This window comes from Streptomyces sp. NPDC001532 (genome assembly GCF_040298625.1).
GTDB lineage: Bacteria > Actinomycetota > Actinomycetes > Streptomycetales > Streptomycetaceae > Streptomyces.
Window position 1 is genome coordinate 224,382 of record NZ_JBEPAL010000002.1, and the last position, 114,677, is coordinate 339,058.

The window sequence follows — 114,677 nt, forward strand, 5'->3', positions numbered from 1 at the left end:
TTCGAATATACGATCGCGAAGATCAGGGCCGGTCCGCGCCGGCGAGACTCACACCGGCCGTCATACCGCCGTCATGCCGCCGTCACGCCGCCGCCCCGGAGAGATATGGCTGGAAAGCGTCCAGGGCCCGCAGCACCTCGCTCTCGCCGGCCGGTGGCAGCTGGGCCACGACCTCCTCGATGCCGAGGCCGGCGAAGTGCGCGAGCTTGCCCGGCGACGGACGGACGGCGTACGGGACGACCTGGAGGGCGGCCGGGTCGCGGCCGGCGTCGGCCCAGGCGGTGCGCAGCAGCGGCAGGTTCTCGGTGAGCCCGCGGCCGCCGATGGGCAGCCAGCCGTCGGCGTACTCGCAGATGTGCGCGAACAGCTTCGGCCCGGCGGCGCCGCCGACCAGGGTGCGCGGGCCGGTCACCGGGCCGCGCGGCTTCTGCACCGGCTTCGGATACGCGAGGCTCGCGCGCACGGAGGCGAACTCGCCGTCGTGACCGGTCGGCCGCTCCGACCACAGAGCGCGCATCAGCGCCATCCGGTCCCGGACGAGTTCGCGGCGGGTGCGCCACTGGACGCCGTGGTCGGCGGCCTCCTCCACGTTCCAGCCGAAGCCGAGGCCGAGGGTGAGCCGGCCGCCGGAGAGGTGGTCGACGGTGGCGATCTGCTTGGCCAGGTCGATGGGGTCGTGCTGGGCGACCAGGGTGATGCCGGTGCCGAGGCCTAGGCGTTCGGTGACGGCCGCGGCCTGGCCGAGCGCGACGAACGGGTCGAGGGTGCGGCCGTACTCGCGCGGCAGTTCGCCGCCCGCGGGGTACGGCGTGGTCCGCTCGACGGGAATGTGGGTGTGCTCGGGCAGGTACAGCCCGGCGAAGCCCCGCTGCTCCAGCTCGCGTGCGAGCCGGGTCGGGGCGATCGTCTCGTCGGTCAGGAAGATGGTGACGGCGATGCGCATGACCCATCTCTACCGGGACGGACCCCCGGTGTCCATACCGACTGGTCGGTCACCGGCCGCCACCGGCTCGGTCACGTGAGTGCCGCCTCCTTGGCCTCCGGCCGCTCCGGTGTCTCGTCCGGCGACCGGGAGCCGCGGCGCACCGCGCCCAGGCTGGCGACGATCACACAGGCCGTGCCCACCCACTGCAGGACGTCACCGGACTGGGACAGCAGCACCAGGCCGATGAGGGCCGCGATGGCCGGCTCGAAGCTCATCAGCGTGCCGAACGCGGCCGTGGACAGCCGCCGCAGCGCGACGAGTTCGAGGACGTACGGCAGCACCGGCAGCAGCAGCGCGGCACCCGCCGAACCCAGCAGCACCCACGGGTCGAGCAGATGGCCCGCCGCCTGCGGCAGACCGAAGGGCGCCGCGCACAGGGCGGCCACGGTGAGCGAGATGGCCAGTCCGTCGACGCCGGAGAAGCGGTCGCCGACCTTCTGCGTGAAGACGACATAGCCGCCCAGGCAGGCGCCGGCCAGGCAGCCGAAGAGCAGACCGAGAAGTTCCGCGTCGCCCTCCCACGGGCGGGTCAGCGCCAGCACGCCGACCGCCGCCAGCCCCGGCCACAGCAGATCGACACCCCGGCCCCGCAGACCCCAGACGGCCACCGCGAGCGGGCCCAGGAACTCCAGGGCGCTGGCGACACCCAGCGGAATGCGGTCGATGGCGAGGAAGTAGAACATCGTCATCGCGGCGCTCATAAGGCCGAGCGCACCGGCGACCAGCAGATCCTGCCGGGAGCGGCCGCGCAGCCGGGGCCGGGCCCACGCCCACAGGAACACCGCCGCCCAGGCCAGCCGCAGAAAGGCGGTGCCCACCGGCCCGGACTCGTCGAACATCCAGGTGGAGACGCCCGCCCCCAATTGGACGCTGGTCATGGCCAGTACGGCGAGCGCGGCGGGTCCGGCGGTTCCCGACCGAATTCTGGTGCGCTGCATTTTGCTGGCTTCTCCCGTCCCGGTCGTTCACATCGCTGCTCGATAGGAACAGCTTCCCGAGCAGCTTCACCGAGCGGCACGAAGGTGTCAGCTCATTTACGCGGCCGAAAGCGGCAATGGCCCGGACCGGACGATCACCGGGGCACGGGTCGGCCATAATGCGGCCGGGATCGGCCACTTCCGCTTCCTGACAGCGCCGAAGCGGCGAGCACCTCCCGGCCGCCGAGCAGGATGGGCGCATGGCAGGAGTGATGAGTACGGACGCGGCGACGAGCGACGCGCTGCGTTTCCACGTCTGCCTGCTGTGGGCCGACGGACGGCCGCCGGTGCTCGACGAGCGCGAACTGGCCGACACCGTCCAGCTGATCCTCATCGACCAGCTGGAGGCCTGGGCCAACCGGCTGCTGGGCAGCCTGGCGCCCGGTCCGGTGGCCGACACCACCGTGGTCCCGCCGCCCACGGACGGGCCCGGCGGGGTCGCCGGGCGGCTGCTGTGGACGGCCGTGCCGGAGCTCGGGCGCCGGCTCTCGTCCCCGGGGTTCCGGCCCGATCTCGCCGCCTCCGTGCTCGCCGAGACCGCCACGACCGCGCGGCGCGACCTGCGCCGGCTGCACGCGGCACCGCTGCTGCGGCCCGCCGTGCGCGGCGGCTGGCTCACCGCCCATCTCGACCTGCTGGCGGCGCTGTCGGTGGCGGCACGGCCGATGATGCCGGGCTGGTCGTCGTTCGTGGCCCGGCACCTCGGCGTCCGGGAGGACGCGCAGTGGCCGCCGCGGCCCGGCACCGGGGGGCGGCTGCTCACTCCGGGCCACCGGCTGCCGGCCGGGCTGCCGGTGTACTTCCGGGTGCCGCACGGGTATTGAGCGCCGCTCCATATTCTTGAATTCTGCATTTTCCAGGGCCGTGTCCTCATCAGGACACGGCCCTTTGTCCGCATGCGGACAGCGCACACGCGGCAGCCCGCGTCCTAACCCTGCCAATGACATTTGCGGACGCCGGAATCCCTTTCTCCGCACCTTGCCGATCGGCAAGATCTTCTCCAGCGAGCGGATCCCGCCCGCCGGTTCACGGAAATTTAATCCCCACTCCCTTGAGAGAAGGAATCGCCATGCGCTTCGTCCGTCGTTCGGTCTTCACCCTGGTGACCACCCTGGCCGTCGTCGCGCTGGGCGCTGGTGCCGCCTCCGCCGCGGAGAACGGCGGCGGGACCGGTGGGTCGGTGCTGATCACCGAGTGGTGACCCGAGAGGTGACCCGCTCCCTCCGGTCGCCCACCCGCACCCGATCGAGGAGACCATGACCACGCAATGGGCCGTCGCGGAGGGCCGTTACAAGCCCTACCGCTTCAGCCGCGAGATACAAGAGCGAGCCCGGGAACTCAACCGGCTCGACAACTGGCACGGAATCCTCGGATTCCTGTCCGACGCCTTCTGGATCACGGCCGCCGTCTGGCTGAGCCTCGGCGTCTCCTACTGGTTCTACCCGCTGACCCTGGTCGTGGTGGGCTCCCGTATGCGGGCCCTGGCGACCCTGCTGCACGAGAGCGCGCACGGCATCCTCGCCGCGAACCGGGCTCTCAATCTGGTGCTGGGCACCGCGCTGTCGGCGTACCCCATCTTCCAGACGCACTACTCGTACAAGAAGTCCCACGTGGCCACCCACCACCCCAAGCTGGGCCGGCCGGACGTGGACCCCGATCTGGTCTTCTTCATCGAGCAGGGCGTCTACGAGGAGGGTCTGACCACCCGTCAGCGCTGGATGCGGCTGGTGGTGCTGCCGGCGCTCGGCTCGCGCACGCTGTCCGTGCTGAAGTACCTGGTCGTCAACCGGCTCGGCGGCGGTGCCAAGGACGCGACCGCGGAGGAGTCGCGTGCCGACCACCGGATCAAGGCGCGGCGCGACAACATCGCCTTCGCCGCGTTCTGGGCGGTGGCGCTCTCCTTGCTGGCCTACAACGGCCTGCTCGTGGAGTTCGCGCTGTTCTGGCTGGTGCCGTACCTGACCACGTTCCAGATCATCAGCTGGTACATCGAGCTGGCGGAGCACACCCCGCTGGTACGGGACAACAGCGTCAACCTCTACATGACGCGCAACCGCAAGAGCCGTGGCCTGGAGCGGTTCCTCACGGCGATGCACCGGGAGAACTTCCACCTGGACCACCACCTCGACACCCGTACGCCGTACTGGAACATCCGCAAGGTGCATCAACTGCGCCTTGAGGACCCGGAGTACGCGGCGTGGGACGCGCGGATGGGCGGGCTCTTCACCAAGGGGCCCGAGGGGCAGGAGTCCGCGATCCGGCAGATCGTCCGGGATCTCGGCGAGCGGCCGGCCGTCGCCGCCGGCGCGCCCGCCTCCGCGACCGCTACGGCGACCGCCTCACCGTCGGCCTCGCCGACGGCCGACGGTGAGGATCTGCTGCGGGCCGCCTGACGGCGGGCCGGGGATTCAGGGGAATTCCACAGGAACGTTGCCGATGTGTCAGGGGCGCCCGATTACCGGGCGCCCCTGATCCACTACCTGAGACGTCCTTGCATGTCTATGCCAACCTGCGAATATAGTGCTCCCCCGGCCACACGTCATGATCATCTTTACTCGGGGGGACATGTGCTGGGGCTTGGCGAGCTTGAAGAATCGGTTTACCGGAGCATTCTCCGTACGGCCGGCGGAAGGATCGACGAACTCGTCGGTGAGCTCGACTCCGACGAGACGGCCATCCGGGACGCGATCTCCCGTCTCACCGACCTGTCGCTGATCCGGCGTTCCTGGGAGAACGCCGATCTGCTGCTGCCCATCAGTCCCGAAGTGGCCGTGGGAGCGCTCCTCGCCGACCAGGAGGAGCGGCTGCTGCGGCAGCGGCAGGAACTGGAGCGCAGCCGTGCCTCACTGGCCCGGCTCGTCTCGGAGTACACCACCGTGGGCTACGTCCCCGGCGACAACGGTGTGCAGCGCCTTGAGGGCATCGACGCGATCCGCACCCGGATCGAGGAACTCGTCTGCCGCAGCTCGCTGGAGATCATCTCCTTCAACGCGGGCTCCTACGAGGCCGAGGCCCTGGAGGCCGGGCGCGCCACCGACCGGGCGGCGCTCGACCGGGGCGTCGTGATGCGCGGGCTCTACCTGGAGAGCATCCGCAATCATCCGCCGACCCGCGACCACGTGCGCTGGCTCACCGACAACGGCGCGGAGATCCGCACCACCCCGGTGCTGCCCCTCACCCTGCTCATCTTCGACCGGGAGACCGCGCTGCTGCCGGTCGATCCCGAGGAGCGGGGCGCCGGGGCGCTGGTGGTGACCGGCACCGGCATGCTGTCCGCGCTGCTGGCCCTCTTCGAGCAGTACTGGGACTCCGGCCACCCCTTCGGCGGACGTCCCCAGGAGCTGGAGGAGGACGAACTCACGTCGGCCGAGACCGAGTTGCTGCGCCTCCTCGCCAAGGGCCTCACCGACGAGGCCGCCGGCCGCCAGCTCGGCGTCTCCCAGCGCACCGTACGCCGCAGGATCGCCGAACTGACCGACCGCCTGGGCGCGGGAAGCCGCTTCCAGGCGGGCGTCATGGCCAGCCGCCGCGGCTGGATCTGACGCCGCCGACCCACCGTGGCCGGCCGGCCGACCGGCCGGCCACGGTGACCCGACGACTCCCGTGACACCACCGGGCGGACACCGCGAGGCCGGCGCGGCGGAGCCGCGTAGCGGGGCAGGCACGGCGTGACGTGGGTGCCGCTCGGTGGGGTGGGCGCGGGTGTGTCAGAGGGCTAGCGCGGGGCCGTTCCCGTGATGTGGAAGTCCGGGATGCGCAGGGTCGGCATCGCGGTGCGGGGGAAGTGGGTGCCGAACTCGCGGGCCAGGGTGCGTTCCGTGCGGCCGGTCTCGGTGGCGCGGGACAGGAGGGAGAGCGGGGACTCCGCGAACCGCACGTCGTCGACCTCCGCGGTGATCTCGCCGTTCTCGACGAGGTGAACGCCGTCGCGGGTGAGGCCGGTCAGGGTGAGGGTGGCCGCGTCGGTCGGGCGCATGTACCACAGGCAGGTCAGCAGCAGGCCGCGGCGGGTGTCGCGGACCATCTCCGGCAGCGTCCGCGCGTCGGGGCCGCCTTCGAGGACCAGGTTGCCGACGGCCGGACGCACCGGCAGTCCCAGGGCCGCCGCCTCGCGACGGCTGGTGAGCAGCGAGGTCAGGACGCCGTCGCGGATCCAGTCGACCGGGCCGAGCGGCAGGCCGTTGTCGGCGGCGCTGCTGCCGGCGCCCGCGGCGCCGCCGAACACGTCGGAGACCTCGCCGCGCGAGAGCACGAACGGGCAGGACTCCAGGCCGGGTTCGGCCGGGTCGGCGCGCAGGGTCAGGGGCTGCGGGGTGAGCCGCTCGCCGAGCCGGGTGCCGCCGCCGGGGCGGCCGAAGACCGTACGGCCCTGGACCGCGTCCGCCGCGCCCAGCGCCCGGTACGCCGTGATCATCAGGTCGGCCACCGCGGCCGGCGGCAGCAGCACCTCGTAGCGGCCGGGCGGCAGGGCGCGGCGGGGCAGGGTGCGGGCCAGCGGGCCGGCGGTCGCCGCCTCCAGCGCGGCCGGGTCCAGGTCCGCGAAGTCCCCGGCCGCGTACGCCGCCCAGGCCGAGCGGACGCCGTCCCGGGCGCACAGCTCCAGCGTGGCGGTGGGCTGGAGGTGGTGGCGGCGCAGGCCGGTGGAGGTGGCGAGGAGGGTGGCGGTGCGGTGGTGGCGGGTGTAGCCGGAGAGGGCGGGGCCGCGCAGGGCGGCGAGGGCGGCCACGGGGAGGTCCGGGGGCGCGTCCTCGGCGGGGTGCGGGCCGGCGTGGGCGGGTGCGGGACCGGGTGCTCCGGTGTCCGCCGGGGTGAGCGGGGCGGGGGCTTCGGGGTCCGGCTCCGCCCGCTCGGCCATCGCCTCCGCCGTGCGCACCGCCTCCGTCACCTCGGCCGGTGTCCCGGCCGGTGCCGTGTACGTGCCGACGGCCGTGCCCCCGGCCCGCTCCACGGCCGCCACCACCGTCACCCGGCGGCCGGTGCTGCTGCCGTTCGCCGTGAGGTCGTCGCCGGACCAGCGCAGCCAGGCGGCTGCGGTGTCGTCGACGACGACCGTGCAGTGGGCGGCGCGGGAGCGGGCGAGGGCGAGGTCGGCGAGGTCGTCGGGGGTCATGGGCGGTGGGTTCCTCACGTACGGGCGGAGAGCACGGGCACCCGGCGGAACAGGGCGGACGGGCAGCTGTGGCCGGCCGGGGCGACCTGGACGGGCTGGCCCTTGCCGCAGTGGAAGGCGCCGCAGAGCAGCTGGGTCCGCGGGCCGCCGAGCGCGGCGAGAGAGCGCCAGAAGCCGGTGGTCGTGGACTGGTAGGCGGCGCCGCGGACCTGTCCGGTGAGCCGGCCGGAGCGGATGCGGTGCACGCGCTGGGCGGTGAACTGGAAGTTCAGCCGCCGGGTGTCGATCGACCAGGAGTCGTCGCCGACGACGTACAGGCCGTCCTCGACCTGGGCGATCAGCCCCGCCGTGTCGGGGCCGTCGGGCGCCGGGGACAGGGACACGTTCGGCATGCGCTGGAGCGGGATCTGGTCGTACGCCCCGGCGAAGGCGCAGCCGCCGGAGCGGGGCAGGCCGGCGCGGGCCGCAGTGGTGCGGTCCGTCTGGTAGCCGGTGAGGACGCCGGCGCGGATCAGATCCCAGCGCTGGGCGGCGACGCCCTCGTCGTCGTGGGCGACCGTCGCCAGGCCGTGCGGGGTGGTGCGGTCGGCGGTGACGTGCATCAGCGGGGAGCCGTAGTGCAGCGTGCCGAGCAGGTCGGGGGTGGCGAAGGAGGTGCCCGCGAAGGACGCCTCGTGGCCGAGGGCGCGGTCGAGTTCGGTGGCGTGGCCGACAGTCTCGTGCAGGGTGAGCCACAGGTTGGTGGGGTCGACGACGAGGTCGTACACGTCCGGCACGACCTCGGGCGAGCGGGCCTTCTCGGCCAGCAGGCCGGGCAGTTCGGCCAGTTCGGTGCCCCAGTCCCAGCCGGTGCCGGTGAGGTACTCCCAGCCGCGGCCGGTGGACGGGGCGGTGGTGCGCAGGGAGACCAGCTCGCCGGTGGCCGGGTCCGGCGCGTGCGCGGTGAACTCCGGCAGGACGCGCACGCGTTGCTGGGTGACGCGGGTGCCCGAGGTGTCGGCGTAGAACTTGCTCTCCCGCACGGCCTGGAGGGCGGCGTCGGCGTGCCGGACGCCGGGGGCGGCGAGCAGCCGGCCGCTGCGCTCGGCGAGGACGGCGGTGGTCTCGTGCGCCGGGACGTCGAAGGGGTCCGTGCCGTACGGGGCGATCCAGGTCAGCTCGCCGTGCGACGGTTCCGGGGCGGGGGTGACGCGCGCGGGGGTCAGGGCGGCGGCCCGCTCGGCCGCGGCCACGGCACGGCGTACGGCGGTCGCGACCGCGTCGACGGTGGTGTCGGAGGCGGCGGCGAAGCCGTGCACCCCCCGGTGCAGGACGCGGACGGCGCAGCCGGCGGTCACCGTGTCCGAGGCGCCCGCCGGGCGGGCGTCCCGCAGCCGCCAGGAGGCGTCGCGGACCCGCTCGTACCGGAAGTCGGCGTGGCTCACGCCGAGTTCGGCGGCGCGGGTCAGGGCCGCGTCGGCGAGGCGGTGGTAGGGGACGCGGGTGAAGTCCGGGGCGAGGCCGCGTGTGCCGGCGGCGCCGCTCACGGTGTGGCCGCCAGCGGCTGCGGGCGGGTCAGCGCCCGGCCCGAGCCCGCCATCAGGGCGGCGATGGCCAGCGCGCACACCGTGAACAGCACCCACAGGCCGTTCGGCGACCGGTCCAGCGTCACCGTCACCAGCAGCGGGGTCAGGGCGTTCGCCAGGCCGACGAACATCTGGTTGAAGGCGAGGTACGCGCCGCGCCGCTGCTCCGGCGCGAGATCGGTGAGCAGCGTCAGCACCGCCTGGGAGGCGAGCAGCTCCCCCAGCGTGTACACGGCCATGGCCGCGACCAGCACCGCGACCGCCGCTCCCGCCGGCAGCGCGGTGGCGCCGATCAGCGCGAGCGGCAGCGGGAGGTGCAGCACCGCGCCGACGGCGGCCAGCGCGGCCGGGCGCAGATGCTCGACGCGGGCGGCCACCGGCACCTGGAACACCGCGAGCAGCACGGTGTTCATCGCGAACAGCGCGCTGACCGTCCACGCCGGGGTCGCCGCCTGGCGGACCAGGTGCACGGGCAGGGCCGTCTCCAGCCCGACCGCGATGATCCACAGCCCGGCCCCGGCGGCCACCACCAGCCCGAACGGCCGGTTCCGCCACGGCTTTTCGGCGCGTACGCCGGACCGGTCGGGGCGTGCGGCCCGGCCGCCCGGCAGCGCGAGGTAGAGAGCGGCGGCGGCCGCGACGCACACCGCGTTGGCGGTGCCGACCCGGATCAGCGTGTCCTGGTCCGCCGTCACCACCAGCCCGGCCGCGACCGCGCCCAGCCCGAAACCGGCGTTGAACATGGCGCGGGACAGCGCCAACCAGCGGCCCTGCGGTCCGCCGTCGGCGAGGACGGTGGCGAGCACCGGTGTCGCGGCCTGCTCGGTGCGCATGGCGAGCGCGACCGGCACGCTCAGCGCGACGAACGCGGCCAGCGAGTCGACCAGCGGGTACGCGGCGAACACGGCCGCCCGCACCGCCGTACTGGCGCACAGCACCCGCTTGGGGCCCCACCGGTCGATGAGCCGGCCGATCACCGGCATCAGCGGCAGCGCGATCAGCGCCGACACCGTCAGTGCGGTGCCGATCGCGGTGAGGGAGGCGTCCAGGACGGAGTCGAAGAACAGCAGCGAGAAGGGGTAGTAGACGCCCATCCCGACCGCGTTGGCGAAGGTCGCGGCGGCGAACCAGGAGGCGCCCCGGCCGGTCGGCAGGGACGCCCGCAGGCCGCTCAGCACGGCAGGTCCACGTCGGCGGTGAGCATGAGGGTGGCGGTGTCCGCCCAGCGGGCCGCCTCGGCGGGGGTGTCCGCGCGGACCACGAGGTGGCCGAGGACGTCGGCGTTGCTGCGGGCGCGGCGGACCTCGGCGCCGGGACGGGCGTACAGGTCGACGGTGACCACGCCGGGCAGGCGGTCCACCAGGTCGCGGCCGGAGAAGCCGCGCAGGGTCCCGTCGTCGGCGGCGGTGAGGTAGCGGGAGGCGGCGGCGCCGGAGCGCGGGGCGGTGAGGTCGGGGCGGCGGCCGGCGTGCGCCTTGATGACCTCGCCCAGCAGGTCGAGGCCGGTGGCCTCGTGGATGACCCGGCCGATCTGGGCGCCGCCCATGCGGGCGTTGATCTCGACCAGTCGGGGGCCGTCCGCCGTCATCTTGATCTCGACGTGCGCGGCGCCGAAGTCGTGCCCGATCGCCTTCAGCGCGTCCAGCGCGCACCGCTCGGCCTCGTCGCGCACGGCGGCGGGCAGCTGCGTCGGGAACGTCTCGCCGGTCTCGACGAAGTACGGGTGCGCGGCGAGGGACTTGTCGGTGACGCCGACGACCTGCGGGCCCGCCTCGGTGGTGAACGTCTCGACGCTGACCTCGAACCCGGTCAGGTACTCCTCGACGAGGACCCCGCCCGGCTTGCGCATGCCGCGCATGTCGGTTTCGGTGGCGGTGAGTTCGGCGTAGTGCGCCACCACCTCGTCCGCGGTCCGGCACAGCCGTACGCCGATGCTGGCGGCCTCGGTGAGCGGCTTGACCACGCAGGGCAGACCGACGGTGGCGGCCGCCGCCGCGGCCTGGTCGCGAGAGGCGGCGCGGACGAACCTCGGCGCGGGAACGCCGGCCTCGGCGCAGATCTCGCGGGTGCGCAGCTTGTTGCGGGCGGCGCGGGCCGCCTCCGGGTCCAGGCCGGGCAGGCCCAGGGCGTGCGCGGCCTCGGCGACGACCGGCACGTAGTAGTCGATGACGGCGAGGACGCCGCACAGTTCGCCGCTGTCGCGCAGCGGGCGCAGCGCCTCGGCGACCGAGGCGCCGTCGCGGGTGTCGGCGGGCAGGATCGCGTGGACCGTGCGCTCGATGAGGGCGCGGGACTCCTCGGACACGGCGTAGCGGCTGAGGTCGTCGGTGACCAGCACCGGGCGCAGGCCCAGCTCGCGGGCGCGCAGCAGCGGCTGGAGGCCGTACTCGCCGCGGCCGGTCTCGACGACGGCGATGACAGATCCGGCAGACATGGTGGAGGTCCTTGAAAGGGTCAGGGGGCGAGGGGCAGCAGGTGCGCGTGGTGCGTCTCGGCGGTGCAGCCGCGGGACGCCTTGGCCTCCTCGCTGCCCAGGCCGTAGTGGACGGCCTCGATGCCGAGCCGGGCGGCGGCCTCGACCGGGAAGTAGTAGACGGTCTCGAAGTACAGGGCCAGGTTGTGCCGCTGCTGGTAGTCGTAGTCGAAGCCGGTCTGGCGGGCGTACCAGTGGCCCCGGAAGTGCAGCAGGGTGGCGAAGCCGCGGATGCCGCCCTCCGCCTCGGCCAGCACCACCCGGGCGTCGCTGCCGTACTCGGCCAGCATCTCCCGCAGCACCTGCTCGGTCTGGGCGGCCGTCCAGGTCACGCCGTACTTGCCCATCAGCTGCTCCTCCAGCTCGCCGAGCCGGGGGATCAGTTCGGCGGACAGCGGGGCGAGGCGCAGTTCGACGCCCGCGGCGGCGATCCGGCGGCGCTCGGCGAGCACGCGGCGGCGGCGCTTGGCCGACGACAGGCGCTCCAGGTAGCCGTCGAAGCCGCGCGCGTCGACGGTCAGGGAGCTGTAGCGGCCCGCCTCGTGCACCAGGTAGCCGCGCTCGCGCAGCACCTGCCGCAGCACGGTGTCGCCGTCCTCCACGAACGGGAACGCCACGGAGCGGGCGCCCTGTTCGGCGGCCAGCTCCTCGGCCCGCGCGACCAGCGCCTCGACCTCGGCGCGGCCGGTGTCCGGGCGGCGCGGCACCCGGCTGCGGCCCATGTGCCGGCCGCCGCACACCAGGGTGGGCAGCAGGCTGTCCGCGGCCGGGCCGGGCAGCGCCGCCAGCACCTCGGCGGCGCCCTCCCGGCCGTCCGCGGCGGCGGCCTCCAGCATGGTGTCCGGCCGGCCCAGCACCCAGGGCGCGGTGTCGTCGGCCAGCGCGGTGGCCAGCCCGGCGACGGTCTCCCCGGCCCGGTCCAGGAGGAGGTAGCGCATGGGGCAGCCGGCGGTGCGCTCGGCGACCTCCAGCCAGCGGTCGCCGAGGAACAGGTCCTCGGGCCGCAGCAGGCCCGCCCACGCCTCGCGGGGCAGGTCCGCCGCGCGGGAGAACACGCGGAGGGTGGTCGGCTGGGTGCTCGTGCTGCTCATGGCTGAGATCCTTCCGGGGCCCGCGGCGGGGGGCCAGGGCGATCGGTGACCGGGTGGGGACACGTCCGCAACAGGCCGCGGGCGCGCTACGACGGGTGGGTGAAGGCGCATCCCGTGCGGACCCGTGGGTTGGCCCCGTAGTTGATGACCGTGCTGTGGCCGGCCGGGGCGGCGCGGACGTCCGTGCCCGCGTAGCCGTCCGGGGTGAAGAACACGCCCCACACGGCGTGCCAGTCACGCCGCTCACCGGTGTCCGGGTCGGCGACCGGCTCCGCGCACGGCACGACCCTGCGCTGGACGACGTAGTGCTGCCGCACGCTCTCGGCGAGCACCGCGCGCCACTCCCGGTCGTCGAGCTTCCAGCCGGCCACGATGCCCCGGCCGCCGAAGTCCCGCAGCGGCTTCAGGATCAGCTCGGCGCGCTCGGCCCGGCAGCGGTCGACGGTGTCCGGCGTCAGCAGGAACGTCTCCGGCAGCACCCGGTCGACGGTGGCCGCCTCCTCGGGGGTGAGGGCGTGCCGGAAGGCCGGGTCGGAGAGCAGCGCGAGGGCGCCCTTGTTGGAGAACAGGGAGCCGTTGATCGGCGACCAGAGGAACAGCCGGCCCTCCTCGTGCGCGCGGAACAGGATGTCGGCGCGGGCGGCGGTCGCGGAGTCCCAGCACACGTCGTCGACGTTGAAGAAGCGCAGGACCACGTCGATGTCCTGGCCGTCCAGGAGGACCCGGCCGCCGCGTTCGGTGATCTGGTCGAGTTCGCCGAGGCGGAAGTCCATGCCGAGGCGGGACATCATCTCGGTGAAGCCGCGCAGCAGATGGCCGTACTTGGCCAGGCCCTCGCGGCCGCAGACGACGGCGTGGCGGCGGGCGTCGGCGCGGGAGCGGGCGAGCAGGGTCGATCTGATCCGCTCGCCGGTGTGGACGTAGCCGAGGCCGTGCTCGTCGGCGAAGGCCCGGAACGCCGGCACCTCCAGCAGGGCGCGCTGCATCTCCGAGCGGTCGGTGCCGCCGAGGTTGCTGGCCATGTTGATCTCCAGCAGCCGGAAGCCGGTGCCGTCGTGGTAGGCGTCGGCGCGGCCGTAGCGGACCAGGGAGCCGACGTGGAAGCGGCGCAGGACGGCGGCGCGGGCCGGGTCGATGCCGACGAAGTCGCAGTAGCGGCCGAGGTCGCCGTCGAAGAGGCGGTCCGGGACGGACTCCAGGATGCCGATGAACGCGCTCAGGTCCTCGGCGAAGCCGTGCAGTTCGGACTCCGGCGCGAACAGCGGCCGGTCCAGCATCCGCGAGCCCCAGCAGTCCCGGAAGACGGGCGGGTAGGGGGCCGTGCGGACGGCGTCGCGCAGGGCGTCCGCGCGCAGGTAGGCGTCGGTGACGAGGTCGGTGCGGGCGGCGGGCGCGGCCGTGGCGGTCACAGCTGCACCGCCTTCGCCGCCGTCGCCCACGGCTCGGCCTCCAGATGGGTCAGGTCGGGGCTGGCGCCGAGCCGGGCCGCGGCGGCGGACACCAGCCGGTGGAACGGCAGCACGGTCACCAGCGGCCTGGCCAGCTCCGGTACGTCGGCGAAGGGCAGGTCGGCGTCCGGCGTGGAGTCGCTGACCAGCACCGGGGCGCCCAGGGCGCGCAGATAGCCGGCCAGGGCGTCGGTGCGGCCGCCGTCGGGGCCGGCCGGGCGGACGAGGTACGCGGTGGTGGTGGCGGCGAACACCGCGGGCGTGCCGTGCAGCGCGAACTCGGTGTGCAGGCCCTCCGTCCAGCGGTAAGTGCCCTCCTTGATCTTGAGGGCGGCCTCGTCGGCGGTGACGGCGTCCAGCCCGGTGCCGGCGATCAGCACCGGGTGCGGGGCCGACTCCACCAGCCGGTCCACCGCGGCCGGCGCGAGCTCCAGGCCGAGGGTGCGGCGCATCGCCTCGGGGGCCGCGCGCAGCGCCTCGTCCAGCTCCTTCGCCGCGTCGCCGAGCAGGGCGCCGACGAGCTTGCCGAGGACGGTGAGGGACGCCGTGTAGGAGACGCTGTGGGTACTGGCCCGCTCCTGACGGCTGGTGCGCAGCACCACGTCGGCGTCGGGTTCGACGGCGCCCTGGCCGGTGACGCAGACGGTGAGCGCGCCCGCCTCCCGGGCCTGCCGCAGCACCTCGTTGGGGTAGCGCTTGGTGCCCCGGTGGCTGACCACCACCACCTGGTCGCGGGCCGTCACGGACTCGCTGAGGGCGAGATCGTGGGCGTCCAGCGCGACCGGGCGCACCCGGCCGCCGCTCAGCCGCCGCACCCAGGTCGCGGCGATCCGGCAGGCGTGCAGCGAGGTGCCGATGCCCGCCAGGACGAGCGGCCGCTCGGGGTCGAGGCGGGGCAGTGCGGCCGGGTCGAGGTCCAGAAGTCCCTCGACGACGGCCGGCTGCTCGGCCACGTGCTGGTCGAACTCGGTGCTGCTCAACTCTGGTGCTCCATCCTGACGTCGCTGGTCCCCGGCATCCCGATCCTCCGTGCGGCCCAAACCCCCTGTCCACGCCCCCGGCTGACCGCATACGGCCCTGACCGCACACTGCCGCGCACCGGGACCGGCCCGCCCGCGGCCGAACAGCCGCCCGGCCCGGGGCCGGGCGGGGTCACGCGGCGGCCGGTGCCCGCTCGGTGGCCACGGCGGCGGCGAGCGACGCCGCGACCGTGTCGGCGTCGCGGGTGAAGTCGCTCCACTCGGCGCCCGCGCGGCCGCTGCCGACCTGGGTGAACCAGCGGGGGCCCTCCAGGGGGATGCCGGTGACGTGCAGGTCGGTGACGGGGCGGCCGTGGGTGTCGAGGGGGTGGAAGGGGGCGGCGGTGACGGCCACTCCGCCGGTGTCGAAGGTGCCGTTGGCGTAGCTGGTGAGCGTGCCGTGGGCGTAGAGGTCCCGGACGAGCGGGGAGGCGTCGCGGCGGACGTCGGGGGCCGGGACGCGGGCGTCGATCAGGCCGGCCAGCCGGAGCGGCGCCTCGTCGACCTGCGGTGACCAGGCGGTGAAGCGGCCGGCGTCCGGGTCGGTGCCGAACCGGGTGCCGGGGCCGGGGACGCGCAGGATCCCCGCCTCCAGCAGCGCCAGCACCTGGCGGAGGCGGAACACCGGCGGGCCGCTGGAGAGCTGCGCGCAGACCGGGGCGAACACGCCGAGGAAGTCCTTCTCGTGGGAGCGCGGGGTGAGGCCGGAGCCGTCCACGGCGGCCCGCAGCACCCCGCGCACCACCCGCAGCAGCTCCACCGCCGCCTTCACCGGGTCGTCGACGTTGCCGCGCACCGACCGTCGCAGGTCCTCCTCCAGGTGGGCGGCGAGCGCCCGCCGGTAGGCGTCCCGGCCGGGGAAGCGGGCGCCGGCGAAGGGCCGGGCCCAGGCGGTCAGGTCGACGGGGGCGGCGTCGGCGAGGCCGTGCCGCACGGCCTCCCGCGCGACCGCGAGGTCGGGTGCCGCGGGCTCGGCCAGGGCCGCCCGCACGGCCGCCTCGGTGAACCGCCCCGCGTCGCCGCGGCGGGCCCGCAGCGCGGTGGCGTGGTGGACGAGACCGAGTTCGGCCCGCAGCCACGGCATCAGGTCCCGGTCGAAGTCGATCCGGCCCCGCGCCCGCAGCGCGGTCACCCGGTCGAAGGTGAACAGGCGCGGCCGGTACACGTAGTCCGGCCGTTTCTGGTGCACTCCGCGGGCCGGCATGGGCACTCCGCTGCGCGACCCGGCGACCAGCACCGGTTCCGCGCCGCTGGGCCGGTAGCGCAGTCCGTCCCCCTCGGGCACGAACCGTCCGCCGCGCCCCTCGGTGAGCAGCGCCATCACGTCGTAGAAGGCCATGCCGAGCCCGATCACACCGACCGGCGCGCCCGCCGGGACGCCGTCCAGCGCCATGTCGGCGGCGGAGTCGGCGGGCACGTACGCCAGTCCGTGCGCGGCGGCGAAGGCGGAGTGCTCGCGGGCGGTGCGGTCGGGGCGGGGGCGGCTGTGGCCGGTGCTGAGCAGCACCCGGTCGGCGCCGATCCGCCCGCCGTCGGCGAGGTGCAGCGTCCAGCCGCCGCCGGGGGCCCGCCGCAGCCGGTCCACGCGGGCGCGGACGGTGTGCAGGGTGACGCCGGCCGGCAGCGCCTGCCGTACCGCGTCGAGGACGAACTCCAGGTAGCGGCCGTACAGGGCCCGCGGCGCGTACGCCTCGGGCCCGCCGACGCCCGGTTCCTCGGCGCTCCACCACTCGGCGAGGGTGGGCCCGGCGCCGGGGCGGGCGGGGCCGCCGTCCGCGGGGCCGGAGAACAGGGTGACGTCGCCCGCCGGGGTGTTCATCAGCAGCAGCGGCGACTGGTCGGGCCGCCAGATCCGGCCGGGGCCGGGGCGGTGGTCGTCGACGGCGTGGATCTCCACGGGGCGGTGTCCGGCGGGCCGTGCGGCGAGCCGGGCCGCGAGGCGTTCGAGGACGGCGAGGCCGCGCGGGCCGGTGCCGACGACGGCGATGCGGTAGGTCATGGCGTGTCTCATCCCAGCGTCTGCATGAACGGCGCGACCATGCGCGTGCCGTCGGTCGGCAGGTCCCGGCCGCGCACCAGCACCGTGCTGCGGTCCACCTCGGCCAGTCCTCGCTCCGCCGCCCAGGCGCGCAGCGCGGGGCCGGCGTCGAGCGCGCACTCCAGGCGGACCGGGAGCCCGGCGCCGGCGGCGAGGTCGGTGATCAGGACCCGCGCGGTGGGCGGGTCGGGGGCGACGACCGGGCCCACGGCGAGCCGGCCGGCGTTGTGCCAGGCGGCGGCGTAGGCGGTGACGTGGCCGTGCTCGGGGTGCCGGACGACCCTGATCCGCTCGGCGAACCGCGGCAGGGCCTTGAGGAGCCGGGCGCGGTCGAAGCCGAGGACGTCCGTGTCCAGGGCGTGCAGTTCGCCCTCGGCGCCCGGCGGCAGCGGCACGGTCACGACCTCGGCCGGCGTCGCGTCCGGGACGAACGCGCCGATGTGGTTGGCGACTTCGCGCACCTTCCGGAAGCCCAGCCGTTCGTACAGCGGCCGTCCGGCCGGGGTGGCGTACAGGAACACGCTGTCCAGCGGCTCCGCCGCGCGCAGCACCTGCTCCATCAGCCGGCGGCCGAGGCCGCGCCGCTCGTGCGCGGACGCCACCAGCATCATGCCGACGGCACCGACCCGGCCGTGCCGGGTGAGGACGACCGACGCGATCAGCGAGCCGTCGGCGGCGGTGACGCCCCAGCCCTCGCCGATGTCCAGCAGCAGCGCCCAGCGGCGCGGTTCGGCGGGCCAGCCGCGGTCGACGGCGAGGGCGACACAGTCCGGTATGTCGTTTGGTGTCAGGCGGCGGATCGGGTCACTCATGGGTCCCCTTTCGAGCTGGGTGACGGACCGCCCTCACCATGCCAGCCCGTTTTTCCGCGGCGCGGCGCCCGAGCTGTCCGCCAGGGGTCACGGCAGCATTTGGCCGCCCTGTTCGCCTTCTCCGCGGGCCGGTCGGCCGGTCATGCTCGTCGGGTGATTACGCGACGGTTCGACCGGGACCTGATGAACTGGTCCTACGAGATGCACATCCAGTCCCTGCTGAGCGGCGAAGACATTCCCGGACTTCCTTTCGGTTCGGTCTTCGGCAGTGTTCCGGCCCACAGCACCTCCAAGCGCCATTCCCACCAGGACGGGGAAATCTTCTTCGTGCTGGGCGGCGAGGCCGTGGTGGTGCTCGGCGAGGAGGAGCGCACGCTGAGAAAAGGCGACGCCGTCCATCTGACGCCGTTCACCTTCCACGAGATCCGGAACGCGTCCGACGAGCCCTTCGATCTGGTCTCCGTCTACTGGGACAACCCGCAGGCCGCCGCGCGGGCGCTGGAGGAGCTTCCGGCGCGCGGTCAGCTGCCGCGGGCGGCCCGTGTGTTCTGCCCGCCGCCCACCCCCAACGGCGGTCTGCACCTCGGTCATCTGGCCGGACCGTACGTCCGCGCGGACGTCTTCGCCCGCGCCCTGCGCTCGCTGGGCCGCCCGGCCCGCTATGTCACCGGCACCGACGACCACCAGTCGTACGTCGCCGCCGCCGCCCGCCTCACCGGCACCACGCCGTCCGCGGTCGCCGGCGAGCAGGGCGACCGGATCGTGCGCACCCTGCGGGCGGCGGGTGTCGAGCTGGACCGGACCACCCGCCCGGACACCGACCCGGGGCACGCCGAGCGGATGCGGGACTGGTTCGGCCGGCTCGCCGCCTCCCCGGCCGTCTCGGTGCGCACCGAGGCCACCGCCTACTGCGCCGACTGCGACCTCAGCCTCTTCCAGGCGTTCGCCCGCGGCACCTGCCCGAGCTGCCGGGAGAGCAGCGACGGTGAGATCTGCGAGGCCTGCGCCCGCCCCAACCAGGCGCGCGAGCTGCTCGACGCGCACTGCCGGATCTGCGGCGCCGCCGCCTCGGAGCGGGCGGAGACCGGCCTGTGGCTGGACCTGGCCGCCTTCACCGGCCGGCTGCGCGAGCGGCTGGCCCGCACCGCCCTCTCGCCCGATCTGCGGGACGTGGTGGAGCGGCTGCTGGACGAGCCGGGCGGCCTGTCGCCGTACCGCCTGACCCGCACCACCGACTGGGGTGTGCCGGTCGGTGACGACCCGGCGCAGCGGCTGGACCCGTGGGCGGACCTGGCGCTGACGTTCCTGGACGCCAGCCGCGCGGAGAGCGAGGAGCACGGCCTCGCGGACACCGCGCTCTTCCTCGGCCTGGACAACGGCTTCTACTACGCGGTGCTGCTGCCGGCGCTGGCGTTCGCCACCGGCACCGAGGCGTACCTGCCGACGTCGTACGTCACCAACCGCTTCCTCCAGCTGGACGGCGCCAAGTTCTCCACCAGCCGCGGCCACGCGGTGTGGGCGGACGACGCGCTCGCCGGCGCCGACCCGGACGCGGTGCGCCTCGCGCTGCTGCGGGCCGCGCCCGAGGGCCGGGAGACCAGCGTGGACCGGGCGACCGCGGAGGCCTGCGCCGACGACCCGCTGTACCGGGCGGCCCGCGGCTGGCTGGGCGGCTTCGCCGGCCTCGCCAAGCGGCACGGGCAGCAGGTGCCGGGCACCGGGGCGTGGACGGACGCGCAGCGCGAGTTCTACCGCTACCTCCAGTCGGTGACCGAGGAGCTGGACGGGCTGCTGCTGCCGGCCGCGTTCTCCGCGCGCGGCTACATCCGGCTGCTGGACGGGCTGGTGGAGCGCGCCGAGGAGTTCCGGGCCACCGAGGAGCCGCTGCGCGGCATCCGCTCGCAGGCCGAGGAGATCCGCACCAGCCTCGCCCTGGAGTACCTGGCGGCGAAGGTGTTCGCCGCGCTCGCCTGGCCGGTGCTGCCGGGCCTCGCCGAGGACGTGCAGAGCTGGCTGGGCCTGCCCGCCGTCCCGGTGCGCGAGGCGGCCTGGACCTTCCTGCCGTCCGGCACCACCCCCGAATTCCCCTCCCCCGCTTTCCGCGCCCGCACCGAGGATGAGATATGAGCAGCCCGATCAGCCACCTCCACGACGTCATCGGCATCGGTTTCGGCCCCGCGAATCTGGCGCTCGCCATCGCGCTGGAGGAGGAGGGCGCGGAGGTCGACGCGCTGTTCCTGGAATCCGCCGCGGCGCACACTCCGTGGCAGAGCGGAATGATGCTGCCGGGTTCCGACATCCAGAATCATCCGGTGCGGGATCTGGTGTCGCTGCGCAATCCGCGCAGCCGGTTCAGTTTCATCAACTTCCTTTTCGAGCACGGCCGCCTTCTCGACCATCTGAACCTGCCGTCGGAATTCCCGCTGCGCAAGGAATACGCCCAGTACATCGACTGGGTCGCCGGGCATTTCGCCGACCGGGTGGAATACGGCACGACGGTCACCGACGTCGCGGTGGTGCCCGGCGAGGACGGCCCGGTCTACCGGGTCACCGACGCGGGCGGACGGGAGCGGTTCGCGCGGACCCTGGTGGTCGGCACCGGCCGCGCCCCGTACGTGCCGGCCCCGTTCGACGCGCTGGACGACCCGCGCGTCTGCCATCTGACGCGCTTCCTGCCGACGCTGGCCGCCCTGCCCGAGGCGCCGCGGAACATCGCGATCGTCGGCGGCAGCCAGAGCGCGGTCGAGCTGACCCTGGACCTGTCGCACCGCTTCCCGGACGCCCGGATCACCGTGTGGTCGCGCTCGCACTCGCTGCGCGAGAAGGACACCAGCCCGTTCAGCGAGGAGGGCTACTTCCCGCGCTTCACCGAGTACTACTACCAGGCCTCCCGGCAGGCCAAGCGCACCCTCGACGCCTACATGCGCCCCACGAACTACTCGGCGGCCGACGGCGACGTGCTGCGCGAGCTCTACGTGAAGATGTACGAGCAGCGCCTGGACGGCGACCCCCGCATCCGCGTCCTCGGCAACCGGCACCTCACCGAGGCGCTGCCCGGCCCCGACGGGGTCCGCCTGGTGGCGCGCGAGACGGTGACCGGACAGACCGAGCAGGACACCGCCGACCTGGTGGTCCTCGCCACCGGCTTCCGCGACCTGGGCCCCGGCGAGCGGCAGGACCGCTTCCCGAGGGCGGTGGCCGGCCTCGCCGACCGGTTCGCCTACGACGCCGACGGCTATCTGCGCGTCTCCGCCGAGTACCTGGCCGAGCCGGCCGCCGCCGGCGCCACGCCGCCGCTCTTCCTCAACGGCCTGTGCGAGTCCTCGCACGGCATCGGCGACGCGGGCTCGTTCAGCCTGCTGTCGCTGCGCGCCGGGATCCTCACCGGCGCCCTGCGCAAGCTGCCCTCCGCGACCGTCACGGACACCCCGCTCCCGCTCGCGGCCTGAACCGACGTCACCCTCTAGGAGACACCCCATGCACCCGGACGTCGCGCCGGAATCGGAAGTACGCAGCTACAGCCGTGACTGGCCCACGCTGTTCACCCACGCCCGCGGCTCCCGCGTCCAGGACGCGCGCGGACGCTCGTACCTGGACTTCTTCGCCGGGGCGGGCACCCTCAACTACGGCCACAATCCGGCGCCGTTGAAGCGGGCCCTGCTGTCGTACCTGGAGGACGACGGCATCACCCACAGCCTGGACCTGTTCACCGCAGCCCGCACCGACTTCCTGCGCGCCCTCCAGCAGCACGTCCTCGCCCCGCGCGGCCTGGACTACCGGGTGCAGTTCCCCGGCCCGACCGGCACCAACACCGTCGAGGCCGCGCTGAAGCTGGCCCGCAAGGTCACCGGCCGGCAGACCGTGGTGGCGTTCACCGGCGCCTTCCACGGCATGTCGCTGGGTTCCCTCGCGGTCACCGGCAACGAGGCCAAGCGCGCCGGCGCCGGAGTGGGCCTGGGCCATGTCCACCGCATCCCGTACGACGGGTTCGCGGGCGGCGCGGTCGACGGTCCCGCGCTCCTGGACGCCATGCTGTCCAGCGGCAACAGCGGCCTGGACCGGCCGGCCGCGGTGATCGTGGAGACCGTCCAGGGCGAGGGCGGCGTCCATGTGGCGTCCGCCGAGTGGCTGCGCGAGCTGTCCCTGGTGTGCCGCCGGCACGACATGCTGCTGATCGTCGACGACGTCCAGATGGGCTGCGGGCGCACCGGCGGGTTCTTCAGCTTCGAGGCCTCCGGTGTGGTGCCGGACATCGTCTGCCTGTCCAAGGCGCTCAGCGGCTACGGCCTGCCCCTCGCCCTCACCCTGTTCCGTCCCGAGCTGGACGTGTGGGCGCCGGGCGAGCACAACGGCACGTTCCGCGGCCACAACCTGGCGTTCGTCACCGCGGCCGCGGCGCTGCGCGAGTTCTGGCAGGACCGCGCCCTGGAGCGGCGCACCCTGCTGCGCGCCGAGCAGGTCGGGGCCCGGCTGCGCGAGCTGCCCGGCGCCCGGGTGCGGGGGCGGGGCCTGGTGTGGGGCGTCGAGTTCGACGATCCGACGCTCGCCGGGCGGGTCAGCCAGGCGGCCTTCGAGCGGGGCCTGCTGGTGGAGACCTCCGGTGCCCGCGGCGAGGTGGTCAAGCTGCTGCCGCCGCTGACCGTGTCGGACGCGGAGCTGGAGGAGGGCCTGACGCTGCTGGAGGAGTCGGTGGCGGCGGTGACGTCCGCGTCCGCCCGGGTGCCGCTGGCCGCATGAGCGGCGCGGTCCGCCCCGGCCGCACCGGCACCGCCCGTGACCTTCCCGCCTGGCTCTGGCCACCGGAGCCGCCCGTCCCTCAGGAGCCCCCCGTCATGACCACCGCGCCCAGCACCCTGGCCGCCCCCTTCTCCGTCCCCGTCGAGGACGTGGACCTCGTCCCCGATTCCGGCGGCTTCCCCGGCGAAGTCCTCGAAGGCGACCCCCGGATGAGCACCGCCGTGCTGTGGGCCGCCGCCGACCGGGCCGTCGTACGCGGCGTCTGGGAGTGCGAGCCGGGCCGCTTCACCTGGAACTTCCCGCGCAACGAGACCCTCGTCGTGCTGCGCGGCCACGCCCGCGTGCGTGTCGAGGGCGGACCCGAGCTGGTCCTCTCCCCCGGTGCCGTCGCCGCCTTCCGGTCCGGCGACCGCACGGAGTGGGAGGTCACCGAGACCGTGCGCAAGGTGTTCGTCGTCGACTCGGCGCACTGACCGCCCCATCGACCCAGCGCCCCAGCGCCCCAGCGCCCCAGCACCCCACCGCCCCACCGATCCATCACTTCCCGTCCGTTCAGGAGCCCCTCATGCCCAGCACCACCCCGACCGCCGTGGTCACCGGCGCCGGCAGCGGTATCGGTGCCGCCACCGCGCGGCGACTGGCCGCCGAAGGCCACCGTGTGGTCCTCACCGGCCGTCGCGCCGACCGTCTGGAGACCGTCGCCAAGGAGATCGAGGCGGCCGGCGGCCAGGCCGCCGTGCACCCGCTCGACATCACCGACCGGGACGCCGTCCAGGCCTTCGCCGCGACCCTGGACCGGGTCGACGTCCTGGTGAACAACGCGGGCGGAGCCCTCGGCGCCGAGTCCGTCGCCGAGGCCGACCCGGCCGACTGGCGGCACATGTTCGAGGTGAACGTGCTCGGCACGCTGCACGTCACCCAGGCGCTGCTGCCCGCGCTGACCGCGGCCGAGGGCACGGTCGTGGTGCTCTCCTCCACCGCCGCCTTCACGGCCTACGAGGGCGGCGGCGGCTATGTCGCCGCCAAGCACGGCGCCCACGCGCTGGCCGGCACCCTGCGGCTGGAGCTGTGCGGGACGCCGGTGCGGGTGGTGGAGATCGCGCCGGGCATGGTCCGCACCGACGAGTTCGCGGTGAACCGCTTCCGCGGGGACCCGGAGAAGGCGGCCGCCGTCTACGCGGGCGTCACCGAGCCGCTGACCGCCGAGGACGTCGCCGACACGATCGGCTGGGCGGTGACCCGGCCCGCGCACGTCAACGTCGACCTCCTCGTGGTCCGCCCGCTCGCCCAGGCCGCCCAGCACAAGGTGCACCGCAGACCCTGAGGCCGCGGCCTCGCGGCCCCCTCCCGACCAGAAGGAACGACCATGGAAATCGGGCTGCTCTCCCTCGCGGCCTTCATCGCGGGATTCATCGACAGCATCGCCGGCGGCGGCGCGCTGATCCTCGTCCCCGCGGTGCTGTTCGCCGGCTATTCGCCGCAACTGGCCCTCGGCACCGAGAAGTACGTGAGCACGGTGGGCACGCTGGCCGCGCTGTGGAACTTCGCCCGCAGCAAGAAGGTGGTGTGGCGGCTGGTCGGCGCGGGCGTGGTGTTCGCGCTGGCCGGTGCCTTCGTCGGCGCCAAGGTGATCCTCGCCTTCGACGCCCAGACCATCGGGAAGATCGTCACCTTCCTGATCCCGTTCGGTCTGCTGCTGACGCTGCTGCCCAAGCGCAACCGCCGCGCCGAGACCATGACCGAGCTGCACGGCGCCACCCTGTGGCTGTGGACGCCCCTGCTCTGCTTCGGCATCGGCTTCTACGACGGCTTCTTCGGGCCCGGTACCGGATCGATGCTGATCCTCGGCTTCCATCTGGTGCTGCGGATGGGCCTGCTGGAGTCCTCGGCCACGTCGAAGGTGTTCAACCTGGCGTCCAACGTGGGCGCGCTGATCGCCTTCGTGATCTCCGGCCACATCCTGTGGCTGGTCGGCATCCCGATGCTGCTGATGAACATCGCCGGCAACTGGATCGGCAGCAAGGTCGCCGTGAAGGGCGGCGCGAAGATCGTCCGCGCGACGCTCGTCGCCTCGCTGTCGGTGCTGTTCGTCTCGCTGACCCTGCGCTACGTCGTCTGACGCCCGCCGGGCAGCCGTCGGACCGCCGTCCGACAACCGCCGGGCAGCCGTCCGGCGGAACGAATCACTAGGGGGAAACACCCGCATGTCTTCTGGCATGAGCATGACCGCCTTGCGGCCGGTCGTCGAACTGGAGCTCACCGACGCCGAGTCGGCCCGGGTCGGCGAACGGATCGCCGCCGCGCTGCCGCCGGACGGTCTGGACCCGGACCGCGAACCAGGCATCCTCGCCCGGATCGGCGCCGAGGCGCTGGCCTCCTCGGCACCCGGCGAGCTGATCGACGAGATCCGCCGCTTCCCGCGCTCCGGCGCCTCCGTCGTCGTCGTCCGCAACCTGCCCCGCCAGCCCTCCTGGCCCGCCTCACCCACCGCCGGCTGGTGCGCCGAACGGGAGCTGTCCGCGCTCAACGCCCTGCACATGGGCATCGTCCAGCTGATGGGCCTCGCGCCGTTCGCCGTCGAGTACGAGAACGCCGGCCATCTGATGCGCAACGTCGTGCCCAATCCCGCGGCGGCCGGCACCACCAGCTCGTGGGGTGCCGACACCGAGTTCTTCTGGCACACCGACAACCCGCACCTGGAGTTCGGCGAGCCCGGCACCGACCCGCGCCGCTACGTGCCGCGCTACCTGACCTTCACCGGCATCCGCAACGAGGAGGCCGTCCCCACCGACGTCATGCCGCTGCCCTACCTGGAACGCGTCCTCGACGCCGGCCTGCGGTCCGCGCTCGCCGAACCGCTCTACGACGTCACCGCCCCGGACTCCAACCGCTCCGGCGAGACCCTGGCCTCGGTGCCGCTGCTGGACGCGGCCGGCCGGGTCCGCTTCGACCGCGGCCACACCACCGCCGCCGGTGCCGCCGGAGTGGCCCCGCTGGCCCGCTTCACCGAACTCCTCGCCGACGCGCCCCACGAGAGCCTGGTGCTCGGCGCCGGGGACTTCCTCGCCTTCGACAACTACCGCACCCTGCACCGCAGGGTCGGCTTCACCCCCGCACCGCCCGGCCACGCCCGCTGGCTGCGCCGCCTCTACGCCGGCTGAGCCGCCGTCAGGCGGCACCGCGCCGAAGCCTCTTCGCACCGTCGTTTCCGTCACGACGGTGCGAAGAGGCCGTGGAGGCCCGGTGTACCGCCTTGTGATCGCCCTCTCGCCCGGCTGACGCATCCGCCATGAACAAGGCAAACTGACAGGGTTGCTCAGGATGTCTAGGGGGACGGCGATGGACGGGGTACCGCGAGTGCCGGCGCAGCGGCGTCCGGGCTCGATGGAACCGGCGGCGCTGCGCTTCGGCGTACTCGGGCCGGTGCGCGCCTGGCGCGGCGACGAACCGCTGAACACCGGCTCGCCCCAGCAACGCGCCCTGCTGGCCGCCCTGCTGCTGCGCGAGGGCCGCACGGCGACGGCCGCCGAGCTGATCGACGCGCTGTGGGGCGACGAACCGCCGTCGCAGGCGCTGGCCGCGGTCCGCACCTACGCCTCCCGGCTGCGCAAGGCGCTCGACGCCACCGTGCTGGTCAGCGAGTCCGGCGGCTACGCCATCCGCGGCCTCGGCGACGGCGCGCTGGACCTCGCCGCCGCCCAGGAACTCGCCGCGCAGGCGGACCGGGCGAAGGCCGCCGGGGACCTGTGCCACGCCCGGGAGGTGCTGAACCGGGCGCTCGCCCGGTGGGACGGCGAGACCCTGGCCGGGGTGCCCGGCCCGTACGCCGAGGCGCAGCGCGTCCGCCTGGAGGAGTGGCGCCTGCGACTCCTCGAGACCCGGCTCGACATGGACCTGGAACAGGGCTGCCACGCCGAGGCCGTCTCCGAACTGACCGCGCTCACCGCCGCGCACCCCCTGCGGGAGCGCCTGCGCGAGCTGCTGATGCTCGCGCTGTACCGCAGCGGCCGCCAGGCCGAGGCGCTGGCCGTGTACGCCGACACCCGCCGCCTGCTCGCCGACGAGCTGGGCGTCGACCCCCGCCCCGGTCTGCGCGAACTCCAGCAGCGCATCCTGCGCGCCGACCCCGGCCTCGCCGAGCCGTCGGCCCCGGCCGCCGAACCGGCCGTGGTCGCCGTCCGCCCGGCCCAGCTGCCCGCCACCGTCCCCGACTTCACCGGCCGCTCCTCCCTGGTGTCCGAGCTGAGCGAGGTACTGACCTCCGCCGAGGGCCGGGTGATGGCGGTGTCGGCGCTGGCGGGCATCGGCGGCGTCGGCAAGACCACCCTGGCGGTGCACGTCGCGCACCAGGCGCGGCAGGCGTTCCCGGACGGCCAGCTGTACGTGGACCTCCAGGGCGCGGGCCCGAGAGCGGCGGAGCCCGAGACGGTCCTCGGCTCGTTCCTGCGCGCCCTGGGCACCCCGGACCCGTCGATCCCGGACTCCCTGGAGGAGCGTTCGGCGCTGTACCGCTCGGTCCTCGACGGGCGCCGGGTGCTGGTGCTGCTGGACAACGCCAAGGACGCCGCGCAGATCCGCCCGCTGCTGCCCGGCACCGACGGCTGCGCCGCTCTGGTCACCTCCCGCGTCCGCATGGTCGGGCTGGCGGGAGCGCACCTGGTCGACCTGGACGTGATGTCGCCCGACGAGGCACTGGCCCTCTTCACCAGGATCGTCGGCGCGGAACGGGTGGCGTCCGAACGCGAGGCGGCCCTCGACGTCGTGGCGGCCTGCGGATTCCTGCCGCTGGCGATCCGTATCGCCGCCTCCCGGCTGGCGGCCCGCCGCACCTGGACGGTCTCGGTGCTGGCGGCGAAGCTCGCCGACGAACGCCGCAGACTGGACGAACTCCAGGCCGGCGACCTCGCCGTCAAGGCCACCTTCGAACTCGGCTACGGCCAGCTCGAACCCGCCCAGGCCCGCGCCTTCCGCCTGCTCGGCCTCGCCGACGGCCCCGACATCTCCCTCACCGCCGCCGCGGCGGTCCTGAACCTTCCCGCGGACGAGACCGAGGACCTCCTCGAATCCCTCGTCGACACCTCCCTCCTGGAGTCCGCGGCCCCCGGCCGCTACCGCTTCCACGACCTGGTCCGCCTCTACGCGCGTGCCTGCGCCGAACGCGACGAGGAACCCCCGAGCGAACGCGAGGCGGCCCTCTCCCGCCTCCTGGACTTCTACCTGGCCACGGCGGCGGGGGTGTACGCGATCGAACGGCCGGGCGACCGGCTGGTGGACCACCTCGCCGAGACCCACACCCTCGGGCTCACGTTCCCCGACCGCCACACGGCGCGGGACTGGCTCTACTCCGAGGCCGCACCCGTCCTGGCCTGTGTACGCCAGTCGACCGGCGGCGACTCGCTCCGGCGCGCCGTCGACCTGCTGTGGGCCGCGGTCGACCTCGCCGAGTCGGGGGCGAACCCGAAGGAGTACGAGGCCGTGGCCGAGGCCCTGCGCGACGCCGCGCGGGACGCGTCCGACGGCCGGTCCGAGGGCCGGGCGCTCCTCATCCTCGCCAACGCCCGGCACTGGTCGGGCCAGTTCGACCAGGCCGCCATGGAGGCCCGCCAGGCGCTCAGGCTCGCGGAGGCCGCCTCGGACCCGATGCCGTGCTGCTGGGCGGCGAACCTCCTCGGCGTCTTCGCCTTCTACCAGAGCCGGTACGACGAGGCCGAGGAACACCTGGAGCGAGCGGTCGCGGAGTTCCGTTCGTGCGGCGATCTGTCGGGCGCGGCGGCCGCCCTGTGCAACCTCTCCCGCCTGCACCTGGAGACCGGGCGCGCCGAGAGCGCCGTCCACCTCGCCCGGCAGGGCACCGAGACGTACGAAGGACTCGGCCATCTGCTGAAGGCGGCCAACGGTCACTACGCGCTCGGGATGGCCCTCAGCAAGAGCGGCCGGCCGGCCGACGCGACCGCACATCTGCGGCAGGCGCTCCCGGTCTTCCGGGCCAGTCGCCAGCGGCTGTGGGAGGGCATGACGCTCTTCCGTCTCGCCGAGGTGGACCTGCTGGCGCAGCGCCCCGCCCAGGCGGCGGCCAACGCCGAGATGGCGCTGGGCCCGCTCAAGGAGATCGGCGGCGAGTGGCGCCGGGGCAACGTCCTCACCGTCCTCGGCAAGGCGCTGACCGGGATCGGGCAGTCGGGCCGGGCCCGGGTCTGCTGGAGCGAGGCACTCGGCATCTACGAGCGGCTGAACTCCCCCGAGGCGGCGGAGGTACGGACGCTGCTGGCACCGGCCGACGTGGCCGGGTCCGCGCGGTGAGGCGTTCATCGTTCGTTTATCACGGCCCGCCACTCTCGTTGTTGCGGGGCCGTCGCGTCGGGGGGCAGGCGGACCGCTCGTGAGGTCGCCCCGCTCGCGATCTAGAGTGAGGCGGTTTCGAGAGGCCCGTCCGGTCACGCTCGGGGGAGTGACCGGACGGGCCCTCCACAGCTCGAAGGCACCACGTATCAAGGGAGACACCGCATGAGCGACGCCAGCAAGGACGAGCCGGTCATCAAGCCGCTCAACACCCACATCACCGACGCCCCGGCCGGCACCGAGGTCAAGCCGCTCAACACGCACATCACCGACGCCGACGCCGGCACGGGTGACAGCGGGGAGACCAAGCCGGACAACACCCACATCACGTCCGAGCCGAGCTAGTCAGCCGGTCGGCACCGGGGGAATCGGCCGCGGCGGCCCGGAGGGGAGACCGCCGCGGCCGAGGTGTGTCCGGGCGCGGACCGCGCCGCGCCCCGCCGGCTCAGACCTGCGGCTCCGCGTACTCGTCGACCGCGCAGTGCGTCGCCTCGCGGGCGCGGGACGTGTTGTTCATCCGGATGTCGGCGGTGAGCGTGTCCGCGCCGCGTACTTCGAGGTACCAGGTCTCCTGCTTGACCGCACCGCCGGAGCGGTTCTCGAAGGTGACGTCGACGGCGAACTGCGCGGTGCTCGCGTTGGGGTTGGTGATCTCGACCCGGGCGTACGGGGCCTTCCCGGTGACGCAGTCGACCAGTTTCACCGTGGCGTCCTCGAGTCCCGCGGCCTCGCCGCCGGTTCCGCTGCCGGAGGTCTCGTCGGGCGTGACGCCGGAGCCGTAGTCGTATCCGGAGCCGGAGTCGTAGTCGGAGTCGTAGTCCGTGTCGTAGTCGTCGTCCGAGTCGTAGTGGCCGCCGGTCGTGCCGCCGGAGCCGCTGGACGAGCTGGACGAGTTGGAGCCGCCGCCGCAGCCGCCGCCACCGGAGTGGCGGGCTCCGGTGAGCGCGACGGTGACGCCGAGGAGAACGGCGACGGCCCGGACATGGCGAAGCTTCATGGTGATCGGCCCCCGTGACGGATCAGTTTGCTGACATGCCCGCGACAGGCTAGCGCAGGGCTCGGGGCCCCTCTGGCGGCGTCCGTCCACCGGGCGTAGCGTGAGCCGCGAGCAGGGCGGACACCCGTGTGCGACCCCCGCTCACCCGAGCGACGGCCGCCGTCCGGAGACCCTTCCGTGCGCCGAGGCGACGGCCGTCCCGCAGCCGCCGGACGGCTCAGGCGGTGCGCGCGGTGCCCGTGCCCTTCTCCGCGTCCAGCGCGTAGACGCAGCGGTCCTTGCTGCACGCGTACACGATGCCGTCCTTCACCACCGGCGAGCCGGTGATCTCGCCGCCGGTCGCCAGCTTCCAGCGCAGCCGGCCGTCGTCGGCCTTCAGCGTGTACAGCAGGTGGTCGGTCGAACCGAAGTGGATCCGGCCCTCCGCGACGGCCGGCGCGCCCACGATGTCGCCGCCCGCCTGGAACCGCCACTTCGGGGTGCCGGTGACCGCGTCCAGCGTGTAGAGGCCGTTGCCGCTGCCCACGTGCACATGGCCCGCGGCGACCAGCACCGGCTCGACGGAGGCCCGGGACTCGGTGGCGATCCGCCAGCGGTCGCGGCCGTCGGTGGCGTCGAGGGCGTAGACCGTGCCGAGATAGTCGGCGAGGTAGACACCGCCGCCGGTGACCGCGGGGCCGGGGGCGAAGGTGGGCGGCGAGAGGAAGACCGCCGGCGCCTCGAAGTGCCAGCGGACACGGCCGCTCGCCACGTCCACGGCCAGCACCCGGGTACCGGCGGAGATGTACACGTAACCGTCGGGCGCGGGCGCGATCCGGACCGGGACGCCGCCGCAGGAGGCCGCGTCGCCGATCGGGTACGACCAGCGCTCGTCGCCGGTGCGCGCGTCGAGGGCGCGCAGCCGGGCGTCCTGCCAGAGGTACACCGTGCCGTCGTGCAGCGCCGGGCCCGCCTCCGGGGACTCGAAGTCGGTCTGGCAACCGGTGATCTCCCACAGCTTGCGGCCGTTGGCGGCCTCCCAGGCCTGGACGCCGCCGCCTCGGGTGCCGGTGACGACCGTGCCCCGCTCGGCCTTGAGGGAGTACACCCAGGCGTCCGTGGACAGCCGCCACAGGTCACCGCCCTCGCGGGCGTCCAGGGCGAACAGGGTCGGGCCGTCGGAGGCGTGGATACGGCCGTCCGCGACCGCCATCGACCAGGCGACGTCGCGGGTCTTGAAGCGGCGGCGGCCGGTGCCGACGTCCAGCGCGTGCACCTCGAAGGAGGTGACGTAGACGAGGTCGTCGGCGACCGCCGGGGTGCCCCAGACGTCGTTGGACATCCGGAACCGCCAGGGCCGCCAGCCGGCCGCGGACGGCTCCGGCGGGACGGTGGGCGCGGTGGGCGCCGCGGGCGCGGTCACCGCGGCGTCGGCGCCGTTGACGCCGGGGCGCGGCTTGGACCAGGACGCGACGAGGCCGGCCTCCGGCGGGGGCGCCTTGACGGCGGCGGCGCGGGCGTCGGCGACGCGGGGGCCGGGGCCGATGGGCACGGCGGCGCCGGCCAGCCGGACGGGCCCGCTGTCGGGGGAGCCGACCGGTACCGGGGGCACACCGACCGGTGCCGGGACGACGGGGTCGTGGGAGGGCGGCGGCGGTACGGCGGAGCCGCCGCGTCCGGCGTTGCGGCCCGCCGCGTGCCCGCCGGCGGCGGGCTTGGCGGCGGTGCGGCCGCCGCGGCGGGTCTCGATGAGGCCGACCGCCTTCTCGGGCAGCCACGCCGAGGCGGTGCCGCTGTCGTCGGAGCCGGAGCCGAAGAGGTGGGGCGCGAGCTGGGCCTGGAGGTCGGCGGGGGTGGGGCGGGCCGCCGGGTCCATCTGCATGCAGGACTCGATCAGCGGGCGCAGTTCGTCGGGCAGGCCGTCGAGGTCCGGGCCCTCGCGCAGCAGCATGAAGACGGTCTCGACCGGGTTGGCGCCGTGGAAGGGCGGGTGGCCGGTGGCGGCGAAGACGAGGGTGGAGCCGAGCGAGAAGACATCGCTGGCGCCGGTGACGCTGCGGGAGTCCTTGGCCTGCTCGGGGGACATGTAGGCGGGGGTGCCGACGGCGACGTTGGTCATCGTCAAACGGGTGTTCGAAACTCCGGAGGCGATACCGAAGTCGATCACCCGCGGGCCGTCCTCGACCACCAGCACGTTCGACGGCTTGAGGTCACGGTGGACCAGCCCCGCGCCGTGGATGGACTGAAGCGCCTCCGCGACACCCGCCGCCAGCCAGCGCACCGCCTGCGCCGGCATCGGACCGCAGTCGTTCACTATCTCTTCGAGGGAGGGCGCGGGCACGTAGGCGGTGGCCAGCCACGGCACCGCGGCGCGCGGATCGGCGTCCACGACGGCCGCCGTGTAGAAGCCGGAGACCGCGCGGGCCGCCTCCACCTCGCGGGTGAAGCGGACCCGGAAGAGCTGGTCCTCGGCCAGCTCCGTGCGGACCGTCTTGATCGCCACACGTCTGCCGGACGCCGAGCGCGCCAGATAGACCAGCCCCATGCCGCCGGCCCCCAGCCGTCCCAGCACCTCGAACGGCCCGATCCGCCGCGGATCGTGCTGCGTCAGCTGATCCACCACTTGCCTGCCACCTCCCCGTACGAGCCGCGTCACCCACATATGTACGCGACCCCGTGCAGCGTCTCACCACCGCACCGCCATGGCGGCACGCACCCCGATTCTTCCTGGCCGGGGCGCAGGTTGCGAACCCGGTGACAAAGGGGGTGTCTCAGTCCATACAGGGCGAAAAGGCGCGTCGGACGGCCGCCGCGGGCGCCGCTCAGCGCTCCAGGACCGCGAACGACGCGCCCTGATCGTCGGTGACGACCCCCACCGTCCCGTACGACGTCTCGAACGGACCGGACTGCACCCGGCCGCCGAGCCGGGTCACCTCCGCCAGCGCGGCCGCGCAGTCCGCCACCCGGAAGTGGACCACGAAGTGCGGCGGCATCTCGGCGGGGAAGACGGCGGTGAGCGGGGCGCGGCCGAAGTCGGGCTCGGCGTCCGGGCCGAACAGGGCGTCGTGGAAGAGGCCGCCGTAGAAGGCGTTGGCGGCGGCGGTGTCCCGGGCGTACAGCTCGGCCCAGACGAAGGTGCCGGGCGCGTGGCGGCGGCCGAAGCCGAGGTGGCTGCCCGGCTGCCACAGTCCGAAGACGGCACCTTCGGGGTCGGTGGCGAGCGCGGCGACACCCAGCTCGCCGACCGGCAGCGGGGCGGTCACCACCTGGCCGCCGGCCGCCAGGATGCGCCGGGACAGGGCCTCGGCGTCCGGTGTCGCGAAGTACACCGTCCAGACGGTGGGCAGCCGGCCGTCCGACTTCTGCGCGAGGGCGGCGACGGGCCGGCCCTCCGAGCGCGCCCAGACGCCGCCGCCGAAGGACTCGGTGAAGGACCACCCGAAGAGCTCACCGTAGAACCGCTTGCCCGCCTCGACGTCGGCCAGCTGGGCGTCCACCCAGCACGGAACGCCCTCCGTGTATCCCTCTTGGTGAGCAGATGCCCTGTTTTCGGCCATGCAGCAAAAGTAACGGCGCCGCGCGCACCCCGCCCACCAGGCACACCATCGTCCGCACCGGCCCGCACCCCATTTGCAGTCGGCCGAATCGCGCTCCCATCACCCCTCGGTAAGCTGACGACATGACAGGACAAGTGCGTACCGTTGACGGCCGCGTGGCCGGTCGACGCGGGCAGGCGACGCGGCAGAAGCTGCTGGACTGCCTCAGCGAGATGCTCAGCTCCTCTCCCTACCGGGACGTCAAGGTCATCGATGTCGCCCGGAAGGCGGGCACTTCGCCCGCGACCTTCTACCAGTACTTTCCGGACGTCGAGGGCGCCGTCCTGGAGATCGCCGAGCAAATGGCCGCCGAGGGCGCCGGTTTGACCGAGGTGGTCGAAGGGCGCAGCTGGGTCGGCAAGGCGGGCTGGCAGACCGCGCAGGAACTCGTGGACGGCTTCCTGGAGTTCTGGCGGAAGAACGACGCGATCCTGCGCGTGATCGATCTCGGCGCGGCCGAGGGCGACAAGCGCTTCGCCAAGCTCCGCGTGAAGATCCTGAACTCGGTGAACAACTCCCTCGCGGACGCCGTCGCCGAACTCCAGTCCAAGGGCAAGGTCGACAAGGACGTCAACCCCGCCGCGATCGCCGGGGCGCTCGTCGCCATGCTCGCCGCGGTGGCCTCGCACCAGAAGGGCTTCTCGACCTCGGGCGTCAAGGCGGCCGAACTCAAGCCGAACCTGGCACTGTTGGTGCACCTGGGCGTCACCGGCAAGAAGCCGACGAAGTAGCCCGCGAGGCGCCCCACGGCCACCCCTCTCGTCTCCACCTGTCTCCGCGCCCGCGTCCTGTCTGGCAGGCGGCGGTTCGCCGGTCACCCGGCCGGACCGCCGCCTGTGGCGCGTTCCGGCCCGACGTGCGAGGCGATACTCGGGCCATGGCAACGGATCTTCACGACCTGCTGAGGTCGCTCCGGGTATGGGACGTCGACCTGCCCTCCTTCGACCCGTCCACGGCTCCCGACGCCCCGCTCCCGCTCTTCGCCGCCTGGCTGGCCCAGGCGGCGGCCGCCGGGCAGACCGAGCCGCACACCATGTCCCTGGCCACCACCGACGAGCAGGGCCTGCCCGACGTCCGCACCGTGATGCTGCACGGCGCCGACGAGGCCCACGGCTGGAGCTTCGCCAGCCACTCCACCAGCCGCAAGGGCCGCCAGCTCGGCGCCCGCCCGTACGCCGCGCTCGGCTTCTACTGGCCCGCGCAGGGCCGCCAGATCCGCCTGCGCGGCCCCGTCACCACCGCCTCGCCCGAGGAGTCCCAGGCCGACCTCCACGCCCGCTCCACCGGCGCCCTGGCCGCCGCCCTCACCGGTCACCAGAGCGAGGAACTGACCTCGCTGGACGAGCTGGCGCAGGCCTCCGCGGCGGCCTGGACCCGCGCCGGACAGACCCCGACCGCACCCGCCCCCACCTGGACGCTCTACCGGCTGCGCCCCGACGAGGTGGAGTTCTTCCAGGGTGACGCCCGCCGCCGGCACGTACGCCTGGCGTACCGCCGCCGGGAAGGCGGCGAGGGCTGGGAGCGCCGACTGCTGTGGCCGTGATACGGGCCACGTGACCGGCGAGGCGGTGGAGACGGGTGCGCCGGCGCGAGCCCGTCGCCGTAGCGGCGCATCGCTTTGACGGCCCATCGCCCTGGCGGACCCGTCGGCCTGGTGGTCGAGGCCTCGTGGTCGAGGCCTCGTGGCGCAGGGGGTCGGTGACCGTCAGGTGGACGGCGCGGGCCGCGGGGTGGAGGCGCGGCGGCGCTTCCACCCGGGGCGAGACCGCGGGGGTGTCACGGGCGGAGGTCAGCGGGCTCGGCCGTCACAGCGGCGGCTCCACCTCGTCCGTGGCGAGGCGCGCGTGCAGGTGGACGTCCCGGTAGGCGTCCTGGCGGCCGGACTCCCACATGGCGCCGCGCAGGGTTCCCTCGTAGCGGAAGCCGCAGCGTTCGGCGACCCGGCAGGACGCGTCGTGACCGAGCGCGTGGCCCAGTTCGAGGCGGTGCAGACCGAGCCCGGTGAAGGCCCAGGGGGCGGCGAGGGCGAGGGCGCGGCCGGCGACCCGGCGGCCGCGCGCCTCGGGGAGCACCCAGTAGCCGACGTGGGCGACGCTCATCACGCGGTCGATCGCGTTCACCCCGATGTGGCCGAGCACCTCGCCGGTCTCCGCGTCCGCCACCCGCAGCGACACCGAACCGGCCGCCGCCTCCGCCGACTCCGCCACCTTGGAGCGCAGGGAGGAGCGAGCGCTGTCGAGGTCGGTGACCTGGACGAGAGGGGTGTTCCAGCGCAGGAAGTCCGGGTCGGTCAGGCCGCGCAGCCACGCGTCGGCGTCCGCCTCGTCCTCCGGGTTCCACGGGCCGAGGCGCAGACCGTGGCCGCGCAGCTCGACGGGGGCCGCGCTCGAGTTTTCGCGTATGAGGGCCATCGGGCCATTGAACCCCGCCACCCGCGCGGAATTCACTCCGGTTTCCGCGCTGTCGGTCAGCTGTGAACCTGTGCGTTCGCCGTGAGTACCGAGAAATTGTTGACGATTTTGTCGGCAGCAAAATACGTTCGCAACCGCAAGCAGGACGTGACCCGGCAACGGGACCTCTCGGGAGAGGCAGCAACGTGAAGCACAGGGCTGTGAAGCGCAGGACCGTCGTCATGGGGATCGGTGCCACCGCGGGCGTCGCGGCGGTGGGCGGCGTCGCCCTCGGCGCGCAGGCGTCGGACGCCACCCCCGCCTCGTCGGACTCGGCGTCCGGCGCCCTGGCCTTCGACCCGGACGGCTACACCGAGCTGACCACGACGATCACCGACGCCGACGGAACCGACCACGACGTCACCTACCGCTTCTGGAAGGCCGTCACCTACGTCGCCAAGCCGGTCGACGCCACCTACCAGTCCCTGAACGTCAGCGTCCCCGTGGAGATCGACGGTACGGCCGTGGACGCGAGCGACGCCCCGATCCTGTTCGCCAACTCCGTCGGCGGTTACATGCCGTCCTCCGTGGCCACCGCGACCGGCGTGGGCGGCGGCGCACCGACCGGCGCACCGGGCGGCGCCGGCGGCACGGCGGGCGCGAGCCCCGCACCCAGCGCCTCCGCCTCCGCATCCGCCGGCACCGGCACCGGCACCGGCGAAGTCGCGTCCGGCGGCAACGCGATGCTGAACGGCCAGGGCAAGATGGTCTCCCTGCCGAAGCTGGCCCTCGCGGCCGGTTACGTCGTCGTGGAGCCCGGCGCCCGCGGCCGCACCCTGAAGAACGCGGCGGGCGAGTACTACGGCACCGCCCCCGCCGCGATCGTCGACCTCAAGGCCGCCGTCCGCTACGTCCGCGCCAACAAGGGCCGCATCCCCGGCGACACCGACCGCATCGTCTCCTCCGGCACCAGCGCCGGCGGCGCGCTGTCCGCCCTGCTCGGCGCGTCCGGCGACAGCCCCCTGTACGACGCCGCGCTGAAGGAGATCGGCGCGGCCGACGGCAGCGACGCGATCTTCGCGACCGGCACCTGGTGCCCGATCACCGACCTGGAGCACGCCGACGGCGCCTACGAGTGGAACTGGGGCACCAACGCCACCAGCGGCGGCGGCCAGGTCGACCAGACGGTCTCCAAGGAACTGCGCGCCCGGTTCGCCGAGTACCAGGCGTCCCTGAAGCTGAAGGGCCTCGGCGGCTTCGGCACGCTCACCGCCCGCAACTACGACACGTACCTGCTCGAGCAGTACCTGGAGCCGTCCGCCACCACGTACCTCGCCGCGCTCACGGACACCGAGCGCGAGACCTACCTGGCGAAGAACACCTTCATCACCTGGAACGGCAAGAAGGCCGGCTTCAGCTGGGCCGGCTACCTCGCGCACGTCGGCGCCCGGAAGAAGTCCGTGCCCGCCTTCGACGGCTTCGACCTGTCCACGGGTGAGAACAACCTGTTCGGCACGGGCACCACCCAGGCCCGGCACTTCACGGCGTACAGCCTGAAGCACGACACCACGGGCGCCGGCGGCAGCCGGGTCGCCGCCGACATCCCGGCGAAGCTGCGGCTGATGAACCCGATGCACTTCCTCGTCGAGGACGCCAACCCGCGCCGCGCCAAGCACTGGTGGATCCGCCTCGGCACCAACGACTCCGACACCTCGCACACCGTCTCCGCCAACCTCGCCGCCGCGGCCGCCGCGCTGGGCGACGACGTGAGCCACCTCTACTACTGGGACCAGGGCCACGGCGCGAACACCGACCCCGGCGACTTCATCGCCTGGATCGCCGAGGTGACGGGCTACGAGAAGCGCGTGCGGTAACCCCGCACGCCCCCTGATCGCGGCCTCCGGTTCTCCGTCATCACCACCGGAGGCCGCTTCCTTTCCGGACAGCGGCCGAAGGCGGCACCACCACCGCGGTTCATCCGTGATCGATCCGCAACCAATTCCGGTCTTGACCGAGACCCATCAACCGGGCAGGTGATTACGCTCCCCCACATGCCCGACCACACCGCACCCGCCCGGCCCGCCCCCGACCAGCACCCGGTCTACGTCGTCGGCGGCGGCCCCGGCGGCCTGGCCGCCGCGTACGCGCTGCGCGCCCAGGGCGTCCGGGCCGTCGTCCTGGAGAGGTCCGGCCAGGTGGGTGCCTCCTGGCGCCGTCACTACGACCGCCTCCACCTGCACACCACCCGCCGGCTGTCCGCCCTGCCCGGGCTGCCGATGCCACGCCGGTTCGGCCGCTGGGTCTCGCGCGACAACGTGGTCCGGTATCTGGAGAAGTACGCCGAGCACCACGAGCTGGAGATCGTCACCGGTGTCGAGGTCTCCCGGATCGACCGCTCCCCCGACGGCACCGGCTGGCTGCTGCACGCCACCGGCGGCCGCGAACTGACCGGCGCCGCGGTGGTCGTGGCCACCGGGCACAACCACACCCCGCGCATCCCCGACTGGCCCGGCCTCGCCGACTACACCGGCGACTTCCGGCACGCCTCGGAGTACCGCGACGCCGCCCCCTACGCGGGCCGCGACGTCCTGGTCGTGGGCGTCGGCAACACCGGCGCCGAGATCGCCGTGGACCTGGTGGAGGGCGGGGCGTCCCGGGTGCGGCTGGCCGTGCGCACCGTGCCGCACATCGTCCGCCGCTCCACGGCCGGCTGGGCCGCGCAGTACAACGGCGTCCTGGTCCGCCGCCTGCCGGTCCGTCTGGTCGACGCGGTGGCCCGGCCGCTGGCCCGGATCAGCGTGCCCGACCTGTCGGCGCACGGCCTGCCCCGTCCGGACACCGGGCTCTACAGCCGGGTGCGCGAGGGCGCGGTGCCGGTGCAGGACGTCGGTCTGATCGACGCGGTGCGCAAGGGCCGGGTGGAGATCGTCGCCGCCGTGGACTCCTTCGAGGACGGCAAGGTGGTGCTCGCCGACGGCGACCGCGTCGGCCCGGACGCGGTGATCGCCGCCACCGGATACGTCCGCGCGCTGGAGGGCCTGGTGGGCCATCTCGACGTGCTCGACGACCGCGGCCGGCCGCTGGTGCACGGCCCGCGCAGCCCGCACCAGGCCCCGGGCCTGTTCTTCACCGGCTTCACCAACCCCATCAGCGGCATGCTCCGGGAGCTGGCGATCGACGCCCGGAAGATCGCCAGGGCGGTCGTCCGGACCCGCGGCGAGCGGGTGTCCCGGCTGCCGGGGTGACAGGGCTCAGTGGGCTCAGTCCCGTTCGAGGATCCGCACGTCCCCGGCGTCCGGATCGCCGAGCACCACGGCCAGCTCCGGCTCCCGCGCGGTGCCGCCGATCATCCAGAACGTCTCGCCGCCGCAGCCGCCGAGACGCACCAGGACACCGTCGCGGTCCCGGGTCTCGGTCGTCCAGGTGCCCGAGCGGGTGCCACGGCAGACGACGGGATCCCAGCCCCCGGCGGCGACGGCCGGCAGCTCGACCGCCTCGGCGCGCCCGCCCGGCAGCAGCCGCAGCACCGCCCCGTCCCCGCCGCGCCACACACCGGGCAGCCGTACGGCGGACAGCGGCGGCGGCTCGTACTCCTTCACCAGCCCGGTCACCGTGGCCAGCAATCCGCCCACCAGCGTCAGCACGCCCAGCCCCACCGCGGCGAACGCGGCGGCGAGCCACAGCCCGATGCATCCCCACGACCGCCCGGTGACCCCGGCCCGCCGCTCGACGTACGCGGCCCACAGCACCGGCCAGACACCGAGGGCCGCGAACCACAGCGCGGTGGCCGTGAACGGCAGTCCCGCGGCCACGGCGGCGACCGCCGCCCACCCCACACCGACCAGCGTGACGGCCGCCAGCCGCCGCGCCCACCGCGGCCGGCCCGGGAACCGGCGCCCCAGCGCCTCGGCGAGCATCCAGCCCGGCATGAGGTGCAGGGTCGCCTGGAGCAGCCCCATGACGGGCAGCACCACCGGCAGCAGAGCGCACATGCACAGCAGCCCGAGCCCGCCTCCGTAGAGGCCGTAGTCGTCCTGGGTGACCGTGCCGATCCACCAGGCCACGAAGGCCGCCGGCAGCTGCGCCGCGCTTCCGGAGGAAGCCGCCTCCCGCTCGGCCGGCGTCCAGGCCGACCAGGCGACACGCAGTCCTCGCCGTATCTCTCCCCGCCCCATGCGCCGGAGCGTACGCCCCGGCGTTCGCACGGCTCACGGCGCCCTTCGACGCGTGCGGGCGTACGCCGGTGCAACCCTCGACGGGTGCCACGGCGACCGGCGGCTCCACCGCGGCCTCCACCACCTCCACCGGCGGCAGCCTGGCGAACACCGGCTCGGCCGGCGCGCCGCTCCTCGCGGGCGCCGCGGCCACCGTGGCGGCCGTCGGCGGCCTGCTGGTGCCGGCCGTGCGACGCCGCCGGGCGGGCACCGAGGCGTCCTGACGCCCGCCGGTGCCGGTCAGGCCGCCGCGAGGGACGCGGTGGCCGGCCGGCGCCGGATCACCAGGGCCATCAGCGCCGCCGCCGCGCACAGCGCGCCGGACGCGTACCAGACCACGTCGTAGGTGCCGAAGACATCGCGGGCGACACCGCCCAGGAAGGCGACCAGCGCCGCGCCGACCTGGTGCGAGGCCAGCACCCAGCCGAAGACGATCGCGCTGTCGTCGCCGTAGTGCTCCCGGCACAGCGCCACGGTGGGCGGCACGGTGGCGACCCAGTCGAGGCCGTAGAAGACGATGAAGAAGATCATCGGCGGGTGCACGGACGGGGCCAGCAGCACCGGCAGGAAGAGCAGCGAGACACCGCGCAGCGCGTAGTAGACCGCCAGCAGCCGGCGTGCGTCGAAGCGGTCGGTGAACCAGCCGGAGGCGATGGTGCCGACCACGTCGAACACGCCGATCACCGCGAGCAGCGAGGCCGCGGCCTGGACGGGCATGTGGTGGTCGTGCGCGGCGGGCACGAAGTGAGTCTGGATCAGGCCGTTGGTGGAGGCGCCGCAGATCGCGAAGGTGCCGGCGAGCAGCCAGAACGGGCCGGTGCGGGCGGCCCGGAACAGGACGGTGACCGCGCGCCGGGCGGCTCCGGCGACCGGCGGCGGCTTGGGCACGAACTCCTTGGCGCCGTACGGCTTCAGGCCCACGTCGGCCGGGTGGTCGCGCAGCAGCAGCCAGACGAAGGGCACGACCGCGAGGGCGGCCAGCGCGACGGTGACGGCGGCCGGCCGCCACCGGTGCTCGTCGACGATCCAGGACAGCAGCGGCAGGAAGATCAGCTGGCCGGAGGCGGAGGCGGCGGTGAGGACGCCGGTGACCAGGCCGCGCCGCTCGGTGAACCAGCGGTTGGTGACGGTCGCGGCGAAGGCCAGCGCCATCGAGCCGGAGCCGAGTCCGACCAGCAGGCCCCAGCACAGCATCAGCTGCCAGGCCGCCGTCATCCACACCGTGAGCCCGGAGCCGAGCGCGATGACGGCGAGCGCGACCGCGACGACCCGCCGGATGCCGAAGCGGTCCATCAGGGCCGCCGCGAACGGCGCGGTGAGGCCGTACAGCGCGAGGTTGACGGAGACCGCCGCGCTGATCGTGCCGCGCGACCACTCGAACTCCTGGTGGAGCGGGTCGATGAGCAGCCCCGGCAGGGAGCGGAAGGCGGCGGCGCCGATGATCGTCACGAAGGTGACGGCGGCGACGAACCAGGCGCGGTGGATCCGGCGGGCGCGGACGGCGGGGTCGGTGGGACGCGGTTCCCCCGGCGCCTGCTCGGCCGGTGTCGCGTCGGTTGTCTGGGTCACGCCATAGAGCTTCCGGTTGTCGTCCGGTCCGGACGAGTGGCCCGAGGGTCAGTGTTCGCTAGGATCGGGCCATGGCTCCTGAACCGAGCGGCGACCCGGAGTTCCGCCCGCACCGCGTGGTCGTCCTCGCCCTGGACGGCCTGCTCCCCTTCGAACTGGGCATCCCGCACCGCATCTTCGGCCGCCCCCGGGACGCGCGGGGCAGGCACCTGTACGAGGTCGTCACCTGCTCGGTGCGCCCGCCGGGCCCGGTGGAGACGGACGCCGACTTCGCCGTGCAGATCGCCCACGGCCCGGAGGCCCTGGCCACCGCCGACACCGTCATCGTCCCGGCGTCCTACGAACTCGGCCCGGTGTTCGAGCAGGGCGTGCTGACCGAGGAACTGGCCGCCGCCCTGGCCCTCATCCGTCCGGGCACCCGGCTCGCCTCCATCTGCACCGGCGTCTACGTCCTCGCCGCAGCCGGCCACCTGGACGGCCGCCCGGCCACCACCCACTGGGCCGACGCGGAGCGCCTGCAACGGCTGTTCCCCAGGATCCGCGTCGACGCCGACGTCCTCTTCGTCGACGACGGCGACGTCCTGACCTCCGCCGGTGTCGCGGCCGGCATCGACCTGTGCCTGCACATCGTGCGCCGCGACCACGGCACGGCCGTCGCCAACGAGGTGGCCCGGCGCACGGTCGTCCCGCCGCACCGCGACGGCGGCCAGGCGCAGTTCATCGAGCGCCCGGTGCCCGACCCGCAGCAGGCCACCACCACCGCGGCCCGCGCCTGGGCGCTCGGCCGGCTGCACGAGCCGATCCAGCTGCGGGACATGGCCGAGCAGGAGGCGATGTCGGTGCGCACCTTCACCCGCCGCTTCCGCGAGGAGACCGGCATCAGCCCCGGCCAGTGGCTCACCCAGCAGCGCGTCGAACGCGCCCGCCACCTGCTGGAGTCCAGCGACCTCTCGGTCGACCAGGTCGCGCGGGACGCGGGCTTCGGCACCGCCCAGTCGATGCGCCAGCACCTACAGGCCGCGCTCGGCGTCACCCCCACCGCGTACCGCCGGACCTTCCGGACCGGCGGTGACGGCCTCGGGGGTGGTGGCGACGCCGGGGGCGCCGTCGCCGCCGCTCGCGGCTGACGGGCCATCGGAAGCGTTGCCCGGCAAGGTCTCTGACGCCTTGTCAGGTCTTGCGGCTCGGCGCTCCGCCCGCCCCTCTCCCCACGCGCCCAACGCCACCAGCAGCAAGGTGAAGCCGACGCCGGCGAGGATCGCCCGGTCCGGAGTCGTCACCTTCAGCAGCGCGCCCGCCGCCGAGCCGGTCACCGCGTACCCGGCGCTGGCCGCCGCGTACATCACGGAGTAGCCGGCGGCCAGCGCGCTCGACGGAAGCGTCCGCTGGAGGGCCAGGTTCCGGGTGATGATCGCGCCCGCCTGGAGCACGCCCGCGGCCACCAACGCGACCGCCATGCCCGCGGTGTCGGGCACCACCGCGACCAGCACCGCGCACACCGACACCCCGCACATCAGCACCGCACTCCTGGTACGCAGCCGCCCCGGCCAGGACCGCATCCCGTACAGGAACGCGCCCACCGCGGAGCCGAGCGCGAATCCGCTGAGCAGCGGCCCCGACCAGCCGACGCCGATCGCCCGCTGTTCGAGCAGGGCGGGCAGCAGGAGTTCGGCGAGGGCGAGCAGGGCGATGCTGGCGGCTCCGGTGACGTACACCGGCCAGGCTCCGGCGAGCAGTCGCAGCATCGCCCGGCCCTCGCCGGACGCCTCCTCCACGTCCCAGCCCTCGGGCAGCAGCCACAGGCCGCCGGCCGCGGCGACGAGCAGCACGGCGGCGAGCAGCGGCGGCAGCCGGGGCGTGACCGCCAGCGCCAGCCCGGTGACGGCGGCCGGGGCGACCGCCCAGATCCCGGACATCAGCATCGACTCGACGGAGAGTGCCTGGGCGACGGCGTGCCGCGGCACCAGCCGTCCGGTGAGCAGCGACCGCAGCCCGCCGGCCGAGGCGGCGGGCGCGGCCCCGGCGAGGAACGCGCAGGCGGCCAGCATCGCGGCGGGCGCCTCCGGCAGCAGGCCGAGACCGGCGAACCCGACGGCGCCGACGGCGAGTCCGGCGCCCATGTGCCGCCGCGCCCGCTCCGGCCGCAGCCGCATCCCGAGCAGCAGCGCGCCGACGATCTCGCCGAGCACGTAACCGGCCGCGAGCAGTGCGCCCAGCGAGTAGCCGCCGGGCCGCTCCCGTACCAGGAACACCACGGCCAGGGGCGCCATGGCCACCGGCATCCGGGCGGCGACCGCCACGAGGGACCAGGTCAGCACCGGGCGGACGGCGAGGTCGCGATAGGTCATGCGGTCGACGTTAGGCAACGGCACCGACAACACCCCACCGGTTTTCCCGCCCTTGTGGACAACCGGCGGTGTACGGCGACGCCCCGCAAGGGTGAGCGGAATCCCGAAAAGTTGTCCACAACCTGTGGAGGAAGAAACGGGTGGGGCTTCGAGGCCGGACATCCGGCGGGGGGCCGTCTAAGGACTGCCAGGGAATCCGGCTGGCGGCGCGAGGGCGCCCGCCCCGAGCACGGCACCACGCGCCGCCATCCGGCCCCCGGCGTTCCCACCCCGGTTCCCGCTGCCCCCCGAGGGAACCGACGCCGGACCGCGACCCACACTCGCCGAGGGCACCCGTCACCGGGACCCTCGCCGTCCCCTCGCGGCGAATCGCTGACCACAAGCGTGATCAAACGGACACGCGACGTCAACACCCGTGAGGGGATTTGTCACTTAGGTCCGTTTTCACAGAGGCGCGCACGGAAGCATGTCCCGGCGCATCACCCCACCCCGCGGCACAGCCCGCCGGGGCGCCGTGCGCCCATGCCCCCCGGCACGGCGTCACACCGCTTCGTACGCCAGCCCCTCGCACCCCTCGTACGCCGCCGCGCCGCCGCTCCCGTAGGCCGCCGCCCCGCCGCCCGCCGCGCTGTGCCGGTCGAGTTCGCACCAGATGCGCTTGCCGGCACCCTCCTGGTTCCAGCCCCAGCGGTCGGCGAGCCCGTCGACCAGCGCGAGACCCCGCCCGCCGGTCTCCTCGCTGTCGACCCAACGGGGCACCGGCGCCCGGTCGCTGCCGTCGGCGACCTCCAGGCGCACGGTCGCCGCGCCGGCGGCGGCCTGGGGCAGACAGAGCCGCAGCACGGCCGGACGGCCGGTGTGCACCACGGCGTTCGTGACGAGTTCGGAGACGAGCAGGATCAACGTCTCGGCGAGCGGTTCGTCGGCCGCTATCGCGGACCCGGCGAGCCGCGCCCGTGCCCACCTCCGCGCCCGCCCCACTTCAGCGGGGTCGGGCCGGATCTCCAGCTGCATTTGAAGCACCTGCACCGCTCACACCATCCGAACCGATGGACACAGAGGCTCGCGCCTCACGAGGGCCACGATCGTAGCCATTTTCTGCATGCCCAGAACAATGGCCAGAGCAAGGGTCACGGAACGTGAATCCCTTGCAGCACAGCTTCGTTGACGTACGGTCACCCCAACAAGCGCTTCGGGCATATTCCCGCGCGAAGGATTACCCGTGCGGCATACTGTGCGACCCTCATCGCAAGGAGTCGAACAGCAGGAATGAGGCACATCCCCCACAAGGTACCGGAGGCCAACTCCGGCTCCGGGATGTCGCGAGTACCACGCGGGACCTCACGCAATATCTACGCTCCGTAATTACGCGATGCCACAATCCGTGACATCCGCTGCGGGCGCATCCATCCGTTTTCCACGCTTTTCGCGATTGCGCAGCCCAGCGCCGTTCGGAGAGTTCCGCTCACCAAGGCGAACCGTGAGCAATTCCTCACTCTCCGTACCATCATTGGCGCGTTCGGCGGGCATCAGGGCATGCCTGAGAGGCGGTTGAACCTCCGCCTCCCAGGTGAACGCGGCATCGCCGCCGTGCCCGCCGCGCGGTGGGCTGCGGGTGGCGGGCCGGTCGAGTACGCGGTGTCGCGGGCCTACTCGGGGACGGTGAAGTAGCGCGCGAAGGCCGGCACGATCTGCGCCTCGCCGACCTTGCCGTCGCCGTCGGCGGCCAGTGCGGCGGCGGCCGCGCGGGCCACGTTCTCGGGCACGCCCAGCGCGTTCAGTGCCCGCGCGGTGTCCTCGACGGTCGCCGCGCCGTCGCCGTCGGTGTCGGCGACGTCCAGGGCGGCGTGCAGGAAGGGGCGGGCGATCTCGGCGAACCGGTCGGGGTTGTCCCGCAGCCGCTTCACCGCCCCGCCCACGAACTCCTCACGGGTGATGCGCTGATCGCCGTCACGGTCCGCTATCCCCGCCATGCCCTGCCAGAACGCCTCCGCGCCGCCGTACAGCGCCTGACCCTTGTCGGACCGGGCCGCGACACCGAACCGCGCGAGCAGCGCCTTGGCCGCCCGGCTGAAGTCCTCGCGGTCGATGGAGCCGTTGCCGTCCTGGTCGAAGGTGGCGAACCTGGCCGCGATCCTGCTCTCGTACTCGCTGCTGACCATGTCTTCTCGGGCCGCCTCACATCACGTCGGGGTGCGTCTCGCTCGGAGCGTACGACGCCATGGCAGGTCGGGGAGCTGGAAAACGACGGTTGTGCCAAGACCGGGGAAATTCCGGGACAACGATGTGGCAGACGTGCGGCAGGTCACGCCGACAGCGGACGGGACTCCTCCGAGACGGCGGAGGCGAGATCGGGGTGGACGTCGAACAGCCGGCGCACGCCCAGGGCGCCCAGCACCCGGTTGACGTGGGACCCGTCGACCGCACCCTCGGCGGGCAGTATGAGCCGCAACCGGCCCTGGCAGGAACGGAGCAGACGGCGGGCGGCGATGAGCACGCCGACCCCGCTGGAGTCGCAGAAGAACACCTCGGAGAGGTCCAGGACGAGACTGTGGCGGCCCTCGGCCACCGCGTCGTGCACCCGCTGCCGCAGCACCGGCGACGTCACCAGGTCCAGCTCGCCCGACACATGGAGCACGGCCCACTCACCCTGCTCGCCGCCGGTCACATTGAACGCCACCACCATGCCCTTCACTCGCCGGACTTCCCGGAACCGCCAGGAAACGGAAGCAGGTCCTACGCTTCCTTCTGCGTGGCTGCCCAGCGGCCGTTCCCTGAAACACCGCCCTGGAAACGGAAACCGATCGGAAAGGGCTTGTTTCAGTCGACTTCGATCCTGTTCGATCAGATCTAACCGGTTGTGTGTACCGAAGGGACGGGTAAGCGCCATCAAAGAAGGTCCGTTATCACTCCCGGCCCGTCGGGGGCGTGCATTGCCACAAAGGGGCGTGCGTTGTCGGACGTGCCGACTACATTCGGGATGACGGTGGACGCACGCTGGAGTCACGACCGGACTCGGCGACGGATCAGGGGGAGGTGGCCGTATGGCGAGGAGGGACACCCCGCCCCGCTGGGACCGCAAGATGCAGCAGCGGCTCGCCCGCGGTGAGGCGGCCGCCCTCGGCGAGCTCTACGACCGCTTCGCCTCCCTGGTGCACGGCCTCGCCCACCGCGTCCTCGGCGACGAGCGCGCGGCCGACGGCGTGACCCGCGAGGTCTTCGCCCACGTCTGGGAGCACCCCGACGCCTACGACCCCAAACAGGGCCCGCTGCGCTCCTGGGTCGCCGGGCTCACCCACCGTCTCGCCGTGCAGCGGCTGCGCGCCACCGAGACCGCCGCCCTCGTCGAAGGCGGCCACGGCACCTCCGAGGAACTGGAGCACAAGGTCCGCCACGCCTCCGTCGCCGCCCGCGCCGACTACATCGTCCAGGCCATGCCGAGCCCGCTGCGCGCCGCCCTGGAACTGGCCTACTTCCAGCGCCGCGACTACCGCCAGACAGCGGCCGACCTCGGCGTCACCGAGGACGAGGCCCGCCGCCGGCTGCGCCTCGGCCTCCAACTGCTGTCCACGGCCCACGACACCGGCACCCCCGGGGCGCCGCCGGGATACGGCGGTGCGGTGTGACCGAGCCGACCCCGTTCGACGAGAACGACAACGAGCACGAGCACGAGGGAACCGAGAAGCGGTCGCCCCGTATACCGCTGCCCCGCGCCTCCGTGGAGGACAGCGGCAGGCCCCTGCCCGCCCTCGACGAACTGCGCGCGGCCATGGCCCCCGGACCCGTCCCGCTGGTGCTGGAGCACCGCGTCCTGAAGTCCCTGCTGGGCGCCTGGGCGCTGTCCGCGTGCTCGCCGGAGGAGACCACCGCCGTCGAGGAACACCTCGGCGACTGCGGAAGCTGCGCCGACGAGGCGCGGCGGCTGCGCGAGGCGGTCGGCCTGCTGCACCCGCCGGAGAGCCTCGACCTGGACCCGTCGCTGCGCACCCGGGTGCTGGAGAGCTGCCTGGACCGCCGCCCGCCGCGCATCCCGGTCCCCGAGTGGGCCGCGGCGTACGACGCCGAGACCGCGCGACTGGACGCGCTGCTCCAGGACTTCGGGGACTCGGAGTGGCACGCTCCGGTGCGGCTGCGCTGGTTCGACGGCAAGGAGGCGACGAGCCGGCGGACCACCGTCGCCGGGGTCATCGCCCATCTCCTCGCCGTCGACGGGCTGGTGGCGGTCGCGCTCGGGCTCGACGACCCGCTGGGCGACATCGACGCGGAGCTGCCGAACCCGGCGGGCCGCACGGAGGCGTACTGGCGGGCCTCGCACTTCCCGCCGACCCGCTCCGTGCGCGGGCCCTGGCGCGAGCAGAGCCACGGCATCGTGCGGACGGTGGCCTTCACCGGCGGCGGCGCCGGCCTGATGCCGGTGTCGTACGGCGGGTTCTCCCTCCCGCTGCACGACACCATGATCGACCGGGCGTTCGAGTGCTGGGTGCATGCGGAGGACATCGCGGACGCGGTGGACTACCCCTACGCCGCGCCCTCCGGGCGCCACCTCAACCGCATGATCGACCTCGCGGCCCGGATGCTTCCCTCGGCGCTCGCCGAACGCCGGCAGGCGGGACTGGCCGCGCCCGCGCGGACCGGCCGGCACCTCGTCGCCGCGGGCGAGCCCGGGCGCACCCTCCGGCTGGAGATCGAGGGTTCCGGCGGCGGCGAGTGGCTGATCCCGCTGGACTCCCCCGCGGCCTCGCCGTCCACGGACCACGAGGTCGCCCATGTCGCCCTGGACGGCGTGGAGTTCTGCCGTCTCGCCGCGGGCCATGTCCCGCCCGACGAGGCGGCCGCCGGCCAGGACGGCGACCGCGAGGCCATCAGGGACGTCCTGCACGCGGCGGCGTCCCTGAGCCGCATGTAGCCGTCAGGCGAAGACGACCGTCCGGCGGCCGTTCAGCAGGATGCGGCGCTCCGCGTGCCACTTCACCGCGCGCGCCAGCGCCTGGCACTCCACGTCGCGGCCGATGGCGACGAGCTGGTCCGGGGTCACGTCGTGGCCGACGCGCTCGACCTCCTGCTCGATGATCGGGCCCTCGTCGAGGTCGGCGGTCACATAGTGCGCCGTCGCGCCGATCAGCTTCACGCCCCGCGCGTGCGCCTGGTGGTAGGGCTTCGCGCCCTTGAAGCTCGGCAGGAAGGAGTGGTGGATGTTGATGATCCGGCCGCTCAGCTGCTTGCACAGATCGTCGGAGAGCACCTGCATGTAGCGGGCCAGCACGACCAGCTCCACGCGCTCCTCGCGGACGATCTCCAGCAGCCGCGCCTCCGCCTCCGCCTTGGTGTCCCGGGTCACCGGGATGTGGTGGAAGGGCAGGTCGTAGGAGCGCACCAGCTCCGCGAAGTCGCGGTGGTTGGAGACCACCGCGGCGATCTCCACCGGCAGCGCCCCGATCCGCGCCCTGAACAGCAGGTCGTTCAGGCAGTGCCCGAACTTGCTGACCATCAGGACGACCCGCATCTTCTCCTCGGCGCGGTGGATCTGCCAGTCCATGTGGAAGGAGTCGCCGATCGCCGCGAAGCTGGCCCGCAGCTTCTCCACCGTCACCGGCGCCTCCGCCGAGAAGTGGACCCGCATGAAGAACAGTCCCGTGTCGTGGTCACCGAACTGCTGGCTGTCCTCGATGTTGCAGCCGGTCATGAACAGATAGCTCGACACGGCGTGCACGATGCCCTGCTTGTCCGGGCACGAGAGCGTGAGGACGTATTGGTCGGCGGGGGCCGCGGCTCCGGTGGACTGCTCGTTCATGCAGCACAGGGTCGCACAAGGAGCCCTGGACCCGGCAATCGTTCCGCTAGGCGGACCGGGTCAGGATGCGCAGCACCTCGAGCGTCTGCGGCTCGCCCTCCGGGTCCTCCCCGTCGCTCACCGCCATCCGCACATGGGCGTCCCGCGCCGCCTGCACCGCCTCCGGCCAGCCGGGATGCTGGAGGTAGGAGGACACCGGAGCGTCGGGACCCACCTGGTGCATGATCCGCAGCACCCGCAGCACCGCGGTGTCGACCAGCGCCGCCTCCTGCGAGTCGCGGAAGATCGTGCCGACGTACTTCTCGGCGGACCAGTGATCCAGCCAGGTGTCCTCGACCAGCCGGTAGACGGCGTCGGTCACGTCTCCGTACCCCTCGACACCCGCCAGCCAGACGTCCCTCTGGAACCCCGGGTCGGAGAGCATGTGCAGCGCCGAGCGCACATTGCTGCGCCAGCGCCACCACGGCATGTCGTTCAGCGGCATGCCCCCCATCGTGGATGAGCGACGGCCGCGACGGGAAGACTTCTCCGAACCTTGGACCTCTTGCACGGTCATCGATCGTACGTTCCCCCCGTCGGGCCGTGCACCGGCCCCCGTAATTCACCTGCACGTCACCGTTCGTTGACCGACGGTCACTCCCAGGTTAGCGATGTGGCGGAATCGTGCGGAACCATGACCGGCAGGCAACGCACCCGCAGCACATTCCTCCTCGCCATCCACCGGCCCGCCAAAGCCGCGGCCCTCATGATGGCGGGTGCGTCGCTCGTCGCCGGATGCGGTGTCGTCCCCGGCATCACGGGGGGTTCCGGGGACGACACCATCACCGTGATGACCTGGGCGCCGTCGGACACCCACGCGACCGACAAGCCCGGCATGCCCGCCCTCGCCCTCGCCTACGCCCGTCATGTGAACGCCGAGGGCGGGATCAAGGGCCGCAAGCTGCGGGTGCTGATCTGCAACGACCACAACGACAGCGTGGACGCCGCGAAGTGCGCCCGGCGCGCGGTCAAGGAGAACGTGGTCGCGGTGGTCGGCTCCTACAGCCAGCACGCCGGCTCCTACTTCCCGGTCCTGGAGGGCGCCGGCATCCCGTACATAGGCGGCTACGGCGTCACCAACGACGAGTTCACCAGCCCGCTGTCCTATCCGGTCAACGGCGGCCAGCCCGCCCTGCTGGCCGGCCTCGGCAAGGAGCTGGCCGACGACTGCGGCCCGGTGACCCTGGTCCGCGCCGACACCATCGCGGGCGACGAGCTGCCCACGCTGATCGACTCGGGCCTGAAGGCGGGCGGCCACGACCCGGCGGACGACCTGCGCGCCGCCGAGGACGCCACCGAGTTCTCCGCGCAGTCGGAGCAGGCGCTGCGGCGGGCCACCGCCGACCCGGCCGAGCGCGGCTGTGTGGTACCCGCGCTCGGCGGCCGCACCAGCACCTTCATGGACTCCTTCCGGCGCGCCCGGGAGGACTACCCGGAGGTGCGCACCGGGACGGTGCTGGGCAGCGTCGACCAGACGGTCATCGACGCCTCCGGCGGCCGCTCCGGGCCGTACGAGGGGGCGTACATCACCGGCTGGTACCCGGTGGAGACCGACAAGCGCTGGGACGAGATGAAGCGGGTCGTCCGCGAGCAGGCCTTCTCCGACACCCGCATCGACCCGGCGGACGCCGGTGTGCAGACCACCTGGATCGCGTACACCGTCTTCCGCTCGATCGTCGAGGGACTCGGCGGCGAGGAGGTGTCGGCGAGCACGGTGCGCCGGGCGCTGGACGACGGCGTCGAGGTCACCACCGGCGGACTCACCCCGACACTGCGCTGGAAGTTCCAGGACCGGCTGGCCTCGGTGGGCTTCCCGCGCCTGGTCAACGCCGACGTCACCCTCCAGGTCGTCCGCGACGGCCGGCTGGTCGCCGCCCGCAAGGGCTTCATCGACGTGACGGAGACGCTGGAGGGCGCGGAGGTCGGCTGACCCCGCCGCTCAGAGCTGGGTCGGCTGCCGCTCGGTCAGGCCGTACTCCTTGGCGATCGCGTTCCACAGCTTGGCGGCCTCCGCCTTCTGCGTGGTCGCGGTGCCGCTCTCCCGGTTGCCGGCCTGGGTCTGGCCGGTGCTGCGGGCCTGGCCCTTCTTGCAGAGCTTGTCCTTCTGGCCGGCCACCTGGTCCGCCCAGGCCGCGTAGTGCTCGTCGGCCGACGCGGACGCCTTCCAGGCCTTGGTGAGCGCGGTGGTCAGCGCCGCGTGGTCCGGCAGCTCGTCGACGCTCAGCCCGGACAGCTTGGTGACCAGGTCGTTGCGCTGGCCGGCCGCGTCCCGCAGGTTCTTGGCGGCCTGCGCCAGGTTGTCGCAGGACTTCACGTCGTTCACCGCGTTGATCACCGCGGTCCGGCTGTCGCCGCTGTCGGCGAGCAGCTTGTCCAGCTCGATCGCCTGCTGCTCGGCCGGATCGGCCGACGGCGAGGGCGAGGCGGAGGCGGACTGACTCGCGGGAGCGGTGGCGGAGACCGGCGCCGGCGTCTCGTCGTCCTCGCCGCCGCCGGCGAGCAGCGCGCCCGCGCCGATCCCGACCACCGCGATGGCGATGCCGCAGGCCGCGATCACCGGCACCCGCGAGCCGGTACGGCGGCGGCCCCGGTCCGGGCCGGGCTCGTCGTACGACGGCTGCGGCGGCTGCGGGTCCTGGAAGCGCGGCAGCTGCCGGGTGCCGTCGGCGCCCTCGCTGCGGAAGAGGTTGTCGAACTCGGCGGGCGTCTCGCGTCCGCCGGCGACCGGCGGGATGTACTGGGTGGCGTCGGCGTCGGCACCGGGGGCGCCGCCCTGGCGGGCCCGGCCCAGGTACTGGGTGGTCTCGGCGGGGCGCTCGGCACCGGCCGCACCGGCCGCGCCGGGCGTCTCGGGCGGCAGCGCGCCCGGCGCAACGGGCGGCAGGTACTGCGTCGCGCCCTCGTCGGCGGCGGCCGCGGGCCGCACGGGCGGCAGGTAGTGGGTGGCGTTGTCCTGGCCGGGGCCGCCGGGTATCGGGGAGGCGGCGCCGACCGGCGGTATGTACTGGGTGGCGCCCTCGTCGGCGGCGGGCGGCAGCGGCATCCCGCCGCCCTGCGGCGGCATCGGGACACCCGCTCCGCCCGGAGCCCCGTACGCGCCCGCGGCACCGCCGTACGACGGACCGGGCGCGCCCTCGGGCGGCAGCGGCCCGGCACCGGGAGCCGACACACCACCGGGGTGCTGGTGCTGCGGCGGCTGGTGGGACTGCTGGTGCTGCGGCTGGTGAGGCTGCTGGTGCTGCTGCGGCTGCTGCTGCTGTGCCGGATAGCCGCCGCCCTGCTGCGCCGCCCAGCCCTGGTCCGGCGACGCCGGCCAGTTCTGCTGGGGCGGGGCGGCGTGCTGCTGCTGACCGGGTCCCCACGGCTGCCCCCAGGCCTGGCCGCCGGGCGGCGCCTGGGCCGGGAGGGGGCCGTCGGCGGGGCGGCCGGGGCCTGCCGTCATGCCCGGCAGCAGGGGTTCGCCACCGTCTGAGGGCAGCACGATGCCTTCGTGCGCGGGCTGCGCCGAGGGCTCCTCGCCCTGTCCACTCTGCGTCACCGGGACTCCTACGAATGGGGGACCTTCGGAATCGTCGGCTCACGCTACCGGGTCCCCGGAGCCGGGTGCCACGCAGCACAGGGCGTGACCGCCTGCCCTGTGACCGCCGTAACAGACCGGCCCGCGGCGAGCTGTTCGCCTCACCTCCCCCTCGTCCACCAGCCGTTTCCCCTGGCTTCACGCCGCGACGGGCCGTCCGTTCACGCCGCCTGGCGCAGATCCAGCCGCGCCCCGAACTCCCTCACCACCGACTCGTCCCGGAACGGCTCCAGGCGCTGCTGGAAGTCCTCCAGATACTCGGCACCCCGGTCGGAGCGCAGGGTCTCCAGCAGCTCCACCGCCTTCAGCCCTGTGTGACAGGCCTGTTCGATCTCGCGCTGCTGCACCTGGGCCGTGGCGAGCAGCACATATCCGATCGCGCGGCGCCGGGCCCGGGACTCGGGATGGCCGTCCAGCGACTCCTGGGCGCACCGCGCGGCGGCCTCGGCCTGGCCCAGGTCGCGGTGGCAGTGGGCGAGTTCGTCGGCGAGGTAGGCGTGATCGAAGTGCGCGATCCACGCGGGGTCGTCGCCGGCGTCCGGGTCGGCCCGGTCCATGGCGTTCACCGCCTGCCCGGCCGCCGCCTGAGCGGCCCGGGCGTCGCCCATGAGCGCGTGCCCGCGCGCCTCCGCCGCGTGGAACATGGCCTCCGCGCGCGGTGTCACGCGCCCCCGCGCCCCTTCCTGCGCCGCCCGCGCCAACTGGGCGATCTCACGCGGGTTGCCGAGCTGCGCGGCGAGGTGGCTCATGGACGCCGCGAGCACGTAGCCGCCGTAGCCGCGGTCTCCGGCGGCCTGGGCGAGCCGGAGCGCCTGGATGTAGTAGCGCTGGGCGAGGCCCGGCTGGCCGGTGTCGACGGCCATGTACCCGGCGAGTTCGGTCAACCGGGCCACGGCGGCGAACAGTTCGCGTCCCACGGCCTCCCGGTAGGAGCCCGCGAGCAGACCCGAGACCACGCTGTTGAGGTAGTGCACGACGACCGGGCGCACATGCCCGCTGCCGTACTGGTGGTCCAGGTCGACCAGCGCCTGGGTCATCGACCGCACGGCGGTCACGTCGGACTGGCCCACGCGCGGGCCGGCCGCGCGGGCCACCTGCGCGTCGGGCGCCGAGATCAGCCAGTCGCGGCTCGGCTCGACCAGCGCCGAGGCGGCGACGGACGAACCGGACAGGAAGTCGCGGCGCCCGACATCGCTGCGCCACAGCTCGCAGACCTGCTCGATGGCTCCCAGTACCGTCGGCGAGAACTGGAGGCCGACGCCCGACGCGAGGTTCTTGCCGTTGGCCATGCCGATCTCGTCGATCGTGACCGTACGGCCGAGTTTGCGGCCGAGCGCCTCGGCGATGATCGCCGGGGCCCGGCCGCGCGGCTGCTGTCCGCGCAGCCAGCGGGCCACGGACGTCTTGTCGTAGCGCAGGTCGAGTCCGTGTTCCGCGCCGCACATGTTGACCCGGCGGGCCAGCCCGGCGTTCGAGCAGCCCGCTTCCTGGATGAGCGCCTGCAGCCGTTCGTTCGGCTGCCGCGCGACGAGAGGCCTTGCGGCCATGGCGTGAACCCCCTGTGGCTGCGGTGCCTGCCCGCGCACCGAGTTGTCGTGTCTTCCCCGGGCCCGCACCCCGTCGCCGGCGGTGAGGAGTCCGGTCGTGAAGATCAATGCCCCGCGGTCATACCGAAAATGCGGACATGCCCCGAAAACGCGGAGCATGCACGGAATGCCGGGGTAAGGCGGAGCCCGTCCCCACCCGCCCCCTCTCGTGGCTACCCAGGTCCCACCGCGGATCCTCCCGCGCGCCCCCACCCGTGCACCCATGCGCCCCGGACGCCGAATCGATGCTCCTCCCCCGCGCGCGGCCGGGGCCGTAACCCGGGGTGAGCACGGGAGTTGTGTTCCACGTGGAAGAGACGATCCCGGGCACCGAAGCCGCACAGATTCCGAAGCAGCGCGGGGAATCGCTGCTGGAGACCGCCGTTCGCTACGCCGAGGAGCGCCACTGGGACGTGTTCCCGGGCACCTGGCTGGAAGCCGTCGACGGGGTGCAGCTCTGCTCCTGCGGCGACGCCGTGTGCGACGCGCCCGGCGCACATCCCGCCCGCCCGGACTGGGCGACCCAGGCGACGGGCAGCGCGACCGTCGCCCGCCGTATGTGGCAGAAACAGCCGAACGCCTCGATCCTGCTGCCGACGGGCCGCACCTTCGACGCGATCTCCGTCCCCGAGACGGCCGGCTTCCTGGCCCTCGCGCGGATGGAGCGGATGGAACTCACCCTCGGTCCGGTCACGTTGACGCCGGCGCGGCGGATGCAGTTCTTCGTGCTGCCGGGGGCGGCGGCGAAGGTGCCCGACCTGGTGCGCAAGCTCGGATGGTCGCTGTCCTCGCTGGATCTGGTGGCGCTGGGCGAGGGCGCCTACGTGGCCGCGCCGCCCACCCGGTTCGGTTCGCGGGGTGCCGTGCAGTGGGCCTGCCGTCCGACGCCCGCGAACCGGTGGCTGCCGGACGCCGAGGAGTTGATCTCACCGCTCGCCTACGCCTGCGGGCGGGACCGCTGACGGCACGCGGGACGAACGGGGTTTGGGTGGACGCCCGGTCGGCTATCTCACAGGAGTCGTCGGCGAAGTCCGGCTACCCGAGGGGGCAGGCGTGGCCCGATGGTTCGGCAGACCGAAGAAGCCGGAAACACCCGCATCCGCCCGGAGCGAGCCGTCCGAGGATCCTCTGCACACAGCCGACCGGCTGCGGCTCGCGTACGGGCAGACCGGCGACCTGACGCTGCTGCGCGGTGCGGTGACCGCCGCCGAGCAGGCGCGCGACCGGTACCCGGCCGACGATCCGCACCACGCCTCGGCCCTCTCCGCCCTGTGCATGCTCTACCGGCTGCGCTGGGAGCGGGAGCGTGACGAGCGGCTGCTCGACCGGTCCCTGGACCACGGCCGCCGGGCCGTCGACGCCTCGCCGCCGGGCGACCCCGAACTGGGCCGCCACATGTCCTCGCTGGCCACCTCGTTGCAGGAGGCCTTCGACCACCGCGGCCGCACCGCCGACATCGACGAGGCGATCGGCCTGTACCGCGCCTGCCTCGACGTCCTCGCCACCGACCACCCCGAGTACGCCGGCACCGAGTCCAACCTCGCCAACGCCCTGCTGCGCCGCGCCCGCGGCCACCGCGACCCGGACACCCTCGACGAGGCCCTCCGCCACGCCCGTGCCGCGCTCCGGGCCACACCCGCCCACCATCCGATGCATGCCGTGCGGCTGGTCAACCTCGGCGGCGCGCTGGCGGCGCTGCTGGAGTCCGGGCAGGTCCGGTACCTGCCCGAGGCGCAGGAGACCTACGAGCGGGCGCTGGCGGAACTCCCGCCGGCCCATCCGGCGAGGGCGGCCGTGCAGGGCGCCGTGCGGCAGCTGCGGGAGCTGCGCCGGGCGCTCGGCGGCTGAGCGGTGACCGGGGGGCCGGGAGACCGCGAACTCGTCCTGCGGGTGACCGGGTTCGGCGGGATCGACCGCTGGCGGTGGGAGCTGTCCGAAGGCGGCCGGGTGCTGGCCCGGCACGAGGTGCGGCTGGACCGTGACTCCCCGCGGTACGAGGCGTTCCTCGACATCCCCGGCCATGTGCGCCGCCACACCCCGCCCGACGAGCGGGTCGCCCGGGAGCGGGAGATCGTGCGCGAGGTCGGCGTGTGGCTCGGCGAGCACGTCCTCGGACCGGCGGCCCCGCTCCTGCTCGCGGCCGCTCCGGTGGTGCTGCGGGTGGTGGTCCCGGCGCGGCTGCCGGAGGCGCGGCGGCTGCTCTACGTGCCGCTGGAGCTGGCGCGGCTGGACGGACGGCCGCTGGCCGCCCGCGGTGTGACGCCGGTGATGCAGGTCGGCGAGGCGGACGAGGCGCCGGACGGGGCCGGCGGGCGGCCGGTGCGGATGCTGGCCCTGTTCAGCCTGCCGGAGGGCAGCCGGGCACTGAACCTGCGGCGCGAACGCCTGGCGCTGACCGGGCTGTTCACCGGCTCCGGACGGGCGATCGAACTGCACACGCTCCAGTACGGGGTGACCCGCGACCGCCTCCGGGCCGTACTGGACCGGCCGGGCGGCTGGGACGTGGTGCACGTCTCCGCGCACGGCACTCCCGGCGAGCTGCTCCTGGAGACCGGCACCGGCCGGCCGGACCGCATCCCCGCCCGCGAACTGGCCGCGCTGCTGGCGACCGCGCGCGGCGTCCGTCTGGTGACGCTGTCCGCCTGCTGGTCGGGGGCGCTGACCGTGCGGGAACGGCGACGGGCGCTGGGCGTGCCGGTGGCGGACGCGCCAGAGGGCACGGAGGACCCGGAGAGCACCGAGGAGACGGAGGCGGCGGAGAAGACGGCGGCTGCGGAGGTCACGGAGGCTCCGGGCGACGGGACGGGCGGGGAGCCCGCCGGTGGCGGCGCCGAGGCGGTGGGTGTGCTCGCCGGCGAGCTGGTCGACCGGCTCGGATGTGCGGTGCTGGCGATGCGGTATCCGGTGCCGGACGACTTCGCGATCACGCTCGCCGAGTCGCTGTACCGGCGGCTGCTGCTGGAGGGACACACCCTGCCCCGCGCGCTGGCGGCGGCGGTGACGCAGGACCCGGTGCCGGGGCGAGGCGATCCCGCGCTCCTGGCGGCCACTCCGGCGCTGTTCGGGGCGCGGGCCGCGCGGCTGCGGCTGACGGCACCCGAGGCGCCGGACGGAGCCGGGGACGGGGCCGGGGACGGGGCCGGGGACGGGGCCGGGGGTGTTACGGGCGCGGGGCTGCCGCCGCTCGGTGAGCGGTTCGTCGGGCGGGTCGGGCTGATGGCCCGCGTCAGTGCCGTACTGGCGCCGCGCGGCCGGACGGCCGGAGTGCTGCTCCTGGGGATGCCGGGGGCCGGGAAGACCGCCTGCGCGCTGGAGTCGGCGGCCACGCACGCGCACGCCTTCGAGCGAGTGGTGTGGTGCCAGGTGCCCGAGAGGGCCGGTGCGGCCGCGGGCGGGGCCGCGCTCGCGAACCTCGCGGCCGCCCTCGACTCCGCCGTAGAGGGGCTCGACTGCGGGCCGCTGCTCGGTGCGGCGGGCCGGTACGAGGAGTTCGTCGCGGCCGTCGCGGGATGCCTCGCGCACCGGCGCCTGCTGGTCGTCGTGGACCGGGTGGACGGTCTGCTCACACCGGACGGCGGCTGGCGGGACGGGCGGTGGGGCCCGCTGCTCGCGGCGCTGACCGGGCGGGCCGGCGCCGGGCGGCTGCTGCTCACCGGGCGGGTGCGGCCGCCGGACCTCGGGCCCCGGCTGGCCACCGAACCCGTCGGACTGCTGAGCCCGGACGAGGCGGTGCTGCTCGCCCGCGAGCTGCCGCACCTCGCCCGGCTGGCCGACGGCCGCGTGCCGGGCGTACCCGCGCATGCCGGACGGCGGCACGTCACCGGGCTGCTGGACGCCGCCCGCGGTCATCCCAGGCTGCTGGAACTCGCCGACGCGCGGGCGGCCGACCCGGTCCCGGCGCAGGCCGGTGGACTGCCGGAAGGATTCCTCACAGCGGCCGGGTCCGGTGACGACGACTTCTCGCGGGCGCTGCGGACCTGGGCGGACCGGGTCGCCGAAGGACTCGCGCCCGCCCACCGCGATCTCTTCCGTTTCCTGTGCTGCCTGGAGGAGGACGACCGCACCCGCATCGCCGTGGACCACAACTGGCCCGAGCTGCGCGGCCGTCTCGGCCATCCCGGGGAACCGGCCGGGCCGGGTCTCGCGGCGCTCGTGGCGTGCGCTCTGGTGACCCCGCGGCGGAGCGGCGGACCGGACCCGTCCGGCACCACCGAGGCGGCCGAGGAGTCGTACGGCCTTCCGGCCGCCGTCGCCGCCGCCGGACGCGAGCGGGCCGGGGCGGAGTTCCGGCGGCTGGTGGACGAGCGGATGTCCGGCTACTGGACACGCGTCTTCGAGCTGGCGTGGCACCGGGAGGGCACCGGCGCCGACGGGGCCCGGTTCGCCGGTCCGCTGCTGGCGCGGGCCGGACTGGCCGCCGCGCCCTATCTGATCCGCATCCGGCTGTGGGAGGGCGCCGAGGCGCTGCTGCACGCCGTGCTGCGCCGGGACGACAGCCGGCCCACGCGGGCGCGGGTCCTGCCGGTGCTGCGCCGCATCGCCGCGCTCGCCGCCACCGGCGGCGGCGTCCGGCCGTCCTCCGGGGCGCTGGCCGAGGTGCTGTGGGCGACCGATCCGGCGACCGCCGAGCGGCAGGCGCGCGCCGAGCTGACCGCCGCGCTGGGACGCGAGGACCACACGGCCGCCGCCCTGGCGGCCGGTTCGCTGGCCGGGCTGTGTCTGCGCACCGGCCGTCTCGACGAGGCGCTGGCGTTCGCCGGGACGGAGACCGAGCACGCCCGGCGCTCCCGGCTCGGCGCGTGGACGCGGCTGCTCGGGCCGGTGCACCGGCTGCATGTGCTGGTGGAGCGGGCGGAGTCGGCGGCCGTGCTGGCCGAGGCGCGGGAGCTGCGCCGCCGGATGGACGCGCTGCCGAGGGAGAACGCCGGACGGGACGAGGCGGTGCTGTGGTGGGAGGTGTGGGAGGAGTTCTGCGACACCGTCCAGCGGGCGGCGGTCCACGCGGAGCGGTGGCAGCAGGCGCTGGAGCACAACGCCGAGCTGTGCGCGTCCAAGGCGGGCCGGGGCGCGGCGGCCACCGATCTCGCGCAGGCGCGGTTCCCGGCGTACATGCCGCTGCTGCGGCTGGGGCGGGCTCGGGAGGCGCTGGCGTTGCTGGAGCAGTGCCGCGAGGTGTTCGAGACCGCCGGCGACCCGCTGCACCTGGGCGAGGTCTACGGCGCTCTCGCGAACGTCGAGAACGCGCGCGGCCGCGGTGAACTCGCCCTGGCGCGGGGGCGGGACAGTCTGCGGTACGCCTACCGGGCCGGGGTCCCGGCGACCATCGCCGTCAGCCACGCCAACTACGGCACGTATCTGCACGTCCATGCGCGGGACGCGGCGGGCGCGGTCGCCCACCATACGGCCGCGGCGCTGCTGGGGGTGCTGACCGGAGGGCGGACGGCGGACGTGGTGCGGGCGGTCACCGACGATCTGCGGGAGTTCGGCCCGTCGGCCGCCGAGCCGCCGGACGACCCCGGAGTGCTGTGCGCACGCGTCGGCGAGGTGCCCGGTGTCGCCCTGGACCGGCTGCTCGGCCGGGTCGCCGGGGACCCGCAGCGGGTGCGGGAGGCGCTGGCGGGGCTGGGGGCGGCGGCTCGGGGCGCGGCCCCGGACGCGGGGAGGGCCGTGGCCGCCGCCGTGTGGGGGCTGGTGTGGGAGCCCGTGATCGCGGCGCTGGTCTCCGCGGAGCGCGGCAACAGCGCGGCCCGGGTGAAGGCGCGGCAGCAGCTCGCGCGGTACGGCGGCCTGGATCCGCGGTTCCGGCCGCTGGCGCGGGTGCTGGAGCGGTACCTCGCCGGGGAGCGGGACGCGCCGGCCGCCGCCGGCCTGGGTCCGCTGGACGCGCCGGTCGCCGCGCGGGCGCTGGCCGCGCTGCGGGGCGAGCAGGAGGTGCCGGTGGCGCTGTGGCCGGCGATGCATCTGGGCCTGCCCCTCGGCAACCTCGCCGCCGCCGCCGTCGGCCACGGCGAGAGCGCGGAGGCCACCCGCGAGAACCTGGCCGCCTTCCGCGCCGACCCCGCGCTCGCCGCGCTCGCCCCGGTCCTGGAGAGCATCCTGACCGGCCATCGCGACCCGGCACTCACCGACACCCTCACCCAGCCGGTCCACCGCGCGGTCGTCGCGGCCGTACTGCACTGCGTCAGGACCATGGAGGCGGGCGGGGCATGAGAGCGACCCTGGTGGAATCGCCGGCGGCCGGGTCCCGCGCGCGGTGGTCGCGCCTGTGCTGTGCCGCGCCGCGCCGCGCCAGGATCATGGAGACGCAAGGGACGTGAGACGGAACGCGGGGGTGGACCGCCTGTGGCGCAGCATGAGCAGCCGCGGATCAATGACGTACGGCTCGGTGCGAACGGGGAGCTGGAGTTCTACGACGGGACGGGCTGGGTGCCGTATCCGGACGTGCCCGACGAGGACGGCGGGTCGCCGGTCGTGCTGACCCGGCTGGACGACGAGGAGCCGGGCTGGTGACCGCTCCGGTGCCGCCCGAGCCCGGGCCCGCCGCGCCGTTCGACGCGCTGCCCTCGCCGCTCGACGCCGTGCCCGAGCTGCGGGCGGCGGCCCGGTGGATGATCGCGGCGTTCGGGATGGTGGGTGCCGCGCTGATCGGCGGCGGCCCGCTGGTCGCCGTCGGCAAGGTGCACGGGCTGCGGGACGCGGCGATCGCCGGTGGTGCGCTGCTGGTGGCGCTGAGCGGGGTGTGTCTCGCGGTGTGGCAGGTCAGCCGGGTGCTGATCCCGCCGGTGACCACGACGGCCACGCTCGCCGAGCCGGAGCTGCGCGAGCTGCGGGAGCTGATCGACGCCGCCCCGGTCGACTTCTTCGGCTCCGCCGCGACCGGCGTGGACGATCTGCTGCGGCACCGCGCGGTCGCCGCCAACCTCCGGCTGGCACTGGCCGCCGAGGCCGACCCGGACCGCCGCCGGCTGCTGCGCGGGCATCTGGAACGGGCCCGCGCCAACGTGGCCCGCACCGATCCGTACGTGCGCTGGCTGCTCGCCATGGCCCATGTCTGGCAGATCAGGGCCGCCGTGCACACCGCCCGCCGCTGGTGCCTGGGCGCGGTGCTGCTGGTGGCGGCCGGGGCGGTGGCGTTCCTCACCGTGACGGGCCGGGCGGGCACCGCCTAGGGGCACCTGCCTCGGCTGTCCGTCGGGTGTCTCTCAGGTGCCGGCCGGGGTGTCACGGCCGGTGCGGACGGCGTCCAGGAACGGCTCGATCGCCGTCCGCCACGCCTCCGGCCGGTCGTAGTGGACGAGATGGCCGGCGTCGGCCACCTCCGCGTACTCGCCGCGGGGCAGCACCCGGACCATCTCCTGGGCCTCGGCCCGGCCCAGCTCGCCGTCGAGGCCGCGGACGACAAGCGCGGGGCACCGCACCTGCGCCAGCTCCTCCCAGTGGGCGTCGTAGACCCAGGTCTCGCGGGACTTCAGCATCTGCTCGGGTTCGAAGACGGGCCGCCAGCCGTCCGGGGCCTCGGCCATCACCTCGGCGTAGAACTCGCCGCGGGACGGGTTCGGCCGCTCCACCCAGGGGTCGTCCTCGCCGAACCACTTGCGGACGTCGGCGAGGGTGGCGAAGGGGACGGGCCAGGCCTGGAACCAGTCGGCCCACTCGCGCTGCGAGGCGGCGCCGAGCGCGGAGGCCCGCATGTCACAGATGATCAGGGCGCGGACCAGGTCGGGGCGTTTGGCGGCGAGCTGCCAGGCCGTCAGCGCGCCCATGGCGTGGCCGATCACGACGGCCGGGCCGAGGCCGAGCTGTTCGAGCGCCGCCTCGGCGTCGTCGACGTAGGCCTCGCGGGTGAAGGCGGCCTTGGGCGGCTTCTCGCTGCGGCCGTGGCCGCGCTGGTCGAGGGCTACGGCGCGATGCCGTTCGGAGAGCCAGCGGGCGGTGTCGGCCCAGTGGGAGGCGCGGCCCATGAGGCCGTGGAGTAAGAGCACTCCGGGGGCGGGGTGGGAGGGGTCGGGGTCGGTCTTGGCCGGGTCGCCGAACTCCCAGGCGGCGAGCTGCACACCGCCCGCCCCGGTCACGTCGATGCGTCGGGCCATGTCCGGCACCCCCAAGCTCCGCTCGTACCGCCTGAGTACTGCACTGCCTACTGCCACGTGCTGCCGCGTAAGCCGCCGGCCTCCGCAGACTATCGAAAGCGCATTCGAAGTTGGGAAGGTGCCGGACAACACCCCTCGTTCGAGTGACCCCCCGCGAGGAATGATCGCCGCCCCGGAGGGGAGATCTTCAGCGGGAGGCGGACCGCTCGGGGAAAACGGTCCGAGGGGGACGACCCTGGGAGCTCGGGGCTCCGGGTCGGAACTGGGGAGGACAGGCCCCGGCGCCGCAAGGCGCCGGGGCCCTCTGCCGTCTCGGCCCGTGCCGTCCCGGCCGGCTGACGGTCCATCCGCCCCACCCCCTCACAGTCATATGCCTCACGCGACAGCCTGGCACGCGGGGCGCCCGGGCGCTGTGATTCGGCACACGGAGTCCGGGATTCGGCCCGATCGACGGGACTGCGTCACAACTCCCCCTCACGCACCGGGAGTTGACCGCGGCAGCGGTTGCCGCCGATGGCTCAGCGCTTGGCCACGAAGACATGCGAGGCGATGTCCGCCTCCAGCTCGGCGGCCTCACCGCCGCTGCCCACCAGCACCCCGCCGGCCGACTCCGTCACACTCACCACCGAGCCGGGCTGCACGCCCGCGCGGCGCAGGGTGTACATCAGCTGGGCGTCCGTCTGGATCGGCTCGCCGATGCGGCGCACCACGACCGTCTTGCCCTCCAGGCCCGGGTCGAGCTCGGCGAGCGAGACCATGCCCTCGTCGAGGAACGGGTCCGCGCCGTCGGTCTCGCCCAGCTCCTCCAGGCCCGGGATCGGGTTGCCGTACGGCGACTCGGTCGGGTGGCGCAGCAGCTCCAGGACCCGGCGCTCGACGGCCTCGCTCATCACGTGCTCCCAGCGACAGGCCTCGGCGTGCACCTGCTCCCACTCCAGGCCGATCACGTCCACCAGCAGGCACTCCGCGAGCCGGTGCTTGCGCATCACACGGGTGGCGAGCCGGCGGCCCTCGTCCGTCAGCTCCAGGTGCCGGTCGCTGGCCACGGAGACCAGGCCGTCCCGCTCCATGCGCGCGACGGTCTGGCTCACCGTCGGCCCGCTCTGGTCGAGCCGCTCGGCGATCCGGGCGCGCATGGGGACCACACCTTCCTCCTCCAGCTCAAGGATGGTGCGGAGATACATCTCCGTGGTGTCGATCAGTCCGGACATACGTGCCCCTCGATTAGCTCTGCCGAAGGCTTCGAGGCGCTTCGGCGCGTGCGCTGGCCCTGGCATCAATTCTGCCGGATGCCACTGACAACCGTGCCGTGCCGTGGAAAGGCTCGGGTTCACGGGCCCGGATCGGCCGGTCCGCTCGCGTGTTCCCGTATTGACAGCACAGTGGTCCAGACCGCACGGTGATCCGCGGCACACAGCCCCCGCAACGGCGCGAAGGAGCTCGTATGGGCGACAGCAAGCTGGCCGACCAGTACCTGGACGCCGCGATCGGCCTGCTGCGACGCGTCCGCGACGAGGAAGCCGCCACGATCGCCGCCGCCGGCACCCTGCTCGCCGACACCGTCGCCGACGGCGGCCGGCTCTTCGCGTTCGGCGCCGGCCACTCCTCGCTCGCCGCGCAGGACGTCGTCTACCGCGCCGGCGGCCTCGCCCTGATGAACCTGCTCGCCGTCCCCGGCGTGGTCGGCGTCGACGTGATGCCGGCGACGCTCGGCTCGGCGCTGGAGCGCGTCGACGGTCTGGCCGCCGCCGTCCTGGACAGCTCGCCGCTGCGCGCGGGCGACGCCCTCGTGATCATCTCGCTGTCCGGCCGCAACGCCCTGCCCGTGGAGATGGCGATGAACGCCCGCGCCCTCGGTATCCGGGTGATCGGCGTGACCTCCGTCGCCTACGCCACCGAGACCACCTCGCGGCACACCTCCGGCACCTACCTCAAGGACCACTGCGACATCGTCCTCGACTCGAAGATCGCCGTCGGGGACGCCGAGCTGAGCCTGGACAGTGTCCCGGCGCCCTTCGCCCCGGCCTCCACCGTCGTCACCACCGCCCTGCTCCAGGCCGTCATGGCCACCGCCGCCGGCAGCCTCGCCGACCGCGGCATCGAGCCCCCGCTGCTGCGCTCCGGCAACGTCGACGGCGGCCACGAGTGGAACGGCCGGGTGCTGGAGGAGTACGGCGACCGGATCTTCTACCGACACTGATACCGCCACCGAGCCACGGACCTCAGTCCTCGCCCGCCGCTCCCGCGGCATCCGCCGCCCCCGTCGTCCGCACCAGCCCCGCCAGGTCCAGCGCCATCGCGATCCGCACGGCGACGTCCTCCGCGTACGCCGTGTCGGAGCGCTCGAAGGCGCTGCGCCCGCTCGTGCGCAGGAACGTCACCACGCCGAGCGTGCGCCCCCGGCTGCGCAGCACCGCGCACAGCGCGTGCACCGCGTCCCGCGGCCACTGCCGGGCCTCCGCCCAGACGCGCGCCTGCTCCGCCGGCACCGCGCCCACGCTGGCCCGCACGGTGCCGATCCGGGCCACGCACTGCAACGCCGGGTGGCCCTCGGCGTACCGCACCGGCAGCCCCGCGTGTCCCGGCGTCACGGTCGGTCCCGGCGCGCCCGACGGTGTGCCCGCGATCCGCATCAGCCGGACCGGACCGGAGTCCTCGCCGTCCGCGAGGGACCCGCCGGCCACCCGGTCGATCAGCGCGTGGTCGGCGAACCCGGCCAGCGCGAAGTCGAGATGGACGGTCGCCGCCTCCGCCGGGTCCTCGCACTCGGCCGCCGCGCGGGCCGCGCGGTGCAGCTGGTTGGTCCGGAACCGCAGCAGCGACGCCTCCTGCTCGCCCTGCTTGCCCTCGGTGACGTCCTGGAAGAGCCAGCCGACGCCGAGCGGCACCGGCTCCTCCGCCAGCGGCGAGGCGAGCCGGACGAAACCGCAGCGCCAGCAGCGCCGCCGCTCCCCGTCCGGGGTGCGCACGCCCACCCAGATCTCGGCGGGCGCGGGCGGCGCGCCCTCGGCCAGCACATGGGTGAGCGCGGCCTCCAGCTCCTCCACGCCCTGCGCCAGCAGCTCCCCCAGCGGCCGGCCCAGCACCGCCGTACGCCCGAGGCCCAGCGCGCGGGCCGCGTGCGCGTTGACGACGGCGGGGCGCAGATCGGCGTCGACCAGGACGACACCCCAGCTCGCGTCCTCGAACAGCGCCTCGCTGAGCGCGATCGACCGCTCCAGGTCGATCTGGGTGTGCACCTCGCTGAACGCGCAGTACACCCCGGCGGGCTTGCCGTCCGGGCCGCGCACGGCCGCCGACTGGGTGCGCACCAGCACCCGGCCGCCGTCCTTCGTCACCAGGGCGAACTCGTGCACCTGCCGTCCGGGCGCGTGCATCGCGGACAGCAGCCGGGCCGCCACGTCCTCGGCGTCGGCACTGCGCACCGCCCATCCGGCGAAGCCCTGCCGGCCCACGGCCTCGGCCGCGGTCCAGCCGAGGATGCGTTCGGCCTCGCGGTTCCAGTGCGTGACGACCCCGTCGGCGTCGAAGGCGCACAGGGCCGCGTCCATGCCGTCCAGCAGAGCGGCAAGCAGATCTGAACCGTCGCGCTCGGGCTCGTCCGGCCCCAGCTCGTCGGTGGTCCCACTACGCCGGGAAGCACTCACCTGGACCCCCTGCAGGCTGCGTCCGCACGTATGGCGCGCCAGTCGCGCTCACTCACCCATCATTCAACTCGAACGTGACGCAGCACACATATGGTTCCCGCAATATTGCGAGGAATCGTTGCACGCCGGAAACCGGCGCACCCCGTGGCCGGGCGGGCGCCGGGCGGGCTTCGAAAAAAACGCTTGAGCCCGCCGGAGACGGTTCCTAAGGTGTCGGGTACACCGGAGAGGAGGTGATCGGGTACATGAGTGAAACCCGGACGCGTGAGGTGGCTGCGGGCTAGCGGCTCGCCACCACACTCGATGCGGTGCCGGACCAGCGCGTGAGCACAGCGCGCAGCCGGCCCAATCCCAAGCAGTCACCCGACCCGCGAGCTGCCGGTACGTCCGACCGGCTCCCCCTCTTCGAGGAGGACCAGGCTCGCGGGTCGTCTGCGTTCTCGGTGCGACCGGTGACCTCAGTGGGCGATGTCCTCGTAGCCCTCGACCGCGCGGGGGTCCCTCGGGCCGGGGCCGATGTAGCGGGCGGAGGGGCGGACCAGGCGGCCGGTGCGCTTCTGCTCCAGGATGTGCGCCGACCAGCCGGCCGTGCGGGCGCAGGTGAACATCGAGGTGAACATGTGCGCCGGGACCTCGGCGAAGTCCAGCATGATCGCCGCCCAGAACTCCACGTTGGTGGCGAGCACCCGGTCCGGGCGCCGGTTGTGCAGCTCCTCCAGGGCCGCCTTCTCCAGCGCCTCGGCGACCTCGAAGCGCGGGGCGCCGAGATCGCGGGCGGTGCGGCGCAGGACGCGGGCGCGCGGGTCCTCCGCGCGGTAGACGCGGTGGCCGAAGCCCATCAGGCGCTCGCCCTTGTCCAGCGTCTTCTTCACGTACGCCTCGGCGTCGCCGGTGCGCTCGATCTCCTCGATCATGTGCAGGACGCGGGAGGGCGCGCCGCCGTGCAGCGGGCCCGACATGGCGCCGACGGCACCGGAGAGCGCCGCGGCCACGTCCGCGCCGGTGGAGGCGATCACGCGGGCCGTGAAGGTGGAGGCGTTCATGCCGTGCTCGGCGGCGGACGTCCAGTAGGCGTCGACGGCGGCGACGTGCTTGGGGTCGGGCTCGCCGCGCCAGCGGATCATGAAGCGTTCGACGACGGACTGGGCCTTGTCGATCTCGCTCTGCGGGACCATGGGCAGGCCCTGGCCGCGGGCGGACTGGGCGACGTAGGACAGGGCCATGACGGCGGCGCGGGCGAGGTCCTCGCGGGCCTGCTCGGCGTCGATGTCCAGGAGGGGTTTCAGGCCCCACACGGGGGCCAGCATGGCGAGCGCGGACTGGACGTCGACGCGGATGTCGCCGGAGTGCACGGGGATGGGGAACGGCTCGGCGGGCGGCAGGCCGGGGTTGAAGGCGCCGTCGACGAGCAGGCCCCAGACGTTGCCGAAGGAGACATGGCCGACCAGGTCCTCGATGTCGACCCCGCGGTACCGGAGGGCACCGCCCTCCTTGTCCGGTTCGGCGATCTCCGTCTCGAACGCGACGACTCCTTCGAGTCCGGGTACGAAGTCGGACATCAGGCGGCTCCTCGTGATGTGTGCGACGGGTGGTCGAAAAGGCGCGGCTGTGGTGCTGGGGGTGGGTGATCGCCCTGCGGATCCACGGCCGGCGTCGGCTCGCGGTCCCGAGCGGTCACTCGGGTGATGCCCCGTGCGGCCGTGGGTCACCCCACCGGGACGGCATCTGCACGATATCCCCGAGTGCCAACCTTGGGGAGGTTTCGCGGCACTCAGTGCCACGCAGTGATGAAGGACACCGTGGCGGACACCGAGGAGTACGGCGGTGGGGCATACGGCAAGATGACCGCGTGACCGACCACGACGCCGTCCCCGCCGTAGTCCCCGACACCGTCTCCGGCACCGTGCCCGGGCCCGCCTCCGGCCCGGTTCCCGATCCCGCCGTGATGCGCAAGCACTACCGCGAGGAGGGTCTCGCGGAGGCCGATCTGGCGGACACGCCGGTGCGGCAGTTCGCGCGCTGGTTCCGGCAGGCGGCGACGGAGGGCCGGCTGTTCGAGCCGAACGCGATGGTCGTCTCCACGGCCGACGCGGAGGGCCGGCCCAGCTCGCGCACCGTGCTGCTGAAGCAGTTCGACGAGCAGGGCTTCGTCTTCTACACCAACTACGACTCCCGCAAGGCGCGTGACCTGGCGGAGAACCCGTACGTCTCGCTGCTGTTCCCCTGGTATCCGATGGCCCGGCAGGTGATCGTGTCGGGCGTGGCCCGGCGCACCGGGCGGGACGAGACGGCCGCGTACTTCCGCAGCCGGCCGCACGGCTCCCAGCTGGGCGCGTGGGCGAGCGAGCAGTCGGCGGTGATCTCCACCCGGGCCGACCTCGACGCCTCCTACGCGGAGCTGGCGGCCCGCTACCCGGAGGGCGAGCAGGTGCCGGTGCCGCCGCACTGGGGCGGGTTCCGGGTGGCGCCGCAGTCGGTGGAGTTCTGGCAGGGGCGGGAGAACCGGCTGCACGACCGGCTGCGGTACGTGGCGCGGCCGGACGGCAGCTGGCGGGTGGAGCGGCTCAGCCCGTGACGGCGGGACGCCTGCCGAGGGTCAAGGCCGGGGCCGGGACCGTGGCGGGGGCCGTCAGATCTTGCCCGTGAGGAACGCCGTGCGGTGGCCCTCCAGGAAGCGGGTCAGCCGGGCGCGGAACTCCTCGCTCAGCGCGGGCCAGCCCCAGAACTCGAACCCGAGGTGGGCGAGGGCGAAGACGTCCTCGGTCCAGGTCCAGTCGGGCAGCGGGACGGCGGCGGCGCAGGCCGGGCAGTCGACGTCGACGTCGCCGGTCGCGAGCCAGCGCTCCATGCCGGAGCCGAGCCGGGCCGTGAGGTCGCCCCCGGCCGGCGACGCCTGCCCGCAGCGGGGGCAGGTCACCACGTACGGGCCGGGGACGCCGATGCTGTGGAAGACGTGGCGCGCGGTGTGGACGGCGACGCCGTCCGGCGAGCCCCAGCGGGGGTCGGCGACGGCCTTGCGCCAGTCGGGTCCGGGCGGATGGGCGGGCAGCGGCGACAGCCCCCAGCCCACCTCCGCCTCGGCGCGCACGATGCCCTCGGCCACCAGCCACTCGACCACGCGCGCGCCCAGGAGCGGCGCGTCCCGCGGGCCGGCGTCGAGATCGGCGATCGTCTGGAAGGTGTCCCCCACCTCAGATCCCGCCCCACAGGCGCACCGTGCGGTGGCCGTCGAGGAGGCGGGTGAGCAGGGCGTGGAACTCGGGGGTGAGGTCCGGCCAGTTCCAGAACTCGAAGCCGAGCCGGCCGAAGGCGAGCGGGCAGTCGTCCCAGGTCCAGTCGGGCAGGTCGACCGCGGTGGCGCAGGCGGGGCAGTCGACGGCCGCGGCGCCGGTGTCGTGCCAGGTGCTCATGGCCTCGCGGAAGCGCGGCCACACCGTGTCGTCCAGCGGGGTGACGGCCGCGCAGCGCGGGCAGACGGCGGCGTCGGGCATGTCGGGGCCGCTGTGGAAGGCGGTGCGGCCGGTGTGGACGGCGAGTCCGTCGGTGGGGGCCCAGTCCCAGTCGTCGGCGACGTACCGCTGCCAGCCGGGTCCGGGCGGATGGCCGAGAGGGAGGCCGAGGACGCAGTCGGCGCGCTCGGCGAGGACGACGCCCTCGGCCACCAGGGCGGCGACGACGCGCTCGGCGAGCCGGGGCGCCTCGTCGGCGGTCGCGTCGAGGTCGACGAAGACCTGGAACCAGTTGCCCACGGTCAGTCCAGCGCTCCGTCCAGCAGCGCCGCCCACTGCGCCACCACCCGCTCGCGGCGCGGTCCGTCGTCGGTGAGGAGGTTGGCGAGGCCGAGGCCGCGGGCCATGTCGAGCAGGCCCTGCACGCTCTCGCGGACGCCGGGCCGGGTCTCGTCGGCGCCGAGGAGTTCCACGGCGATGCGGTGGGTCTCGCGGCCGACGCGGGCCTCCAGTTCGGTGACCCGGGGGCGCAGCTGCTCCTCGTCGGAGGCGGCGACCCACAGGTGCAGGGCGGCGCGGAAGAGCGGGCCGGTGTAGAGGTCGACGAGGGCGGCGACGACGGCCCGGCGGTCGCCCGCCGCGCCCTCGGGGAAGAGGGCGCGCAGGGCGCCGGAGCGTTCCTCGGCGACGTACTCGACGGCGGCGGTGAACAGGTCCTCGCGGGTCGGGAAGTGGTGCTGGGCGGCGCCGCGGGAGACGCCGGCGCGCATCGCGACGACGGAGACCGTGGAGCCGGCCCAGCCGTGTTCGGCGAGGCAGGACACGGCGGCGGCGAGGAGCCGCTGCCGGGTGGCCCGGCTGCGGTCCTGCTTGGGGACACGGTCGACCGTCGTCACAGCACCCATTTCCGTCACAGCACTCGTTCCGTCACAGCACCCATGCGGCGTCCCGTCGTTCCAGGAAGGCCGTCATGCCCTCGCGGGCCTCCGGGGACGAGAACAGCCGCGCCGAGAGCGCGGTCAGCTCGGCCGCGTCCCGGTCGAAGGCCTCCAGAACCCTAGCCGTGAGCAGCCGCTTGGTCTCGGCCAGGGCCTGCGGTGAGGAGCGCCGCAGCCCGTCCAGCATCGGTGCCAGTACGGCGTCCACGTCGTCGCCGGCCGCCGTCAGCAGGCCGATGCGGGCCGCCTCGGCCGCGTCGAGGCGCTCCCCGGTGAGGTAGTAGCGGGCGAGGGCTCGCGGGTCGGTGCGGCCGAGCAGGGGCAGGGAGATCACCGCGGGGGCGACGCCGATGCGCACCTCGGTGAAGGCGAAGGTCGCCCGGTGGGAGGCGGCGGCGAGGTCGCAGGCGGCGAGCAGGCCGAGGCCGCCGGCGCGGACGTGCCCGGTGACCCGGGCGGCGACCGGCTTGGGCAGTTCGACGAGGTGCCGGAGCAGGGCGACGAGGGCGTCCGGGGACGGCGGGTCGCGCAGGTCGGCGCCGGCGCTGAAGGTGTTGCCGGTGTGGGTGAGGACGACCGCGCGGACGCCGTCGTCCTTCCCGCACTCGGTCAGCGCGTCGTCCAGGTCCCGCACCAGCGCCGCCGACAGGGCGTTGCGGGTGGCGGGCGAGTCCAGGCTGAGTGTCTCCACACCGCGCTCGCGGGTGCGGCCGATCAGGGTCATGCCCGCTCCCGCAGTTCCCGGCGGAGGATCTTCCCGGAGACGGCCCGGGGCACCGCGTCGATGAAGGTGACCTGCCGGACGCGCTTGTACGGGGCGACGCGTTCGGCGACGTACATCATGACCTCGCCCTCGGAGAGGTCCGGTGCGGTCGGCCGGCGCACCACGTAGGCGCGCGGGACCTCGTTGCGGTCGTCGTCGTGGACGCCGATGACGGCGGCGTCGGCGATGCCGGGATGGGTGAGGAGCAGCGCCTCCAGTTCGGCGGGGGCGACCTGGAAGCCCTTGTACTTGATCAGCTCCTTGACGCGGTCGACGACGAACAGCCAGCCGTCCTCGTCGACCCGGCCTATGTCCCCGGTGTGCAGCCAGCCGTCCGGGTCGATCATGGCGGCGGTGGCGTCGGGTCGGCCCAGGTAGCCCTTCATCACCTGGGGGCCGCGGATCAGGATCTCGCCGGCCTCGCCGGGGCCGAGGTCCTTGGCGGGGTCGTCGAGGGAGACGATGCGCATCTCGGTGCCGGCGATGAGCCTGCCGACGGTGCCGGGAGGCGCGTCGCGCATGGCGTCCAGGGGGACGACGTGGGTGCCGGGGGACAGTTCCGTCATGCCGTACGCCTGGCCGACGGGCGGCAGGCCGAGGCGGCGGGAACAGGCCTCGGCGAGGCCGGCGTCCAGCGGCGCGGCGGCGCTGATGACGTACTTGAGCGACGACAGGTCGTACTCGGCGACCAGCGGGTGCTTGGCGAGGGCGAGGACGATCGGCGGGGCGACGTACAGGCCGGTGATGCGGTGGTTCTGGACGGCGGCGAGGAAGGTCTCCAGGTCGAAGCGGGGCAGGACGACGACGGTGGCGCCCTTCCGCAGGGGCGCGTTCATCAGGGCGGTGAGCCCGTAGATGTGAAAAAAGGGCAGGACGGCCAGGATGCGTTCGCCCGGTCCGGCGTCGATGGCGGGCTCGAGCTGGGCGAGGTTGGTGGCGATCTGCCGGTGGGTGAGCATCACGCCCTTGGGGGTGCCGGTGGTGCCCGAGGAGTACGGCAGGGCGGCCACGTCCTCGGCGGGGTCGATGGCGGCCCGGGGTTCGGGCGCGGTGGACGCCAGCATGTCGATCAGGGAGCGGTGGCCGGGCGCGCTGTCGCAGACCAGGATCTCCTGGACGCCGCCTGCGAGTTCGGCGGCCCGGCGGGCGGTGTCGAGCAGCGGGGAGACGGTGACGATCCAGCGGGCCGTCGAGTCGACGAGCTGCTTGGCGAACTCCTCGGCGGTGGCGAGCGGGTGCACCGTGGTGACGGCGGCGCCCGCGCGCGTGGCCGCGTAGAACGCCAGGGGGAAGGCGATGGTGTTGGGGCTGTGCAGGGCGAGTACGTCGCCCTTGCGGACGCCCGCCTCGGCGAGCGCGGCGGCGACGCGCCGGTGGAACCGGTCCACCTGGTCGTAGGTGAGGGTGGTGCCGTCGGTGCCGTCGATGAGCGCGGGCGCGTCACCGAACTCGGCGGCCCGGCCCAGGACCGCTTCGTGGATGGGCAGGTTCACGGGCGGGACGTCTGCGTACTCGCTGCGGAACATTCGGTTCCTCCTCGCACAACGCTGTGCCGGACGGGACGAGTTCTCGGTACGGCGCGGTCAGTACGACTTCGGCAGACCCAGGGTTTGGTGGGAGACGTAGTTGAGAATCATCTCCCGGCTCACCGGTGCGATACGAGCCACGCGCGCGGCCGTGATGAGCGAGGCGAGGCCGAACTCGCGGGTGAGACCGTTGCCGCCGAGGGTGTGCACGGCCTGGTCGACGGCCCTGGCGCAGGCCTCTCCGGCGGCGTACTTCGCCATGTTCGCGGCCTCGCCCGCGCCGGCGTCGTCCCCGGCGTCGTACAGGTACGCCGCCTTCTGCATCATCAGCCGGGCCAGTTCGAGCTCGATGTGGGCCTGCGCGAGGGGGTGGGCGATGGCCTGGTGGGCGCCGATGGGGGTCTTGAAGACGGTGCGGTCGCGGGCGTACTCGACGGCCCTGGCGACGGCGTAGCGGCCCATGCCGACGGCGAACGCGGCCGTCATGATCCGCTCCGGGTTGAGACCGGCGAACAGCTGGAGCAGCCCCGCGTCCTCGTCGCCGACCAGCGCCTCGGCGGGCAGCCGTACGTCGTCCAGAGTCAGCTCGAACTGCTTCTCCTGGGCCGCGAGTTCCATGTCGATCTTGCGGCGCCCGAAGCCGGGCGCGTCCCGCGGGACGATGAACAGGCAGGGCTTCAGACGGCCCGTGCGGGCGTCCTCCGTGCGGCCGACGATGAGGGTGGCGTCGGCGATGTCGACGCCGGAGACGAAGACCTTGCGGCCGGTGAGCAGCCAGTCGGCGCCGTCGCGGCGGGCGGTGGTGGTGATGCGGTGGCTGTTGGAGCCCGCGTCGGGCTCGGTGATGCCGAAGGCCATGGTGCGGGTGCCGTCGGCGAGGCCGGGGAGCCACGCCCGCTTCTGCTCGTCCGTGCCGAAGCGGGCGATCACGGTGCCGCAGATCGCCGGGGAGACGATCAGCATCAGCAGCGGGGCGCCCGCGGCGCCGAGTTCTTCGAGGACGATGGAGAGTTCGGCTATGCCGCCGCCTCCGCCGCCGTACTCCTCCGGCAGGTTGACGCCGAGGTAGCCGAGTTTCCCCGCCTCCGCCCAGAGTTGGGCGCGGTCGTGGTCGCGGCCGTGGCGTGTGCCGAGGGCGGCCACGGCGGCGCGCAGGGCTTTGTGGTCTTCGGATTCGATGAGGGTGGTCACGAGGCTCCTCGGTCTGCGGGTCGTGAAGGGCTCTGGTCGCGCGGTTCCTCGCGCCCCTAGGGCCTGTCTGCCAGGCGCCGCGGAGCAGGCGGGAATTGTCAGACAGGCCCTAAGGGGCGTCCGTCTCGACGACGGCCAGGAGGGCGCCCAGCTCCACCTGCCGTCCCGGGGCCGCGTGCAGGACGGTCAGCGTTCCCGTCGCCGGGGCGGTGATCCGGTGCTGCATCTTCATCGCCTCCAGCCAGAGCAGGGGCTGTCCGGCCTGTACGGCGGATCCCTCGGTCAGGCCGTCGGCGATACGGACGACGGTGCCGGGCATGGGGGCCAGCAGGGAACCGGGGGCGTGCTGCTCGGCGGGGGCGGGGAAGCGGGGCAGGGCGGTGAGGTGTGTGGTGTTCACGTACACGTCGTCGCCGTACCGGGCCACCGCGTACGTCCGCCGTACGCCGTCCGCCTCGAGGACGACACGCCGCGCGTCGGCGTGCAGGACGCGCACGCCGTCGGCCTCCAGGCCGCCCGCGCGGGTGTGCCGGTAGGAGACCTCGTGCTCCTCGCCCGCGCTCGCGTACCGCTTGGTGTGCGGCTGCGAGGGCAGGTTGCGCCAGCCACCGAAGCGGGACCGGCCGTGCGCGTCGGCGAGGGCGGCGGCGAGCGGGGCGTGAGGGTCGGGGGCGGGCTCGGTCAGCTCGCCGAGGTGCCGGTCGTAGAAGCCGGTGTCCATGGCGGCGGAGGTGAACTCCTTGTGCCGCAGGGAGCGGACCAGCAGGTCCCGGTTGGTGACCGGGCCGTGGATCGCCGCCGCCTCCAGGGCGCCGGCCAGCCTGCGGATCGCCTCCGCGCGGGTGGGCGCGTGGGCGACGGCCTTGGCGAGGAGGGGGTCGTAGTGGACACCGATCGGGTCGCCGTCGGTGTATCCGGTGTCCAGGCGGACGCTGTCGGGGACGGACAGCCGGTGCAGGGTGCCGGTCTGCGGGGCCCAGCCGCCCGCCGGGTCCTCGGCGTAGAGGCGGGCCTCGACGGCGTGGCCGCGCGCCGGAGGCGGGTCGCTCTCCAGGGCGTGGCCCTCGGCGACGCGGATCTGGAGGGCGACCAGGTCGACGCCGAACACGGCCTCGGTGACGGGGTGTTCGACCTGGAGGCGGGTGTTCATCTCCAGGAAGTGCGCGCGGCCGTCGGCGACCAGGAACTCGACGGTCCCGGCGCCGACGTAGCCGACCGCGCGGGCGGCGCGTACGGCGGTCTCGCGCAGTTCCTCGGCGAGCGCGGGGGCCAGCCCCGGTGCGGGGGCCTCCTCGATCACCTTCTGGTGGCGGCGCTGGAGGGAGCAGTCGCGGGTGCCCAGCGCCCACACCGTGCCGTGGGTGTCGGCGAGGACCTGCACCTCGACATGGCGGCCGTCCTCTACGTACGGCTCGACGAACACCTCGTCGTCCCCGAACGCGGCCAGCGCCTCCGCGCGGGCGGCGGTCAGCTCCGCGTCCAGGTCGGCGAGCCGGCGCACCACCCGCATCCCGCGTCCGCCGCCGCCGGCCGCCGCCTTCACCAGCACCGGCAGCTCGGCCTCGGTGACGTCCCGCAGCGGGGCGAGGCCCAGCAGCTCCTTGGCGCGGGTCTTGGACGCCATCGCCTCGATGGCCTCCGGCGGCGGGCCGATCCAGAGCAGGCCGGCGTCGATCACCTCGCGGGCGAAGGCGGGGTTCTCGGAGAGGAAGCCGTAGCCGGGGTGCACGGCGTCGGCACCGGCCGCGAGGGCGGCCTTCACGATCAGGTCGCCGCGCAGATACGTCTCGGCGGGCGCCGCGCCCGGCAGCCGTACCGCCGTGTCCGCGACGCGCGCGTGCAGGGCGTCCTCGTCGGCGTCGGAGTACACGGCGACCGTGCGGATGCCGGCCGCGCGGCAGCTGCGGAAGACCCGGCAGGCGATCTCGCCCCGGTTCGCCACAAGAACGGAAGCAATCACTGGAGCCTCACATCCGGAAGACGCCGAAGCCGCCCCGCACACCCTCGTACGGCGCGGTGTGGAGGGCGGACAGGCACAGGCCGAGGACGGTGCGGGTGTCGCGCGGGTCGATGACGCCGTCGTCGTACAGCCGCCCGGACAGGAACATCGGCAGCGACTCGGACTCGATCTGCTGCTCGACCATCGCCCGCAGGGCGGCGTCGGACTCGTCGTCGTACGGCTGCCCCTTGGCGGCCGCCGACTGGCGGGCGACGATCGACAGGACGCCCGCGAGCTGCTGCGGGCCCATGACGGCCGACTTGGCGCTCGGCCAGGCGAACAGGAACCGCGGGTCGTAGGCGCGCCCGCACATGCCGTAGTGCCCGGCGCCGTAGGAGGCGCCCATCAGCACCGACAGATGCGGCACCCGGGAGTTGCTGACCGCGTTGATCATCATCGAGCCGTGTTTGATGATCCCGCCCTGCTCGTACTCCTTGCCGACCATGTAGCCGGTGGTGTTGTGCAGGAAGAGCAGCGGGATGTCGCGCTGGTTGGCGAGCTGGATGAACTGGGCGGCCTTCTGCGACTCCTCGCTGAACAGCACCCCTCGCGCGTTGGCGAGCACGCCGACCGGGTAGCCGTGCAGGCTCGCCCAGCCGGTCGCCAGGCTGCCGCCGTACAGCGGCTTGAACTCGTCGAAGTCGGAGCCGTCGACGATCCGGGCGACGACCTCGCGCGGGTCGAAGGGGGTGCGCAGATCGCCGGGGACGATGCCCAGCAGTTCCTCGGGGTCGTACTTCGGCGGCTCGGCGAGCGGCGGATCGGCGTACGCCTTGCGGTGGTTGAGCCGGGCCACCACCCGCCGGGCCTGCCGCAGCGCGTCCCGCTCGTCGACGGCGAAGTGGTCGGCGAGGCCGGAGACGCGCGCGTGCATCTCGGCGCCGCCCAGCGACTCGTCGTCGCTCTCCTCGCCGGTGGCCATCTTCACCAGCGGCGGCCCGCCGAGGAACACCTTGGCGCGCTCCTTGACCATGATCACGTGGTCGGACATGCCGGGGACGTAGGCGCCGCCGGCGGTCGAGTTCCCGAAGACGACCGCGACCGTCGGGATCCCGGCGGCGGACAGCCGGGTGAGGTCCCGGAAGATCGCGCCGCCGGGGATGAAGATCTCCTTCTGGGACGGCAGATCGGCCCCTCCGGACTCCACCAGGCTGATGACGGGCAGCCGGTTGGCGAGCGCGATGTCGTTGGCGCGCAGCGCCTTCTTCAGCGACCACGGGTTGGACGCGCCGCCGCGCACGGTCGGGTCGTTGGCGGTGATCAGGCACTCGACGCCCTCCACCACACCGATCCCGGTGACGAGCGAGGCGCCGACCGTGTACTCGCTCCCCCATGCCGCCAGCGGCGACAGCTCCAGGAACGGGGTGTCCGGGTCGAGCAGCAGCTCGATCCGCTCGCGGGCGAGCAGCTTGCCGCGCTTGCGGTGCCGTTCGACGTACTTCTCGCCGCCGCCCGCGAGGGCCTTGGCGTGCTCGATGTCGAGTGCGGCGAGCTTGTCGAGCATGGCCTCGCGGTTCGCCGCGTAGGCCGGGTCGTGGGTGTCCAGGGCGGAGGAGAGGACCGTCACAGCAGTGTCTCCGGTATGTCGAGGTGGCGGGCGCGCAGCCATTCGCCGAGGGCCTTGGCCTGCGGGTCGAAGCGGTGCCGGGCGGCGACGCCCGCGCCGAGGATCCCCTCGACGGTGAAGTTCAGGGCGCGCAGGTTCGGCAGGACGTGGCGTACGACGGTCAGCTCGGCGGTCTCCGGCAGCAGCCGCCGGAAGACGTCGACGGTGAGGGTGTGGGCGAGCCACCGCCAGGCCTCGTCCGTCCGCGCCCACACCCCGACGTTGGCGTTCCCGCCCTTGTCGCCGCTGCGGGCCCCGGCGACGAGGCCGAGGGGTGCGCGGCGGGTGGGGCCGGGCGGCGGCGGCTCGGGGAGCGGCGGCTCGGTGACGGGCTCCAGGGGCCGGGTGTCCGGGGCCGGCGGCACGGGTGCGCGGCGCCCGTCGGGCAGGACGACCACCTGCTCGACGGCCTCCTGGGGCACGTAGGCGTCCTCGAAGACCCCGTAGGGCGCGCCCTTCTCGGGTGGCGCGAGCACATGGAAGCCGGGGTAGCTCGCGAGGGCGAGTTCCACGGCGGCGGCGGTCAGCGGCCGGCCGACGGTGTTCTGGTCGGGGTCGCGGACGACGAGCCGGAGCAGGGCGCTGGCGGTCTCCTCGGTGGGTGCGTCGGCCCGGTCGGTCCGGGACAGCTCCCAGCGGGTCTCGGCGGGCGGCGACTTGGCGAGCGCGTCGGCCATCTGCTCCCGCACCAGCGCGGCCTTGGCCTCGATGTCGAGCCCGGTCAGCACGAAGACGACCTCGTTGCGGAAGCCGCCGAACCGGTTGACGCCGACCTTGAGCGTGGGCGGCGGGGCCTCACCGCGCACGCCCTCGATCCGCACCCGGTCGGGCCCGTCCTGCGTGAGCCGTACGGTGTCCAGCCGCGCGGTGACGTCCGGTCCCGCGTACCGGGCGGCGCCGGTCTCGTACAGCAACTGGGCAGTGACGGTGCCGACGTCGACGAAGCCGCCGGTGCCGGGATGCTTGGTGATCACCGAGCTGCCGTCGGCGTGGATCTCGGCGAGCGGGAAGCCGGGCCGGCGGACGTCACCGTCGCGGAAGAAGGCGTAGTTGCCGCCGGTGGCCTGCGTCCCGCACTCCAGCACATGCCCGGCGACCACCGCGCCCGCGAGCCGGTCGTGATCCGTCGGCCGCCATCCGAAGTGGGCGGCGGCGGGCCCGGTGACCAGCGCGGCGTCCGTCACCCGGCCGGTGACGACGATGTCGGCGCCCTCGTTCAGCGCGGCGGTGATGCCGAAGCCGCCGAGGTAGGCGTGGGCGGCGAGGCTGCCGGGGTGGGCGGCGGTGAGGTCGTCGCCCTCGACGTGCGCGACGCGGACGGGGACACCGAGCCGCTCGGCGAGCCGGCGTACGGCGTCGGCGAGACCGGCGGGGTTCAGCCCTCCGGCGTTGGTGACGATCCGCACGCCGCGCTCGTGGGCGAGGCCGAGGGTGTCCTCCAGCTGGCGCAGGAAGGTACGGGCGTACCCGGCGGCCGGGTCCTTCAGCCGGTCCCTGGCGAGGATCAGCATGGTCAGCTCGGCGAGGTAGTCACCGGTGAGGACGTCCAGCTCGCCGCCGGTCAGCATCTCGCGCAGCGCGTCGAAGCGGTCGCCGTAGAAGCCGGAGGCGTTGCCGATCCGCAGCACGCTCACCGCGCGTCCCCCTTCGCCGGGCGTCCGGCGCCGGGCGGGCCCGCGAAGGCCTGCGCGATGTCCAGCCACCGGTCGGCGTCGGCGCCTTCCGCGCGCAGACCGAGGTCGGCGCGGTGCGCGCGCTGGGTGACCAGGAGGCAGAAGTCGAGCGCGGGTCCGGTGACGCGCTGCGGCGCGTCCTCGGGGCCGTAGGCCCAGGTGTCGCCCGAGGGGCCGGCCAGTTCCACGCGGAAGGGCTCGGCGGGCGCGGGCAGGCCGTGCACGACGTGCGCGAAGTCGCGGGTGCGGAAGCCGAGCCGGGCGATGTGCTTCAGGCGGTCGGTGGGGGCACGGGTGACGCCGAGGGCGTCGGCGACGTCCAGTCCGTGGGCCCAGGTCTCCATCAGGCGGGCCGTGGCCATCGAGGCGGCGGACATCGGCGGCCCGTACCAGGGGAACCGCGCACCGGCCGGCGCGGCGCGCAGCGCCCGGTCCAGCGCGGCACGCCCCTCCCGCCAGCTCGCCAGCAGCTCGGCGGCGGGGAGCCGGGCGCCCTCCTCGGCACCGTCGTCCACGAACGAGTCCGGCGCGGCGAGCGCCTTCTCCACCATCGCCTGGAACCCGCCCTCGTCCGTCACCGCCAGCAGCGAGGAACGGTCGGTCCAGGCGAGATGAGCGATCTGATGAGCGACGGTCCAGCCGGGCGCGGGCGTCGGAAGCGCCCAGCGCTCCTCCCCCAACTCGGCCACCAGCAGGTCGAGTTCATCACCTTCGGCACGCAGATCGTCGAACACGGGCAGGGGCGTCGGGTCGGCCATGGGGGGAGCATGGCAGCGGCCCTGGAAACAATCAAGCGTGCTTGCATTAATTGTTCACGGCACCGCTGGGTGCCCGTGGCGCTACGTTGCGTGAAGGGAGGTGGCAGACGTGAACATTCGCGAACTGGACCCGAGCGCGTCGCCGTTGGACTACTTCGGCTACGAGCTGCGGCGCGCACGGGAGGCGGCGGGCCTGACCCAGGCACAGCTCGGCTCGATCGTCTTCTGTACGGGATCACTGATCGGCCAGATCGAAACCGCGGCGAAGATCCCTCACCGGGAGCTGTCGGAACGGCTGGACGCGGCGCTGGGGACAGGTGGGCTGTTCTCACGGCTGGTGGGGCTGGTGCTGCGGCATCAGCTGCCGAGCTGGTTCCAGCCTTATGCGGAGATGGAGGCGCGGGCGGCGTACATCCGCTCGTTCCAAGCCCAGCTGGTGGATGGCCTACTCCAGACGGAGGGCTACGCCCGAGCTGTACTGAGCACGCGAGACGACACAGACATCGATGGCAAGGTGGCCGCCCGGTTGGAACGGCAGCGCATCCTCGACCGGGAACATCCTCCAGCCACCTGGGTCGTGCTGAGCGAGGCCGTTCTGCACCAAGCCGTGGGAGGCGCGGCGGTTATGCGGGAGCAACTGGCACACCTGCTGATCTTGCAAAGGCGCCGCTGGCTGGAGATCCAGGTACTGCCCTTCGAGGCGGGGGCGCACACAGGGCTGATGGGCTCGTACTACCTCCTGCGCTTCGACAAAGACCCGAACATCGTCTACACCGAGGACTTCGTCCAAGGCCACATGACGGCCAATCCGGAAGCCTTCAAGGAGGGTTCGGTCCGATACGATCATTTGCAGGCTGCCGCGCTCTCCGTGGACGAGTCTGCGGCACTGATCGCCCGCGTGATGGAGGAGCGCTATGGCAACGGACCTGAACGTGACGGGCGCGACGTGGCGTAAGTCGTCGTACAGCGGTGACACAGGCGGGGCATGCGTCGAGTGCGCCCCCCTCGGCACCGCGGCTTGGCGCAAGTCCTCCTTCAGCGGTGGCACCGGAGGCGACTGCGTCGAGATCGCCGACCTCCAGCCGCACATAGCCGTCCGCGACTCGAAGAATCCTGCCGCCGGCGCCCTCACCGTCGCCCCTGGCACCTTCAGTGCCTTCGTCGACGCCGCCGCCAAGGGCCTGCTCGGCTAGGAAGCCTTCTTCCTCCGCCCCACCTGCGTCCGCACCGCGCCCATGCTCGCCGCGATGACCAAGGCGATGGCCAGGGCCTGGGGGGAGGTGAGGGACTGGTCCAGGATGAGGAAGCCGGCCGTCGCGGCGAGGGCCGGCTCCAGGCTCATCAGGATGGCGAAGGTGGACGCGGGCAGGCGGCGCAGGGCGAGGAGTTCGAGGGTGTAGGGCAGGACCGAGGACAGCAGTGCGACGCCCGCGCCGAGGCCGAGGGTGACCGGGTCGAGCAGCTTGGTGCCGGACTCCGCGATGCCGAGCGGCACGAACAGCAGCGCGCCCACCACCATCGCCAGCGCCAGCCCGTCCGCCTGCGGGAACCGCCGGCCGGTGCGGGCGCTGAAGACGATGTACGCCGCCCACATCGCGCCGGCGCCCAGCGCGAACGCCACACCCACCAGGTCGAGGTCGCCGAAGCCTCCGCCGCCGAGGAGGAAGACACCGGCGAGCGCCAGGCCCGCCCAGATCAGATTGACCGCGCGGCGGGAGGCCAGGACGGAGAGGGCGAGCGGGCCGAGGACTTCGAGGGTGACCGCCGGGCCCAGCGGGATGCGGTCGATGGCCTGGTAGAAGAGGCCGTTCATGCCGGCCATGGTGATGCCGAAGACGACGACCGTGTACCAGTCGGCACGACTGTGGCCGCGCACGCGAGGCCGGCAGACCAGCATCAGCACGACCGCCGCCACCGCCAGCCGCAGCGCGACCACGCCGAGCGCGCCGGCCTTGGGCATCAGCAGGACGGCGAGCGCGCCGCCGAACTGCACCGAGATCCCGCCCGCGAGCACCAGGCCCACGGGGCCTAGCGAGCCGAAGCGTCCCGGGGAGGACGTACCAGGGGTGGTGGCGGAGGAGGAGGCGGCGGAGGCGGTCGCGGCGGTGTCGGGGGTGGTCACGGGCGGTCCAGGGGCTCGGCTTCGGGAGTGGGAGGTGCGTCCATCTCGATGTACTCAGAAGTCCACGGTAATGGACCGGATCAGGTGTGTGAAGCGGTTATGCCACTTACTTCTCCGGCTCGCCCGCGACCAGCCCTTCCGCCTCCAGCCCGTCCGCGTCCAGCCCTTCCGCCAGCACCTCCGCCAGGTGCCGCCCCCGCACGCCGCCCAGCTGCTCCAGCTGCGTCCGGCAGGAGAAGCCGTCGGCGAGGACCACCGCGCCCCGCGGCGCCTCCCGCACCGACGGCAGCAGCCGCTCCTGCGCGCAGGCCGCCGAGATGTCGTAGTGGCCGGACTCGAAGCCGAAGTTCCCGGCGAGGCCGCAGCAGCCGCCGGTCAGCTCGCCGGTGAGGCCCGCCGCGGCGCGCAGCCGGCGGTCGGGGCCGTCGCCGAGGACCGCGTGCTGGTGGCAGTGGGTCTGGCCGACGGCCGGGCGGTCCAGGCGGGGCGGGATCCAGTCGGGGGCCAGGCGGTCCAGCGCCTCGGCGAAGGTGAGTACGCGGGAGGCGAGGCGGGCCGCGCGCGGGTCGTCGGACAGCAGCTCGGGCAGGTCCGTGCGGAGCGCCGCCGCACAGCTCGGCTCCAGCACCACCACCGGTGTGCCGCTCTCCAGCACCGGGACCATCAGGTCGAGCGTGCGGCGCAGCACCGTACGGGCGCGGTCGAGCTGGCCGGTGGAGACGTAGGTGAGGCCGCAGCAGACGCGGGACCGGCTGTTCGGTGCCGGCGGCAGGGTCACCTCCAGGCCCGCCGCCTCCAGCACCCGCACCGCCGCCCGGCCCACGGACGGCGAGAGGTGTTCCGTGAAGGTGTCGGGCCACAGCACCACCCGCGTGCCACCGGCGCCGGCGGCCTGCCGCCTGCGCCACCACCGCGTGAACGTCCCGGCCGCCAGCCGCGGGATCTCCCGCTCCTGCGCGATCCCGCCCAGCCGCTTGGCGAGCGCCGCGAGGGGCCGCAGCCCGGCGAGCGCGTTGAGCAGCGGCGCGGTCCGGGTGACCGCCACCGCGCTCAGCCACTGCGGCAGCCGGCCCATGCTGAGGTGCGCGGCCGGGCGGCGCCGGCCGGCGTAGTGGTGGTGCAGGAACTCCGCCTTGTAGGTGGCCATGTCGACGCCGACCGGGCAGTCCGAGCGGCAGCCCTTGCAGGACAGGCACAGATCGAGCGCGTCCCGGACCTCCGGCGACCGCCAGCCGTCGGTGATCACCTCGCCGGCCAGCATCTCGTGCAGCAGCCGGGCCCGGCCGCGCGTGGAGTGCTCCTCCTCGCCGGTGACCCGGAAGGACGGGCACATCACGGCCGGGCCGCTCGCCGTCGTCGTACGGCACTTCGCCACGCCCACACAGCGCCGCACCGCCGCCGCGAAGTCGCCGCCGTCGGCCGGGTAGCCGAAGGCGACGTCGACCGGGCGGCGGGGCAGCGGGTCGAAGCGGAGGTTGGTGTCGAGGCGGTGCGGGCGGACCAGCATGCCGGGGTTGAGCAGGTCGTCCGGGTCCCAGACGGCCTTGGCCCGCTCGAACAGCGCCACCGTCTCGGTGCCGTACATCCTCGGCAGCAGCTCGGCGCGCGCCTGACCGTCCCCGTGCTCCCCGGACAGTGATCCGCCGTGGGCCACGACCAGGTCGGCCAGGTCCTCGGAGAACCGCCGGAAGCGGGCCACGCCCGCCTCGGTGAGCAGGTCGAAGTCGATACGGACGTGGATGCAGCCGTCGCCGAAGTGGCCGTACGGGGTGCCGCGCAGGCCGTGGTCGGTGAGCAGCGCGCGGAAGTCGCGCAGATACGGTCCGAGCCGGGCGGGCGGCACCGCGCAGTCCTCCCAGCCCGGCCAGGCCTCGCTGCCGTCCGGCATCCGGGTCGCGGTGCCGCTCGCGTCCTCGCGGATCCGCCACAGGGCCCGCTGCCCGGCCGGGTCGGTCACCACCAGCGCGTCCAGGACGTCCGCGGCGCGCACGATCGCCTCCGCCCGCGCGCGGGCCTCCGCGTCCGACTCCCCGCCGGTCTCCACGAACAGCCAGGCTCCGCCCCGGGGCAGCGCGGCCGGGGACGGCACCAGATCGGCGGCCATGCCCTCGACGGTCAGCGGGCGGTACGGCAGCAGTCCCGCGGCCGCCTCCGCCGCCGCGCTCTCGTCGCCGTACCCCAGTACGGCGAGGGCCCGCGCGGGCGGTGCCTGCACCAGCCGTACGACCGCCTCGGTCAGCACGCCGAGCGTGCCCTCGGAGCCGCAGAAGGAGCGGGCGACGTCGGCGCCGTGCTCCGGCAGGAGCGCGTCCAGGGCGTAGCCCGAGATGCGCCGGGGCAGGTCCGGGAAGCCGGTCCGCAGCCGCGCGAGCTCTCCGTCGACCAGTTCCCGCAGGCCCTCCGGCGCTCCGGCCCAGCCCTGCCCGAGCCGCGACCGCCGGCCGCGCGCGGTGACCACCGACAGCTCCCGCACGCTGTCCGCGGTCGTCCCCCAGGCCACCGAGTGCGCGCCGCAGGAGTTGTTGCCGATCATGCCGCCGAGCGTGCAGCGGCTGTGGGTGGAGGGATCGGGCCCGAGCCGCAGCCCGTGCGGGGCGGCGGCCTCCTGGAGCCGGTCCAGGACGAGCCCCGGCTGCACGACCGCCGTCCGCGCCTCGGGGTCCAGGGACACCAGCCGGTTCATGTGCCGGGTGAAGTCCAGCACCACGCCCGTGCCCGTCGCCTGTCCCGCGATCGAGGTGCCGCCGCCGCGCGCCACCACCGGCACCGCGTGCTCCCGGCAGACCTCCAGCACCGCCGCCACGTCGTCGGCGTCCCGCGGCGCGACCACGCCCAGCGGCACGCGCCGGTAGTTGGAGGCGTCCATGGTCACCAGCGCCCGTGCGGTGGTGCCGAACGCCACCTCGCCCCTGACGGCGGCACGCAGTCCGGCTTCGAGATCCGTCATGCGTCCAGGATGCATCCGGCCACTGACGGTGACGGCCGCGGGAGCCGGCCTGTAGGTCCCCACAGGTCCATGAGGTGGAGATCTCGTCTCATCGAACGGACACGTTTCCGTCCGGTTTCAGCGACCGGATACGCTCCGCCTCGTGGCTGAGATCCAGATTCCTGCTGACATCAAGCCCGCCGACGGTCGATTCGGCGCGGGCCCCTCCAAGGTGCGGGTGGAGGCGCTGGACGCCCTGGCCGCCACCGGTACGTCCCTGCTCGGCACCTCCCACCGCCAGGCCCCGGTCAAGAACCTGGTCGGCCAGGTCCGTGCGGGCATCTCCGAGCTGTTCCAGCTCCCCGAGGGCTACGAGGTCGTCCTCGGCAACGGCGGCTCCACCGCCTTCTGGGACATCGCGACCCACGGCCTGATCGAGAACAAGTCGCAGCACCTGAGCTTCGGCGAGTTCAGCTCCAAGTTCGCCAAGGCCGCCAAGCTCGCGCCGTGGCTGGCCGAGCCGACCGTCATCTCCTCCGACCCCGGCACGCACCCCGAGGCCGCCGCCGAGGCGGGCGTGGACGTGTACGCGTACACGCACAACGAGACCTCCACCGGTGTCGCCATGCCGATCAAGCGGGTGGCCGGTGCCGACGAGGGCGCGCTCGTCCTGGTCGACGCCACCTCCGGCGCGGGCGGCCTGCCGGTCGACATCGCCGAGACGGACGTCTACTACTTCGCCCCGCAGAAGTCCTTCGCCGCCGACGGCGGCCTGTGGATCGCGGTGTTCTCCCCGGCGGCGATCGAGCGTGCCGAGCGCATCCACGCGAGCGGCCGGCACGTCCCGGAGTTCTTCTCGCTGCCCACGGCGATCGACAACTCCCGCAAGAACCAGACGTACAACACCCCAGCGCTGGCCACCCTCTTCCTGCTGAACCAGCAGCTGGAGTGGATCAACGACCAGGGCGGCCTGGACTGGGCGGTCCGCCGCACGGCCACCTCCGCGCGGACGCTGTACGGCTGGGCCGAGGACGTCAAGTTCGCCAACCCGTTCGTCGCCGACCCGGCGAAGCGCTCGGCCGTCATCGGCACGATCGACTTCTCGGAGGAGGTCGACGCCGCCGCGGTCGCCAAGGTGCTGCGCGCCAACGGCATCGTCGACACCGAGCCGTACCGCAAGCTGGGCCGCAACCAGCTGCGCGTCGCGATGTTCCCGGCGGTCGAGCCGTCGGACGTCGAGGCGCTGACGAAGTGCATCGACTACGTGATCGAGAAGCTCTGATCACCGCGGTACCGCAGTCGTCACGCCGATGAGGGGCGCCCGGTCCGGACCGGGCGCCCCTCGTCGCGTTCCGCGCCTCGCTCGTGCGGTCAGCGGCTCAGCTTCTGGAACCGGCCGACCGCCAGCGGCAGGAAGACCGCCGTGAGGATCAGCGGCCACAGCCCGGACATCAGCAGGGCGTGCTGTTCGACCCAGGAGTCCCCGCCGCCGACCGGCGTGCCGAACAGCTCGCGGGCCGCCGCCGCCGTGGACGAGATGGGGTTCCACGCGGCGACCCAGCCCAGCCAGTCCGGCATCAGCTGCGGCGCGACGAAGATGCTGGAGATCATGGTGAGCGGGAAGGCGACCGCGAAGAGGCCGCCCGCCGCCTCGGGGTTGGGGACGATCAGGCCGAGCCAGACGCCGACCCAGATCAGCGAGAAGCGCAGCCAGAGCAGGAGTCCGAAGGCGGCGAGGAAGCCCCAGCCGCCGTCCGGGCGCCAGCCCATCGCGAAGGCGGTCAGCATCATGATGGCCAGTTCCGCGCAGGCCACCAGGAGGTCGGTCACGCCGCGGCCGGCCACCACCGCGGACGACGCCATCGGCATCGAGCGGAAGCGGTCGATCACGCCCTTCGTGGAGTCGTACACCACGACCGTCGCGGTGTTGATGAAGCCGAACGCCATCGTCATCACGAACATGCCCGGCATCAGGAAGTCCCGGTAGTCCCCGCCGCCGGGGACCTGCATGGCGCTGCCGAACACATAGCCGTAGAGCAGCACCGACAGGATCGGGAAGCCCAGCTGCCAGGCGATGTTGACGGGCTGGCGCCGGTAGTGGGTGAGGCCTCTGCGGACGATGTTCCAGCAGTCCGACAGGAGCCAGTACGCGCGGCCGCGCGCGGGCCCCTCGGTGACGTCCAGCGCGCTCATGCCGCCGCCTCCTTCTTCCTGCCCGACGTCTTCGAGGTCTCCGGGGTCTCCGGGCTCTTCGTGCGGTGTCCGGTCAGGCGCAGGAACACGTCGTCGAGGCTGGGCCTGCGCAGTCCGATGTCCTCGACCTTCACGCCCTCGTCCTGGAGGGTGCGGGCCACCTCGGTGAGGGCCGCCACCCGGTCCGTGACCGGCGCGTGCACGCGCAGTTCGGTCTCGTCGGACTCCGGTTCGCCGTCCGAGACGCGGGCGACCACCTTCACCACGCGCGCCAGGTCGGCCCGGTCGGCCACCACGACCTCGACGCGGTCGCCGCCGACCCGGTCCTTCAGGCCGTCCGGGGTGTCGTCGGCGATGGCCCGGCCCTGGTCGATGACGGTGATGCGGGAGGCCAGCCGGTCGGCCTCCTCCAGGTACTGCGTGGTCAGCAGGACCGTGGTGCCGCTCGCCACCAGGGCCCGAACCGACTCCCAGACCTCGCCCCGGCTCCGCGGGTCGAGCCCCGTCGTCGGCTCGTCGAGGAACAGCACCGCGGGCGCCAGGATCATGGACGCGGCCAGGTCGAGACGGCGGCGCATGCCACCGCTGTAGCCGCCTACGCCCTTGTCGGCGGCGTCCGTCAGGTCGAACCGCTCCAGCAGCTCACCGGCCCGCAGCTTCGCGCGCCTGCCGCCGAGGTGGAAGAGGCGGCCGAACATCTCCAGGTTCTGCCGTCCGGTCAGGACCTCGTCCACCGCGGCGTACTGGCCGGTGAGGCCGATCCTGGCCCGCACCTCGCGCGCCTGGCGGACCACGTCGAGGCCGGCCACCGCCGCCCGTCCGCCGTCCAGCCGGATCAGCGTGGACAGGATCCGTACGGCGGTGGTCTTGCCGGCGCCGTTCGGCCCGAGCAGGCCGTGCACCGTGCCCTCGCGGACGGCCAGGTCGAAGCCGTCGAGAGCGCGTTTCTCGCCGTACCGCTTCTCCAGGCCCTCGGCGTGTACCGCGTATCCGTCCATGCCCCGCCTCCCCATGTGCGCTGCGCCACTCCCTAACTGCTTACACCGTACCCGATTGCGCGTACGCCGTAAGCAGTTTTTTTTCGGAGGCCATAAGCTGAGGTCATGACGAGCGGCAAGGGCGTGACCGACACCAGCGGCAGCGGCGACATCGCCCGCACCCTCGAACTGCTCTGGGACACCGGACGACGCCCCAGCCGGGGCCCCAAACCGGCCCTCACGCTCGACCAGATCGTGGAAGCCGCCGTCCGGATCGCGGACGCCGAGGGGCTGGACGCGGTCTCCATGCGGCGCGTGGGCGCCGAACTGGGCACCGGCGCGATGTCCCTGTACCGGTACGTCCCCGGCAAGGCCGAGCTGCTGGACCTGATGCTCGACCGCGTGCAGCGGCCCTCCGACAACCCCGCCGACCTCGGCGACGGCGGCTGGCGCGCCGCCCTGGAGGCCCTGGCCCGCGCCACCCTCGCGCTCTACCGGCGCCATCCCTGGCTGCTCCACGTCAACCAGTCCCGGCCGATCCTCGGCCCCAGCGCGCTCGACGGCATGGAGCGGACGCTGGAGCGGATCAGGCCGATGGGGCTGAGCGATCCCGAGCTGGTCTCGGTGATCATCATGGTCGACTCGTACGTCGTGGGCGCCGCGCGCACCCAGGTCTACCAGGAGGAGGCCGAGCGCCGGTCCGGGCTGACGACCGCCGAGTTCTTCGAGGCCCAGGTGCCGGTGCTGGAGCGGGTCATGACCACCGACCGCTACCCCATCCTGGCCACCCTCTCCGAGGACGCCTGGAGCCCCGCGTTCGACCACTTCGAGTTCGCTCTGCAACGGATCCTCGACGGGCTGGACGTGTTCGTGTCACAGCGGGCACAGGAGCGATCACCGAACACATAGGCTCCCTGTCGACCGGCACTTCACCGTGAACCGCCGGCCCAGGGAGGGGAACCCACCACATGGCACTCCGTACGTTCCTGCGCACGCTCGGCGCGAACGCCCCGTCCGTCGACACCGTCGTCACCACCGCCCGCGTCCAGCCCGGCACCCCGCTCCAGTGCGAGGTCACCGTGCGCGGCGGCGGCGCGGACCTGGAGGTGGAGCGGCTGCGGCTCGAACTCGTCGTGCGCGCGGAGGACCTGGAGCCCGAGGGCTCCACCGGCTGGACCAACCCGTACGTAGTCAGCGACGCGACCGGCGACTCCTTCCACCTGCCGGCGGGCGGCACCGTCGTGCGCCATGTGGCGCTGGAGGTGCCGTGGGAGATGCCGCTCACGCACACCCGCGGCGCGCGGCTGACGGGCAGCCGGGTCGCGGTGCGCACCGAGCTCGCCGTCCAGGGCGCCGTCGACCGGGGCGACTTCGACGAGATCGAGGTGCACGCGCTGCCGTCCCAGGACCTGTTGTTCGACGTGTACCGGGAACTCGGCTTCCGCTACCACGAGTCCGAGGTGAAGCTCGGCAAGGAGCGCTGGCCGGATCGGATGAAGGACCGCCGCACCGCGCCGTTCTGGCAGGAGCTGGACTTCTACTTCCCGGCGTCCTACAACCGCGGCACCCAGGAGCTGGAGACGGTCCTCATCACCCGCCCCGACGAGCTGGACGTGCACCCCGGCGGCTACCCGCCGGTGACGCTGCCCGCCGGCGAGCTGGACCGGGCGGCGTGGCGGGAGGCCGTCGAGGCGCACATCCGCTCCTTCTGGGCCTGACCGCGATCGACGGCGCCGGAGGCGACCGCCCCGGTCACTTCCGGCGCCGCAGCCGGCTGAGCCCCAGCAGCGCGGCGCAGGCCACGGCGACGGCGAGGACGCCCCGGCCGGCCCGGACGACGCTGTCGTCCTCGTCGTCGCCGCCCGCGGAACTCGCCTCGTTCGAGGGGGAGCCCGTGCCGGCGGGCTTCGAGCCCTCCGGCAGGTCGCCGGGGCGCACCGGGCTCTCGGACCCCTCGGCGCCGTACATCAGCTTCGAGCCGTCGGCGGTGTAGGTGACGGACTCACCCTGACCGAGGAACGGCACGCTGAGCCGGCCGCGCTTCTCGATCCTCCCGTCGTTCCAGTCGTAGGCGATGGCGCCGAAGTAGCTGCGGACGACGAGCTGTTGTCCGTCCGGGGACAGGGCGGCGTCGGTGGCCTCCAGGTCGGGGACGGCGGCGATGCGGGTGAAGACGTTGCCGCCGGAGGCGGACAGCTTCTCGGGGCCCGCGTACAGATGCCCGCCGTTCTCGTTCTTGTCGACGATGTAGACCCGGCCGGTCTTCGGGTGCACGATCAGCGACTCCGCGTCGCGGGCGCCGTCCGCGTAGGTGACGACGTACTGCGTGGCGGCCACCGTCCGGTCCTTCAGCGTCTTCGGCTCGGGCAGCCGGTAGATCCAGACGTGCTGCCAGCCGCCGCCCAGGTTGTCGCCGATGTCGCCGACGTAGATCTCGTTGCCGGGGCCGATGGAGATGGCCTCCACGTCACGCGGGGTGCCCACGCCGGTGAGGGTGAGGGTCGCGACCGTCTCGCCGGTACGGCTGTCCACGGCGTAGAGGAAGGCGCCGTCGTCGCTGTCGTTGTGCGTCCAGTAGACGCCCGGGTGCTGACGGGAGGCGGCGAGACCGCTGGACTCGGTGATGCGCGGGTCCTTGATGGTGAACCCCTCGTCGGCTGCGGACGCGGGCGGCATGGCGAGCGCGCCCGTGAACAGGGCAGCGGTGAGGAGCACGAACGTTCGGCGCATGAGCCAAGACTGCCACCTCGGGCGGTGGTTCAGGCCGCGTGGCGGGCCTCACACCGCCTCGCACTGCTTCCGCCCCGCCGATCGTCCATCATGAGCGGATGCTCAGGTTCATGCCCGTAGGCGACTCCATGACCATCGGCAGCGCGGGCGAACACACATGGCGCCACCGGATGTGGCAGCACCTGTGCGCGACGCACGGCGGGCCCTGCACGCTGGTCGGTCCGCGCGAGACGCTGTACGACAAGGCGGCCGAGGCACCGACCTCGTACGCCTACGCCGACCCGGACTTCCCGCGCGGCCACCTGGCCGGCTGGGGCGAGGGCTGGCAGCACATGGCGCCGCTGATCGGGCCGGCGGTGCGGGAGACCCGTGCGGACGTCCTGCTGGTCTCGCTCGGCCTCATCGACCTGGGCTTCTACACCAACGCCGAGCAGACGGCGGAGAACGTGCACGCCTTCGTCGCCGCCGCGCGCGCCGCCCGGCCGCGGATCCGCATGGTCGTGCTGCCGGTGATCCACAACGTCCGCGCGCAGAACGACGCCCCGTTCGCCGCCCAGGTGACCCGCTTCAACGAACTCCTCGCCAAGGCGGTCATAGACCTCGACGAGCCGTCCTCCCCGCTGCTCCTCGCGACGGTCCCGGACGACTACGACATCCACTCCGACACCTACGACGGCACCCACCCGAACGCGAGCGGCGAACACAAGCTCGCGGCGGCGTTCGCGGACGCGATGTGGCGGGCGTGGGGGATCGGCGGCGAGTACACGGTGTGACCTTCGGCCACTCGTATCGTTGTACTGCGCGGCCGCACCCGTTCGAAGGGCGGCCGGGGAGGAGCGCCACGATGACCGTCCTCGAAGACAGGATCGCGATGGCCGAGAGCGACAACACGATCACGCTCGACGAGATGTTCGAGCGAATCGAGAAGATGCCCGTCCCCGAGGGTTACAAGGTCGAGATCGTCGAGGGGACCGTCTACATGTCGCCGCAGCGGGACACCCACTGGGAAATCATCCTGGACATCGTCGAGCAGCTGCGCACCAAGTATCCGCGCCGGCGCATCAAGTCCGATGTCCGCATCGACTATCCGGGCCGGCTCAACGGCTTCGCCACCGACGTGACCCTGCTGGCCGAGGATGCCGCCCGGACAGAGCGCGGGCTCTGGCGCTGCGAGGACGTCCTGTTCGTCGCGGAGGTCGTCTCCAAGAGCACCGGGCAGAACGACTACGGCCCCAAGAAGACCGCCTACGCGGCCGCCGAGGTCCCCGTCTACGTGATCGCCGACCCGTACCAGGCCCGCTGCCACCTCTACACCGACCCCAAGGACGGCGACTACCAGGTGGAGACCACCGTCGCCTTCGGCAAGGAGCTGGACCTCACCGGCACCGTCGTCGACCTCGTCCTGAACACCGGCGACTTCCCCCGCGACTGATCGCCGGCCCGCCCTTGCTTCGAGCGCACTCCAAGCCGTTGGCTAGGTGGCCATGAAGTACACGCAGCTCGGACGTACCGGACTCAAGGTCAGCCGACTCGTCCTCGGCACCATGAACTTCGGCCCGCAGACCGACGAGGCCGACAGCCACGCGATCATGGACGCGGCGCTGGACGCGGGCATCAACTTCTTCGACACCGCGAACGTGTATGGGTGGGGCGAGAACAAGGGCCGCACCGAGAGCATCATCGGCAGCTGGTTCGCCAAGGGCGGCGCGCGACGCGACAAGGTCGTCCTCGCCACCAAGGTGTACGGCAACATGGGCGCCGACGGCAGCCCCGCCTGGCCCAACCACGACAAGCTCTCCGCGCTGAACATCCGCCGCGCGGTGGACGCCAGCCTGAAGCGGCTGGGCACCGATCACATCGACGTCTACCAGTTCCACCACATCGACCGGGCCACCCCGTTCGAGGAGATCTGGCAGGCCGTCGACGTCCTGGTGCAGCAGGGCAAGATCCTCTACGCCGGTTCCAGCAACTTCCCCGGCTACAAGATCGCCCAGGCGAACGAGGCCGCCGCCCGGCGCGGCTCGCTCGGACTGGTCAGCGAGCAGTGCCTGTACAACCTGTTCGAGCGGCGCGCCGAGATGGAGGTCGTCCCGGCCGCCGAGGAGTACGGCGTCGGCGTCATCCCGTGGTCGCCGCTGCACGGCGGTCTGCTCGGCGGCGTGATCCGCAAGGAGGGCGAGGGCAGCCGCCGCGCCTCCGGCCGGGCCGCGGACACGCTCGCCGACCCGGCCGTGCGGGCACGGCTCCAGTCGTACGAGGATCTGCTCGACAAGCACGGCCTGGAGCCCGGCGAGGCCGCGCTGGCCTGGCTGCTCACCCGCCCCGGGGTGACCGGCCCGATCGTCGGCCCGCGCACCCTCGGGCAGCTGGAGTCGGCGCTGCGGGCGGTGGAGCTGGAGCTGGGCGAGGAGCTGCTGACCGGCCTCGACGAGATCTTCCCGGGTCCGGGGCCGTCGCCGGAGGCCTTCGCCTGGTGACCGGGTGAGCGGACGGCGGCGCTCGGTGACCGACTACCTGCCGAGCGCCGCCGCGACCGCCACGAGCACGAACATCAGCACAAGCGCACCGGCCATGATCCGGTTCCGGGTTTTCGGGTCCACGGCACGAGCCTAACCGGCTCCGCCGAGCGGCCAGCGGGCGACCGCCTCGTAGCGCGGCTGCTCGCCCGGCACACCGGACGCCGGCAGGTTGCTGCGGACCAGCGCCAGCTCCGACACGGTCCAGCCGGTGCTGGTGAAGGAGTGCAGGGCCTGGACGTACGGCCGCACGTCCACCGCGTCCCGGCTGCGGGCTATCGTCAGATGCGCCTTGTACCGGCGGTGCTCCCCCATCGGCACGCCCGCCTTGCGCGCCGCCGCCTCCGCGCGGTCGGCCAGCAGGCCCAGGGTGTGCAGATCGCCGTCCGCGCCCGTCCACAGCGCCCTTCCGCGCCCGAACTGGCCGCCGCCGCTCAGGGCCAGCGGGAAGGGCTCGGTGCGGTGCGCGGCGCGCTCCAGGCGGGCCGACAGACCGGGCACGAGGGCGTCGTCGACCTCGCCGTAGAAGGCGAGGGTGAAGTGCCAGCCGGGGCGGCCGGTCCAGCGCAGCCCGTCCGCGCCGGGCAGCTTCCGCAACGCGGCCAGTTCCGCGGCGAGTTCCCCGGCGATGTCGTCGGGGGGCAGCACGGCGGCGAAGAGTCTCATGGGGCCAGCGTGGCAGGGATCGCGCCGGGAATCATGCCGGGCGGACGGGCGCGGGGCGGGACGGCGCCCGGGAAGGGCGGTGGAGCGGGCCGGCGGCCCGGAGGGTCCGTGGTCCGGCCCTCCGGGCATCGCGTCATGCCGCCGCGGCCAGCGCCTCGCGCCGCTCGCGCGGCACGAAGCGGACCGTCGGATGCCCGTGGTTCCAGCCGACGGCGAGCCGCAGCCCGCCGGTGCGGGCCAGGATCAGGGCGATGGTGGCGGCGGCCAGCGCGGCCACCGCACCACCGGCGGCGAGGCCGACACGGGCGCCGTAGGTGTCGGTGATCCAGCCGACGATCGGTGCGCCGACGGGGGAGCCGCCGAGGAACACCATCATGTAGAACGCCATCACGCGGCCCCGCATGGCCGGGTCGGTGGCCATCTGGATGCTGGTGTTGGCGGTGACGTTGACGGTCATGCCGAAGAGGCCGAGCGGGATCATCAGCAGCGCGAACATCCACAGCTGCGGTGTCGCCGCCGCGATCATCTCCACCGTGCCGAACACCAGCGCCGCCGCGCTGAGCACCCGCAGCCGGGCCGTGCCGCGCCGGGCGGCGAGCAGGGCACCGGTGACGGAGCCGACCGCCATCAAGGTGTTGAACAGGCTGTAGCCGCCGGCGCCGGCGTGGAAGACGTCGTCGGCGAAGGCGGAGAGGTAGACGGGGAAGTTGAAGGCGAAGGTGCCGACGAAGCCGACCAGCACGATGGGCCAGATCAGCTCGGGACGGCCCGCGACGTAGCGCAGGCCCTCGCGGAGCTGGCCCTTGCCGCGCGGGGCGCGTTCGACGACGTGCAGCTCGCGGGAGCGCATCAGCAGCAGTCCGGCGATCGGCGCGACGAAGGACAGTCCGTTGAGCAGGAAGGCCCAGCCGGTGCCGACGCCGGTGATCAGCAGGCCGGCGACGGCGGGGCCGACCAGACGGGCGGACTGGAAGTTCGCCGAGTTCAGGCTGACCGCGTTCTGGAGCCGGCCGGGGCCGACCATCTCGCTGACGAAGGACTGGCGGGCCGGGTTGTCGACGACCGTGGCGAGGCCGACCGCGAAGGCGGCCAGGTACACGTGCCACACCTCGACGTGTCCGGTCAGGGTGAGCGCGGCGAGCGCGAGGCCGGTGAGGGCCATGGCGGTCTGGGTGACCAGCAGGGTGGGCCGCTTGGGCAGGCGGTCGACGAGGACGCCGCCGTAGAGGCCGAACAGCAGCATCGGCAGGAACTGCAGGGCGGTGGTGACGCCCACGGCGGTGGCGGAGCCGGTGAGGCTGAGCACCAGCCAGTCCTGGGCGATGCGCTGCATCCAGGTGCCGGTGTTGGAGACGACCTGGCCGAGGAAGAACAGGCGGTAGTTCCTGATCCTCAGGGAGCTGAACATCGAGGTCTTGCGGGGGCGCTCGGTCGCGGGGGCGGTCGAGGTGTCGAGGGTGGCCGGTGCGGGGGCGGAGTCTGCTCCGGATCCCGTACTCAAAAGGGTTCGCCTCCTTGCGGCTGCTGACTACTGGTGTGCGAGCTTCTCCAGCACGGGGGCGGCGGCGCGCAGCTTCGCCCACTCGTCCTCGTCGAGGCCTTCCACCAGGGTGGCGAGGAACGCGTTCCGCTTGCGGCGGCTCTCCTCGAGCATCGCCTCGGCCTGTTCGGTCGGGGTGACCACCTTCTGGCGCCGGTCCTCGGGGTGCGGCTCCAGCCGGACCAGTCCCTTCGCCTCCAGCAGCGCCACGATGCGGGTCATCGACGGCGGCTGGACGTGCTCCTTGCGGGCCAGCTCGCCCGGTGTGGCCCTGCCGCACAGGGACAGGGTGCCCAGCACCGACATCTCGGTGGGGCTCAGTGACTCGTCGACCCGCTGGTGCTTGAGCCGACGGGAGAGCCGCATGACGGCGGATCGCAGGGAGTTCACGGCGGCAGCGTCGTCGCCATGGCTAAGGTCCGGCATGTTCTTTAGCGTAACTCATTACTCTCACTAAGGACCACCCGGAACACGCACGCCGGCCCGTGACACGCGCCACGAAGGGCCGGAGATCACCCGTACGAGTGATCCGGAAGCGGAACGTGACCCGACCGCCCGGGGCTGCCCCGACCCTCGTCTCCATGGGGACCAGCGTGCTCAGCCTGCGGATAGACGGGGAGCTGCTCGAACGGCTCCGGCACCAGGCTGCGAAAAGAGGAATGAGCGTCCAGGACTATGTCGTCCGGACGCTCATTCGGGATGACTTCGACGCACGCTTCCAGGCCGCCGTCGAGGAGACCGAGAAGTTCTACGGGGTGACCTGAAGGTCACCCCGTGCGGCTCAGGTGAGGCCGAGAGCCGGCATCAGGTAGTAGAAGGCGAACACCGCCGACACCACGTACATCGCCACCGGGACCTCGCGGCCCCGTCCGGCCGCCAGGCGCAGCACGGCGAAGGTGATGAAGCCCATGCCGATGCCGTTGGTGATCGAGTAGGTGAACGGCATCATCAGCATGGTCACGAAGGCCGGGATGGCGATCGTGTAGTCCGCCCAGTCGATCTCCTTGACGGATCCCGACAGGATCAGGAAGCCCACCGCGAGCAGCGCCGGGGTGGCCGCCTGGGACGGGACCATGGTGGCGACCGGGGTCAGGAACAGCGCCACCGCGAACAGCAGGCCGGTGACGACGTTGGCGAAGCCGGTGCGGGCGCCCTCGCCGACGCCGGCCGTGGACTCCACGAAGGCGGTGGTGGCCGAGGAGGAGCTGGCACCGCCCGCCGCGACGGCGACACCGTCGACGAACAGGACCTTGTTGATGCCCGGCATCTGGCCCTGGGCGTCGGTGAGCTTGGCCTCGTCGCCGACGCCCATGATCGTGCCCATCGCGTCGAAGAAGCACGACAGCAGCACGGTGAAGACGAACAGGACGCCGGTCAGCACGCCGACCTTCTCGAACCCGCCGAACAGGCTGAACTCGCCGACCAGGCCGAAGTCGGGGGTGGCGACCGGGTTGCCCGGCCAGGTCGGGGTGGTCAGGCCCCAGGACGGGATGTCCGCCACCGCGTTGATCACGACCGCGACGACGGTCATCGCGACGATCGAGATCAGGATGGCGCCGGGGGTCTTGCGCACGATCAGCGCGAAGGTGAGCAGGACGCCGAGGACGAACACGAGCACGGGCCAGCCGGTGAGGTGGCCGCCGGTGCCGAGCTGGAGCGGGACGGTGGTCTGGGCGGCGTCCGGCATCCGGGTGACGAAGCCGGAGTCGACCAGGCCGATCAGCATGATGAACAGGCCGATACCGATGGAGATCGCCTTGCGCAGCCCGAACGGCACCGCGTTCATCACGCGCTCGCGCAGACCGGTGGCGACCAGCAGCATCACGATGAAGCCGGCCAGCACCACCATGCCCATGGCGTCCGGCCAGGACATCCGCGGGGCGAGCTGGAGCGCGACCACCGAGTTCACACCGAGGCCGGCGGCCAGGGCGATCGGCACATTGCCGATGACGCCCATCAGCAGCGTGGTGAACGCCGCGGTCAGGGCGGTCGCGGTGACCAGCTGGCCGTTGTCCAGCTGGTTGCCGTACATGTCCTTCGCGCTGCCCAGGATGATCGGGTTCAGCACGATGATGTACGCCATCGCGAAGAAGGTGGCGAGACCGCCACGGACCTCGCGCGCAAGGGTGCTGCCACGCTCCGAGATCTTGAAGTAGCGGTCGAGGGCGCCGTGAGCGGGCGCCTTGCCGGGCTGCTCGGGCGTGGGGACCTTGGCGGGGGCCGAGGTGCTCATTAGTGTTTTCCTACGAACAGAAGTGGTCAGAGACAAACGGTTTCAGTATGAACATATGAGTCGGATGATTGCCATCTCCGCGCGTAGACCCGATCGAGATCCCACCTGAACGGCCCGCCTCGTAAGCTGTGCGCATGGCGAAGTGGACCCCCAAGCACGAGGCGCCGGAGCCCCTGGAGGGCCCCGTGGTCGCCACCATCACCGGCGGCACGATCCTCTGGTTCGTCCTCTTCCTGGTCCAGCTCCCGTTCTACGGCTGGTTCGACGACCGCGGCCACACCTGGTGGGTGTGGACCTGCCTGGCCGGCGGCGGACTGGGCCTGATCGGCATCTGGTACGTCCGCAGGCGGGACGCCGCCCTCGAGCGAGCCGCCCGGGAGAACCAGGCATTCGGCGGGTGAAGCCGTAGATCCGCACGTACCGTCGAATGCATGACGCACATCGACGCGGGTGCCCAGCTGGGGTCCGCGCGCCCCGTGCCCGTGCCGCCGGCGGGCGGGCTGACGGCCGCGGAGGTCGCCGAGCGGGTGTCGCGCGGGCAGGTCAACGACGTGCCGGTGCGCAGCAGCCGGTCGGTGACGGACATCGTCCGGGCGAACGTCTTCACCCGGTTCAACGCGATCATCGGCGTGCTCTGGGTGATCATGCTCTGCGTCGCGCCGATCCAGGACAGCCTGTTCGGCTTCGTGATCCTCGCCAACACCGGGATCGGCATCGTCCAGGAGTGGCGGGCCAAGAAGACCCTCGACTCGCTCGCGCTGATCGGTGAGGTCCGGCCCACCGTGCGGCGCGACGGGATCGCCGCCGAGGTGGGCACCTCCGAGATCGTGCTGGACGACCTCATCGAGATCGGCCCCGGGGACAAGGTCGTCGTCGACGGCGTGTGCGCCGAGGCCGACGGGCTGGAGATCGACGAGTCGCTGCTCACCGGCGAGGCCGACCCGGTCGTCAAACGCCCCGGCGACCCGGTGATGTCCGGCAGCTTCGTGGTCGCGGGCGGCGGCGCCTTCCAGGCCACCAAGGTGGGCCGCGAGGCCTACGCCGCCCAGCTCGCCGAGGAGGCCTCCCGGTTCACCCTGGTCCAGTCCGAGCTGCGCTCCGGCATCTCCACCATCCTCAAGTACGTCACCTGGATGATGGTCCCCACCGCGATCGGCCTCGTCATCAGCCAGCTCGTGGTCAAGGACCACGACTTCAAGGACTCCGTCGCCCGGACCGTCGGCGGCATCGTCCCCATGGTCCCCGAGGGCCTGGTCCTGCTCACCTCCGTCGCCTTCGCCATCGGCGTCATCCGGCTCGGCCGGAAACAGTGCCTGGTGCAGGAGCTGCCCGCCATCGAAGGGCTGGCCCGCGTCGACACGGTCTGCCTGGACAAGACCGGCACCCTCACCGAGGGCGGCATGGCCGTCACCGAGCTACGGACCCTGGGCGGCCACGAGGAGGCGTACGTACGGCAGGTGCTCGGCGCCCTCGGCGAGTCCGACCCCCGCCCCAACGCCTCCCTGGAGGCGATCATCGACGCCTACCCGGACGCCGAGGACTGGCGCTGCACCGAGTCGCTGCCGTTCTCCTCGGCCCGCAAGTACAGCGGCGCCTCCTTCAGCGAGAGCGACGGCGAGACCAGCACCTGGCTGCTGGGCGCCCCCGACGTGCTGCTGCCCGCCGACGACCCCGCGCTGGCCGAGACCGAGCGGCTGAACGAGCAGGGACTGCGGGTGCTGCTGCTCGCCCGCACCGCCGGCGAGCTGGACTCGGCCGAGGTCACCCGCGGCGCCAAGCCCGCCGCGCTCGTCGTCCTCGAACAGCGGCTGCGCCCGGACGCCGCCGACACCCTGCGCTACTTCGCCGAGCAGGACGTCCGCGCCAAGGTCGTCTCCGGCGACAACGCGGTATCCGTCGGCGCGGTGGCGCGGAAGCTGGGGCTGAGCGGCACGGTGGTGGACGCGCGCCGGCTGCCCGCGGAGCGCGAGGGCATGGCGACCGCCCTCGACGAGGGCACGGTGTTCGGGCGGGTCACCCCGCAGCAGAAGCGGGACATGGTCGGGGCGCTCCAGTCCCACGGGCACACGGTGGCGATGACCGGCGACGGCGTGAACGACGTGCTCGCGCTGAAGGACGCCGACATCGGGGTGGCGATGGGCTCGGGCTCGGAGGCGACCCGGGCGGTGGCGCAGATCGTGCTGCTGAACAACAGCTTCGCCACGCTGCCGTCGGTGGTCGCGGAGGGCCGCCGGGTGATCGGCAACATCACCCGGGTGGCGACCCTGTTCCTGGTCAAGACGGTCTACTCGGTGCTGCTGGCGGTCCTGGTGGTCTGCTGGCAGGTCGAGTACCCGTTCCTGCCCCGCCATCTGACCCTGCTGTCCACCCTGACGATCGGCGTCCCGGCGTTCTTCCTGGCGCTCGCGCCCAACAAGGAGCGGGCGAAGCCGCACTTCGTCCAGCGGGTGATGCGGTACGCGATCCCGGGCGGGGCGCTGGCGGGGCTGGCCACCTTCGCCACCTATCTGATCGCCCGCCACCACTACCGCGGACCGGGCGCGCTGGACGCGGAGACCAGTGCCGCGACACTGACGCTGTTCCTGATCTCGATGTGGGTGCTGGCGATCATCGCCCGGCCCTACACCTGGTGGCGGATCGCGCTGGTCGCGGCGATGGGCGCGGGGTTCCTGCTGGTGCTGGTGGTGCCGTGGTTGCAGGAGTTCTTCGCGCTGAAGCTGGTCGGGATGACCATGCCGTGGATCGCCGTCGCCGTCGCGGCGGGCGCGGCGGCCACCCTGGAGGTCCTGTGGAGATGGGTCGGCCGCCGCTTCCCGGCGTGAGGCTGCTTACCGCACGTCGACGAAGTCACCCGCGGCGCTGACCGCCGGGGTGGTCGTGGTGCCGGCGAAGCTGTAGCGGTAGTAGCCGTCCGTGGAGGCCTTAACCGTGGTCTTCAGGTTGCCGGTGGAGTCCGTCTTGACGGTCTTCAGCGTGGTGTAGGTGCTGGTGCCGTTCTTGCGGAACTGGAGGTTCACCGGCTGGTTGGTGTAGCCCGCGTACTTGTGGGTCTCCCAGTTGGCCCGGGACAGCTTGCCCGTGACGGTGAGGGTCTTGCCCTTCTGCACCGGCTCCGGCGAGGCGTTCACCGTCAGCTGGGAGTTGCGCTGGACCAGCGTGGTGCCGAGGCTGCCCTGGTCGGCGTAACCGACCTTGGTGATGTCGAAGTCGAAGCCGTCCGGGTCCTGGCCGTTGTACGCGATGGCCAGGGCCGCGCCCTTCCAGGTGCCGGCGTCGGCGTTGATCAGGTCGTCCTGGGCCGGGTAGATGTCGATCTTGCCGGTGCAGGTGGCGGTGGTCGCCGAGGTGGCGGTGCAGGTCGCCGGGTTGTTGCCCATCAGCGGCACGGCCGTCGGGGCGTCGAAGGAGCCCCGGTAGAGGTACGGGCCGGTGAGGAAGTCGGCGGCCTCGATGTCGACGTCAGCGCCGTGGGTCAGGGTGTAGCTGACCGTGGTGGAGACGTGGTTGGTGGTGCCGACCTTGACGGCCTTGGCCACCTTGAAGCCGGAGAAGGTGACGTCGAGGTCGTACGGCTCGCCCGCGGCCCGGGCTCCGGACGGGCCGGAGGCGGCCTGGGCGATCTTCGCCGCGTCGGCCCGGTAGTCGTCGGCCGGGGCGGAACCGCCGGCGGCCTGTGCGGCCGGCACGGCGAGGGCGGAGAGGGCCAGGGCGCCGGTGACGGCGGCCACGGTGGCTCGTATGCGCATGCGTTCCCCAAGTGATGATCGTGATGATCGTGGAGTCGAGTGGTGACTCATGTGATCAGATGGCCGTGCCGGGCCCGGGGTTGCCCGGCGGGCCCACGACGGCCGAAAAACGTACGGCCCCGGATGGGTTCCGGGGCCGTCGCTCACTACGGGGTGCTTACTGCACGTCGACGAAGTCACCCGCGGCGCTGACGGCCGGGGTGGTCGTGGTGCCCGCGAAGCTGTAGCGGAAGTAGCCGTCGGTCGAGGCGGTGACCGTGGTCTTCAGGTCGCCGTAGGAGTTCGACGTGACGGTCTTCAGCGTGGTGTAGGTGCTGGAGCCCTTCTTGCGGAACTGCAGCTTCACCGACTGGTTGGTGTAGCCGTGGTACTTGTTGTCCTCCCAGTTGGCCCGGGAGAGCTTGCCGGTGACGGTGATGGTCTTGCCCTTCTTCACCGGCTCCGGCGAGGCGTTGACCGTCAGCTTGGAGTAGCGCTGGAGACGGGTGGTCGCCAGGTTGTCCGTCTCGGTGTAGCCGACCTTGCTCCAGTCCGGCTCGTCGACCTCGTCCTGACCGTTCCAGTCCATGGCGTAGCCGACGGCCTTCCAGGTGGTGGCGTCGGCGTTGATCAGGTCACCGTAGGACGGGTAGATGTCGACGGTGCCCTTGCAGGCGGCGACCGTCGCCGAGGACGCGGTGCAGGTCGGCCAGTCGTCGCCGATCAGCACGTTGACCGGGTCGGCCAGGGTGCCCCGGTAGATGAAGACGTCCATCTCGAAGTCGGCGGCGTTCAGGTCGATGTCCGCGGCGTGCGTCACCGTGTAGGTGACCGGGACGGTGACCTTGTTGGTGGTGCCGACGACGATCGGCTTGCCGCTGTTGATCTTCACGCCGGAGAACGTGAGGTCGAGGGCGTAGGGAACGCCCTCGTCGGCGGCGGCGAAGCTGCCGTACGACGTCTTGGTGGAGGCCGCCCGGTGGGCGTCGAGCGCGCGCTCGACGCGGTCGGCGCGGCTGGGGGCCTCGTCGGCCTGGGCGACCGGCGCGGCGAGGGCGGAGAGGGCCAGGGCGCCGGAGACGGCGGCCACGGTGGCGCGAATACGCATGTGTTTCCTCAGGTGGGACAAGCGAGTGGAGGCGCGGAAGGCGGCGGGACTACTGCACGTCGACGAAGTCACCCGCGGCGCTGACCGCCGGGGTGGTCGTGGTGCCCGCGAAGCTGTAGCGGAAGTAGCCGTCGGTCGAGGCGGTGACCGTGGTCTTCAGGTCGCCGTAGGAGTTCGACGTGATGGTCTTCAGCGTGGTGTAGGTGCTGGCGCCCTTCTTGCGGAACTGGAGCTTCACCGACTGGCTCGAGTAGCCCGCGTACTTCAGGGTCTCCCAGTTGGCCCGGGTCAGCTTGCCCGTGACGGTGATGGTCTTGCCCTTCGTCACCGGCTCCGGCGAGGCGTTGACCGTCAGCTTGGAGGCGCGCTGGAACTTGAAGGACCCGGCCTTCTCCTTCCAGATGTAGTCACCGTCGTTGGCGTCGATCCACGCGTCGACGTACCAGGTGCCCGCGCTGGCGTTGCTCAGGTAGTCGACCTTCGGGTCGACGAGGACCGAGGCGCTGCAGGTGGAGGTGGTGGCGCTGACGGCCGTGCAGGTCGGCTGACCCGTCATGAAGAAGCCGTAGTCGGGCCCCTCCAGGGTGAAGTGGTCGGCGCCCGCGATGCCCGAGTCGTCCGTGGCCGTCACGCTGACCTTGATGGTCTTGGTGGCCGAAGTGCCGATGGACAGCGCGTTGTCGCCGTCGACGACGACCTTGGTGATGGTGATGTCACCGTCACCGCCGTCGCGCGTGTCGGCCTGCGCGGCCGGGACGGCGACGACGGAGAGGGCCAGGGCGCCGGTCACGACGCCGAGGGTGGCACGCATACGCATGTGTCTTCCCCGTGGAGAAAGGGGCCCCGACGCCCGTCGGTCCGCGACTCGTGGACTACGCACGGGGCCCAAGTGATCACCGAGTCTGTTGACTCGGGAGATCAGATCCACGGCAGGGGTGAATGGTTGTACGGGTGGTGAGAATTTTGTGCGGAGATTTTCGAGACCCCCGCACGGCCACCGCTAGGCCCCCGTACGGCCCCCGCCCGGCCCCCCGTCCGGCCCTTGCACGGTCAGTCGAACCACCGGTCACGGGCCAGTTCCTCCGTCCGCGACGGGTCCTCCAGCAGCGCCGCCACCTCGAAGCGGCGGGGCCACTGGCCGGCCGCCCAGGCGAGCCCGGCGGCGACCCCCTCCAGGGTGGCCGCGTGCAGCACCCCGTCGGCGGTCACCCGCCAGTCGATCTCCACCCCGTCGACCACCAGTTCCTCGTGCTCCAGGTACGTCCGCGGGGTGCGCGGCCCGAGCAGCACCCGCACGGAGGCCGGTACGTCGTGCTCGGCGCCCTCGGAGTCCACCTCGCCGGTGACCGACTCGCTCAGCCGCCGCACCTGGAACAGCTCGGCCAGTTCGGCGGCCCGCGACGGGCGGACCGGCAGCAGCGGCACCCCGCCGGTGAAGGGCAGCAGATCGGGGGAGTCGACGACCACCGCGTCGGCCGCGTCCACCACCTCCACCCCGCCGTCGACGACCGCGCGCAGCTCCTCGGGGAGGGTCACCTGCTCCGGGTCGAGCTCGGCCAGGGCGCTGTAGAGGCCGTGCAGTTGGGCGGCGCCGACCGGCCGGTGCGGATCGGCGAGCCGGTCCAGCAGCTCCGCCGCACCGCCGGGCTCGTCGAGCAGCGCGGCCACCGAGGTGCGCACCCCGAGGGCGTGCAGGACCTGCTCGTCGTCGAACCCGGTGGCGTCCGCCTCGTCGTACAGGCCGCGCAGCAGCGGGTCGCCGCCGGCCGCGAGCAGACCGGCGGGCCGGCGGCCGTCGAGCACCGGATGCCCGCGCAGCCACCAGGCCGTGTACGGCCGTACGACCTCGTGGGTGCCGTCCGGCAGCAGGATCCGCACCGGCTGGGTCAGCGCGTCGCGCAGCGGCGGCCGGGCCAGCAGGGCGAGCGCCTCGGGCCACTTGTCGTCGTCCACGAGATCCAGATCCCGTACGGCGACCAGCTCGGTGGCGACCGGCGGCACCGGGCTGTCCGGGAAGCGGTCGAGGATGTCCTCGCACCACACGTCCACCGCGTCCAGCAGCCCCGGATCGTCCGGCTGCGCGAAGTCCCCGTCGCGGGGCTCCAGTTCGTCCGGGTCGAGCACCACGTCCGTGGCGCGGACCAACGCGAAGTCGACCAGGACGCCGCAGGCGGCGAGCGGCGCCGCGCCGAAGCGCTCGGCCACCTCCGCGTCGACGAAGGCGAGTTCACCCTCCCGCATGACCCGTGCGAAGGGACTGCCGGGGAAGACCAGCTCGCCCGCGGGCGCCGGCTCGCCCTCCTCGTCGGGCAGCGCGAGGGCGCCCAGCCAGGGCTCGTCACCGGGCTCCAGACCGGCCTCCCGGACCAGGGTGAGGACGGTGTCCGCCAGCTCCTCCGCGTCCAGCGCGTCCTCCTCCCAGCCGCTGCCGCCCTCGTCGTCGAGGGAGGCGGCGACGGCGGCGCGCACCTGCGGGGTGGTGAGGACGGCACGCGGGGTCGCCGGGAGGGCGCCCAGCTTCTCCAGCAGCGGATGGGCGGCGTCCGGGTGGGCGACCTTCAGCCCGAGCCGGGCCAGCACCTCCGGGTCGAGGCCGGCGGAGTCCGGCGTGGGCAGCAGCACCCGGCGGGGACCGATCGTGGTCCGCAGGTCGGCGAGCGGCACCGGCAGCCCCGACAGCCGGTCCGGGTCGACCCCGGCGAGGCTGTCGTAGAGCCGCCACCACCAGCCGGGCTCCTTCTCCAGGCCCGCCAGCCGGTCCACGGCGTCGGTCAGCGCCACCCGGGCCACGCCCAGCGTGCGCAGCTCCACGCGCCGCTCCAGCCCGGCGGGCAGCAGCGTCGGCAGCACCTCGGCGAGCACCCGCACCGTGTCGGCGCCGGCGCCCTCGACGACCTCGGCGTCCCGGGGCCGCAGCGACTCGGGCAGTTCCTCGTCACCGTCGACGGGTGCGGCGGCGGGCGGCAGGAAGGAGGTGCGGGGCAGCCGGTCGAGGATCGCCTGCCTGAGCGCCCCGTCCAGCACCCCCTTGCCCAGCGGGCCCGGCACCAGGTCGATGATCCCGGCGGTCACCGGCCGCCAGTCGGCGAGCAGTCCGGCGTACGCGTCGGCGGCCCTCTCGACGAGGAAGTCGGTGAGCGGGCCGGGAGCGGCGTGCCGCCGGGTCGTGTCCAGCGGGAAGGAGGCGATGAGCAGCGCGGGCACACCGAGCGGTTCGTCGCTGGGCGTCGGCGCGTGCACCACGGCACTGGTCCGGGGCCGCGCGGGCGCGCCGCCGGCGGCGTCGACGGGGACGGCCCAGGTGACCGACCAGTGCGGCCGCAGCCGCTCCTCGACCGGCCGGTCGGCCAGCAGTTCGGGGGTCAGCGGCCCGTGCGCGACGGAGGTCCGCCAGGTGGTCGTGCCGTCCCGCGAGTCCTCCACGACCGTCAGACCGTCCTCGGTACGCCGGCGCACGGTACGGGGCGCGTCGGCGCCGACCTCGACGACGACCTCCTCCAGGCCGGGGAGGGCGAGCAGCAACGCGTCGTCGACGGCGTGCAGCAGCCGCTCGGCGAGATCGGCGGCGGCGGTGTCGCGCAGCGGCAGGATCACGGCGGTGTCGTACGGCTCCGGGGCGCTCCCCTCGGCGGCGAACGGCAGCCGCAGCAGCGGCACATGGCCGTCCCGGCGCCGGATCTCGTCCCCGAGGCCGGGGCTGTGCCGGGCCACCTCGGCGGCCAGGTGCCGGGCCTCCCCGAGCGACCAGCGCACGCCTCCGTGCCGGCCCACGACGGCCGGCTCGTCGGTGACGGCGAGCACCGCGGCGAACCCGACGCCGAACCGTCCGACGGCGCTGTCCTGCGTCTCCCGCTTCGCGGAGGCGCGCAGGGTGGACAGCGACTCCACGCCTGCCGCGTCCAGCGGAGCGCCGGTGTTCGCGGCGACGAGCACTCCGTCCCGCAGGGTGAGACGCAACCGTCCGGGCACCCCCGCGCGGGCGGCGGCGTCGGCGGCGTTCTGCGCCAGCTCCACGACCAGCCGGTCCCGGTACCCGCCGAGGACCAGATCCTCCTCGGCGTTGGCGTCCTCCCGGAACCGAGCCGGACTCGTCGCCCACGCGTCCAGCACTCCGCGCCGCAGCCGCGCCGTCCCGAACGGATCGGCCCCCTCGGCCGCCGGCCGCACGAACTTGCTCACGTTGCCTTCTCCTCATCGCCGAGAGGACGAAGGTATCGCGCGCCGACCACCCCCCGATCCCGGGAGCCACCTGCCACGTCCTGGGGCGGACAAAATCCAGCCCGTCCGGCGCCGGGCCTCCCGGCCTGGGCGGGTGCCACGGGCAGGTCCGGCGCCCGGCATTCCGGCCGGGGCGGGTGCCACGGGCAGGTCCGGCGCCCGGCATTCCGGCCGGGACGGGTGCCACAGGCAGTTCCGACGCTCGGCCTCCCGACCTGCGCCGGCCGAAGCGGCCCTTCCGGCGCTCGGCATTCCGGCTCGGGCCGGCGAAATCGACAGGTCCGGCTCTCGGGTTCCGGCCCAAGCCGGCGACACCAGCCCGTCCGGCACCGCTCGCCATCCGGCCCGGGCCGACGACAACCAGCCCGTCCGGCGTTTGAGGACGAGGCCCGTTCAGGGCCGACGCGGGGATCCAAGGGCGGCAGCCCCGAGAGCCGGCACCGGGCCGACGCACGGCCCCGCACCCCACCCCACCAGCACCCGCCACGGCACTCCGAGACCCCGCCGTCAGCACCCAGCCCGTCCGGCGTTTGAGGACGAGGCCCGTTCAGGGCCGGCGCGGGGGTCCGGGGGCGGCAGCCCCCGGGGGTCCGGGCGCGCCGGGGCTACGAGTGGCCCAGTTCCGCCGTCTGCTCGTCCGTCAGCTCCGGCACCGAGCCGGAATCCCGCGCCGGCCGCAGCGGGAACGGGTCGACCCGGGTCTCGTCGACGACCGGCGGCGCGGGCCGCGGCGGCGTCGGCATGACCGCGGCCTCGGAGTGCCCGCCGCAGCCGTAGGTGAGGGAGACCACGCGACCGTCCGCCGGGGAGAACTCGTTGGCGCAGACCCCGAACGCCTGGCCGAGGGAGCCGCCGAGCCGGACGAGGAAGCCGCAGCTGACGCAGGACGCCGGGGCGGCCTGGGCCATGGGGGTCTTCGGGCCGTACGCCTCCTCCCAGCGGTCCGCGGCGATGTGCAGGCCGTACCGGGACAGCACGCGCGCCCGGCGCAGGCCCAGCTCCTCGGCGACCGCCGCGATGGAGCCGCGGGAGGGCACCTGCGGCAGGTGCGCCGGGGTGCCGGCGGTCACCTCCGCGTCCTCGGCCTCCACCAGCTCCGCCATGTCCGCCGAGACAGCGGAGTTCGGCGGCGGCTCCTCCTCGCCGGTGAAGCCCGGCTCCAGCCGCAGGTCCTCCGCGTCGGTGGGCAGCAGGTCCCCGGGGCCCATGTCGCCGGGCCGCAGGCGTTCGCTCCACGGCACCCATTCGGGCGCGAGCAGCGCGTCGGGGCCGGGCAGCAGGACCGCCTCGTCGACGGTGACGATCTTCGCGCGGGAGGCGCGGGCCACCGTGACGGCCCAGCGCCAGCCCCGGTAGCCCATCTCCTTGCACGCGAAGAAGTGCGTGACAACGCGGTCACCCTCGGAGACAAGCCCTTCGTGTTCCCCGACCACCCCGGGCGCGGCCGCCTCCTCGGCGGCGGCGCGGGCGAGGTCGACGGCCTCGGCGCACAGGCGGTCGGGGGTGCGGCTTCGCGTTGTCGCTGCGCTCACAGGTATCGCTTCTCTCCTACGCCGTCTTACGGGTGCGCCTTGCCTTCAGGCGGTGGGGGCGACGGACGGAGCGGACCTGGGGGCCGCGTCGACGTCCGTGTCCTGTCGCTCTCGGGCGCACCTACGTCATCCATTCTGCGGGATGCCGGTGAGGCGCGCGGCCGAGAACGTTCGCCACGGCGCGCTACGCACGCTACCTGCTCGCGTGCGCTGGGCCTACACCGCCGCTCCTTCTTCGCTCCCTCCTCGGCGCCGCGACCCGCGTCCCGGGACCCGCACAACCCCCTGTGCTCACCGCCATCCGCGGGTATCCGGGTCACTCCCGCCGATCTCGGGGCACTATGACGGAGTGGCAGCCGCGAGGACGCCCGACGGTGCCGCCGGGATCGGCGGGGCCGCGGGAAGCAGCCGAGGCAGCGGAACGGGCCGGAGGGGCGGCCCGCTCCGCGCGCTGGGGCGTGCCCTGCACTGGCCGTTCACCGGGACCGCGCGCGGTATCCGCAAGGCGACGCACGCGCACGGGGCCGGCGAGTCGGGCCTGGGCAAGCTGATCGAGCTGCACGCGGTGAACGGCGCCGGCGATGTCATGATCACCGTCGCCCTCGCCTCCACGGTGTTCTTCTCGGTGCCGACCGACGAGGCGCGCGGCCGGGTGGCCCTGTACCTGGCGATCACAATGGCGCCGTTCACTCTGCTGGCCCCGGTGGTCGGCCCGATCCTGGACCGTGTCCCGCACGGCCGGCGCGCCGCCATGGCGTGCGCGATGACGGCGCGGGCGCTGCTCGCCCTGGTGCTGTCGGGGGCGGTGGTCTCCGGCAGCCTCCAGATGTATCCGGCCGCGCTCGGGGTGCTGGTCGCCTCGAAGGCGTACGGCGTGGTGCGCAGCGCGGTGGTGCCGCGGCTGCTGCCACCGGGGTTCTCGCTGGTCAAGGCGAACTCGCGGGTCACGCTCGGCGGGCTGCTGGCGACGGGGGTGGCCGCCCCGATCGGGGCGGGGCTCCAGGCGATCGGGCCGCGCTGGCCGCTCTACGGCGCCTTTGTGATCTTCGTCGCCGGGACGTTTCTCTCGTTCTCGCTGCCCCGGAAGGTCGACTCGGCCAAGGGCGAGGACACCGCGCTGCTGGCGGCGGACGCGGAGCATCTGCACGGCCCGCACCGCAAGCCGGTCAAGCGGCCGGGGCTGCGGACGGTCGGGATCGCGGTCACCCACGCCCTCGCCGTGAACGCCGCGATCCGCTGCATGGCCGGTTTCCTGATCTTCTTCCTGGCGTTCCTGCTGCGGGAGCATCCGCTGGGCGGGCAGAGCGCCGCGGTCTCGCTGGGCATGGTGGCGGTCGCGGCGGGGGTCGGGAACGCCTGCGGCACGGCCGTGGGGGCGGCCCTGAAGGCCCGTGCGCCGGAGATCATCATCGTCACCGTGGTGGCGGTGGAGCTGGCCGCGGCGGTCACCGCGGCGCTCTTCTTCAGCGCGGTCCTGGTGGCGTGTCTCGCCGCCGTCGCCGGGTTCGCGCAGGCGCTGGCGAAGCTGTCGCTGGACGCGCTGATCCAGCGGGACGTGCCGGAGCAGGTGCGCACCTCGGCGTTCGCCCGCTCGGAGACGCTGCTCCAGGTGGCCTGGGTGCTGGGCGGCGCGATCGGTATCGCGATGCCGCTGAACGGCTCCCTGGGCCTCGCGGTGGGCGCCGGGGTGCTGGCCGTCGGCTGGCTGACGACGGTGCGCGGGCTGCTCGGCTCGGCCCGGCACGGCGGCCGCACGCGCACGCGAGTGGCGTAACCCACGCGACGGCTCGTACCCCACCCGGGCGATGATCCTTATGCGCCCGATAGCCTTCGGCCATGACCACGCTGCCCCGCGGCGAAGCCGCTCCTCAGCACGGCGCCACGCGCCGCCGCCGCGCCGTCGCTGCCGCCGGCGCCGTTTCCGCCGGACTGCTCGTCCTGTCGGCCTGCGACAAGCCGACGCCGATGTCGACGATCACGGTCGGTTCGGACTCGGTCAGCGCCGAGGCGACCTGCTACCAGGACGGCAAGAGCCTGAACAACGAGGCCCTGGCCAAGTGCCTGAAGGAAGAGGACATCAAGTCCATCACGGTCGACCCGGACGAGACCGTGCGCTTCGGCGTCGACCCGGAGGTCGCCGACGAGGGCTGGACGATCCTGATGAACGGCCAGCCGCTCACCGACTCCAGCAAGAAGACGTACCGGACGATCCCGGGCAGCGTGTTCTTCAACGCCCAGTACGGCGCGCAGGGCGACTCCACGCTGGTCTCCATCCGGGAGGGCGAGCAGGAGGTCACCGGTCTGTGGTCCTTCAAGCTGAAGAAGGACTCCTGACCACGTCCGCCGCACCTCGGGTCCTGATCGCCACCGCGGTCCCCGCCGAGCGGGACGCGGTGGCCCGGACCTTCCCCGGGCAGGTCGTCGCGGCCGGTGTGGGCCCCGCCCGTGCCGCCGCCGCCACCGCGACCGCCCTGACGGCGGCGGCCCGTGACGGCCGCCCCTACCACCTGGTCGTCTCCGCCGGCATCGGCGGCGGATTCGCCCCCGAGGCACCCGTCGGCTCGCTGGTCGTCGCCGACGAGATCACCGCGGCCGACCTCGGCGCGGAGACCGCCGACGGCTTCCTGCCGGTCACCGAGCTGGGCTTCGGCACCGTCACCCACCGTCCTCCCGAAACACTCGTACGGGAGGTCGCCGCCGCCACCGGTGCCCGCGCCGGCGCCGTCCTCACCGTCTCCACGGTGACCGGGACCGCCGAGCGTGCCGCCGCGCTGCGCGCCCGCCATCCGCGGGCCCTCGCCGAGGCGATGGAGGGCTTCGGTGTCGCCGAGGCGGCGGCCGTGCACGGGCTGCCCGTGCTGGAGCTGCGGGCCGTGTCCAATCCGGTGGGCCCGCGCGACCGGGCGGCCTGGCGGATCGGCGAGGCGCTTCAGGCCCTGGCGGAGGGCTTCGGGAAGCTCACACCCGTACTGGAGAGTTGGAACCCGCATGACCGGTGAGAAGCTGCGCATCGCGTACTCCCCCTGCCCGAACGACACCTTCGTCTTCGACGCGCTGGCCCACGGCCGCGTCCCCGGCGCTCCGGCCCTGGACGTGACGTTCGCCGACATCGACCTCACCAACGGGATGGCCGAGCGCGGCGAGTTCGACGTGCTGAAGGTGTCGTACGCGGTCCTGCCGTACGTCCTCGACGAGTACGCGCTGCTGCCGTGCGGCGGCGCGCTGGGCCGGGGCTGCGGGCCGCTGGTGCTGACCCGGGACGCGGACGCCGGGGCCACGGGCGGTGCGGGGCCGGCGGGCCGGACGGTCGCGGTGCCCAGCGAGAGGTCGACGGCGTATCTGCTGTTCCGGCTGTGGGCGGCGGAGACCGTGCCCGGCGGGGTCGGGCGGATCGTGGTGATGCCGTTCCACGAGATCATGCCGGCCGTGCGGGACGGCGAGGTGGACGCCGGGCTCGTCATCCACGAGGCCCGCTTCACCTACCGCGACTACGGCCTGCACAAGCTCGCCGACCTCGGCGAGTACTGGGAGGACACCACCGGGCTGCCGATCCCGCTGGGCGCGATCATCGCCAAGCGGTCGCTGGGCGCGGAGACCCTGCGAGGACTCGCCGACTCGATTCGCACCTCCGTGCGGGCCGCGTGGGACGAGCCCGAGATCTCCCGCCCGTACGTGATGGAGCACGCCCAGGAGATGGACCCGGCCGTCGCCGACCAGCACATCGGGCTGTACGTCAACGAGTTCACCGCGGACCTCGGGCCCGACGGCTACGCGGCCGTGCGGGGACTGCTCACACGTGCGGCGGCCGAGGGGCTGCTGCCGCCCCTCGGCCCGGATGCGCTGGAATTCCCTTGACCGGTCTCAGACGTCGAGCTGGTCGGCCACCGCGCGCAGCAGACCGGCGATCTTCTTGCCGGAGGTCTTCTCGGGGTAACGGCCCTTTTCGAGCATCGGCGTGATGTTTTCGAGGAGGGTCGTCAGATCCTGGACGATCGAGGCGAGTTCGTCCGGCTTCTTGCGCTGGGCTGCTGCGACCGACGGGGTCGGGTCCAGCAGGGTGACCGACAGGGCCTGGTCGCCGCGCTGGCCGGCGACGACGCCGAATTCCACGCGCTGGCCGGGCTTGAGCGTCTCCACTCCGGCGGGGAGGACCGAGGAATGGACGAAGACGTCACCGCCGTCGTCGCGGGAGAGAAAGCCGAAGCCCTTCTCGCTGTTGAACCACTTGACCTTGCCGGTAGGCACGTCTGTCCTCGTCCTCGTACTCGTCGGAAAATGCTTCGGAAACGGCTCTTGATAGCACTACAGCGGGTCTTCTCTGACCCGCCGGTACCCAGGCTAATGGTCTCGGGGCCGCTGACAAGACGTCGCCCGGTTGTTCCCTCGGGCTGGGAACTACCCTGGTCGGGTGCGTGACAAAACCCAACCGAATTCCGCCGCGCCCGGTGACCGGCTGATCCGTGCCGGCGCCGTGGTGTTCTTCATCGGCGCCGTGGCCACGCTGGTCACGGTGGCCCCGCTGTTTCTCGGCACGACTCCGTTTCCGACCTACATGTTCGCACTGAGCATGCTCATGGGGGTCGGTTTTCTGATCTCCGGTGCGGGAGTGCTCCAGGCCGTCGCCGCGGGCCGGCGTCAGGCGCGGGCGGCCTCCGGGGCGCCCGGGGCGTCCGGCGCGGCCAGGTAGCCCGACAGCCACCGCGGGAACGCGGTCAGCCCGGCGAGGACCACGTCCGTGCCGGCGGCGCGCAGTTCGTCGGCCGTGAACGGGCCGGTCGCGACCGTCACCGAGAGGGCGTCGGCGGCGCGGGCGGCCCGGATGTCGCCGGTGTGGTCGCCGACGTAGACGGTCGCGCCGTGCGCGCGCAGCGCCTCCGCCTTGGCCTCCGCCCACAGGTCGCCGATGACGGCGTCGGGCTCGATGCCGAGGTGCGCGAGGTGCAGCTCGGCGTTGGGCTCGTACTTCGCGGTCACGACGATCGCGCGGCCGCCGGACGCGCGGACGGCGGCGATCGCCTCGCGCGCGCCGGGAAGAGCGGGCGTCGCGGCGATGGCGTACGTCGGGTACATCGAGCGGTACAGATCGGCGATGTCCGGTACGTCCGCCGCCGGGAACCAGTTGCGCAGCTCCTGCTCCAGCGGCGGGCCCAGCCTGGTGACCGCGAGGTCGGCGTCGATGAACGCCCCGGTGCGCTCGGCGAGGGCCAGGTAGCAGGCGCGGATGCCGGGGCGGGAGTCGATCAGGGTCATGTCGAGGTCGAAGCCGACGGTGAGCGGTGCGGTCGTGAAGGCCATGCCCGCCATTGTGCCGGGGCGAAAGGTCCGCGGGAGCCGCCGGCCGATCAGCGTTCCTTCTGGGACCGCCAGACCAGGAAGGCCGCCGAGGCGATGGCCGCGGCGCGCAGCACCCACGGCCAGGTCTCGCCGAGGGCCTCGTTCATGTGGCCCTCGGGGATGGGGGTGCCCCAGCGGCCGGTGGTGCGGCCCCAGAGCCAGGTGAAGCCGCCGGCCAGCGCCAGGCCGGGCAGGACCATGACCGCCCACTTGACCTCGGCCGGGGTCAGCCGTCGGGAGGCGTAGGCGATGAGCCAGCCGACGCCGAGGGCCAGCAGGTTGCCGAGGACCGCGCCGGCGACCAGCAGGGCCGCGGCGAGCAGCAGCAGCGGGTTGCTCCAGGTGCCGGGGGACGGCAGGAAGCGGCGGCGGGTGCCCTCCTCCGCCTCCGCTTCCTCCGGTTCGGGCTCGAACTCGACGAGCTTGCGCTCCGGCGCCGCGTCCGCGCGCGGCGGCGGCTTGAGGAGGTCGGGGATCTCCACGCCGCCCACGAACCCCGGCACCGACTCCCCGGGCCCGAAGGACATGCCGTCGACC

The 114,677-nt window shown here is 73.5% G+C and carries 101 protein-coding genes (1 of these 101 only partly in view); 45 read left to right on the top strand and 56 right to left on the bottom strand.

Going from position 1 to position 114,677, the window contains the following annotated elements; genetic code table 11:
* Positions 1-82 precede the first annotated feature (82 nt).
* A complete protein-coding gene (locus tag ABT232_RS03670) occupies positions 83-943 on the bottom strand; it encodes an LLM class F420-dependent oxidoreductase (RefSeq protein WP_351835308.1) in 861 nt (286 codons plus the stop codon).
* A 71-nt stretch (positions 944-1,014) separates the two neighbouring features.
* Positions 1,015-1,923: an EamA family transporter gene (locus tag ABT232_RS03675; protein ID WP_351835310.1), complete on the bottom strand. Its 909-nt coding sequence runs from the start codon at positions 1,921-1,923 to the stop codon at positions 1,015-1,017.
* 239 nt (positions 1,924-2,162) lie between these two features.
* Between ABT232_RS03675 and ABT232_RS03680 the strand changes: the two genes are divergently transcribed.
* From ABT232_RS03680 to ABT232_RS03695, 4 genes are all read left to right on the top strand, one after another.
* Positions 2,163-2,786, top strand: a complete 624-nt coding sequence (locus ABT232_RS03680; protein ID WP_351835312.1) for a hypothetical protein — start codon at positions 2,163-2,165, stop codon at positions 2,784-2,786.
* A gap of 245 nt (positions 2,787-3,031) precedes the next feature.
* Complete coding sequence (locus ABT232_RS03685; protein WP_351835314.1) at positions 3,032-3,163, top strand: hypothetical protein; 132 nt, start codon at positions 3,032-3,034, stop codon at positions 3,161-3,163.
* Between the two features lie 55 nt (positions 3,164-3,218).
* Positions 3,219-4,355: a fatty acid desaturase gene (locus ABT232_RS03690; RefSeq protein WP_351835317.1), complete on the top strand. Its 1,137-nt coding sequence runs from the start codon at positions 3,219-3,221 to the stop codon at positions 4,353-4,355.
* A gap of 174 nt (positions 4,356-4,529) precedes the next feature.
* Positions 4,530-5,504, top strand: a complete 975-nt coding sequence (locus ABT232_RS03695; RefSeq protein WP_351835319.1) for a helix-turn-helix transcriptional regulator — start codon at positions 4,530-4,532, stop codon at positions 5,502-5,504.
* Between the two features lie 173 nt (positions 5,505-5,677).
* Here the strand turns inward: ABT232_RS03695 and ABT232_RS03700 are convergent, their stop codons facing one another.
* The 9 genes from ABT232_RS03700 to ABT232_RS03740 all read right to left on the bottom strand — a co-directional run bounded on the left by ABT232_RS03700 (position 5,678) and on the right by ABT232_RS03740 (position 17,518).
* Positions 5,678-7,072 carry a metallopeptidase TldD-related protein gene (locus tag ABT232_RS03700; protein ID WP_351835320.1) on the bottom strand — a complete coding sequence of 465 codons (1,395 nt, stop codon included), beginning with the start codon at positions 7,070-7,072 and terminating at the stop codon, positions 5,678-5,680.
* 14 nt (positions 7,073-7,086) lie between these two features.
* On the bottom strand, positions 7,087-8,598 hold the full coding sequence (locus ABT232_RS03705; RefSeq protein WP_351835323.1) for a TldD/PmbA family protein: 1,512 nt from the start codon (positions 8,596-8,598) through the stop codon (positions 7,087-7,089).
* Positions 8,595-9,815 carry an MFS transporter gene (locus tag ABT232_RS03710; RefSeq protein WP_351835326.1) on the bottom strand — a complete coding sequence of 407 codons (1,221 nt, stop codon included), beginning with the start codon at positions 9,813-9,815 and terminating at the stop codon, positions 8,595-8,597. Before ABT232_RS03710 ends, ABT232_RS03705 begins: the two co-directional genes overlap by 4 nt.
* Positions 9,809-11,071, bottom strand: coding sequence for an ATP-grasp domain-containing protein (locus tag ABT232_RS03715; RefSeq protein ID WP_351835329.1), 1,263 nt, complete (start codon positions 11,069-11,071; stop codon positions 9,809-9,811). The genes ABT232_RS03710 and ABT232_RS03715 overlap by 7 nt, the downstream gene beginning before the upstream one ends.
* A gap of 20 nt (positions 11,072-11,091) precedes the next feature.
* The gene (locus ABT232_RS03720; RefSeq protein ID WP_351835332.1) at positions 11,092-12,201 is read right to left on the bottom strand and encodes a GNAT family N-acetyltransferase; all 1,110 of its coding nucleotides are present in this window, start codon (positions 12,199-12,201) and stop codon (positions 11,092-11,094) included.
* Between the two features lie 86 nt (positions 12,202-12,287).
* Entirely contained in the window at positions 12,288-13,610 is a 1,323-nt protein-coding gene (locus tag ABT232_RS03725) for a hypothetical protein (protein ID WP_351835334.1), read from the bottom strand.
* Complete coding sequence (locus tag ABT232_RS03730; protein WP_351835337.1) at positions 13,607-14,629, bottom strand: SIS domain-containing protein; 1,023 nt, start codon at positions 14,627-14,629, stop codon at positions 13,607-13,609. The genes ABT232_RS03725 and ABT232_RS03730 overlap by 4 nt, the downstream gene beginning before the upstream one ends.
* A 172-nt stretch (positions 14,630-14,801) precedes the next feature.
* The gene (locus ABT232_RS03735) at positions 14,802-16,667 is read right to left on the bottom strand and encodes an FAD/NAD(P)-binding protein (protein WP_351835340.1); all 1,866 of its coding nucleotides are present in this window, start codon (positions 16,665-16,667) and stop codon (positions 14,802-14,804) included.
* A gap of 8 nt (positions 16,668-16,675) precedes the next feature.
* A complete protein-coding gene (locus ABT232_RS03740) occupies positions 16,676-17,518 on the bottom strand; it encodes a GNAT family N-acetyltransferase (protein ID WP_351835343.1) in 843 nt (280 codons plus the stop codon).
* A gap of 153 nt (positions 17,519-17,671) precedes the next feature.
* Between ABT232_RS03740 and ABT232_RS03745 the strand changes: the two genes are divergently transcribed.
* The 9 genes from ABT232_RS03745 (at position 17,672) to ABT232_RS03785 (ending at position 28,939) form a co-directional block, all read left to right on the top strand.
* Complete coding sequence (locus ABT232_RS03745) at positions 17,672-19,645, top strand: class I tRNA ligase family protein (RefSeq protein ID WP_351835345.1); 1,974 nt, start codon at positions 17,672-17,674, stop codon at positions 19,643-19,645.
* On the top strand, positions 19,642-20,967 hold the full coding sequence (locus ABT232_RS03750; protein ID WP_351835348.1) for a lysine N(6)-hydroxylase/L-ornithine N(5)-oxygenase family protein: 1,326 nt from the start codon (positions 19,642-19,644) through the stop codon (positions 20,965-20,967). Before ABT232_RS03745 ends, ABT232_RS03750 begins: the two co-directional genes overlap by 4 nt.
* Positions 20,968-20,995: 28 nt before the next feature.
* Positions 20,996-22,255 (top strand): diaminobutyrate--2-oxoglutarate transaminase, encoded by a 1,260-nt coding sequence (gene ectB, locus ABT232_RS03755; protein WP_351835351.1) that lies wholly within the window; start codon positions 20,996-20,998, stop codon positions 22,253-22,255.
* A 95-nt stretch (positions 22,256-22,350) separates the two neighbouring features.
* On the top strand, positions 22,351-22,728 hold the full coding sequence (locus ABT232_RS03760; protein WP_351835354.1) for a cupin domain-containing protein: 378 nt from the start codon (positions 22,351-22,353) through the stop codon (positions 22,726-22,728).
* Between the two features lie 92 nt (positions 22,729-22,820).
* Positions 22,821-23,579: an SDR family NAD(P)-dependent oxidoreductase gene (locus tag ABT232_RS03765; RefSeq protein WP_351835356.1), complete on the top strand. Its 759-nt coding sequence runs from the start codon at positions 22,821-22,823 to the stop codon at positions 23,577-23,579.
* A 42-nt stretch (positions 23,580-23,621) separates the two neighbouring features.
* The gene (locus ABT232_RS03770; RefSeq protein WP_351835359.1) at positions 23,622-24,374 is read left to right on the top strand and encodes a sulfite exporter TauE/SafE family protein; all 753 of its coding nucleotides are present in this window, start codon (positions 23,622-23,624) and stop codon (positions 24,372-24,374) included.
* 85 nt (positions 24,375-24,459) lie between these two features.
* Positions 24,460-25,416, top strand: coding sequence for a Fe(II)-2OG oxygenase family protein (locus ABT232_RS03775; RefSeq protein ID WP_351835360.1), 957 nt, complete (start codon positions 24,460-24,462; stop codon positions 25,414-25,416).
* A 178-nt stretch (positions 25,417-25,594) separates the two neighbouring features.
* Entirely contained in the window at positions 25,595-28,555 is a 2,961-nt protein-coding gene (gene afsR / locus ABT232_RS03780; RefSeq protein ID WP_351835362.1) for an SARP-family global regulator AfsR, read from the top strand.
* A gap of 204 nt (positions 28,556-28,759) precedes the next feature.
* Entirely contained in the window at positions 28,760-28,939 is a 180-nt protein-coding gene (locus ABT232_RS03785) for a hypothetical protein (RefSeq protein WP_351835365.1), read from the top strand.
* A gap of 100 nt (positions 28,940-29,039) precedes the next feature.
* Here ABT232_RS03785 and ABT232_RS03790 read toward each other — a convergent pair whose 3' ends face one another.
* From ABT232_RS03790 to kbpA, 3 genes are all read right to left on the bottom strand, one after another.
* Positions 29,040-29,591: a hypothetical protein gene (locus tag ABT232_RS03790; protein WP_351835367.1), complete on the bottom strand. Its 552-nt coding sequence runs from the start codon at positions 29,589-29,591 to the stop codon at positions 29,040-29,042.
* 217 nt (positions 29,592-29,808) lie between these two features.
* Positions 29,809-32,193 (bottom strand): protein serine/threonine kinase AfsK, encoded by a 2,385-nt coding sequence (gene afsK, locus ABT232_RS03795; protein ID WP_351835370.1) that lies wholly within the window; start codon positions 32,191-32,193, stop codon positions 29,809-29,811.
* Positions 32,194-32,392: 199 nt separating this feature from the next.
* On the bottom strand, positions 32,393-33,127 hold the full coding sequence (gene kbpA / locus ABT232_RS03800; RefSeq protein ID WP_351835373.1) for an AfsK-binding protein KbpA: 735 nt from the start codon (positions 33,125-33,127) through the stop codon (positions 32,393-32,395).
* Positions 33,128-33,261: 134 nt separating this feature from the next.
* On the opposite strand from kbpA, the gene ABT232_RS03805 reads away from it, so the two are divergent.
* On the top strand, positions 33,262-33,897 hold the full coding sequence (locus ABT232_RS03805; RefSeq protein ID WP_351835659.1) for a TetR family transcriptional regulator: 636 nt from the start codon (positions 33,262-33,264) through the stop codon (positions 33,895-33,897).
* 146 nt (positions 33,898-34,043) lie between these two features.
* Positions 34,044-34,709: a pyridoxine/pyridoxamine 5'-phosphate oxidase gene (locus ABT232_RS03810; protein ID WP_351835375.1), complete on the top strand. Its 666-nt coding sequence runs from the start codon at positions 34,044-34,046 to the stop codon at positions 34,707-34,709.
* Positions 34,710-34,971: 262 nt separating this feature from the next.
* Here the strand turns inward: ABT232_RS03810 and ABT232_RS03815 are convergent, their stop codons facing one another.
* The gene (locus ABT232_RS03815; protein ID WP_351835378.1) at positions 34,972-35,577 is read right to left on the bottom strand and encodes a GNAT family N-acetyltransferase; all 606 of its coding nucleotides are present in this window, start codon (positions 35,575-35,577) and stop codon (positions 34,972-34,974) included.
* 221 nt (positions 35,578-35,798) lie between these two features.
* On the opposite strand from ABT232_RS03815, the gene ABT232_RS03820 reads away from it, so the two are divergent.
* Both ABT232_RS03820 and ABT232_RS03825 read left to right on the top strand, forming a co-directional pair.
* A complete protein-coding gene (locus tag ABT232_RS03820) occupies positions 35,799-37,430 on the top strand; it encodes a subtype B tannase (protein WP_351835380.1) in 1,632 nt (543 codons plus the stop codon).
* A 177-nt stretch (positions 37,431-37,607) separates the two neighbouring features.
* Positions 37,608-38,801, top strand: coding sequence for a flavin-containing monooxygenase (locus ABT232_RS03825; protein ID WP_351835382.1), 1,194 nt, complete (start codon positions 37,608-37,610; stop codon positions 38,799-38,801).
* 15 nt (positions 38,802-38,816) lie between these two features.
* On the opposite strand, the gene ABT232_RS03830 is transcribed toward ABT232_RS03825, so the two are convergent.
* Entirely contained in the window at positions 38,817-39,731 is a 915-nt protein-coding gene (locus ABT232_RS03830) for a hypothetical protein (protein WP_351835384.1), read from the bottom strand.
* A gap of 68 nt (positions 39,732-39,799) precedes the next feature.
* Here ABT232_RS03830 and ABT232_RS03835 point away from each other — a divergent pair, with 68 nt between their 5' ends.
* Entirely contained in the window at positions 39,800-39,994 is a 195-nt protein-coding gene (locus tag ABT232_RS03835; RefSeq protein WP_351835387.1) for a hypothetical protein, read from the top strand.
* Between the two features lie 16 nt (positions 39,995-40,010).
* Here ABT232_RS03835 and ABT232_RS03840 read toward each other — a convergent pair whose 3' ends face one another.
* On the bottom strand, positions 40,011-41,339 hold the full coding sequence (locus ABT232_RS03840; RefSeq protein WP_351835389.1) for an MFS transporter: 1,329 nt from the start codon (positions 41,337-41,339) through the stop codon (positions 40,011-40,013).
* A gap of 71 nt (positions 41,340-41,410) precedes the next feature.
* Here ABT232_RS03840 and ABT232_RS03845 point away from each other — a divergent pair, with 71 nt between their 5' ends.
* Positions 41,411-42,466: a GlxA family transcriptional regulator gene (locus tag ABT232_RS03845; RefSeq protein ID WP_351835391.1), complete on the top strand. Its 1,056-nt coding sequence runs from the start codon at positions 41,411-41,413 to the stop codon at positions 42,464-42,466.
* Here ABT232_RS03845 and ABT232_RS03850 read toward each other — a convergent pair.
* The 4 genes from ABT232_RS03850 to ABT232_RS03865 all read right to left on the bottom strand — a co-directional run bounded on the left by ABT232_RS03850 (position 42,350) and on the right by ABT232_RS03865 (position 46,373).
* The gene (locus ABT232_RS03850) at positions 42,350-43,687 is read right to left on the bottom strand and encodes an MFS transporter (RefSeq protein WP_351835393.1); all 1,338 of its coding nucleotides are present in this window, start codon (positions 43,685-43,687) and stop codon (positions 42,350-42,352) included. The genes ABT232_RS03845 and ABT232_RS03850 overlap by 117 nt on opposite strands.
* Before the next feature lie 540 nt (positions 43,688-44,227).
* Positions 44,228-44,701, bottom strand: coding sequence for an ATP-binding protein (locus tag ABT232_RS03855; protein ID WP_351835396.1), 474 nt, complete (start codon positions 44,699-44,701; stop codon positions 44,228-44,230).
* Between the two features lie 635 nt (positions 44,702-45,336).
* Positions 45,337-45,849 (bottom strand): EF-hand domain-containing protein, encoded by a 513-nt coding sequence (locus ABT232_RS03860; protein ID WP_351835399.1) that lies wholly within the window; start codon positions 45,847-45,849, stop codon positions 45,337-45,339.
* A gap of 143 nt (positions 45,850-45,992) precedes the next feature.
* The gene (locus ABT232_RS03865) at positions 45,993-46,373 is read right to left on the bottom strand and encodes an STAS domain-containing protein (protein ID WP_351835401.1); all 381 of its coding nucleotides are present in this window, start codon (positions 46,371-46,373) and stop codon (positions 45,993-45,995) included.
* A 358-nt stretch (positions 46,374-46,731) separates the two neighbouring features.
* Here ABT232_RS03865 and ABT232_RS03870 point away from each other — a divergent pair, with 358 nt between their 5' ends.
* Together ABT232_RS03870 and ABT232_RS03875 are read left to right on the top strand one after the other, a co-directional pair.
* A complete protein-coding gene (locus ABT232_RS03870; protein ID WP_351835404.1) occupies positions 46,732-47,313 on the top strand; it encodes a sigma-70 family RNA polymerase sigma factor in 582 nt (193 codons plus the stop codon).
* Complete coding sequence (locus tag ABT232_RS03875) at positions 47,310-48,593, top strand: zf-HC2 domain-containing protein (protein ID WP_351835406.1); 1,284 nt, start codon at positions 47,310-47,312, stop codon at positions 48,591-48,593. The genes ABT232_RS03870 and ABT232_RS03875 overlap by 4 nt, the downstream gene beginning before the upstream one ends.
* 3 nt (positions 48,594-48,596) lie before the next feature.
* Here ABT232_RS03875 and purU read toward each other — a convergent pair whose 3' ends face one another.
* Entirely contained in the window at positions 48,597-49,478 is an 882-nt protein-coding gene (gene purU / locus ABT232_RS03880; protein ID WP_351835408.1) for a formyltetrahydrofolate deformylase, read from the bottom strand.
* 46 nt (positions 49,479-49,524) lie between these two features.
* Positions 49,525-49,971: an SCO4402 family protein gene (locus ABT232_RS03885; protein ID WP_450871755.1), complete on the bottom strand. Its 447-nt coding sequence runs from the start codon at positions 49,969-49,971 to the stop codon at positions 49,525-49,527.
* Between the two features lie 180 nt (positions 49,972-50,151).
* Here ABT232_RS03885 and ABT232_RS03890 point away from each other — a divergent pair, with 180 nt between their 5' ends.
* Complete coding sequence (locus tag ABT232_RS03890; RefSeq protein WP_351835412.1) at positions 50,152-51,447, top strand: ABC transporter substrate-binding protein; 1,296 nt, start codon at positions 50,152-50,154, stop codon at positions 51,445-51,447.
* A 9-nt stretch (positions 51,448-51,456) separates the two neighbouring features.
* On the opposite strand, the gene ABT232_RS03895 is transcribed toward ABT232_RS03890, so the two are convergent.
* Together ABT232_RS03895 and ABT232_RS03900 are read right to left on the bottom strand one after the other, a co-directional pair.
* Positions 51,457-53,055 (bottom strand): hypothetical protein, encoded by a 1,599-nt coding sequence (locus tag ABT232_RS03895; protein WP_351835414.1) that lies wholly within the window; start codon positions 53,053-53,055, stop codon positions 51,457-51,459.
* Between the two features lie 200 nt (positions 53,056-53,255).
* Positions 53,256-54,641, bottom strand: coding sequence for an NsdA family TPR-like regulatory protein (locus ABT232_RS03900; protein WP_351835416.1), 1,386 nt, complete (start codon positions 54,639-54,641; stop codon positions 53,256-53,258).
* A gap of 338 nt (positions 54,642-54,979) precedes the next feature.
* Between ABT232_RS03900 and ABT232_RS03905 the strand changes: the two genes are divergently transcribed.
* The 5 genes from ABT232_RS03905 to ABT232_RS03925 all read left to right on the top strand — a co-directional run bounded on the left by ABT232_RS03905 (position 54,980) and on the right by ABT232_RS03925 (position 61,849).
* On the top strand, positions 54,980-55,642 hold the full coding sequence (locus ABT232_RS03905; RefSeq protein WP_351835418.1) for a bifunctional DNA primase/polymerase: 663 nt from the start codon (positions 54,980-54,982) through the stop codon (positions 55,640-55,642).
* A 91-nt stretch (positions 55,643-55,733) separates the two neighbouring features.
* Positions 55,734-56,528, top strand: a complete 795-nt coding sequence (locus tag ABT232_RS03910) for a tetratricopeptide repeat protein (RefSeq protein WP_351835421.1) — start codon at positions 55,734-55,736, stop codon at positions 56,526-56,528.
* Between the two features lie 3 nt (positions 56,529-56,531).
* Positions 56,532-60,890, top strand: a complete 4,359-nt coding sequence (locus ABT232_RS03915) for a CHAT domain-containing protein (protein WP_351835424.1) — start codon at positions 56,532-56,534, stop codon at positions 60,888-60,890.
* Between the two features lie 132 nt (positions 60,891-61,022).
* Positions 61,023-61,190: a hypothetical protein gene (locus tag ABT232_RS03920; protein WP_351835426.1), complete on the top strand. Its 168-nt coding sequence runs from the start codon at positions 61,023-61,025 to the stop codon at positions 61,188-61,190.
* Complete coding sequence (locus tag ABT232_RS03925) at positions 61,187-61,849, top strand: hypothetical protein (RefSeq protein WP_351835429.1); 663 nt, start codon at positions 61,187-61,189, stop codon at positions 61,847-61,849. Before ABT232_RS03920 ends, ABT232_RS03925 begins: the two co-directional genes overlap by 4 nt.
* A gap of 33 nt (positions 61,850-61,882) precedes the next feature.
* On the opposite strand, the gene ABT232_RS03930 is transcribed toward ABT232_RS03925, so the two are convergent.
* Positions 61,883-62,770, bottom strand: a complete 888-nt coding sequence (locus tag ABT232_RS03930; RefSeq protein ID WP_351835432.1) for an alpha/beta fold hydrolase — start codon at positions 62,768-62,770, stop codon at positions 61,883-61,885.
* A gap of 518 nt (positions 62,771-63,288) precedes the next feature.
* Positions 63,289-63,981 (bottom strand): iron-dependent transcriptional repressor DtxR, encoded by a 693-nt coding sequence (locus ABT232_RS03935; RefSeq protein ID WP_351835434.1) that lies wholly within the window; start codon positions 63,979-63,981, stop codon positions 63,289-63,291.
* Positions 63,982-64,214: 233 nt separating this feature from the next.
* On the opposite strand from ABT232_RS03935, the gene ABT232_RS03940 reads away from it, so the two are divergent.
* Positions 64,215-64,970 (top strand): SIS domain-containing protein, encoded by a 756-nt coding sequence (locus ABT232_RS03940; protein ID WP_351835437.1) that lies wholly within the window; start codon positions 64,215-64,217, stop codon positions 64,968-64,970.
* Positions 64,971-64,992: 22 nt separating this feature from the next.
* On the opposite strand, the gene ABT232_RS03945 is transcribed toward ABT232_RS03940, so the two are convergent.
* Both ABT232_RS03945 and ABT232_RS03950 read right to left on the bottom strand, forming a co-directional pair.
* Positions 64,993-66,417, bottom strand: coding sequence for a PAS domain-containing protein (locus tag ABT232_RS03945; RefSeq protein WP_351835440.1), 1,425 nt, complete (start codon positions 66,415-66,417; stop codon positions 64,993-64,995).
* Between the two features lie 458 nt (positions 66,418-66,875).
* Entirely contained in the window at positions 66,876-67,976 is a 1,101-nt protein-coding gene (locus tag ABT232_RS03950; RefSeq protein WP_351835442.1) for a citrate synthase 2, read from the bottom strand.
* A gap of 290 nt (positions 67,977-68,266) precedes the next feature.
* Between ABT232_RS03950 and pdxH the strand changes: the two genes are divergently transcribed.
* Positions 68,267-68,992, top strand: coding sequence for a pyridoxamine 5'-phosphate oxidase (gene pdxH, locus ABT232_RS03955; RefSeq protein WP_450871754.1), 726 nt, complete (start codon positions 68,267-68,269; stop codon positions 68,990-68,992).
* 54 nt (positions 68,993-69,046) lie between these two features.
* Here the strand turns inward: pdxH and ABT232_RS03960 are convergent, their stop codons facing one another.
* From ABT232_RS03960 to ABT232_RS04005, 10 genes are all read right to left on the bottom strand, one after another.
* The gene (locus ABT232_RS03960; RefSeq protein ID WP_351835445.1) at positions 69,047-69,607 is read right to left on the bottom strand and encodes a hypothetical protein; all 561 of its coding nucleotides are present in this window, start codon (positions 69,605-69,607) and stop codon (positions 69,047-69,049) included.
* A gap of 1 nt (position 69,608) precedes the next feature.
* Complete coding sequence (locus ABT232_RS03965; protein WP_351835447.1) at positions 69,609-70,166, bottom strand: hypothetical protein; 558 nt, start codon at positions 70,164-70,166, stop codon at positions 69,609-69,611.
* Positions 70,167-70,168: 2 nt separating this feature from the next.
* Positions 70,169-70,771, bottom strand: coding sequence for a TetR/AcrR family transcriptional regulator (locus ABT232_RS03970; RefSeq protein ID WP_351835449.1), 603 nt, complete (start codon positions 70,769-70,771; stop codon positions 70,169-70,171).
* A gap of 22 nt (positions 70,772-70,793) precedes the next feature.
* Positions 70,794-71,528 (bottom strand): enoyl-CoA hydratase family protein, encoded by a 735-nt coding sequence (locus ABT232_RS03975; protein ID WP_351835451.1) that lies wholly within the window; start codon positions 71,526-71,528, stop codon positions 70,794-70,796.
* Complete coding sequence (locus ABT232_RS03980; protein ID WP_351835453.1) at positions 71,525-73,093, bottom strand: 4-coumarate--CoA ligase family protein; 1,569 nt, start codon at positions 73,091-73,093, stop codon at positions 71,525-71,527. The genes ABT232_RS03975 and ABT232_RS03980 overlap by 4 nt, the downstream gene beginning before the upstream one ends.
* Before the next feature lie 57 nt (positions 73,094-73,150).
* Positions 73,151-74,284: an acyl-CoA dehydrogenase family protein gene (locus ABT232_RS03985; protein ID WP_351835456.1), complete on the bottom strand. Its 1,134-nt coding sequence runs from the start codon at positions 74,282-74,284 to the stop codon at positions 73,151-73,153.
* Between the two features lie 109 nt (positions 74,285-74,393).
* Entirely contained in the window at positions 74,394-76,244 is a 1,851-nt protein-coding gene (locus ABT232_RS03990; RefSeq protein WP_351835458.1) for an acetyl/propionyl/methylcrotonyl-CoA carboxylase subunit alpha, read from the bottom strand.
* Positions 76,245-76,251: 7 nt separating this feature from the next.
* Positions 76,252-77,850 (bottom strand): acyl-CoA carboxylase subunit beta, encoded by a 1,599-nt coding sequence (locus ABT232_RS03995; RefSeq protein WP_351835460.1) that lies wholly within the window; start codon positions 77,848-77,850, stop codon positions 76,252-76,254.
* Positions 77,847-79,523: an acyclic terpene utilization AtuA family protein gene (locus ABT232_RS04000; RefSeq protein WP_351835462.1), complete on the bottom strand. Its 1,677-nt coding sequence runs from the start codon at positions 79,521-79,523 to the stop codon at positions 77,847-77,849. Before ABT232_RS04000 ends, ABT232_RS03995 begins: the two co-directional genes overlap by 4 nt.
* On the bottom strand, positions 79,520-80,320 hold the full coding sequence (locus ABT232_RS04005) for a TIGR03084 family metal-binding protein (protein ID WP_351835465.1): 801 nt from the start codon (positions 80,318-80,320) through the stop codon (positions 79,520-79,522). The genes ABT232_RS04000 and ABT232_RS04005 overlap by 4 nt, the downstream gene beginning before the upstream one ends.
* A gap of 109 nt (positions 80,321-80,429) precedes the next feature.
* On the opposite strand from ABT232_RS04005, the gene ABT232_RS04010 reads away from it, so the two are divergent.
* Together ABT232_RS04010 and ABT232_RS04015 are read left to right on the top strand one after the other, a co-directional pair.
* Positions 80,430-81,275: a helix-turn-helix domain-containing protein gene (locus ABT232_RS04010; protein WP_351835467.1), complete on the top strand. Its 846-nt coding sequence runs from the start codon at positions 80,430-80,432 to the stop codon at positions 81,273-81,275.
* Positions 81,235-81,513 (top strand): DUF397 domain-containing protein, encoded by a 279-nt coding sequence (locus tag ABT232_RS04015; protein WP_351835469.1) that lies wholly within the window; start codon positions 81,235-81,237, stop codon positions 81,511-81,513. The genes ABT232_RS04010 and ABT232_RS04015 overlap by 41 nt, the downstream gene beginning before the upstream one ends.
* Here the strand turns inward: ABT232_RS04015 and ABT232_RS04020 are convergent.
* Both ABT232_RS04020 and ABT232_RS04025 read right to left on the bottom strand, forming a co-directional pair.
* Positions 81,510-82,442, bottom strand: coding sequence for an EamA family transporter (locus ABT232_RS04020; RefSeq protein ID WP_351835471.1), 933 nt, complete (start codon positions 82,440-82,442; stop codon positions 81,510-81,512). The genes ABT232_RS04015 and ABT232_RS04020 overlap by 4 nt on opposite strands.
* Positions 82,443-82,548: 106 nt before the next feature.
* Entirely contained in the window at positions 82,549-85,389 is a 2,841-nt protein-coding gene (locus ABT232_RS04025; RefSeq protein WP_351835474.1) for an FAD-binding and (Fe-S)-binding domain-containing protein, read from the bottom strand.
* A 142-nt stretch (positions 85,390-85,531) separates the two neighbouring features.
* Here ABT232_RS04025 and serC point away from each other — a divergent pair, with 142 nt between their 5' ends.
* Positions 85,532-86,650: a phosphoserine transaminase gene (serC, locus tag ABT232_RS04030; RefSeq protein WP_351835476.1), complete on the top strand. Its 1,119-nt coding sequence runs from the start codon at positions 85,532-85,534 to the stop codon at positions 86,648-86,650.
* 89 nt (positions 86,651-86,739) lie between these two features.
* On the opposite strand, the gene ABT232_RS04035 is transcribed toward serC, so the two are convergent.
* Together ABT232_RS04035 and ABT232_RS04040 are read right to left on the bottom strand one after the other, a co-directional pair.
* The gene (locus ABT232_RS04035) at positions 86,740-87,561 is read right to left on the bottom strand and encodes an ABC transporter permease (RefSeq protein ID WP_351835478.1); all 822 of its coding nucleotides are present in this window, start codon (positions 87,559-87,561) and stop codon (positions 86,740-86,742) included.
* Positions 87,558-88,559 carry an ATP-binding cassette domain-containing protein gene (locus tag ABT232_RS04040; protein WP_351835481.1) on the bottom strand — a complete coding sequence of 334 codons (1,002 nt, stop codon included), beginning with the start codon at positions 88,557-88,559 and terminating at the stop codon, positions 87,558-87,560. Before ABT232_RS04040 ends, ABT232_RS04035 begins: the two co-directional genes overlap by 4 nt.
* Before the next feature lie 105 nt (positions 88,560-88,664).
* Between ABT232_RS04040 and ABT232_RS04045 the strand changes: the two genes are divergently transcribed.
* Together ABT232_RS04045 and ABT232_RS04050 are read left to right on the top strand one after the other, a co-directional pair.
* Positions 88,665-89,447, top strand: a complete 783-nt coding sequence (locus ABT232_RS04045; protein WP_351835483.1) for a TetR/AcrR family transcriptional regulator — start codon at positions 88,665-88,667, stop codon at positions 89,445-89,447.
* Between the two features lie 59 nt (positions 89,448-89,506).
* The gene (locus ABT232_RS04050; RefSeq protein WP_351835486.1) at positions 89,507-90,256 is read left to right on the top strand and encodes a sporulation protein; all 750 of its coding nucleotides are present in this window, start codon (positions 89,507-89,509) and stop codon (positions 90,254-90,256) included.
* Positions 90,257-90,290: 34 nt separating this feature from the next.
* On the opposite strand, the gene ABT232_RS04055 is transcribed toward ABT232_RS04050, so the two are convergent.
* Complete coding sequence (locus ABT232_RS04055) at positions 90,291-91,268, bottom strand: acyl-CoA synthetase family protein (protein ID WP_351835489.1); 978 nt, start codon at positions 91,266-91,268, stop codon at positions 90,291-90,293.
* 98 nt (positions 91,269-91,366) lie between these two features.
* Between ABT232_RS04055 and ABT232_RS04060 the strand changes: the two genes are divergently transcribed.
* From ABT232_RS04060 to ABT232_RS04070, 3 genes are all read left to right on the top strand, one after another.
* Positions 91,367-92,041 carry a GDSL-type esterase/lipase family protein gene (locus tag ABT232_RS04060; RefSeq protein ID WP_351835492.1) on the top strand — a complete coding sequence of 225 codons (675 nt, stop codon included), beginning with the start codon at positions 91,367-91,369 and terminating at the stop codon, positions 92,039-92,041.
* 71 nt (positions 92,042-92,112) lie between these two features.
* On the top strand, positions 92,113-92,700 hold the full coding sequence (locus tag ABT232_RS04065; protein WP_351835495.1) for a Uma2 family endonuclease: 588 nt from the start codon (positions 92,113-92,115) through the stop codon (positions 92,698-92,700).
* Positions 92,701-92,752: 52 nt separating this feature from the next.
* The gene (locus ABT232_RS04070; protein ID WP_351835497.1) at positions 92,753-93,745 is read left to right on the top strand and encodes an aldo/keto reductase; all 993 of its coding nucleotides are present in this window, start codon (positions 92,753-92,755) and stop codon (positions 93,743-93,745) included.
* 132 nt (positions 93,746-93,877) lie between these two features.
* Here the strand turns inward: ABT232_RS04070 and thpR are convergent, their stop codons facing one another.
* The 3 genes from thpR to ABT232_RS04085 all read right to left on the bottom strand — a co-directional run bounded on the left by thpR (position 93,878) and on the right by ABT232_RS04085 (position 96,416).
* Positions 93,878-94,450, bottom strand: coding sequence for an RNA 2',3'-cyclic phosphodiesterase (gene thpR / locus ABT232_RS04075; protein ID WP_351835500.1), 573 nt, complete (start codon positions 94,448-94,450; stop codon positions 93,878-93,880).
* 133 nt (positions 94,451-94,583) lie between these two features.
* Positions 94,584-95,951, bottom strand: a complete 1,368-nt coding sequence (locus ABT232_RS04080) for an MFS transporter (protein WP_351835503.1) — start codon at positions 95,949-95,951, stop codon at positions 94,584-94,586.
* A 27-nt stretch (positions 95,952-95,978) separates the two neighbouring features.
* Positions 95,979-96,416: a MarR family winged helix-turn-helix transcriptional regulator gene (locus tag ABT232_RS04085; RefSeq protein WP_351835504.1), complete on the bottom strand. Its 438-nt coding sequence runs from the start codon at positions 96,414-96,416 to the stop codon at positions 95,979-95,981.
* A 155-nt stretch (positions 96,417-96,571) separates the two neighbouring features.
* On the opposite strand from ABT232_RS04085, the gene ABT232_RS04090 reads away from it, so the two are divergent.
* Positions 96,572-96,754, top strand: coding sequence for a ribbon-helix-helix protein, CopG family (locus ABT232_RS04090; RefSeq protein WP_351835507.1), 183 nt, complete (start codon positions 96,572-96,574; stop codon positions 96,752-96,754).
* Between the two features lie 17 nt (positions 96,755-96,771).
* Here ABT232_RS04090 and ABT232_RS04095 read toward each other — a convergent pair whose 3' ends face one another.
* The gene (locus ABT232_RS04095) at positions 96,772-98,223 is read right to left on the bottom strand and encodes an NCS2 family permease (protein WP_351835510.1); all 1,452 of its coding nucleotides are present in this window, start codon (positions 98,221-98,223) and stop codon (positions 96,772-96,774) included.
* A gap of 134 nt (positions 98,224-98,357) precedes the next feature.
* On the opposite strand from ABT232_RS04095, the gene ABT232_RS04100 reads away from it, so the two are divergent.
* Together ABT232_RS04100 and ABT232_RS04105 are read left to right on the top strand one after the other, a co-directional pair.
* On the top strand, positions 98,358-98,624 hold the full coding sequence (locus tag ABT232_RS04100; protein ID WP_351835512.1) for a DUF2530 domain-containing protein: 267 nt from the start codon (positions 98,358-98,360) through the stop codon (positions 98,622-98,624).
* A gap of 30 nt (positions 98,625-98,654) precedes the next feature.
* Positions 98,655-101,045, top strand: a complete 2,391-nt coding sequence (locus ABT232_RS04105) for an HAD-IC family P-type ATPase (RefSeq protein ID WP_351835515.1) — start codon at positions 98,655-98,657, stop codon at positions 101,043-101,045.
* Between the two features lie 6 nt (positions 101,046-101,051).
* Here ABT232_RS04105 and ABT232_RS04110 read toward each other — a convergent pair whose 3' ends face one another.
* From ABT232_RS04110 to ABT232_RS04130, 5 genes are all read right to left on the bottom strand, one after another.
* Positions 101,052-101,969: a DUF5707 domain-containing protein gene (locus ABT232_RS04110; RefSeq protein ID WP_351835517.1), complete on the bottom strand. Its 918-nt coding sequence runs from the start codon at positions 101,967-101,969 to the stop codon at positions 101,052-101,054.
* A gap of 157 nt (positions 101,970-102,126) precedes the next feature.
* Positions 102,127-103,056, bottom strand: coding sequence for a hypothetical protein (locus tag ABT232_RS04115; RefSeq protein ID WP_351835520.1), 930 nt, complete (start codon positions 103,054-103,056; stop codon positions 102,127-102,129).
* 49 nt (positions 103,057-103,105) lie between these two features.
* Positions 103,106-103,873, bottom strand: coding sequence for a calcium-binding protein (locus tag ABT232_RS04120; RefSeq protein ID WP_351835523.1), 768 nt, complete (start codon positions 103,871-103,873; stop codon positions 103,106-103,108).
* 233 nt (positions 103,874-104,106) lie between these two features.
* Entirely contained in the window at positions 104,107-107,235 is a 3,129-nt protein-coding gene (locus ABT232_RS04125) for a sacsin N-terminal ATP-binding-like domain-containing protein (protein WP_351835525.1), read from the bottom strand.
* 644 nt (positions 107,236-107,879) lie between these two features.
* Positions 107,880-108,806, bottom strand: coding sequence for a DUF3027 domain-containing protein (locus ABT232_RS04130; protein WP_351835527.1), 927 nt, complete (start codon positions 108,804-108,806; stop codon positions 107,880-107,882).
* 349 nt (positions 108,807-109,155) lie between these two features.
* Here ABT232_RS04130 and ABT232_RS04135 point away from each other — a divergent pair, with 349 nt between their 5' ends.
* The 4 genes from ABT232_RS04135 (at position 109,156) to ABT232_RS04150 (ending at position 112,661) form a co-directional block, all read left to right on the top strand.
* The gene (locus ABT232_RS04135) at positions 109,156-110,580 is read left to right on the top strand and encodes an MFS transporter (RefSeq protein ID WP_351835529.1); all 1,425 of its coding nucleotides are present in this window, start codon (positions 109,156-109,158) and stop codon (positions 110,578-110,580) included.
* Positions 110,581-110,642: 62 nt separating this feature from the next.
* Positions 110,643-111,140 carry a DUF2771 domain-containing protein gene (locus tag ABT232_RS04140; RefSeq protein WP_351835531.1) on the top strand — a complete coding sequence of 166 codons (498 nt, stop codon included), beginning with the start codon at positions 110,643-110,645 and terminating at the stop codon, positions 111,138-111,140.
* Positions 111,110-111,805, top strand: coding sequence for a futalosine hydrolase (locus ABT232_RS04145; protein ID WP_351835534.1), 696 nt, complete (start codon positions 111,110-111,112; stop codon positions 111,803-111,805). Before ABT232_RS04140 ends, ABT232_RS04145 begins: the two co-directional genes overlap by 31 nt.
* The gene (locus ABT232_RS04150) at positions 111,795-112,661 is read left to right on the top strand and encodes a 1,4-dihydroxy-6-naphtoate synthase (protein ID WP_351835537.1); all 867 of its coding nucleotides are present in this window, start codon (positions 111,795-111,797) and stop codon (positions 112,659-112,661) included. The genes ABT232_RS04145 and ABT232_RS04150 overlap by 11 nt, the downstream gene beginning before the upstream one ends.
* 6 nt (positions 112,662-112,667) lie before the next feature.
* Here the strand turns inward: ABT232_RS04150 and ABT232_RS04155 are convergent, their stop codons facing one another.
* Positions 112,668-113,051: a cold-shock protein gene (locus ABT232_RS04155; RefSeq protein WP_351835540.1), complete on the bottom strand. Its 384-nt coding sequence runs from the start codon at positions 113,049-113,051 to the stop codon at positions 112,668-112,670.
* A 163-nt stretch (positions 113,052-113,214) separates the two neighbouring features.
* On the opposite strand from ABT232_RS04155, the gene ABT232_RS04160 reads away from it, so the two are divergent.
* Complete coding sequence (locus tag ABT232_RS04160; protein ID WP_351835542.1) at positions 113,215-113,493, top strand: hypothetical protein; 279 nt, start codon at positions 113,215-113,217, stop codon at positions 113,491-113,493.
* Here the strand turns inward: ABT232_RS04160 and ABT232_RS04165 are convergent.
* Together ABT232_RS04165 and ABT232_RS04170 are read right to left on the bottom strand one after the other, a co-directional pair.
* Positions 113,442-114,101: an HAD family hydrolase gene (locus ABT232_RS04165; RefSeq protein ID WP_351835544.1), complete on the bottom strand. Its 660-nt coding sequence runs from the start codon at positions 114,099-114,101 to the stop codon at positions 113,442-113,444. The genes ABT232_RS04160 and ABT232_RS04165 overlap by 52 nt on opposite strands.
* Before the next feature lie 47 nt (positions 114,102-114,148).
* Positions 114,149-114,677 carry the 3' portion of a hypothetical protein gene (locus ABT232_RS04170; protein ID WP_351835547.1) on the bottom strand. 470 nt of this gene lie beyond the right edge of the window, so the window shows 529 of its 999 coding nt (coding positions 471-999); its start codon lies beyond the right edge, outside the window — the gene reads right to left on this strand; its stop codon occupies positions 114,149-114,151.

Coding starts and splice junctions, on each gene's coding strand:
- ABT232_RS03720 (WP_351835332.1), bottom strand. CDS start 12,201: ATGAGCAGCACGAGCACCCAGCCGACCACCCTCCGCGTGTTCTCCCGC.
- ABT232_RS04100 (WP_351835512.1), top strand. CDS start 98,358: ATGGCGAAGTGGACCCCCAAGCACGAGGCGCCGGAGCCCCTGGAGGGC.
- ABT232_RS03940 (WP_351835437.1), top strand. CDS start 64,215: ATGGGCGACAGCAAGCTGGCCGACCAGTACCTGGACGCCGCGATCGGC.
- ABT232_RS04115 (WP_351835520.1), bottom strand. CDS start 103,056: ATGCGTATTCGCGCCACCGTGGCCGCCGTCTCCGGCGCCCTGGCCCTC.
- ABT232_RS04025 (WP_351835474.1), bottom strand. CDS start 85,389: ATGACGGATCTCGAAGCCGGACTGCGTGCCGCCGTCAGGGGCGAGGTG.
- ABT232_RS03845 (WP_351835391.1), top strand. CDS start 41,411: ATGGCTCCTGAACCGAGCGGCGACCCGGAGTTCCGCCCGCACCGCGTG.
- ABT232_RS04035 (WP_351835478.1), bottom strand. CDS start 87,561: ATGAGCGCGCTGGACGTCACCGAGGGGCCCGCGCGCGGCCGCGCGTAC.
- kbpA (WP_351835373.1), bottom strand. CDS start 33,127: ATGGCCGAAAACAGGGCATCTGCTCACCAAGAGGGATACACGGAGGGC.
- ABT232_RS03830 (WP_351835384.1), bottom strand. CDS start 39,731: ATGGGGCGGGGAGAGATACGGCGAGGACTGCGTGTCGCCTGGTCGGCC.
- ectB (WP_351835351.1), top strand. CDS start 20,996: ATGCACCCGGACGTCGCGCCGGAATCGGAAGTACGCAGCTACAGCCGT.
- afsR (WP_351835362.1), top strand. CDS start 25,595: ATGGACGGGGTACCGCGAGTGCCGGCGCAGCGGCGTCCGGGCTCGATG.
- ABT232_RS04065 (WP_351835495.1), top strand. CDS start 92,113: ATGACCGTCCTCGAAGACAGGATCGCGATGGCCGAGAGCGACAACACG.
- ABT232_RS03870 (WP_351835404.1), top strand. CDS start 46,732: ATGGCGAGGAGGGACACCCCGCCCCGCTGGGACCGCAAGATGCAGCAG.
- ABT232_RS04090 (WP_351835507.1), top strand. CDS start 96,572: ATGGGGACCAGCGTGCTCAGCCTGCGGATAGACGGGGAGCTGCTCGAA.
- ABT232_RS03740 (WP_351835343.1), bottom strand. CDS start 17,518: ATGAGTGACCCGATCCGCCGCCTGACACCAAACGACATACCGGACTGT.
- ABT232_RS03790 (WP_351835367.1), bottom strand. CDS start 29,591: ATGAAGCTTCGCCATGTCCGGGCCGTCGCCGTTCTCCTCGGCGTCACC.
- ABT232_RS03980 (WP_351835453.1), bottom strand. CDS start 73,093: ATGTTCCGCAGCGAGTACGCAGACGTCCCGCCCGTGAACCTGCCCATC.
- ABT232_RS04085 (WP_351835504.1), bottom strand. CDS start 96,416: ATGCCGGACCTTAGCCATGGCGACGACGCTGCCGCCGTGAACTCCCTG.
- ABT232_RS03815 (WP_351835378.1), bottom strand. CDS start 35,577: ATGGCCCTCATACGCGAAAACTCGAGCGCGGCCCCCGTCGAGCTGCGC.
- ABT232_RS03785 (WP_351835365.1), top strand. CDS start 28,760: ATGAGCGACGCCAGCAAGGACGAGCCGGTCATCAAGCCGCTCAACACC.
- thpR (WP_351835500.1), bottom strand. CDS start 94,450: ATGAGACTCTTCGCCGCCGTGCTGCCCCCCGACGACATCGCCGGGGAA.
- ABT232_RS04140 (WP_351835531.1), top strand. CDS start 110,643: ATGACCACGCTGCCCCGCGGCGAAGCCGCTCCTCAGCACGGCGCCACG.
- ABT232_RS03770 (WP_351835359.1), top strand. CDS start 23,622: ATGGAAATCGGGCTGCTCTCCCTCGCGGCCTTCATCGCGGGATTCATC.
- ABT232_RS04040 (WP_351835481.1), bottom strand. CDS start 88,559: ATGGACGGATACGCGGTACACGCCGAGGGCCTGGAGAAGCGGTACGGC.
- ABT232_RS03820 (WP_351835380.1), top strand. CDS start 35,799: ATGGGGATCGGTGCCACCGCGGGCGTCGCGGCGGTGGGCGGCGTCGCC.
- ABT232_RS03950 (WP_351835442.1), bottom strand. CDS start 67,976: ATGTCCGACTTCGTACCCGGACTCGAAGGAGTCGTCGCGTTCGAGACG.
- ABT232_RS03850 (WP_351835393.1), bottom strand. CDS start 43,687: ATGACCTATCGCGACCTCGCCGTCCGCCCGGTGCTGACCTGGTCCCTC.
- ABT232_RS03680 (WP_351835312.1), top strand. CDS start 2,163: ATGGCAGGAGTGATGAGTACGGACGCGGCGACGAGCGACGCGCTGCGT.
- ABT232_RS03700 (WP_351835320.1), bottom strand. CDS start 7,072: ATGACCCCCGACGACCTCGCCGACCTCGCCCTCGCCCGCTCCCGCGCC.
- purU (WP_351835408.1), bottom strand. CDS start 49,478: ATGAACGAGCAGTCCACCGGAGCCGCGGCCCCCGCCGACCAATACGTC.
- ABT232_RS03975 (WP_351835451.1), bottom strand. CDS start 71,528: ATGACCCTGATCGGCCGCACCCGCGAGCGCGGTGTGGAGACACTCAGC.
- ABT232_RS03855 (WP_351835396.1), bottom strand. CDS start 44,701: ATGCAGCTGGAGATCCGGCCCGACCCCGCTGAAGTGGGGCGGGCGCGG.
- ABT232_RS04005 (WP_351835465.1), bottom strand. CDS start 80,320: ATGGCCGACCCGACGCCCCTGCCCGTGTTCGACGATCTGCGTGCCGAA.
- ABT232_RS03810 (WP_351835375.1), top strand. CDS start 34,044: ATGGCAACGGATCTTCACGACCTGCTGAGGTCGCTCCGGGTATGGGAC.
- ABT232_RS03860 (WP_351835399.1), bottom strand. CDS start 45,849: ATGGTCAGCAGCGAGTACGAGAGCAGGATCGCGGCCAGGTTCGCCACC.
- ABT232_RS04110 (WP_351835517.1), bottom strand. CDS start 101,969: ATGCGCATACGAGCCACCGTGGCCGCCGTCACCGGCGCCCTGGCCCTC.
- ABT232_RS03685 (WP_351835314.1), top strand. CDS start 3,032: ATGCGCTTCGTCCGTCGTTCGGTCTTCACCCTGGTGACCACCCTGGCC.
- ABT232_RS04120 (WP_351835523.1), bottom strand. CDS start 103,873: ATGCGTATGCGTGCCACCCTCGGCGTCGTGACCGGCGCCCTGGCCCTC.
- ABT232_RS03890 (WP_351835412.1), top strand. CDS start 50,152: ATGACCGGCAGGCAACGCACCCGCAGCACATTCCTCCTCGCCATCCAC.
- ABT232_RS03935 (WP_351835434.1), bottom strand. CDS start 63,981: ATGTCCGGACTGATCGACACCACGGAGATGTATCTCCGCACCATCCTT.
- ABT232_RS03735 (WP_351835340.1), bottom strand. CDS start 16,667: ATGACCTACCGCATCGCCGTCGTCGGCACCGGCCCGCGCGGCCTCGCC.
- ABT232_RS03715 (WP_351835329.1), bottom strand. CDS start 11,071: ATGTCTGCCGGATCTGTCATCGCCGTCGTCGAGACCGGCCGCGGCGAG.
- ABT232_RS04050 (WP_351835486.1), top strand. CDS start 89,507: ATGGCACTCCGTACGTTCCTGCGCACGCTCGGCGCGAACGCCCCGTCC.
- ABT232_RS04095 (WP_351835510.1), bottom strand. CDS start 98,223: ATGAGCACCTCGGCCCCCGCCAAGGTCCCCACGCCCGAGCAGCCCGGC.
- ABT232_RS03825 (WP_351835382.1), top strand. CDS start 37,608: ATGCCCGACCACACCGCACCCGCCCGGCCCGCCCCCGACCAGCACCCG.
- ABT232_RS03670 (WP_351835308.1), bottom strand. CDS start 943: ATGCGCATCGCCGTCACCATCTTCCTGACCGACGAGACGATCGCCCCG.
- ABT232_RS03760 (WP_351835354.1), top strand. CDS start 22,351: ATGACCACCGCGCCCAGCACCCTGGCCGCCCCCTTCTCCGTCCCCGTC.
- ABT232_RS03765 (WP_351835356.1), top strand. CDS start 22,821: ATGCCCAGCACCACCCCGACCGCCGTGGTCACCGGCGCCGGCAGCGGT.
- ABT232_RS03930 (WP_351835432.1), bottom strand. CDS start 62,770: ATGGCCCGACGCATCGACGTGACCGGGGCGGGCGGTGTGCAGCTCGCC.
- ABT232_RS03885 (WP_450871755.1), bottom strand. CDS start 49,971: ATGGGGGGCATGCCGCTGAACGACATGCCGTGGTGGCGCTGGCGCAGC.
- ABT232_RS03690 (WP_351835317.1), top strand. CDS start 3,219: ATGACCACGCAATGGGCCGTCGCGGAGGGCCGTTACAAGCCCTACCGC.
- ABT232_RS04015 (WP_351835469.1), top strand. CDS start 81,235: ATGGCAACGGACCTGAACGTGACGGGCGCGACGTGGCGTAAGTCGTCG.
- ABT232_RS04070 (WP_351835497.1), top strand. CDS start 92,753: ATGAAGTACACGCAGCTCGGACGTACCGGACTCAAGGTCAGCCGACTC.
- ABT232_RS04150 (WP_351835537.1), top strand. CDS start 111,795: ATGACCGGTGAGAAGCTGCGCATCGCGTACTCCCCCTGCCCGAACGAC.
- ABT232_RS04045 (WP_351835483.1), top strand. CDS start 88,665: ATGACGAGCGGCAAGGGCGTGACCGACACCAGCGGCAGCGGCGACATC.
- ABT232_RS03675 (WP_351835310.1), bottom strand. CDS start 1,923: ATGCAGCGCACCAGAATTCGGTCGGGAACCGCCGGACCCGCCGCGCTC.
- ABT232_RS04060 (WP_351835492.1), top strand. CDS start 91,367: ATGCTCAGGTTCATGCCCGTAGGCGACTCCATGACCATCGGCAGCGCG.
- ABT232_RS04105 (WP_351835515.1), top strand. CDS start 98,655: ATGACGCACATCGACGCGGGTGCCCAGCTGGGGTCCGCGCGCCCCGTG.
- ABT232_RS03750 (WP_351835348.1), top strand. CDS start 19,642: ATGAGCAGCCCGATCAGCCACCTCCACGACGTCATCGGCATCGGTTTC.
- ABT232_RS03900 (WP_351835416.1), bottom strand. CDS start 54,641: ATGGCCGCAAGGCCTCTCGTCGCGCGGCAGCCGAACGAACGGCTGCAG.
- ABT232_RS03775 (WP_351835360.1), top strand. CDS start 24,460: ATGTCTTCTGGCATGAGCATGACCGCCTTGCGGCCGGTCGTCGAACTG.
- ABT232_RS03865 (WP_351835401.1), bottom strand. CDS start 46,373: ATGGTGGTGGCGTTCAATGTGACCGGCGGCGAGCAGGGTGAGTGGGCC.
- ABT232_RS03970 (WP_351835449.1), bottom strand. CDS start 70,771: ATGGGTGCTGTGACGACGGTCGACCGTGTCCCCAAGCAGGACCGCAGC.
- ABT232_RS04165 (WP_351835544.1), bottom strand. CDS start 114,101: ATGGCCTTCACGACCGCACCGCTCACCGTCGGCTTCGACCTCGACATG.
- ABT232_RS04055 (WP_351835489.1), bottom strand. CDS start 91,268: ATGCGCCGAACGTTCGTGCTCCTCACCGCTGCCCTGTTCACGGGCGCG.